Genomic DNA, 109,058 nt, shown 5'->3' on the forward strand with positions numbered 1-109,058 from the left:
CCGCAGAGCGCGCGACCGCCGACTGAGCCGGCACTGAACCGCAGTCGCGCACGGCCGCACTCCGCCGCGAGGTGGCACACCGGACGGCCCCGTCGGTGTCCGCGTCGCCGCCGGCGTTCGGCGGGCCGTTCGGCGCCGGCGGCTTCCCCCGCGTTTCTTGTACGGCGCCGGCGACCCACGCACCATGACCGACATCGCGACGTTCGGGGAGACGATGCTCCGGCTCTCCCCGCCCGAGGGGACCCGGCTGGAGACCGCCCGCGAACTCGACGCCCGCATCGGCGGCGCCGAGAGCAACGTCGCCGTCGCGGCCGCCTCGCTCGGCCTCGACGCGGCGTGGCTGTCGAAGCTTCCGGACTCGCCGCTCGGCCGCCGCGTCACCCGCGACCTCCACAGCCACGGCGTCACCACCGACGTCGCGTGGGACGACGCCGACGACGCACGGCTCGGCACGTACTACCTCGAACAGGGCGGCGAACCGCGCGGCACCGACGTCGTCTACGACCGCGCCGACGCCGCCATCACCACCGTCTCAGCCGACGAACTCCCGTCGGCGTCGCTCGCCGACGCGGACTACTTCTACACCAGCGGCATCACGCCGGCGCTGTCCGACGCCGCCGAGGACGCGACCGCCGACCTGCTCGACGCCGCCCGGTCCGCCGGCGCGACGACGGCGATGGACCTGAACTACCGGTCGAAGCTGTGGACCCCCGACGAGGCCGCGGCGGCCTGCGAACGGCTGTTCCCGTCCGTCGACGTGCTCGTCGTCGCCGAACGCGACGCCGCCGAGGTGCTCGACCGCGACGGCGACGCCGTCGAGGTCGCACACGGACTCGCGACCGACCACGGCTTCGAGACGGTCGTCCTCACCCGCGGCGCCCGCGGCGCGCTCGCGCTGCACGCCGGCGAAGTCCACGAACAGCCCGCATACGACGCCGACACGCTCGACCCGATCGGCACCGGCGACGCCTTCGTCGGCGGCTTCCTCGCGAAGCGCTGCCGCGGCGGCACCGTCCCGGAGTCGCTCGAGTGGGGCGCCGCGACCGCCGCGCTGAAGCGGACGCTGAGCGGCGACCTCGTCGTCGTCACCCCCGAGGAAGTCGAGGCGGTCGTCAGCGAGCGCGCCGGCGGCATCTCCCGGTAGCCCGGACCGACCGCTGCCCGCGCGCCGACCGCGAAAAGCAGCCGCCTGGACTCACTCACGCTCGACGTGGTTCTGCGCGGTCGCGTACGCCTCCCTGACCGCCGTGAACGCCTCGCGGCTCCCGCCCTGGTCCGGGTGGACCTCCTTCACCTTCTCGCGGTAGGCGCGCTCGACCGCGTCGCCGTCGGCCGTCGACGGAAGCCCGAGCGTCTCGAACGCCGACCGCACCGGGTCCGTCGCCTCCGGCGGGCCGAGGTGGACGTCCGGGACGTCGAACGGCAGCCGACGGCCGAGCTGGTGGCCCGGCATCTCGTGTTCACACAGCACGACGGATAGCGCGCCGTCGCGGTCGGCGTTCCTGAGCCGGAAGTACGCCTGCGCGTCGAACGTGATGGCGACGTCGCGGTCGGGGAGGTAGAAGGCGACCTCGTGGCCGTCGAGGTCGTACCGCTCGACGTACCGCTCGTCGATGCGGCGGAGGTAGTCGCGAATCTCGGCGCGGCGCCGCGTCGACCCGTCGCCGCACGTCGCGGACGCGGCCGCCGGCCCCGGCAGCCAGCGCACCGCGGCCGCGAAGACGACGGCGAGGGCGACCGACGCCGCGACGCCGAGGCCGACGCCGTCGACCAGCCACCGCGGCGTCGTCGCCAGCCACTGCTCGAACACGGTCGTCGTTGGCGGCAGCGGGGCTTGAATCCCTCGCCGCCGGCGACGTTCTAGCGACTGACGGAGCGGCCGCTCCGCGGGAAGCGGCGGGCCGAAGAAGGCGGTTGGCGCGTCGCCGCCGTCAGATCATCCCTTCCGCCTTCAGCCCCTCGATGACGTCGTCGACGAGGCTCTCGGCGTCCTCGTACGGGAACTCCTGGTGGGAGCCGAGCTTCGCCGCCATCTCCATCGCCGTGAACGACGTGTCGCCGGCCTCGAACTTCGTGCCGGGGCCGTTCGGCAGCGCCGGCACGAGGTCCATCTGGTTCGACACCGGGAAGTCGGCGCCGCCGAACGCGTCCATCAGCTGCGAGCGAAGCTCGGCTTCCACGTCTTCGTCTGTCATACCCGGTACGCCGGCCGAGACCCGCAAAAGCGTTCCGGAACAACACCAAACTCGGTGTGAGTTGTCGGTCGGACGGACGGCGCGACGTCGCGTCCGCGCTCCGGTCGTGTCGACGCCGACGCGGACGCACCGAGCCGGCGAACGGGACCGGAACGCCGGGGTTTCTTCTCCGCGGCGACGGACGGGCCGGTATGGTACGCGAACTCGACTTCGACTTCCACCTGCTGCGCGAACTGACAGAGGAGAGCGGCGTCCCCGGCTACGAGGGCCGCATCCGCGACCTCGTCCGCCGCGAGTTCGCCGACCACACCGACGAGGTGCGGACGGACGCGATGGGGAACGTCGTCGGCACCGTCGAGGGCGACTCGGACTACTCGGTCGCCGTCGCCGCGCACATGGACGAAATCGGCTTCATGGTGAAACACGTCACCGACGACGGCTTCCTGAAAGTCGACGCGCTCGGCGGCTGGGACGCCCGCGTCCTCCGCGCCCAGCGCGTCCGCGTCCACGCCGAAAACGGCGACCTCACCGGCGTCATCGGCTCGCTGCCGCCGCACACGCTCAGCGACGAGGAGCGCGAATCCGCCGAGGAGGTCGAAGACGTCGTCATCGACGTCGGCCGCGACGCCGAGGCGGTCGAGGAACTCGTCTCCGTCGGCGACCTCGTCACGATGGAGCAGACGACGGTGCAGATGGGCGACGCCGTCACCGGGAAGGCGCTCGACGACCGCGTCTGCCTGTTCGCGATGCTCGAAGCCGCAAAGCAGGTCGTCGACCCCGACGTCACCGTCCACTTCTGCGCCACCGTCCAGGAGGAGGTCGGCCTCCGCGGCGCGGAGGCGCTCGGCGTCGACATCGACCCGGACCTCGCCGTCGCGCTCGACGTCACCGTCGCCAGCGACGTCCCCGGCGTCGACGACGACAAGCAGGTGACGCGGCTCGGCGACGGCACCGCCATCAAACTCAAAGACTCGTCGGTCATCACGAACCCGAAGGTCCACCGCCGCATCCGCGACGTCGCCGAGGAGCACGACATCGACCACCAGCTCGAAGTGCTGCCCGCCGGCGGCACCGACACCGCCGGCTTCCAGAACTCCAACGGCGCGAAGCCCGTCGGCGCCATCTCGATTCCGACGCGGTACCTCCACACCGTCACCGAGACCGCGAACGTCGACGACGTCGCCGCCACCATCGACCTCCTCGCCGCCTTCCTCGAATCCGAAACCGGCGAGAACGACTACACGCTGTAGGCGGCCAGAGCAGGCCGGGTCGGCGGCGGCGATTCGCTCCGCGCGCCGAACCGCGGTCGGCCTGAACCGACGGATTCACTTTGGGGAGGCGCGAACCCGGAGACATGAGCGAGCGAACGAGCCGCCGGAACTTCATCCGGGGGGCGGCCGGTGCAGTGGCGCTGGGCGCCGGCGCGGGAACGGCGGCTGCACAGGAAGGGACCGGAACGAGCAGCGGCGGATCGGGCGGCGGCACCGCGACCGTCGCCGTCGGCCCGAACGGCGACTTCGTGTTCAAGCCGGGGACCGACAAGCCGCTGTACATCACGCCCGGAACCACCGTGAAGTTCGTCTGGGAGTCCGACAATCACAACGTCGTCGTCGAGAGTCAGCCGTCCGGAGCGAACTGGGAGGGGACGCCCGGCGGCGAGTCGAAGACGTACAACACCGGCTACACGTACACCCACACGTTCGACACGCTCGGCACGTACCAGTACTACTGCAGCCCGCACCGCGCGCAGGGCATGACAGGCACCATCGAGGTCGTCGAGTCCACGCCGACGCCGACGCCGGTGCCGCAGGGGCCGCCAGAGGTGCCCGACTCCGCCAAGAGCCTCGGCATCGCGTCGTTCATCGCGATGTGTGCGACGCTCGGACTGGCGTTCATCTTCACGAAGTACGGCGGCGACTACGAACCGCCCGAGGAGTAGCCGCACCGCCGCGTCAGCCCGACTCCTCGTCCGCCGTCCGTTCGCGTCTTCCTCTCCCGTTCCGTCTCCGCTTTCCGCCGCAGCGTCGCGGCTCAGAACAGCCCGTAACTGTCGACGAGGTCGCGGTACAGCGTCACGTACTCGTCGAGGATTTCGTCGTGGTCGAAGCCGGCGAACCCCTCGTCGACCTGTTTCGTCGGGAGGTCGCCTGCGGCGACGATTTCGTCGGCGAGCTCCTGCGGGCTGGTGACGCGTCGGCCGCGGTCGAGCCCCTCGACGAGTTCGTGCGCCGACGACCCGGCCTGGTACTCGACGATGCCGACGCAGCCGCACGCGAGCGCCCACAGCAGCTCCGTCGCGAACGGCTCGTACGTCGCGGTCTGCGCGAACGCGTGCGCGCCCTTGAGCACCGGGACGAACTCCGCGGGCGGCAGTTCGCCGAGGAACGTCACGCGGTCGTCGATGCGGAGGTCGCGGGCGGTCTGTTCGGCGGCGTCGCGCGCCGGGCCGTCGCCGACCACGGCGGCCGACCAGTCGCGGTCGCGGAGTTCCGCGAGCGCCAGCAGGAACGTCTCGACGTTCGCGTGCTCGTCCAGCCGGCGCGCCCACACCGCGTCGAACCGGTCGTCGACCGCGGCGTCACGCACCAGGTCGAAGTCGATGCTCTCGGGGACGACGACGACGTCGTCGCCGCTGGCGCCGTGCTCGCGCACCTCGGTTTTCACGGTCTCAGACGGCGTCGTCACGGCGTCCGGCTTCCGCGCCGCCTTCCGGTAGCGCTTCTCTGAGCCGAACGCCTCGTCGGTCTCCCACCAGTCGACGACGACCGGGACGCGCAGCAGCCGCGCCGCGGTTTTCGCGGTCGTCGCGTGGCTCGGCGGGACGTTGACGGCGTGGACGACGTCGGGCTTCGCGGCCCGGAGCCGGAACGGCAGTTTCGCGCGGAACGTCTCCGTCGCCGGCGCCTGCGTCACCGCGAGATACCGGATGCCGTCGCGTTCGAACTCCGGAATCGCGGTGCCGCCCCACCACTGCGCACACAGCCACGTCACCTTGTGGCCGCGCGCCGCGAGGTGCTTCGCGACCCGTTCGGCGCGCCGCACCGCCGGCGTGTCACGGTGGTCGGACGTGAACATCGAGACGAACGCGACACGCATCTCTACGCCGACGTTGACTCCGCTCTACAAAAAGCCGGGTGATACTCGCGGCCGCCCTCGGCGCCGTCGACCGCGAACCGCCCCCGGCGGCACCGCTCGGCCGACCCGAACGCTTTCCGCCCGGCCGCGGGTACACCGAACCGAATGACCTCCGACGGCTACGACATCGAGCGGTACCTGAACGTCCGGTCGGCCCACTCGCTGGACTTCGCGCCGGACGGCACGCTGGCGTTCCTGCTGGACACGACCGGGACGCCGCAGGTGTGGACGGTGGACGAACCCGGCGGCTGGCCCGAACAGCACACCTTCTTCGACGAGCGCGTCACGTTCGTCGACTGGTCGCCCGAGCGCCGCGAACTCGCGTTCGGGATGGACGAGGGCGGCAACGAGCGCCAGCAGCTCTACCGGCTCACGCCGTCGACGGGCCGCATCACGGAGTGGACCGCGACGCCGGACGCCAAGCACCGCTGGGGCGGCTGGACGAGCGACGGCGACCGGTTCGCGTTCGCGTCGAACCGCCGCGACGAGTCGGTGTTCGACCTGTACGTGCAGGGCCGCGACGAGACCGGCGACGACGCCGAACTCGTCCACGAGGGCGACGGCTGGCTGTCGCTCGCCGGCTGGTCTCCCGGCGACGACCGGCTGCTCGTCCACGAGGCGCACGCCAGCTTCGACCACGACCTGTACGTCTTCCACGTCGACGACGGCGAACTCGAACACCTCACCGGCGGCAGCGTCGACACCCGCTTTCAGAGCCCGGAGTGGGGGCCGGACGGCGAGAACGTCTACGTCTGCACCGACGCCGACGCGGACACGCTCCGGCTCGAACGCCTCGACCTCGCGACCGGTGAGCGCGCCGTCGTCGAAACCGGCGGCGACTGGAACCTCGACGGCGTCACCGTCGACGCCGACTCCCGCCGCGTCGTCTACTCGCGGAACGTCGACGGCTACACCGAACTCATGGCCGGCGAATTCACCGCGCCCGGCCGCATCGACCCGTTCGGCGAACCGTCGCTCCCCGGCGGCGTCGCCGGCGGCGTCAGTTTCGGCGCGGACGGCGACCGGTACGCCGTCACCGTCTCCGGGAGCACCGTGAACACGAACGGCTTCGTCGCCGACGTCACGTCCGGCGACGCCGAGCAGTGGACGTTCGCGTCCACCGCCGGCATCCCGCGGGAGAGCTTCGTCGAACCCGAACTCGTCCACTACCCGACGTTCGACGACCGCGACATCCCGGCGTTCTTCACGCTCCCGGACGCCGCGAGCGCCCCGGCGGACCACGACGCCGGCGGCGACGCGGCGGACGACTCCTCGGCGCGCGACTCGACAGAGGACGGCGGCGTCCCGGTCGTCGTCGACATCCACGGCGGCCCGGAGTCCCAGCGCCGCCCGTCGTTCCACCCGGTGAAGCAGTTCCTGGTGAGCCACGGCTACGGCGTGTTCGAGCCGAACGTCCGCGGGTCGTCCGGCTACGGGAAGGCGTACAGCCACCTCGACGACGTCGAAAACCGGATGGACTCGGTCGCGGACGTGAATGCCGGCGTGGAGTGGCTTGACGAGCACCCGGCGGTCGACTCCGACCGCGTCGTCGCGATGGGCGGGAGCTACGGCGGCTTCATGGTGCTCGCCGCGATGACCGAGTACCCAGACCTGTGGGCGGCCGGCGTCGACATCGTCGGCATCGCGAACTTCGTCACGTTCCTCGAAAACACCGGCGACTGGCGCCGCGAACTCCGCGAGGCCGAGTACGGGAGCCTCGAACACGACCGCGAGTTCCTCGAGTCCATCTCGCCCATCAACCACGTCGACGCCATCGACGCGCCGCTGTTCGTGCTCCACGGCGCCAACGACCCGCGCGTCCCGGTCGGCGAGGCCGAACAGATCGTCGAGGAGGCCAGCAAACACGTCCCGACACGGAAGCTCGTCTTCGACGACGAGGGACACGGCTTCTCCAAGCGCGAGAACCGCATCGAGGCGTACCGCGCGGTCGTCGACTTCCTCGACGAGCACGTGTAGCCCGACGCGGGGCGGACGCCTCCCGTCAGCAGCACCGTGTCGCGTGCCACCGAACGCCGCCGCTGCCGAATGGTTTAAGCCCGGACGATTGCTGGATAAACACGATAATGACAGTGCTGGAGGGAGTACGCGTCCTCGTCGTCGCGCCCGACTCGCTGGAGGAGGCGCGGCAGGTCGCGGACGCCCTCGCGGCCGAACTCGGCGTCGACGCCGTGCCGCGCGGCGCGGCGACCGCCGAGGAGTACCTCCGCGAGTTCGGCCCCCTCACGGACTGCGTCGTCGCGCTCTCGGGCGACACCGCGGGGCTCGCCGACTCCGTCACCGAGACGCCGCTGGTCGTCTACGGCGAGGACTTCCCGGAGTCGACCGTCGACAGCGTCGTCTCGCCCGACTGTGGCGTCGACGCGCTCGCCGACCAGGTCGCAGACAGCGTCGGCCGCGCCCGGAAACGCGACCGGCTCACCGAGGCGAACGCGAAGCTCACCGCGCTGAACACGTACACCCGCGAAATCACGGGCTGTGAGACCGTCGAGGAGATCGGCGACGAGATCGTCGCCGCCGTCACCGAGGCGCTCGCCTACGGCCGCTGCGTGCTCGGCTGGGTCGACGGCGACCAGATCGTCCCGTACGGCGACACCCTCCCGAACGAGGAGGAGCACCGCTTCACCGTCGACGACGGCCTCGCGGGCCGCACCTACCGGACCGGGGAGTCGCAGGTCGTCGACGACTACCAGTCCAGCCCCCTGCGGATGCGCGACGACGACTCGATTCGGTCGGTCGTCAGCGTCCCCATCGGCGACCACGGCGTCATCCAGATCACGGCCGGGACGGTCGGCGCGTTCGACGAGCGCGACGCGGAGTTCCTCGAAATCGTCGCCTCCCACGCCGCCGAGGCGTTCTCGCGGCTCCAGCGGGAATCGGAGCTCCGGACGGAACGCGACCGGCTGCACGTCTTCTTCGAGGGGCTGCCGGCGCCGACGGTGTACGTCGAAGCGACCGCCGACCGCGACGCCGCCGGCGGCGCGGACGCCGAGGAGACCACCGACGGCGGCGCGGACGTGACCGGGAGCGGCGCCGGCGACGCGGCGGTCGACGCGGAGCGGAACGGAGGCGCCGCCTGCGAACCGGTGGTCAGCGAAGTCAACGCCGCCTACGAGGCCGCCTTCGGCGACGGCGCGGTCGGCCGGCGCGTCGACGAGGCGTTCCCGACCGCCGTCGAGCGCGCGCTGTTCGGCGACCGGCTCGACGCGACCGAGACGGTCACGGAGTCGGTTCGGCGCGACACGGCCGAGGCGGCGGACGTGGAGTTGACGGTGACGCTCGTGCCGGTGCGGACGCCCGGCGTCGACGCCGCGGCGTTCGGCGTCTACGTCGCGGACGTCACGCTGCCGTGAGACGCGAAAATCGGGTGGCTGCGCGGCGGTGCTGCGCCGAGTCGGCTGCGGCCCGCCGGCTCACTCCGTCTCGACGACGACGGTGTCGGCGTCGCCTCCGGTCTATTCCGAACGTCCGTTAGAGTCAACAGTCCCCGCAGCGAATCCGGTGGTATGAGCACGCAGGAACAGGAGGAGCGGACCATCCGCTGTCTCATCGCGAAGGTCGGGCTCGACGGCCACGACCGCGGCGCACACGTCATCTCGCGGGCGTTCCGCGACGCCGGATTCGAAGTCATTTACTCCGGGCTGCACCGCGCGCCCGACGAAATCGTGCAGGCCGCCGTCCAGGAGGACGTCGACGTCCTCGGCATCTCCATCCTGTCGGGGGCGCACAAGACGCTGGTCCCGAAGGTCGTCTCGGGGCTCAAAGAGTACGACGCCTTCGAGGACACCCTGATTCTGGTCGGCGGCATCATCCCGGACGACGACCGCGAGGAGCTGCTGGAGATGGGCGTCGCCGCCGTGTTCGGCCCGGGGACGCCGATGGAGGAGACGATCGAGTTCGTCCGCGACAACGTCCCCGAACGGGCATGACCGACCGGGACGACGCCGCGGGAGACGGCGCGGCAGACGGCACAGTCGACGGTGCGGCCGGAGGCGACGCAGCGACGGACGGGTCGGGGACCAGCGGGGTAGCGGCGGGGAGCGGCGACGCGAACGCGGCGCTCGTCGACGACCTGCTGGCCGGGAAGCACCGGGCGCTGGCGCGCGTCATCTCGAAGATCGAGGACCGCAGCCCGGGGTACCGCGACATCGTGTCGTCGCTGCACCGCCACACCGGCGACGCGTCGGTGCTCGGCGTCACCGGGTCGCCGGGCGCCGGGAAGTCGACGCTGGTCGACAAGCTCGCGAAGCGGTACCGCGACCGCGGCGAGACGGTCGGCGTCATCGCGGTCGACCCGTCGTCGCCGTACTCCGGCGGCGCCGTCCTCGGCGACCGCATCAGGATGGCGTCGAACGTCGGCGACATGGACGTGTTCGTCCGGTCGATGTCGGCGCGCGGCACGCTCGGCGGCCTCTCCACCGCGACCGCGGACGCCGTGAAGGCGCTCGACGCGTTCGGGAAGGACCGCATCATCATCGAGACGGTCGGCGCCGGCCAGAACGAAGTCGACATCGTCCGGACCGCCGACACGGTCTGCGTGCTCGTCCAGCCCGGCAGCGGCGACGACGTCCAGATGCTGAAAGCCGGCATCCTCGAAATCGGCGACGTGTTCGTCGTCAACAAGGCCGACATGGAGGGCGCAGAGCGCACCGTCGCGGAGCTGGAGGAGATGATTCACATGCGGCAGAACCCCGCGAAGAACCTCGACACCGGTCACCACGGCCCGGTCGACGACGCCGAGATGGACGCGGTCGCCATCGACGGCGCCGACGACGAGGACGGCGAGGCCGCGGAGCCGTGGACGCCGCCGGTCGTCGAAACCGTCGCGACGGGCGGCGAGGGCGTCGACGACCTGCTGGACGCGCTCGCCGACCACCGCGAGTGGCTCGTCGAGACGGACGCGCTCGCCGACAAGGAGCGGACGCGGTACGCCGCCGAAATCCGGCAGCTGCTCCGCTCGGACACCGCCGACCTGCTCGAAGACGAACTCGACGCGCGCGGCGGCGTCGACGAACTCGCCGAACGGGTCCGGAGCCGCGACACCGACCCGTACAGCGTCGCCGCCGACGTCCTCGAACCGCTCCGCGACTGCGTCCGCGACCGCCGCGCCGACCGCGCCGGCAACGACGCCGACGACGACGGGGACAGTCGCGTCGACAGCGACGACGCCTGACTCCGCGGCGGTCGGGCCCGCGGCGTCGAAGGGCCGCCACGCGAACTAAGTTCTCGGCGACCGAACTCGGCACCATGAGTCTCGGTTCTGCGCTCCGAACAGTCGGGAAGTACGCGGCGCTCGGCGTCGCGGGCGCGGTCGGCACCGCGGCGGCGACGTCCGCGCTCCGCGCGAAGGCGGGCGAACTCGAGCCGGCGCTGGACGGGACGCAGCACGCCTACCGGTGGCGCGGCATGGACGTCGCGTACACGGAGGCGGGCGACGACGCCGACGAGACGCTGGTGTTGGTCCACGGCGTCAACGCCGCGGCGTCGTCGGGCGAGTGGCGCGCCGTCTTCGACCGCCTCGCCGAGGAGTTCCACGTCGTCGCGCCGGACCTCCCCGGGTTCGGCTGCTCGGACCGGCCGGCGCTGCGCTACTCCGCGGCGCTGTACGAGGACTTCGTCGCGGACTTCCTCGGCGAGTACGAGTCGCCGCGCGTCGTCGTGTCGTCGCTCACCGGCGCGTACGTCGCCGCCGCGGCGAGCGACGCCGCGGACGACCCCGAGTCCGACCTGGACGTCGCCGACCTGTCGCTGGTCTGCCCGACCGCGGTCGCGGGGCCGGAGCCGCCGAAGACGTGGCTGCGCGAACTGCTCCGGTCGCCCGTCGTCGGCGACGCCGCGTTCTCGCTGCTCGCGAGCAAGCCGTCGATTCGGTACTTCAACGAGGACCACGGCTACTGGAACCCCGAGCGCGTCGGCGAGCAGTGGGTTGACTACGAGTGGCGGACGGCCCACCAGCCGAACGCCCGGTTCGCGCCGGCGTCGTTCGTCTCCGGCCACCTGAACAGCGACGTCGACCTCGGCGACGCGCTCGCCGGCCTCGACTGCCCCGTGACGCTGCTGTGGGGCCGGGAGGCCGACCTCCCGCCGCTCGCCGACGGCCGCGACCTCGCGGCGGCCGCCGACGCGGAACTGGTCGTGTTCGACGAGGCGATGCTGCTCCCCCACGTCGAGTTCCCCGCGCAGTTCGCCGCCGTCGTCGCCGACGAGGTAGACGCCGGCGGCGACGAGGCGGACGCGGAAGGCGGCGACGAAACGACCGTCACGGTCGAACGCGACGGTGACGACGGCGACGACGGCGACGCCGCCGGCGACGCAGACGCCTGATCCGCGGGAACCGGCCGGAGTCGGCTACGCCGGCCGGAAGACGACGAGCGCTCGTCCGGAGCCGTCGTGGTCGGTGGCGTCGACCGTGACCCGCTGGCCGATTTCGACGTCGGCGGCGTCGACGCCGCGGACGACGCCGGTGAGCCGAACCGGGCCGAACTCGACGACGGCGGTGACGTACGGGACGTCGTCGGCGAACGCCGGCGCCGCGACGTGCTGTTCGGTGAACGTCTCGACCGCGCCGGTTTCGGGGAGGTCGCGCTCCGTCAGGTCGTCGCTGCCGCACTCCGGGCAGACGCGCCGCGGCGGCAGCGACCCGTGGCCGTCGGGGCACGCGAGGTAGTAGCCGCCGTCGCCGAGCGACGCCACCCACTCGTCGTAGCCGGTGTCCGTCGGCGGCGCCGCGTCGCCGCTCATTCCGCCACCTCCAGGACGTGAACGACCGCGGAGGCGACGGTGCCGCCGGCGTTGTGCGTCACGCCGACCTCCGCGTCCGCGACGGCGTCGCTGTTCGGGTGGTCGCCGCGGAGCAGCCGCGTCAGCTCCGCGAGCTGGGAGCCGCCGGTGGCGCCGACCGGGTGCCCTTTCGCCTTGAGGCCGCCCGAGAGGTTCACCGGCAGGTCGCCGTCGCGGGTCGTCTCGCCGCGCCGCGCCGCGCCGACGCCGTCGCCGGGGTCGTAGAAGCCGAGCGCCTCCAGCGCCAGCACCTCCGCGATGGTGAAACAGTCGTGGACCTCCGCGACGTCGACGTCGTCTGCGTCGACGCCGGCGTCCGCGTACGCCTCTGTGGCCGCGTCCGCCGCCGCCGGCGTCTGCGCCATGTCGTCGCGGTCCTGCAGCGCGGCGCGGTCGCCGCCCTGACCGGTGCCGGTGACCGCGACCGGCGCGTCAACGTCGTTCGCGGCGGCGTACTCCTCGGACACCAGCACGAGCGCCGACGCGCCGTCCGTAATCGGGCAGGCGTCGAGGAGGTGCAGCGGCGACGCGACCGGCGGGGAGTCGAGCGCGTCCTCGACGGTGATTTCGCGCTGGTACTGCGCGTACTCGTTCGGCACCGCGTTCGCGTGGTTCTTCACGGCGATGGCGGCGAGGTCCTCGCGGCTCCCGCCGTACTGCTCGAAGTAGCGGCGCGCCATCAGCGCGTACGCGCCGGGGAACGTCACGCCGGCGCGCACCTCGAACAGTTCGTCGGCGGCGACCGCGAGCGACTCCGTCACCTCCGGCGTCGACAGGTTCGTCATCCGCTCCATGCCGCCGGCGAGCAGCACGTCGGCCTCGCCCGACCGGATGGCGCGGACCGCCTCGCGGACGGCGACGCCCGCGGAGGCGCACGCCTCCTCGTACCGCGTCCCGGCGCACTGCAGCCCCGCGGCCTCCGCCATCAGCGGCGCCTGGTGCCCCTGCCGCTCCGCGAGCGCCCCCATGAAGTTCCCGTAGTTCAGGTGTTCGACGTCCGTCCGAGGGACTTCTGCGTCGTCGAGCGCGGCGAGGGCCGCCTCAGCGAACAGGTCGCGGCCGGTCCGGCCGTCGTGTTCGCCGAACGGCGTCAGTCCCACGCCGGCGACGCGGACTCCAGTCATGGCTACGTCTGGAGCCGCGTCGGTGAAAATGCTGCCGGAGAACCAAGCGGGAGCGAGCGCGGCGCGTCGGGCGACGCCGGGCGACGCGGGGCCGCGCCGGGCGGCGAACGCGTCGCTGGCGGGGTCGAAGTCCGGCCGAAAATCGGCTGTCGTCGTCGCGTCCGCGGTTCAGCCGAGGAGCAGTTCCTCGCCGCGTTCGACGACGATGCGGCACGGCGGCGACAGCTTGTTGTACGCGCGGCGGAACGCCTCCTTCGCGACGTCGGCGTCCGCGACGTCGACGTACGCGGTGAAGATGGCGTCTTCGGCCTGCATCCGGGCGGCGGTGCCGACCGGCTTCCCGAACGCCTGCCGCATACCGTCGGAGACGCGGTCGGCGCCGGCGCCGGTCGCCTGCTTGTTCTCCCGGAGCACCTGGTGGGGGAACTTCCGGAGGATCATCTTGTACTCGCCCTCGCCGAGCTCCTTGATGAGGTGGCGGTTCGCGGACAGGCGCGCGGATTCGAGCGCGCCGTGGCGGAGCTGGACGGACTCCTCGGTGCGCAGCGAAATCTGGACCGGGTAGTCGTCGGCGTCCGCCTGCAGGTCGCCCATGTTGTGCTGTGCGATCTTGGAGCCCGGAATCCCCGTGATGTACTCCCGTCGCGTGTACGACGGCTTTTCGATGTTCCGGTACATCGAGGCAGGTTTGTCTGACATGGTTACTTAGCGAGAACGACGGCGGTGGCGCGAATAAAGCCTACGTTTTACTCGCCGGTTCCGCCCGGTTCGCCGCCCGGAGCGGCCGGGGACTCCGCTCCGCCCCGCCCGCTCGGCGGTTCGCTGGGCGGCTCGGCGGCGACGTGGTCCAGCTGCTCGTCCGCGAGCAGTTCCGCCGCCCGGCCGGTCACGGACGGCGCGACCAGCACGCCGCGAACCGTCGTTCCGTCCGGCTCCTCGCGGCCGACGGCGCTGACGTACCGCGACAGCTGCCCGACCGCGTCCGGGCCGACCCGACGCCGCTTCAGCTCCACCACGACCGGGTTGCCGTCGGCGTCGCGGCCGAACACGTCCACCGGGCCGGCGTCCGTCTCCCGCTCGGTTTCGAGCGGCTCGAACCCCGGCTCCACCAGCGACGGCTCGTCGAGGACGCGGGCTTTCAGGTCCGCCTCCGTGCCGGCGACGTCGACGGCGCGGCCGCCGGTCACGTCGTACGCGGCGACGTGCTGGACGTCCGAGAACCGGACGTCGAGCGTCTCGTCGGGGGTGGTTCGGACGCTCCGCACGCGGAGCCGGCCGTCGCGGACCGCGGCGCGGTGCTCACAGCCCGGCGGCTGCCAGTTCACCGGCTTCCGCCCCTCGTCGGTGTGGACCAGCGCGGTCCCGTCCGGCTTCAGGACGACGAGCCGCGCGCCGGCGCCGAGCGACGAGGCGGCGCGGCCCTCGTAGTCGACGGTGCAGACCCCGAACACCGAGACGAGGTCGCCGCGGTCGAAGGCGGCCTCCAGCTCCCACAGCGTCTCGCGGTGACCCGGGTCGTGCAGCGTCGTCACGTTCACGTCGCCCGGTTCGCGCCGCCGCCGGATAAGCGACGCGCCGGACGAATCCGGGACACCTCCAGAACCCCGTGAGGACATCGGCCTTGACGACCCCGGGCGCCGCTGCTGGAGAGGTCAGTTCACCGAAAACGGACGCAGCCGGCAGCCGCGGCACAGCCGTCGTGTCTGTCCGGTTACGCGTCGTCCAGCGGGCGAGTCTCCGCGGCCGTCCGGCTACCGGTTCCGGCCGCTCCGGCTGTTCGCGATGTGCGCCTCCATCGAGAGACTCCGCGCCCCGCGCTGGGGAGCGAGCAGCCGCTCGGTGGCGACGGCGTGCAGTTTGCGGGCGATGCGTTCGATGCGGTCGCGGACGTGGCGTCCGCGGGTCACGAGAGATCCCATGTGAAACATAGTCATAGGGGTAGCGCAATAACGTTGTCGGCGGTGTGCGTCAGAGCGCCACGGCTGTTCGGTGTAGCGTCGAAAGAATGGAATCGTAGTTCAGGCGCCGACGTCGGCGCCGCGTCGCCGGTTTACAGGCGCTCGAGGTTCTTCGCGCGAGGGCCCTTCGGGGCGTCCTCGATCTCGAACTCGACCTCCTGCCCTTCCTCGAGGTCCGGACCGCCGATGTCTTCCATGTGGAAGAACACGTCGTCGTCCGCGTCGTCAGTCTCGATGAAACCGTAGCCGCCAGTGTCGTTGAAGAAGTCGACCTTCCCAGTTGCCATGTCTGTACAAAGTCGGTATTGACGTATAACCCTTCCGGGACACGGCTCGACGCGAGAACCGTTCACAGCCGTCGAGCCGACACCCGCCGCAGTCACGCGGTTTCTGCGTCACACTCGCGTCGACGCGGACCGCTCTGGTTCGCGTCTGACCGGTGCAAGTCGTGCGGCCGATGCACGCCGACCGACCTGCCGGTCGCTGACGCTCCTCGTGACTTCGGTGTTCCCACGTCCAGCCGCTCCGCTGGTCGGTGGTGAAAAGCGTGAAAATGTCGCCGCTCCTAACGGAGCCGCGTAGTTACTGAGAGTGCCTTACAGGCGTTCGAGATTCGTCGCGCGCGGGCCCTTGTCGGCCTGCTCGATATCGAACTCGACTTCCTGCCCTTCCTCGAGGTCCGGACCGCCGATGTCTTCCATGTGGAAGAACACGTCGTCGTCCGCGTCGTCAGTCTCGATGAAGCCGTAACCGCCAGTGTCGTTGAAGAAATCAACGGAACCTTTCGCCATTGCAACTCAACACAGTGGCGGGGGAGGGATAACACTTCCGCGTGACGCCATACCACAACACGAACCCGGACCGAGAATCGGCGAACCCGCCGGAATCGGTGCGGAGCGCCCTCAGAGGATGTCGTCGCGCAGGTGAACCTGACCGTTCCGGACGTCGGTCACCAGCGACTCGTCGAGCGTCTGGTGTTCGTCGTCGGGGTCCCACTCCAGCTCCGCTCGGAGTTCGTCGTGGACGTGGTTCCACTGCGGGTCGACGGTCGCGGTGTCCCCGCGGACGTCGGTGACGACGCCGATGCGCTCGGTTTCGTGGACCACCTGCTTCCCGCGGTCCTCGTCGGTGAGTTGCTCGGTCATACGGTCGGTCGATGTGTCCGGCACCCGGAAAACGCCGATGGCCGTCCGGATCCCGCGGGGCCACAACGGTTAGAACGCCGCTCGCTGTACGACGACACATGCTCGTCGCGTTCGATTTCGACGGAACGCTGTCGGATGCAGAGCTCTCGATGCTCCTCGCCGAAGAGAAAGGGGTCGCCCGCGAGGTCGCGGGCATCGTCACCCGCGCGACGAACGGCGACGTGGACTACGCCGAGAGCCTGCGCGACCGCGCCGACCTGCTCGAAGGGCTCCCGGAGGAGCAGGCGCACGCCGCGTTCAACCGCAGCCGACTCCGCCCCGGAGCCGCCGAGATGCTCTCGGACCTCCGCGACGACGGCCACCACGTCGCCATCATCACCGGCGGCTTCGAACGAGGCGTCCGCGCCGCGCTCGACGACGCCGGCGTCGACGTCGACACGCTCGTCGCGAACCGGCTGCCGACCGAGAACGGCGCGCTGACCGGCGACGTCGAAGGGGAGCTGCTCGACCGCGGTAAGGACGACGTCCTCGAAGAGATCGCCGTCGAACAGGACGTCCCGCTCGCGGAGACCATCGCCGTCGGCGACGGCAGCAGCGACCTCCCGATGCTCCAAACCGCCACGGAAGGCATCGGCTTCCGTCCCGCCCCGATTGTCCGCCAGGAAGCCGACACCGTTCTCGCCTCTATCCAGAACCTCCACCTCCGCCTCGCCGAACACGACATCGCCTGACAGGCCACCACCCTTTCGGCACCGCCCGCGACGTTCAGCCGCCCCACTCTACTGACCCGCTACGCGCCCAGCCAGCGCGCGACGGTTCCGGCGACGAGCACCAGCGCGCCCGTGATGAACGTCCCTGGAACCGGAGTGACGAACAGCAGCGCACCGAACACCAGAACCGCGGTTGAGGTCTTCACGGGAACAGACGAAACGCTCGCTACGGGTATGGCTGGTGGCCACGCACAGGCACTCTCCACGGCCCGGTCGATCCCGCTCCCGGCGAGGTACCATCCGAATCGACGTCTCCGATTCGAGCACGGAAGACGACCTCGCTCCGCTCGGCCGCGACACGTCTACTCAAATCGGGTCGGGGTCGCAGATTCCGGCCGACGGCTCACTCGCTACGCTCGCGCCCGTTTGTCGGCCGGAGAAGTATGCCGCCTCCCCGATTTGAACGGGGGACAGCTCGATCTTCAGTCGAGTGCTCTCCCAGTCTGAGCTAAGGCGGCGCACTTCGAAGAACCCCGGTAAAGGAAAAAAGGATTTCGAAACCGCGGCGCCGTCAGGCGACGTCGCGGCGCTGCTTGAACGTCATCGTTTTCTCGGCGGACTGGACGGTCGTCAGAATCGTAATCCAGCCGTCGTTCTGCTTCACCGAGAACGCCTCGGAGTACGAGAGTTTCACGCGCTGCGTCTCGGTGGTGGACGCCCCGGCCTGGAGTTTGCCGATGGGCTCTTTTCCTTCCCACACCATCGACCCCTGCTTCGTCGTGTTGCCGGCGTAGATGCGCGTGTAGACGGTGACGTCCTGGGCCGTCTCGTTGCGGTTGTTCGTCAGTTCCACGGTGACGTCGCGGCACGTCTGCCCGCACTTGTCTATCGTTTCGACCGTGAAGTAGTACGCCGGGAGCTGCTTCTCGCCGCCGCTTTCGCCGGTGGCCGTGGTGGTGCCGCTGCCGCCGCCTCCGCCGCCGCTGCTGCCGCTCCCCGGTGTCGGCGTCGGCGTCGCGGTCGGGAACTCCTCGATGCTGGACTCCTCGTCGCCGCCGAACGGTCCGACGCCGGCGACGAACGCCGCGGCCGCCCCGCCGGCGACGACCACCAGCGCGACGACCGCCACGGCGCCGAGCCGCTTCACGTTCATGTCGCACTCCCCCCGGTGTGTGCCCTCATCACCGCCTCTTACTTCACAGGGGGAAATAGAACTGGCGCACGAATCAATACGTGGCTGACACGTCGTTTTCGGCTTCACAGACCGGGTGTTTGGATTGTATCTCGTCACCTTCGGCTCTACGGACTCCTCGTCGGCGTTCGTCGCTGTGAGAAATCAGAAGTGGGCTCGGGCGGAGTTGAACCACGGTCGTTCCGCTCGCTGCGGTCGCTCCATTCCCTGCTTCAACTCCGTCTCACCCGCACGATTCAGCGCCCGCTGTCGCTCGTACAGAATCATGGGCTCGGGCGGAGTTGAACCACCGATCTCTTCCTTGTAAGGGAAGCGTCATAACCACTAGACCACGAGCCCGCAGATGATTCGACCGGGTGCTCGCGAATAACGCTTGTCTTTCGTCCCGACACGCTTTCGGTGTGCGAGACCGTTCCTCCGCCGTGAACCGTCTCCGTGCCGCGTCGGCGGTCGTGCTCGTCGCGGTCGGGGCCGCGCTGGTCGTCCCGACGGTGGCGCCGGGGCTGCTCGCCGGCGGCGACTACGAGCGGACGACGGTCGTCGCGTACGACGACAACGGGACGGAGCTCGCGACGGTCCACGTGCGCGTCGCGGACACGTACGCGAAACGGTACACCGGGCTGTCGGACACGGAGACGCTCGCGCGGAACGAAGGGATGCTGTTCGTCCACGACCGCGAAGCCAGACACACCTACGTGATGCGGGACATGGCGTTCCCGCTCGACATCGTCTTCGTCGACGCGAACGGCACCGTCACGACGATTCACCACGCCGAACTCCCGCCGCCGGGAACCTCGGACGGCGAACTGGCGCCGTACCCCGGCCGCGGCAAGTACGTCCTCGAGGTCAGGTACGGCTGGACGAACCGCACCGGCGTCGACGTCGGCGACCGCATCGTCGTCGCCGGCGAGTACTGACGGCCACCGCTCGGCTACGTTCCCGGTGGCGGTGACTGCCGCCTGGGCGACTCCGGGCGGGTCCCGGCAACAGATGCTGCTTCGCAGGCCGTCTCGCTCCGCAGAAGCAGCGTGTTTCGGTTCGAAGCGAACGCTTTAGGGGACGCCGAGGTGTTTCGTCGTATCCATGAGTCATCCCGCTGACGAGGACGACCCGTTCGAGGACGTCCGGGAGAAGACGGACAACCCGATGCGGCGGCTGTTCTCGGAGTACGGCCGCGAGAACGCCTTCCAGTTCGTCGTCGGGTTCGTCGCCAGCGTCTTCGCCCGCGTCCTCGACCTCGCCCCTCCACTCGTGCTCGGTGTCGCCATCGACGCACTGTTCAACCCTGACGGGACGGTTTCGTACGCGCAGGCCGCCGCCAGCTATCTCCCGGTCGTCGGTCCTGCGACGCTCGCCGGCGTCGTCCCGGCGACCCGGGAGGGCCAGTTCTACCTGTCTATCGGCCTCATCTGCGTCGGCTTCTTCGGCGGCGCCGCGTTCCACTGGAGTCGGAACTGGGGGTGGAACTCGTTCGCGCAGAACATCCAGCACGACGTCCGCGTCGACACCTACAACAAGATGCAGCGGCTGAACATGGACTTCTTCGCCGACAAGCAGACCGGCGAGATGATGTCCATCCTGTCGAACGACGTCAACCGGCTCGAACGCTTCTTGAACGACGGGATGAACTCCTTCTTCCGGCTGTCGGTGATGGTCGTCGCCATCGCGGTCATCCTGTTTTCGAAGAACTGGCAGTTGGCGCTCGTCGCGCTGGTGCCGGTGCCGCTCATAATGTTCTTCACCTGGAAGTTCATCGAGACCATCCAGCCGAAGTACGCCGACGTCCGGTCGTCCGTCGGCCAACTGAACTCCCGGCTGGAGAACAACCTCGGCGGCATCTCCGTCATCAAGACGTTCAACACCGAGGACTACGAGTCCGACCGCGTCGACGACGTGTCGATGGACTACTTCGACGCGAACTGGGACGCCATCGGCACCCGAATCAAGTTCTTCCCCGGCCTCCGCGTCATCGCCGGCATCGGCTTCGTCCTGACGTTCTTCGTCGGCGGGCTCTGGGTGCTCCGCGGCGCGGCGCCGGGGCCGCTCACCGGCGACCTCTCCGTCGGCGGCTTCGTCGTGTTCATCACGCTCACCCAGCGGTTCATCTGGCCGATGGCGCAGTTCGGACAGATAATCAACATGTATCAGCGAGCGCGCGCCTCCTCCGCCCGCATCTTCGGGCTGATGGACGAACCGTCGCGCATCGCCGAGGACCCGGACGCCTCCGACCTCGTCGTCGAGGACGGCCGCGTCGTCTACGACGACGTCACCTTCGGCTACGACGCCGACGAGACCATCGTCGAGGACGTCAGCTTCACCGTCGACGGCGGCGAGACGCTCGCGCTCGTCGGCCCGACGGGCGCCGGCAAGTCGACGGTCCTGAAACTGCTGCTCCGCATGTACGACGTCGACGACGGCTCCATCACCATCGACGGCCAGGACCTCCGCGACGTCACCATCCCGAGCCTGCGCCGGCAGGTCGGCTACGTCTCACAGGACACCTTCATGTTCTACGGGACGGTCCGCGACAACATCGCCTACGGGACGTTCGACGCGGACGACGACGCCATCGTCGAAGCGGCGAAGGCCGCGGAGGCGCACGAGTTCATCACGAACCTCCCGGACGGCTACGACACCGAAATCGGCGAGCGCGGCGTGAAACTCTCCGGCGGGCAGCGCCAGCGGCTCTCCATCGCCCGCGCCGTCCTCAAAGACCCGGAAATCCTGATTCTCGACGAGGCCACCTCAGACGTCGACACGGAGACCGAGATGCTGATTCAGCGCAGCCTCGACGACCTCACCGAGAACCGGACCACGTTCGCCATCGCCCACCGGCTCTCGACCATCAAGGACGCCGACCAGATCGTCGTCCTCGAGGACGGCGAAATCGTCGAGCGCGGCGGCCACGAGGAACTCCTCGAAGCGGACGGGCTGTACGCGCACCTCTGGGGCGTGCAGGCCGGCGAAATCGACGAACTCCCCCAGGAGTTCATCGACCGCGCCACGAAGCGCGCCTCCCGCACCTCAACGGAAGCAGGCGACGACTGACGACGCCCACACGGTTCAGGAAGCGGCCCTCCGGTCCCCGAGGGTTCTTCAGCGAAGCCGCGGCCAGCACCCCCGTGCAGTGACTGCGACGGTGCGCCGGGCAGCGGGTGTGCGGCCCGACGGCGCATCTCGGTGCCGAGAGCGGGGCCGCCTGTCAGCCACCCGCCCGAGCCGCGGCCGTCCGGGCCGTCCCGCTGCCTCGCCACAGAGCGGATTTCCCGCCCTTTCAAGTCCGTCTCCGCCGACGGTTCCGTCGATGAGTTCCTTCCGGACGCTCGACGACCTTCCCGCAGAGCAGCGCGTCCTGGTCCGCCTCGACCTCAACTCCCCGGTCGAGGACGGCGCCGTGCAGGACAACCGCCGGTTCTCCCGGCACGCCGAGACCGTCGCAGAACTCGCCGCCGCCGGCCACCGCGTCGCGCTCATGGCGCACCAGGGCCGCCCCGGCCGCGACACGTTCGTCTCGCTGGAGCAGCACGCCGACATCCTCGCCGACCACGCCGGCGTCGACGTCGACTTCGTCGCCGACACGTACGGCGACGACGCGCTCGCCGCCATCCGGTCGCTCGACGCCGGCGACGTGCTGCTGCTCGAAAACACCCGGATGACCGACGACGAACTCCCGGAGAAACCGCCCGAAGCGCACGCCGAGTCCGCGTTCGTGGAGACGCTCGCCCCCGAGTTCGACGCCTACGTCAACGACGCGTACTCCGCGGCACACCGCGAACACGCCTCCATCGTCGGCTTCCCGCTCCGGCTGCCGAGCTACGCCGGCCGCGTCATGGAGGCCGAGTACGAGGCGAACACCGCCATCGCCTCCCGCGAGTTCGACGGCGACGTCACGATGGTCGTCGGCGGCACCAAGGCGACCGACGTCATCGGCGTGATGGAGGCGCTCGACGAGACGGTCGACCAGTTCCTGCTCGGCGGCGTCGCCGGCGAACTGTTCCTCAGAGCCGCCGGCTACCCGGTCGGCTACGACGTCGACACCGACCTGTTCGACGACCAGTGGGAGCGCAACGAGGACACCATCCGCGCCGTCCTGGACGAGCGCCACGACCAGATCCGGCTCGCCTCCGACCTCGCCTACGAGGACGACGGCGACCGGGCCGAAGTCGCCGTCGACGACGTCGACGAGAAACAGCAGGCGTTCCTCGACGTCGGCTCCGACACCGTCGCCGACTACGAACCGGTGATTCACGGGTCGGACGCCGTGTTCTTGAAGGGCGCGCTCGGCGTCTTCGAGGACGAGCGGTTCAGCGTCGGCACCGTCGGCGTGCTCTCTGCCATCGCCGAGACGGACTGTTTCTCCGTCGTCGGCGGCGGCGACACCTCCCGCGCCATCGAACTGTACGGGCTCGACGAGGACGACTACTCGCACGTCTCCATCGCCGGCGGCGCCTACATCCGCGCGCTCACCGGCGAGCCGCTCCCCGCCGTCGAACTACTGGAACGGAACGCGGCCGGCGACTTCGACGTCTGACCGCCTGAACGCCGGCTCGTCGTCTCCTTCGTCCGCCGCACCCTCGGCGTCGTCTCCGCCGTCGCGGTCGTCACCGCCGCCGCTACCGCCGGCATCGTCGGTCGGCTCGTCTGCGTCCGTCTCGCCGTCCGCGTCGATCGCGGCAGCGACGCCGTTCAGCAGGCCGTGCGCCGCGAGCCAACCGCCCGGGAGCACTGCGCCCGGAATCGCGACGTAGCCGTACGGAGCGGCGGCGATGGCGTAACTGACGCCGTAGGCGGCGACCGTGACGCCGACGGCGACGTACAGCGGGTAGCGGTGGGGAACCATGACGTCTCGTGTTCGCGGACGACGCAAAAACGCTCGGGTCGTCACCTTCTCGGGCCGGGCGGCCGAACGGCGACCATGTTCGTCGGAGTCGTTTCGGACACCCACGACAACGCACAGTACGTCGACGCCGCGGTCAACGTCTTCGACGGGACGGTCGACGCGGTCGTCCACTGCGGCGACGTCGTCGCGCCGTTCTCCGCGACGCCGTTCGACGCCTCCTTCGACTTCTACGCCGTCCGCGGCAACAACGACGGCGAGTGGGCGCTCGCGGATGCCGTCGACTCGTTCGGGACGTACCTCGGCGAGATGGGCGAACTGACGTTCGACGGCGTCGAGTTCGCGGTGTACCACGGCACCAGCGAACCCATCGTGGACGCGCTCGTCGACTCGGGGCGGTACGACTTCGTGCTGCGCGGCCACACCCACGAGCGCGTCCACGAGGAGCGCGACGGAACGGTCCACGTCAACCCCGGCGGCGTCCCGATTCCGGACGCGCCGGACGACCCGGCGGCCGTCATCGTCGACACCGAAACCGGCGACGTGACGTTCGAGTCGCTCGGCTGACCGAGGAGCCGGAAAAGCGGGGCCGTGACCGCCGGACGCCGCTCGGTGAGCCGTCGGTCAGTCGTCGCCGTTGGCTCCCTTCGGGACGACGCGCTTGCGCTGGCCGGCGAACAGGGATTCGAGGCCGACGCCGAGCGTCTCGTCCGTCGTCGCCGTGCTCTGCTCTCGGTCCTCCCGGTCGAGGAGCGCACGGACCGCGTCGACGTTCTCCGGGATGACGTCCGCCTCCTGGTGGACCGACTGGAACAGGTAGAGGTCGGCGCCCTGCGTCGAGATGGAGTCCTCCCAGACGCAGTTCTCCCAGAGGTCGCCGCGGGGCCGGCCGGCGTCCATCGCGAACTCCTTCAGTTTCCCGGTGCCGTCGATTCCGGCCTCCTCGGGCACCAAGAACAGCCGCGATTCGTCGTCGAGCAGGTCGCGGACCTCGTCGCGGCCGGGCGCGGACGACAGCGTCACGTTCACCGAGTGGAGGTGCATCAGCGTCGCCGGCACCTTCACGCCGAGCGTGTCGACGTCCAGCGACGGCAGCACCGTGTTCACGTCCGGGCCGTGGTGTGACGGGACCGTGACGGGGTCGGGGAGGATGTCGTTGATTGGGCCGCGCGACGTCTGCCCGGGGTCGCCGCCGCGGCGCACCAGCGTCACCCGTGCCTTCTCGACGCCGTACGCCTCGTCGAGCGGCGTGAGCAGCCGCGACAGCCCGGTCGTGTTACACGAGACGACGCGCGCCGTGTCGACGTCGGCGGCGGTGGCGTCCTCGTAGTTCGCGCGGGCGTTGAAACTGACGTCGGCGACGTCGGCGTCCTCGCCGCCCTGGAAGATGGCGGGCGTGTCGTACCGCTCGTACAGCGCCGCGTTGTCGGCGCCGATGCCGGACGGCGTCGCGTCGACGACGACGTCGGCGGCCATCACGAGGTCGTCGACTTCGCCGGCGAGGTCGATGCCGGCGTCGCGGAACTGCTGGGTGCGTTCCGGAATCGCGGCGTACAGCGGGTAGCCCTTCCGAACCGCGGTTTCGGCCTCGTAGTTCGGACGGGTCTTCGCGACGCCCGTCAGTTTCATGTCCGGCTGGGCGGCGACCGCATCGGCGACGCGCTTCCCGATGGTGCCGTAGCCGTTGACGCCGACCTGAATCATTAGTGGCGACTCGCCGCCGACCGCGGATAATCGTTTCGGAGCCCGGGGAAAGAAAGCAACTACAGAGCGAGTAAGAAGGCGGAATTCGGCGGATGCGGTCGCGCAAGATTCGCCGGTCAGCCGCGCCGGTCGGCTTTGGGAACACCTAACGGCCGCGACGCCGAAGCGGCCCGCATGGACGAGGAACTCCGCCGCGCGGCCGACACCGCGGTCCACCAGTGTCTCGGCCTCGGCACGGACGAGTCGCTCGTCGTCGTCACGGACGACGAACGCGAAGCCATCGGCGAGGCGCTGTACGACGTCGCCAGCGACGTCACCGACGACGCCGCCATCGTCCGGTACCCGCCGGGCGACCAGCACGGCGCCGAACCGCCCGAGCCTGTCGCCGCCGCGATGCGGTCGGCCGACGCCTTCCTCGCACCGACGACGAAGAGCCTGAGCCACACGCGCGCCCGCGGCGCCGCCTGCGACGCGGGCGCCCGCGGCGCGACGCTCCCCGGCATCACCCGCGACGTGTTCACGACCGGGCTGGACGCCGACTACGACGCCATCGCCGCCCACTGCGACGACGTCCTCGACCAGGTCGCCGACGCCGACGAGGTCCGCGTCACCACCGACGCCGGGACGGATATCACGTTCGCGCCCGGCGACCGCGAGTGGCTCGCGGACACCGGCGACGTCCGCGAGCCGGGCGCGTTCTCGAACCTGCCGGCCGGCGAGGTGTTCGTCTCCCCGACCGACGCGAACGGGACGTACGTCGTCGACGGCACCATGATGCCGCACGGCCTGCTCGGCGACGACCAGCGGCTCCGGTTCGAGGTCGAGGACGGCTACGTCACCGATATTTCGGACGAAGCCGTCCGCGAACAGGTCGAGGCCGGCGCCGACGAGGTCGGACGCGACGCCTACAACCTCGCCGAACTCGGCATCGGCACGAACGTCGGCGTCACCGACCTCGTCGGCTCCGTGCTGCTCGACGAGAAGGCCGCCGGCACCGTCCACATCGCAATCGGGGACGACGCCGGCATCGGCGGCGACGTCGACGCGCCGCTCCACCTCGACGGTATCGTCCGCGACCCGACGGTGTACGCCGACGGCGACGAGGTCACGCTGCCGACGGCGACGGCCTGAGCCGCCGAGCCGCTGCGTCGCGGTGTCGAGAAGAAACGGGGAGTGGCCGGGCCGGCCTCGGCGGCGTCAGTCGACGTAGCGAACCCGGTCGAACGCCGACCGGATGACGCTGACGGCGCGGTCGTCGTGGGCGTCCGGGTCGAAGTAGAACTGCGCGCGGGCGTTCGCCCGGTGGATGTCGCCGATGAGCGTCCGGAGGAACCGGAACGCCTCGCGCGTGTCGACGTACTGGAGCAGCGCCGTCACGGAGTCGAACGCGACGAACAGCGGGGCGTCGCCGGCCGTCTCGTTCAGGGCGTCCTGCCACTTCATGCACAGCCCCGTGAGGTCTCGCGGGTGCGCGCTCGCGGCGGCGAACGTCCCGCCGTCGGCCGCCACCTGCGGCCCCGGCGTCCCCGGGTTCCCGGTGGCGTCGACGACGAGGTGACACGGCGGCGCCGACCCGACGGCCGCACACCAGCGCCGGTGGACCGTCGCCGGGTCGGTCCGGTACGTGAACTCGACGACGGCGGCGTCGCCGACGAACCCCGTCATCGCCTGCCGCTTCAGCTCCGCCTGCCGCTCCGGGCCCGCCGACAGCATGACTAACTCGGCGGTTCCGCGCGCCGGCCCGGCGTTCGGCGCGGCGTTCCGCCCGGTGGTCGACCGGGCGTCCGACTCGCCGCTCCGTTCGTCCGTCTCGGTTCGCTGCGCCTCGTCGCCGGGCCCCCCACCGGACCCGAATCCACTCCCGCTCATCGTCACGCCCGTACGACTCGGGGTTCGGTAGTTAAGCGTACCTGCTCGATTTTCACGCCTGAAAACCCCCCGACGGCACGGCACTTTGTTGTCTCCGTCTCCTCGCGAAACAAGCGTCGGCGCCGACCGCCTGGCGGCCGCGGAGCCTTTAACAGTCAGCGCGCGGAATTACCGCCGATGGATGTCGACAAGCACGCCGAGGAGCTCGCCTCCGCTCTCGGCGAAGACAAAACGGAGGTCAAGCGGGACCTGGAGAACCTACTGGAGTACAGCGTCCCCATCGACGAAGCGAAACAGTCAGTCCGCCGGAAGTACGGCGGCGGCTCGGGCGGCGGCGGCGCGACGCCGAAGTCGAAGAACATCGCGGACATCACGACGAACGCGGGCAACGTCACCGTCACCGGCCGCGTGCTGACAGTCGGCCAGCGCAGCATCCGGTATCAGGGCGACGACGTCACCATCCGCGAGGGCGAACTCGCCGACGAAACCGGCGTCATCAGCTACACGGCGTGGCAGGACTTCGGGTTCGAACCCGGCGACACGGTCACCGTCGGCAACGCCGGCGTCCGCGAGTGGGACGGCGAACCGGAGCTCAACATGGGCGAGTCCTCGACGGTCGCGCTCGAATCCGAGCCGCTCGACGTCCCGTACGACGTCGGCGGCGACCGCGACCTCATCGACCTCGAAGTCGGCGACCGCGGCCGCAACGTGGAGGCCCGCGTCGTGGAGGTCGAAGAGCGCGTCATCGACGGCCGCGACGGCGAAACCACGATTCTCTCGGGCGTCCTCGCCGACGACACCGCCCGGCTCCCGTTCACCGACTGGGACCCGACGCCGGCCGTCGAGGAGGGCGCCGACCTCCGGTTCGAGGACGTGTACGTCCGCGAGTTCCGCGGCGTCCCCACGGTGAACCTCACCGAGTTCACCGCCGTGTCGCCAGCCGACGTCGACGTCGCCGACGAGGCCCCCGAGGTCACCATCGGCGACGCGGTCGACTCCGGCGGCATGTACGACGTCGCCGTCGTCGGCAACGTCATCGAGGTCCGGGACGGCTCCGGGCTCATCGAGCGCTGCCCCGAGTGCGGCCGGCTCGTCCAGAACGGCCAGTGCCGTAGCCACGGCGACGTCGACCCCGAAGACGACCTGCGCGTGAAAGCGATTCTCGACGACGGCACCGCGACCGTCACCGCCGTCCTCGACCGCGACATCACCGAGGACGTCTACGGCGGCACCCTCGAGGACGCCCTCGACGCGGCCCGCGAGGCGATGAGCCGCGACGTCGTCGCCGACGACATCCGCGAGGCGCTCGTCGGCCGGGAGTTCCGCGTCCGCGGCCACCTGTCGATAGACGACTACGGCGCGAACCTCGACGCCGCCGAGTTCGACCCGACCGACGAGGACCCGGCGACGCGCGCCGCCGACGTGCTCGCGGAGGTGCGGCGATGAGCGGCAGCGACGGCGGCGGCGACGACGGGCCGGGCAACCGCGAGGTCGCCCACCGCGTGTTCGCCGCCGAGTTCGACGACGCCTCCCTGGAGTACTCCGAGAGCGACGAGGAGCGCGCGCCGAACTACGTCGTCACGCCGACGGGGCTGCGCGTCAACCGGCTGTTCGCGGTCGGCGTGCTCACCGAAGTCGAGTCCGTGAACGAGCAGATGCTGCGCGGCCGCGTCGTCGACCCGACCGGCGCGTTCGTCACGAAGGCCGGTCAGTACCAGCCGGACGAGGTGGCGTTCCTCGACCGCGCGGAGCCGCCGGCGTTCGTCGCGCTCTCCGGGAAGGCGCGGACGTTCCAGCCCGACGACGCCGACGTCGTCTACACGTCGGTCCGCCCGGAGAGCCTGAGCCACGTCGACGCCGACACCCGCGACCGGTGGACCGTCTCCGCCGCGGAGGCGACGCTCGACCGGCTCGCCGTCGTCGGCCGCGCGCTGGAGATGGACGAGCGGGGCGACGCCCTCGAACGCAGACTCGCCGCGGCCGGCGTCCCGACGGCGCTCGCCGCCGGCATCCCGCGCGCGCTCGACCACTACGGCACCACGGAGCACTACCTCGAAGCCGTCCGGCGGCTCGCCGTCGAGGCGCTCGAAGTCGTCGCCGGCGACCGAGACGAGGTCGGCCGGCTCTCCACGAACCCGGCGGACGCCGGCCCCGACGAACTCGGCGCGCTCCCGGCGGTCGACTACGACTTCGCCGCAGCGGCCGAAACAGTCGAGGCCGTCGACGCGGAAGCCACCGGACAGGCCGCGGAGGCCGCCGGGTCCGCGGACGACGAACCGGCGACGGACTCCGCGGACTCCGCGGAATCCCCCGGCACCGCGGGTACCGCCGAATCCGCGGAGACCGCGGACGCGACGGAGTCTGCGGAAACAGCCGACGGCGCGGAGTCGGCGGCGACGTCGACGTCGGCGGCCGGCTCGACCGAGTCGGTGGTCGACGAGGCCGACGAGTCCGCCGCCGACGAGGCCGCAGAGCCCGCGGAAGCCGCCGGGCCGACCGGCGACGCGGACGTCGCGGAGGCCGACCCGAGCGCCGCCGCCGAACCGGAGCCGACCGAGGCCGCCGAAACGGCGTCGACGGTCGCCGCCGCCGACGACGATTCGGACGCCGCCGTGGACTCGGACGGGCCTGCCGACTCGGACGGTCCCGGAGACTTCGACGCCGGCGACGCCGGCCTCGGCGACTTCGACGCCGGCGGCGCGGACGAATCCCCGACGACGGAGGAACCCGAATCCATGACCGAGAACGACACCACCGACGAATCCGCCGAGGACGGAGTCGACGAGGAGGAGTTCGAGGACGCGCTCAGCGACGAGGAGCGCGAAGCGGTCGAAGCGGAGCACGGCGTCGAGTTCGCCACCGGCAGCGACGTCCCGGACCCGGGCGAGGCCGGCATCGAGACGCCGGCGCCCGAGGACACGCCGGCCGGGATGGACGAGGACGTGGAGACGGACCTCACCACCGAGCCGGAGCCGTCGGCCGCCGAAACCGAGCCGGCCGCGGAGGACAGAGTCGGCGACGCGCCCGCCGACGACACGCCGCCGGCGGACCCCGACGTCGACGAGCCGGAGTTCGACCCGTCGGAGGCCGAGCCGACCAGCGAGGCCGCCGTCGACGAGGAGCCGCCCGAGGAACTCGACCTCGACGAGGCCGTCGTCGAACTGATGGACGAGTTCGACGAGGGCGACGGCGCGGCCCGCGAGGACGTCGTCGCCGCCGCCGTCGACCGCTTCGACGTCAGCGAGGAGGCCGCGGACGACGCCATCCAGGACGCGCTGATGAGCGGGAAGTGCTACGAGCCCGACGAGGCGACGCTGAAGCCCATCTGAATGGGCGCCGGCGACACGCTCGTCGAACCGATTCCCGACGCGCCGGCCGCCGTCGCCGACCTCGGCGACGAAACCGGGCTGCTGGTCGCCGACTACCACGCCGGCATCGAGGCCGGCCTGCGGTACGAACGCGGCGTCGAACTCGCCGACGCGGCCGACGAGCGACGCGACCGGCTGCTCGGCCTGCTCGCCGACGCCGACGCGGACCGCCTCGTCGTGCTCGGCGACCTCGGCCACCGCATCGGCGACACCCGCGACCGGGAGTACGACGAAATCGAGGCGCTACTCGACGCCGTCGGCGTCCCGGTGACGCTCGCGCTCGGCAACCACGACCCCGGGGTCGCCGACGCGTTCGGCGACCGGATCGACGTCACCGACAGCGACGGCGCCCGCCTCGGCGACGTCGGCGTCGTCCACGGCCACACGTGGCCCTCGCGGGAGGTGCTCGCCGCCGACGTGGTCTGCATGGGCCACGAGCACCCGTCGGTGCGGCTGGAGGACGCCGTCGGCGGCACGCGCGTCGAGCAGGCGTGGCTGCGCGGCCCGCTCGCCCCCGACCCGTTCGCCGAGCACGTCGACCTCGGCGGGTCGGCGTGGCGGCCGCCGGAACTCGTGGTGTTCCCGGCGTTCAACGACCGCTCCGGCGGCACCTGGGTGAACGTCGACGGCCAGTCGTTCCTGTCGCCGTTCCTCCCCGACGGGCTGGCTGCGGCGGACGCCTACCTGCTCGACGGGACGCGGCTCGGCGACTACCGGCGCGTGTAGGCCGCGCGGCCGCGGCCCGCCGTGAAGCGCCGCCGGTTCGGCCCGGACGGCGACGAACCGCGTGAAGGCGTATCACACGTTCCCGGTGGTGTGAGACCCCGTACCACTTGTTTTCCGGCGAATCCACCGGAGGGTTTATGTGTGGGTGCCGTATAGATGTGAGTACCAGAACGCCTTCGGGCGTGGTGGCATCGATCGCTGAATGAACCGGTGTTCTCCCACAGTTCCGGACGCACGCAGGACCCCTGTAGCGTCCGCTTACCCCGAAGCAGTATGGTGTCGAGGTAACGAACCATGGTAACGAAAGAGGAAGTTCTCGAAGAGTACGGTCTTGACAAGCTTGAGGAATCGCGAAACGTCGAACTCGACGACGATAAACTCGAAAACGGCTCGAAAGGGCAGCTCATCAAACTCGCTGGGCAGCTCCGTGACCGCCGTAACGAGCTCAACCAGATGGCGTCCGAACGCGCGTCCAAGCGCGACGACCTGAACGCGAAGACGCGCGAGAAGGTCGACGAGGCGCAGGAACACCGCGAGAAGCGGGACGAGCTCAACGAGCAGGTCCAAGAACACAAAGAGAGCCGGAACGAGCTCAACGCGGAAGCGAACGAGCTGTTCGACCAGGTCGAGGAGATGAAACAGGACCTCGAGCTCGGCTCGGGCACCTCCATCGAGGAGCTCAAAGAGGAGATCGAGGACCTCGAGTTCAAACAGCAGACCGAAGTGCTCTCCACCGAGGAGGAGCGCGAACTCATCGAGAAGATCGAGAACAAGCGCGAACAGCTCGCTGAGAAAAAGGACAAGGTCGAGCAGAGCGACGAGCTCGAAGACCTCATCGAGGAGGCCGAGGAGGTCCGCTCGGAGGCGTCCCAGCACCACCAGAAGGTGACGGAGCTCGCCGACGAGGCCCAAGAGCACCACAACGAGATGATCGAGGCCTACCGGGAGGCCGACGACATCCGTGACAAGGCCGACGCGATGCACGAGCTGTTCGTCGAGGCGCAGGAGGCCGCCGACCAGCACCACGAGGACTTCGTGACGGTCCAGAAGCGGCTCCGCGAGCTCGACAAGGAAGAGGAGGAAGAGCAGAAGGAGGAGCGCGAACAGAAGATGGAAGAAGAGCGGGAGGAAGCCGAGGAAATCTATCAGAAGTTCAAGGAAGGCGAAACCCTCGACACCGAGGACCTCATGAAGCTCCAGAAGACGGGGCTTCTGTAACCCGGCGCCGGATTCTCCGATTTCTGTTCTCTACTGACCACCGTCCGCGAGCGGCTGCGCCGTCGGGCGGCGGGAGCGACGAAGCCCCTTCGTCGCACCCGGTTTTACGTCGCCGGCGCCGCACTAGCCGGTATGGCTGATTCGACTGTCGACTCGGCGGTGCGGTTCGTCGGGCTGGTCGTCGCCGCCGTGGTCGCGGTGGTGCTCGGCTACGTGGTGTTCGTCCGGTTCCCGGGCGACACCGCCGAACTGCTCGGCGTCCTGTTGACCATCGCGTTCGCGCTGTTCGTGGTTCGGCTCGCCGGCTCCGCGCTCGCCTCGAAGTACGCCGACTACAACGTCGCGGAGGTCGGCGTCGACGGGCCGATCACCCGCGACGGCTCCGGCGGCGGCGGGCTGCCGTCGTCGCCGACGACGCCCGGTGCCGACGACATCGTCGACCAGATCGAGCAGGCGGACGACGACCCGAACGCGGAGGCGCTGCTCGTCCGGCTGAACACGCCGGGCGGCGAAATCGTGCCGAGCGAGGACATCCGGCTGGCGGCCGAGCGGTTCGACGGCCCGACCGTGGGCTACGCGACCGACACCTGCGCCAGCGGCGGCTACTCCATCGCCGTCGGCTGCGACGAGCTGTGGGCGCGCGAAGGGAGCGTCGTCGGCTCGATCGGCGTCATCGGCTCGCGGCCGAACGTGAACGAGCTCGCCGACCGGCTCGGGGTCAGCTACGAGCAGTTCACCGCCGGCGAGTACAAGGACGCCGGGATGCCGCTGAAGGAGATGACGCCGGACGAGCGCAGCTACCTCCAGGGAATCGTCGACGACTACTACGACCAGTTCGTCGCGGACGTCGCCGAGGGCCGCGACATGGACGAACAGGACGTCCGCGACACCGAAGCGAAGGTGTTCCTCGGCGCGGAGGCGCACGACCGCGGCCTCGTCGACGAGCTCGGCGACCGCGACGCCGTACTCGACCGCATCGAGGACCGGATCGGCGCCGAGGCGGTCGTCGAGGAGTTCACGCCGAGCCGCGGCCTGGCGGCGCGGCTCCGCGGCGGCGCGCAGTCGGTCGCGTACGCGCTCGGCGCGGGCGTCGCGAGCGGCCTCCCGGGCGACGCGGACGCCGAGGAGACCGTCGACTTCCGATTCTGACCGGCGTCCCGACCAAGTGGAGGGTTTTTGGCCCGGGGGGTCTACGGTGCAGCCGTGACGACCCTGGTCCTCTGTGTGGACCGCTCGAACGACGTCGGCCGGAAGGCCGGCGTCACGACGCCGGTCGTCGGCTGGGAGGCGGTCCGGTCGCTCGTGACCGACCTCGGCCTCGCCGACCCCGAGGACGCCGGCGTCAACTCCCTCCTCGAATCGCTCCGCGTCACCCGCGAGCTCCAGGACGGCGGCGAGGACGCCGTCGTCGCCGTCATCTCCGGCGGCGGCGACTCGGCGGTGCGCGCAGACCGGGCGCTCGCCGCCCAGCTCGACGACGTGCTCGCGGACGTCGACGTCGACGGCGCGGTCGTCGTCATCGACTCGGCGGCCGACGAGCGCGCCGTCCCGATGGTGGAGTCGCGGCTCACCGTCGACTCCGTCGACCGCGTCGTCGTCCGGCAGGCGCACGACATCGAGTCGACGTACTACCTGCTGAAGCAGTTCATGGCCGACGAGGAGCTCCGCGAGTCCGTCCTGGTGCCGGTCGGCATCGGGCTGCTCATCCTCCCGGTGCTGCTGTACTACTTCTCGACGGCCGTCGCGATGGCGGGGCTGGCGTCGCTGCTCGGCGCCGCGCTGCTGTACTACGGGCTCGGCATCGACGAGTTCGTCGAGGCGGCGCCCGACCGGCTCCGGGAGGCGCTGTACTCCGGGCAGGTGTCCGTCGTGACGTACGTCGTCGGCATCGGCCTCACCGTCGTCGGCGCCTTCCTCGGCGTCATCGAGGCGTCACCGGTCGGCGGCGCGGCGTTCGTCGCGGCGATGCGGTTCGCGTACGCATCGGTGCCGTGGCTGGCGCTCGCGGCGCTCACCGCGTCGTTCGGCCGCCTGCTCGACGAACTCATCCGCGACGAAGGGGTGCGGACGCCGTACCTGAATCTGCCGTTCGGCGTCGTCGCGGTCGGCCTCGTGATTCGGGGGTTCGCCGGCTACTTCCTCGAACGGGAGGCGCAGCGGCCGCCGCTGGAGCTGTTCGGCGTCGCGTTCTCGCCGACCCAGCGGCTCGCGCTGTTCATCGTCGCCGGCATCCTGCTCGCGCTCGCCGGCGTCCGCGTCGCCGCCAGCGTCTCGGACGACACGCTCGACGACGTCATCGACGAGGAGGGCGGCGACGGCGCGAGTGCGAGCGGCGGCGGAAGCGGCGACCGGCGCTAGCTACCGTTCCCGCCGTCGGAGCCGGTCGGCCGAACGACGTTCGCGAGCGCGACGAGCACGCCGAGCAGCCAGCCGACCGGGACGGCGAGCGCGAACCACATCACGGCGTACGCGACGCCGCGGAGTTCGAACCGCGCCTGGAGCCGCGCGCCGATGCCGCCGACGTCGAGGACGTTCTCCAGCAGCCACACCGCGACGTACTGGCTGTTCGGGAACACGACGTCGCCGAGCGCCGGCGAGTACAGCGCGGCGATGACGGGCGGCAGCAAGAACGCCGTGACGGCGGCCGGATACGCGAACGCGACGCTGGTCAGGCGGCCGCCGACGCGGGAGAATCCGAGGGCGGCGACGGCGGCGACGGTGGCGACGGCGCCCGCGGCGCCGACGGCGACGAGGCCGTGGAACGGGAACTCCCTGAGCCACGCCGCGACGGTGAGCAGCCCCCACATCAGAACCGACACGAACACGACGCCGACGACGCCGAGCCGGGCGACCGCCGAGTCGACGCGGGCGGCGTAAAACCGGGTCGCGAAGCCGAACAGCAGCAGCGGGTAGAACACGGCGACGAGCGGAACGCCGAGGGCGGCCCACGCGTAGTACGCCGCCTTCTGTGGGCCGGTGTCCGGCGTCCACTTCCCGACGACTCTGCCGGGGTCGAGCTGCCGCGGGAACAGCAGCTCCATCCACGTCGCGTGGAGCCGCGCGATGTCGATTCTGACTGCGTCGACGAGCCCCGGCGACGAGCGTCGTTCCATCGACCGGGAAAAGAGGGGGGCGGCGATTGAAGGTTTCGCTCGAACCGCCGACGTGTCAGCGGCAGTACCTACTGGTTCCAGGGACCGAAGTCCGGGTCGACCTTCCGGGTTTCCGTCTCGATTCCGTCGATAGCGGCGACGTCCTCGTCGTCCAGGTCGACGCCGAGCGACCCCCAGTTGTCACGGATGTGTGACTCGCTGGTCGCCTTCGGGATGGCGGTGACGCCCTTCTCGCGGAGCCACGCGAGACTCACCTGCGCCTCGCTGACGCCGTGTTTCTCGGCGACCTCCGAGAGCACCGGCACGTCGAAGACGTCGCCGCGCGCCAGCGGCGAGTAGCCGACGACCTCGACGCCGAGGTCGGCGCACGCCTCGCGGAGCGCCTCCTGCTGGAGCAGCGGGTGGAGCTCCACCTGGTTCGCGAAAATCGGCGCGTCGGAGACGTCGACGGCGGTCTCGACCTGCTCGGGCAGGAAGTTCGAGACGCCGATGCGGTCGATGCGGCCGTCGTCGTACAGTTCGTTGAACGCTCCGAGCGTCGCTTCGGCGTCGTACTCGCCGGCCGGCCAGTGGACGTACAGCAGGTCGACCGAGTCGACGCCGAGCCTGTCGAGGCTCTCCTCGGTCGTCTCGCGGACGTCCTCGGGCGCGAGGTTGTCTGTCCACACCTTCGTCGCCAGGAACACGTCCTCGCGGTCGACGTCGGCGCGTTCGATGCCGTCGCCGACCGCCGCCTCGTTACCGTAAATCTGTGCGGTGTCGACGTGGCGGTACCCCATCTCGAGCGCCGTCTGCACCGCGGTGCGGCACTCCTCGGGGTCGTCGTTCTGCCACGTCCCGAGGCCGAGCATCGGCATGCCGTTCGCTGACGGGACGTCGTCGGGAGAAAGCTCTGAAGCCATCACGCGAACCAAGGGTCCGCGGTTAAAAGGACCTTGCGAACGCGGGTGTCTCCGCAGCCGGCGTCGAGGCGCGTCGCGGACGCGGTTTCAGCCGATGTAGCGCAGTTCGTCCTCGGTCGGCATCCCTTCGCCGCCGCCTTGCATCTCCTGAATCTTGCCGACGACGTCCTCCATCTCGTCGGCGCGCTCCTCCAGGTCCGCGAAGTCGACGTCGAAGCCGAGCACGGTTTCGAGCACTTCGAGCACCGCCTGCGCGCTCTTCGGGTCGACGAGGTAGCCCGAGGTTTCCCCCATCAGGCAGGCCGCGTCGAGGCCGCGACGGCCGCCCAGCCCGAGAATCAGCCCGGAGACGCCGACGATGCCGCCGGCCGGCTCGTCCTCCCGGAACTCGACGCCGGCGTCGGCGAGTGCCTCGCCGTCGGCGCTGTCGGTGCGGGCGCCGAGCACGCCGTACTCGTCGTCCTCGATGAGTTCGCCGGTCGGCACGCCGCCGAGCGCGAACGCCCGCTCGCAGCCGAACTCCTCGGCGACGTCGAGGAACGCCGTCGTCAGCGTGTAGTGGCCGTCGTTGCTGGCCGCCTGGTGGTCACCGGTCAGCACCAGCAGGTCCGTGCCGTCGGCGTCGACGTGGTGGAACTCGGCGTGCGTGAGTTCGGCGACGCCGTCGTCGTCGACGGTGACCTGCGGCGGGAAGTCCCGGGCGTACACCCGGCGGACGAGTTCGCCGTCGAACTCCTCTACGAGATGCTCCGCCGCGAGCTTCCCGACGTGCCCGACGCCCGGCAGCCCCTCGATGAGCACCGGCTCGTCGAGCGACGGGTCCGCGACGACCTCGATGTCGATATCGTCCATACCTGTGTCAGCGGGGCGGACGTCATAAAGACGCGTCGGCTCGCAGCCGCGCTCGGCGGACTGACGGCGCCGCGGCGACGCAGTACCGGCGCCGCGTCGGAACAGTACCGAGGTCGCGTCGGAACAGTACCGAGGTCGCGTCGGAGCGGAAGCCGTCGACGGAGCGGCTCCGAACCCCCTGAGAAAACGACCGCTGTCGGGCGGAACCGCCGCTGCACCCAACTGTCGACCAGTCGGCCGGTCCGTCAGGCGTCGGCGTCCGAGTCGTCGGCAGCGTCCGGGTCGTCGCTGCGGCGGCGAGCGCGGCGCCGGTAGTCGCCGTACGGGTCCTCGGGGTTGAATGGCGCCGGCGCGGAGTTCACGGCGTCGGCGCCGCAGTCGGGGCACCGGTCGCCGAGCGTGTACACCGGGCGGTCGTGCGCCGTCTCCCACGCCGAACAGGTCTTGATGTCGGATTTCATCGGTCAGTCGGGCCGCGGCCGCCGGCGGCGTTACTCCTCTTCGGTCTGCTGTTCGCGGTGGAACGACCCGGAGCCGCCGGCGGACTCGATGGAGACGCGCGCGCGCTCGGCGCTCTCTTCGAGGTGGGTTTCGGCGGTCTTGTAGTCGGGCGCGCGCACCCGGATGCGGTACTCCGGCGACCCGACGTACGAGACGTCGAGCTGGACCTCGTCCGGGATTTCGCCGTTGCCTTCGGCGGCCTTCAGCGCCTCCTTCACCGCGTCGACGCCGTCGGCGGTCGGGCACTCGATGTCGACGTAGCCCGTGACGTTGACGTACGGCACGGAGACGTTCTCGCGGGCCGTCTCGACGATCGCTTCGACGTCGTCGTCGTCCAGCCCGACGTCTTCGAGCGCCTCCGCGCCGTGGATGGCGGCCTGCTCGAAGCCGTCGTACATCGAGCCGAACTCCGAGTACAGCGCCTGCGCGATCTCGGTGTACCGCTCGTCGTCGACGTCCTCGCCGAACGCGATGGTCATCCACTTGTCGGCCTTCCGCTCGTTCTTCCACTCCTGGATCTTGTCCGAGCGCTGGTGGTCGTTGACGTCCTTGATGGACAGGTCGATCTGCTGGCTCGACTCGTCGACGTCGAGCACCTTCGCGACGACGCGCTCGCCGACGTTGACGTGGTCGCGGATGTTCTTGATCCAGCCGGAGGCGACCTCGGAGACGTGGACGAGGCCGCGTTTGTCCTCGTACTCGTCCAGGTCGACGAAGACGCCGAAGTCGGCGATCTCGTCCACTTCGCCGACGACGAGTTCGCCCTTCTCGGGCCAGCCCGTGAATTTCATGTCCGGACGTAACGACCGGAGGCTAATACGGTTTCCTACTTTCCGAGCCGCGCCGCCGCCGCCACACCCGCCGACCGCGGCGCGGTCACCGGCTTCCGCGACCGACCACCCACTGCACGTCCCGTCGACCGGTCACTCGGCGGCGGCGCGCGGTCCCTGTCGCTCACCCGCGGCGCGCGGCGGCCGTGCTGTGTCACGGCCGCGAGCGCGCGAGGGGCGACCGAGGCGAGCGACGCGAGCCGAGGGAGTCGGCTGGGGAGGGCGAGGCGACGCGAACCGACAGGGTTTACGTGCGACTGGCTGCTATCCACTCACATGGGAATCGACCCTGCTGAGTACGACGACGTGCAGGACGCGCTCGAAGCCGTCGAAGAGCGCGCGGAAGGCGTGGGGGCGACGGAGGTCCTCACCGACGAGTTCGTCGACGACCACACCGAGTTCTCGTCGCTCGAAGCGTTCGTCGACGCCAGCCCCGTCCCGTCGGTCGCCGACCTCGACGCCTCCCCGACCGGAGCACTCGACGAGTTCGTCGCCGACCACACGGAGTTCGTCGACTACGACAACATGATCGACACCGCGGTGTCCGACTGGGTCGACAGCGAAATCGACCTCGCCGTCGGCTCCGCCTGAGCCGTCGCGCCCGCGACGCGGTCCCGGCTTCGTCCGTCAGTCCCCGATTTTTCGTGTCGCCCACCGACCCACAGCCGAGGCTAGCGGTCAGCGTCGACTGGCGGAGAGAAACGGTCCGTCGCCGCGGTCCCCGCAGAAACCGCGGAAAACGTGGTTATCGCGCTTCGACGGTCTCGACGACGTCGCCCGCGAGCTCGGCCTCGCCGCCGGTCGGAGAGGCGAGCGTCGTGCCGCAGACGGCGCAGTTCACCGCGGAGGCGGCCTTGCTGAACAGGACCTGCTCGTTCTCGCAGTCCGGACACTGGACGCGAATGAAGCTTCCTGCCATGGTTACTCCTGGAAGGTGAGGCGGCCGGCGCGCCATCCCTCGCGCATGTGGGCCTTCCCGCAGTCACCGCAGCGGTACTTGAGGTGGGTCTTCTTCGTCGGCTTGTCGCCACCCGGCACCTTCGAGAACTTGCCGGCGTTCCCGATGACGGACGTCCCGCGGGCCTGCTGGCGGTCGGTCCACTTCATCCCGGTCTCCCGGCCGCGTCGGACCTTCTCGACCTCGTGTTCGTGGTGCTCGTTACAGTGCGGACAGTACGTGTTCATGCGACGTGGCATCTCCATAGCGGAATCTCCTCTTGCGGATAGCTTCTGCATCGGCGCTTAAAACGCATTTGGTCTCGCCGCCCGGCGTGCGACACTGCCACACGGCGGGGCTACGCCGGCTCGGCCTCGGGGGCGAACCACGACTCCGCGACGGCGAACGTCAGCGTCGACAGCACCCCGAGCAGCGTCCCTGCAGTGAGCGTCGCTGCGAGCCTGTCCAGCGCGAGCGGCGTCACGCCGGCGGCCGGCGCGACCGGCAGGAAGTAGCCGGAGAGGCCGTACAGGACGACCGCGATGGCGACCACGTAGAACGGCGCGTTCAGGTAGCGCCACCGGAACCGGTCGGCGAGGTACTCGTCGGTGACCTGCCCGAGCGACGACGTGATGCCGGCGGCGGCCGCCCACTGCACCGCGGCGTGGACGAACACGGCCGCGGCGTTCTCGACGGTCAGCGACCCGGCCGCCTCGCTCACCGCGGTCAGGGTCTCGTACCCCTGGACGCCGCCGACGACGAGCAGCGCGAGCGCGACGACGTACGTGATGATGGTAACGCGGCCGGCGTACAGGCTGTTCCGGACGCGCTCGGCGGCGGTGTCGACGGTCTCTTCGAGTCCGAGCCCGCGGAACAGCGTGTACAGGCCGAGCAGCGCCGACACGACGCCCAGCACCGCCGCGCCTGGGATTTCGAGCAGCCCGGCGATGACCGAAAACGGGTAGACCAACAGCAGCACGCCGAGCGGCACCAGGATGGTGCCGCGGGTCTCCGGGTCCGCGAGCACCTGCTTCATCGTGTAGTACATCGACTCCAGGTCCTGCGCCTGCCGGACGACGACGCGCCGAACGCCGTCGAGCGGCACCCGCGACCGGATGACCGGCAGCACCGACTCGTCCTGCGCGCCGTCCGTGATGACGACCGCACGGACGTCCTCCGCGGTCGACAGCGCCGCCAGCACCGTGTCCACCTCCTCGCCGACCTTCCGGTTCGCCTGCACGTCCGACCCGTCGACGCCGGTGACGGCGGCGACCGCCACCTCCTCGTCGACGGCGTCGTCCGCGAGCAGCTCCTCGTGGGCGTGCACCGCCTGGAACAGGACGTTCACGTCGGAGTCCTCCGGGTCCGCCGTCGCGAGCGCGACCGCCGCCGCCTCGACCTCCTCGCGGCCGATGACGGGCGTCGACAGCCCGGTCTTCCGGCCGAGGTCGTCGTCGAGGTCGACGGGGAGGACCAGCAGCATCACGCGGACCTAGTGCACTACGGTATATCTGTTTTCGGGGAGCGCCCCGAAAGTGGACGTTCGGAGAGCCGCCCGTCGCCGGCGCGAGTCAGGCCGGCCAGTCGTTCGTCGCCGCCGCGGTTCCGCTCCGGCCGGAGCGGCTCAGTTCCCGGCGTGCTGGACGGCCTGCATCATCGCGCGGACGTCCTCCGCCTCCCCGGACAGCAGCGTCGGGTAGGCGCCGACGCAGACGACGAAGTCGCCGCCGGCGCGCACCGCCTCCGTGACGTGCAGCGCCGTCTCGGTCGTCACGCCCGCGGCGACCGTGACGTCCGCCTCGAACAGCCCGACCTCCGCGTCCGCCCCGAGCACCGACACGGTCTCCGAGCCGGTGCGTCGCAGCCCGGAGACGCCCTCGTACTGCGTCAGCATCCGCTCTGCGAGCGCCCGCGACGACAGGTCCGCGACCGGGTTCAGCGACCGCCCGGCGATTTCGACCGCCGGCGTCGACAGCACCGCGAACAGCGCCGCGCGGTACCGGCCGACGCCCGGAATCTCGACGGCCTTGTCGTACTGCGCGAGCTGGTTCTCCACGACGACGGTGCGGCGCTGCCCGGCGATTTCGACGGGCTGCTCGATGACGAGCGGCTCCACCGACTGCTGTTCGAACCCCGTGTTCGACAGCGTCGCCGCCGGCACCGTCGCCTGCGACGCTGACACCTCGATCGGTTCGGAGCCGGTGATGGCGCCGACACAGCCGCTCGTCGCCGCCACGCCGCCGACGCCCGCCACGCCGGCCGCTCGAAGGAACTGCCGCCTGTTCATCATGCCTACCGAACGCCGCGGGCCGGCTTGAGTCTCGCGGTCGAGCCGGCCCGGGACGCCACCACCGGGCGGCCAGCTTCGGCTCCCGCTCCAGCGGCTCCGTTTTCGGTTTCGCCTCCGTCCCGCTCGTCGGCGGCGACCGGTGCGTGACCCCGTCTCACGGATGGACGCGGCGAGTCGCACCGCTTTTGCCGCTGCGCGAAGTAGCGTCGACACCGAATGATCTCGAAGGGCTGTGAACAGTGCGCCAAAGGCGGCAAGATGGTGCTGTTCGTCTACGGCTACTGCGACCAGCGCGACTGCTTTTACTGTCCGCTCGGCGAGAACCGGAAGAACGTCACGGACGTCTACGCCAACGAGCGCCTCGTCGAATCCGACGACGACGTCCTCGAGGAGGCGCACCGCATGGACGCGCTCGGCACCTCCATCACGGGCGGCGAACCGCAGGAGGCGCTCGACCGCACCTGCCACTACCTCGAACTGCTCAAAGACGAGTTCGGCGAGGACCACCACACGCACCTCTACACCGGCATCACGGGCGGCCGCGAGAACATGCGCCGCCTCTCGGAGGCCGGCCTCGACGAAATCCGGTTCCACCCGCCGGTCGAACAGTGGGGCGACCTCCACGGCACCGAGTGGGAGGACATCCTCTACGTCGCCCGCGAAGAGGGGCTGACGCCCGCCTTCGAAATCCCGGGCATCCGCGCCGAAGAGGAGTTCCTGGAGTTCCTCGACGAGGGCGCCGCCGACTTCTGTAACGTCAACGAGTTCGAGATGAGCGACGGGAACTACCGCCGCATGCAAGAGCAGGGCTTCGAACTCCAGGACGGCCACATGTCCGCCGTCGACGGCTCCAAGGAGGCCATCCTCGACGTCATGGGCGACCACGAGCGCGTCTACTTCTGTACCTCCGTGTTCAAAGACGCCGCCCAGCACCGCAACCGGCTGAAGCGCATGGCGAAGAACCTCCGCCGGCCGTTCGACGAGGTCACCGACGACGGCACGCTCGTCTACGGGAAGACGTACACCGACCCGGCCCGACTCGACGAACTCGGCGTCCCCGAGGAGTTCTACAGCGTCAAGTCCAACCACGTCGAAGTCGCGTGGTGGCTCCTCGAAGAGATGGTGCAAGACGGCGACCTCGACGACGGCGAAGTCGTCGAACAGTACCCGACCGTCGACGGAACCGTCGTCGAACGGACGCCGCTCGCGTAACGCCGACCCGCGCGCAGAAACGGACCGCTACTTCTCGATGGTGACCGCGTCGTCGGCGCTGTTCGGCAGGGCGTCCGACCGGCCGTAACTGCCGGGCGCGATGGCGAGCGTCCGGAGGCCGTACTCGTTTGCGACCTCCAGCGCCGGCTTGAAGTCGGTGTCCCGGGAGGCGACGGCGACGGTCTCGGCGCGCCGCTCCGCCGCGAACGTCGCGACGTCGACGGCGAGTTTCACGTCCACGTCGCCGCTCGTCACGACGACCTGAAAGCCGCGGGCCTCCGCCGCCTGAATCAGGCCGGGCGGCGCGTGCTCGTCGAGGTAGAGCCGGGCGGTGACGAGGTCGCCGGCCGACCGGGCCGCGTCGCGGACGTCGTCGAGGTCGACGTCGAACTCCTCGCGCAGCACGTTCGGGCCGTCGACGAACAGCGCGACGCCGCGCGGCTCTCCGGCCGGTCGCGTCGCCGCCGGCTCCTCGTCCGTCTCGCCCGCTGAGGCGTCGTCGCCGCCGCGGCCACCGCCCCGAATGCGGCGCAGGAACTCCATGGTTCGCCGTCGCCGGCGCCGCCGATACGCGTTCCGATTCCGTCCGTCTCTGCGCCTCCGATTGTCCGTCTCCGCCCCGACTCGACGTCTGCAGGCTCCGCTCGTGGCGGTGCCGAAGCGCCGAACGGTCCGGAGAGCGGTGGCTCGCTGCCCGAGACGTTGTTCGACACGCTAAATTCCTGGATTATATTGCTGCTCGCGAAGAATAATTTATAAATTATCTACGCATACGGTGTTCTATGGCCCCGGCGGACCCGACGGTGAGCGAGGACGAGGTTCGGGCGGCAGTCAGCGAGAGCGACGTGATGGAACTGGTCGAGGTGCGGCCGGACGCGACGCCGTTCGAGGTCGTCGTCGACCAGTACGAGCGGCGAGACGGTGGCCTCGTCCACGTCGGCCGGTACCTGTACGCCGTCTCGGCCGAACCGGACTTCGACGTGGAGTCCGGCGAGCCGCCGACCCACACCGACACTCACCTCCACTGGGCGCTCCTCGGCGAAGTTGCAGACGAGTCCGTCAGCGAGGAGTAAGCCGTTCTCGGTCGGTCGCCGGAGACTGCGCCGTCTCGCCGCGGCGAGTGGACGCGTCGCCGCACCGAGGGGAAACCCACATGGTCCCCGCGCGCGTTCGGTCCCCTATGAGTGACTGGACCGACGCTATCGTCGGTGACCGCATGGCGGTCGACCGGAAGTTCTCTGAGCAGGTCAACGCCTCGCAGTTCTCGAACCAGCAGTGGGGGCTGATCATGACCGCGACGGAGTTCGACATCGAACACGCCGACGACCCCGAACGCGCCCGCATCGTCGCGGACACCGAGAAGCTCCCCGGCATCATCCCGGAGCTCGACAACATCGCGAACCAGATGAACGCCGCGGCCGGCGGCGGCGCGGACGGCGGCCGCTCGCGCGGCAACCCAATCGGCGGCTTCGTCGACGAACTCAAGTCGCTGCTCACCGGCGGCAACTCCGGCGCCGACCGCGAGAAACTGGAAGCGGCCGAGCGGCTCACCCAGGAGTACGCGGACGAACTCCAGCGCCACCTCGAAGAGAACGGGACCTGGGAACAGGTCCGAATCGCCTACCAGGAATAGCCGTCCGCAGCGCTACTCCGCGTCGCCCGAGTGGAACAGCGTCAGCTCCTCCGCCTCGCAGATATTGATGAGTTCAGTGACGAGCTCGTCGTAGCTCTCGCCGTCCTCGCGAAGCCCGTCCAGCCGTTCGAGCGTCTCCTCGCTCAGTTCGATTTTCGGCATACCCACCGGTTCTCCCTCCACCGGTAAAAGGGTACAGGCGGACCCGGCGGCGAACCGCCGACGGAGAACGGCGGCGGGGATGGTGACCGAGTGAGAAAAGCGGCGACGCGCCGAGCGCCTCCAAATCCGGGTTCGCGGTGATTACAGCCGGTTCAGCACCGCGTCGGCGACGTCGTCGGTGCCGGCGTCACCGCCGAGGTCCGGGGTTCGCGGCCCGTCGGCCAGCACGGACTCGACGGCGTCGCGGACCGCGGCGCCGTCGTCGTCGTAGCCGAGGTGTTCGAGCAGCATCGCGGCCGACAGAATGGCAGCCGACGGGTTCGCGACGCCGTCACCGGCGATGTCGGGCGCGGTGCCGTGGACCGGTTCGAACAGCGCGTTGTCCGGGCCGACGTTCGCGGACGGCAGCAGCCCGAGGCCGCCGACGAGGCCGGCGGCGAGGTCCGACAGCACGTCGCCCGCGAGGTTCGGGCAGACGACGACGTCGAACGACTCCGGGTCGAGCGGCAGCCGCGTCGCGAACGCGTCCATCAGCACCTGCTCGGTGTCGACGCCCCGGTCGGCGGCGACGTCGACGACGGCGTCGCGGAACCGGCCGTCGGTTTCGCGCATCACGTTCGCCTTGTGGACGACGTGGAAGCCGTCGACGTCGCGGTCGGCGACGTAGTCGCAGGCGTACTCGGCGAGCCGTTCGGACGCCGAGGTGGTGACGACGCGGGTCAGCGTCGACAGGTCGTCGCTCAGCCGGTCCTCGTGGCCGGCGTAGACGCCTTCGGTGTTCTCGCGGAGGAACACGAGGTCGGTTTCGGGGCGGAGCGCGTCGACGCCCGGGTAGGCGCGCGCGGGCCGGACGTTCACGTACGACCCGACGGCCTCCCGCAGCGGCAGGATGACGTCTGCGGCGGTTTCGCCGGCGGCGCCGAACAGCGTCGCGTCGGCGTCGGCGACCGCCTCGTACGTCTCCGCGGGCAGCGCCTCCCCGGTCTCGTCGCGGACGGCGTCGCCGGCGTCGGCCTCGACGAACGCGAAGTCGCCGACGGCGTCGAGGACGCGGCGGGCGGCCGGGACGACTTCCCGGCCGATGCCGTCGCCTTCGATGACGACGATCTCCTCAGTCATCGGCCTGCGGGAGGTGTTCGTCGGTCACGTACGGCAGCGACGCGGCGGTGTCGCGGATGGCGTCGGCGTTCGACCCCATCAGCGCCGTGGTGTCCCACTCGCCGTCGACGAGCGCGCGGCGCTGTGCGTCGTCGACCGACACGCTCAGTTCGTTGTCGCCGTAGCGGACGGTCTCGGCGGCGACGTCGACCTCGATTTCGCCGTCCGGGTTGTCGTCGACCCACTGCTGGAGCGCGTTGATGGACTCGTGGTCCGCCGTCACGGTCGGGACGCCGAGCGCGAGGCAGTTCCCCGCGAAGATTTCGGCGAACGACTCGCCGATGATGGCGTCGATTCCCCACCGCATCAGCGCCTGCGGCGCGTGTTCCCGGGACGACCCGCAGCCGAAGTTCGCGTTCGCGACCAGCACGGAGGCGTCGCGGAAGCGGTCCTCGTTGAACGGGTGGTCCTTCTCGTTGTCGTCGTCGTCGAACCGCTGGTCGAAGAAGGCGAACTGGCCGAGGCCGTCGAACGTGACGACCTTCATGAACCGCGCCGGAATGATCTGGTCGGTGTCGATGTCGTTGCCGCGAATCGGGACGCCGGTGCCGCTGACGTACTCCACCGTCTCGGCGGGGCCGTCGGCGTCGGCGCCGCTGGTGTCGGCGCTCACGCCTCCACCTCCTCGCGCTCCTCCAGTTCACGGACGTCCGTGACCTCGCCGGTGACCGCGGCGGCGGCGACCATCCGCGGATTCATCAGGACGGTCCGGCCGTCCTTGCTCCCCTGCCGACCGACGAAGTTCCGGTTCGACGACGACGCGCAGGCCTCGTCGCCTTCGAGCTGGTCCTCGTTCATGCCGAGGCACATCGAACAGCCCGCGTTCCGCCAGTCGAAGCCGGCCTCGCGGAACACGTCCGCGAGCCCCTCCTCCTCGGCGGCGCGCTGGACGTGCTGGCTGCCCGGGACGACCATCGCGCGGACGTCGTCGTGGACATCGCGGCCGCGGACGACGCGGGCGGCCCGCCGCAGGTCGGGGAGCCGCGCGTTCGTACAGGAGCCGAGGAACGCGACGTCGACCTGGTAGCCCTCCATGGTGTCGCCGGGCTCGACGCGCATGTGCTCCTGTGCGCGCCGCGCCGTGTCCTGCTTGTCCGGGGCGAGTTCGTCCGGCGCCGGAATCGGCTCGGAGATACCGACGCCCTGCCCGGGCGTCGTCCCCCACGTCACCATCGGTTCGAGCGCGTCGCCGTCGATGGTGACGACGTCGTCGTACTCGGCGTCGTCGTCGGAGGCGACCGACTCCCAGTACGGCTTCAGCTCCGCGAACCGCTCGGGGTCGTCCGCGAACGCCTCCGTCTCGCGCAGCCACTCGTAGGTGGTCTCGTCCGGGTTGACGTAGCCGGCGCGCGCGCCGCCCTCGATGGACATGTTGCAGATGCTCATCCGGCCCTCCATGCCGAGCGACTCGACGGCGCCGCCGGCGTACTCGTAGACGTAGCCGACGCCGCCCTCCGTGCCGAGCTTCCGGATGATCTGCAGGATGACGTCCTTCGCTTCGACGCCGTCGCCGAGTTCGCCGGTGACGTCGATGCGGCGGACGTCCTTCTTCTCCATCGCGACACAGCCCGTCGCGAGCACGTCCCGAATCTGGGAGGTGCCGATGCCGAACGCGAGCGCGCCGAACGCGCCGTGCGTCGACGTGTGGCTGTCGCCGCAGACGATGGTCTTGCCGGGCTGAGTCAGCCCCTGCTCCGGCCCGACGACGTGGACGATGCCCTGGTCGCCCGACGACGGGTCGGAGAACTCGATGCCGGCGTCACGGACGTTCTGCTCCAGTTCGCTCATCATCTCCTCGGCGGCGTCGTCGCCGTACGGCCGCGACTGGTCCGCCGTCGGCACGATGTGGTCGACGGTCGCGTGCGTCAGTTTCGGGTAGGCGACGTCGAGGTCGCGTTCGCGGAGCATCCCGAACGCCTGCGGGCTCGTCACCTCGTGGATGAGGTGCAGCCCGACGAACAGCTGGTCCTGCCCGGTCGGCAGCTCGGTCACCTTGTGGTTCTCCCACACCTTGTCGTACAGCGTCCCCTGACTCATCCGTCGAACTCCTCGTCTGCTCGGCGCGAGGCGCCGCGCGCCCACACGTCGTTCAGTTCGGGGGACGGCGCCGCGTGGTCGACGGCCGCCATCGTCCCCGGTCGCACCTCCCGGTCCGCGTCCCCGCCGGCGTCAGTCATCCGCCGGCACCTCCGCGGCGTCCTCGTCGGCGTCGTCGCCGCCCCACGCGAACAGCGCGCGGAGGTCCGCGCCGACGTCCTCGATGTCGTGGTTCTTCTCGGCCTGCCGGAGCTGCGTGTACGACGGCCGGCCGGCCTGGTTCTCCGAAATCCACTCCCGCGCGAAGGTGCCGTCCTGCACCGCTTCGAGCACCTCCTCCATGTTCTCGCGGGCGTGCTCGTCGACGACGTCGTCGCCGCGGGTCAGCCCGCCGTACTCGGCGGTGTCGGAGACGGAGTCCCACATGCCGCCGAGCCCGTCTTCGTACATCAGGTCGACGATGAGCTTCAGCTCGTTCAGGCACTCGAAGTACGCCATCTCGCGGGAGTAGCCCGCGTCGACGAGCGTCTCGTACCCCTGTTTCACGAGCGACGTGACGCCGCCGCACAGCACCGCCTGCTCGCCGAACAGGTCCGTCTCGGTCTCCTCTTGGAACGTCGTCTCGATGACGCCGGCGCGGGTGCAGCCGATGGCGTGGGCGTACGCCAGCCCCTCCTGTTTCGCGTCGCCGGTCGCGTCCTGGTAGACGGCGAGCAGCCCCGGCGTGCCTTCGCCGGCCTCGAAGTTCCGGCGGACCAGGTGGCCCGGCGACTTCGGCGCCACCATCGTGACGTCGACGTCCTCGGGCGGCTGAATCTGGTTGTAGTGGATGTTGAAGCCGTGCGCGAACTGGAGCGTGTCGCCGGCGTCGAGTTCGTCGCGGATGTCGTCGAACACCGCGGGCTGGACCGTGTCCGGGACGAGCACGGAGACGACGTCCGCCTCCCGCGCCGCCGCCGTCGGTGTCGCCACGCGGAGCCCGTCGGCCTCGGCGGCCGCCCGCGAGGACGACCCCTTCCGCAGGCCGACGACCACGTCGACCCCGCTGTCCGCGAGGTTCTGTGCGTGGGCGTGGCCCTGGCTGCCGTAGCCGAGGACGGCCACGGTCTTGTCGTCGATGTGCGCTCGGTTCGCGTCGTCGTCGTAGTGTACGGTGGTGTCGAAGTCGTCAGTCATCCGTCTTCGTTGTGGTGTATTTCGCTTTTGGTTCGGCCGAGTGACCCGGCTCCTCGCCGGGCGTCGTCGGTGAGTCTCCGCGTGCGAGCGCCGTCTCGCCGGTCCGGGCGATCTCGATGATGCCGAACTGGCGGAAGGCGTCGACCGCGTCGTCTATCTTCTGTTCGTCGCCCGTGATCTGCACCGTGATGGTGCGCGGCCCGGCGTCCAGCGTCTGCCCCTCGTACATCTCCGTGATGGCGTGGACCTTGTCCGGCTCGTCGCCGCGCACCTTCAACAGCACGAGCTCCGCGCGCACCGCGTCCGAGTCGAGTTCGCCGACCGCGATGACGGGCGTCAGCTTCGCGAGCTGCTTTTTCGCCTGGTCGATGCCGGGGTCGGTCTCCTCGACGACGAGCGTGATGCGGGCGTGGCCCTCCACGGTCGTCTGCCCGACCGTCAGGCTCTCGATGTTGAACTGCCGCCGGGAGAACAGCCCGGACACCCGCGACAGCACGCCCGGCTCGTGTTCGACGAGCGCCGAAATCACGGCGGTGCGCTCGGTCGATTCGGCCTCCGCCTCCGGGTCGACCCGGATGCCCTGGTGGTTCCGGCGCCGCGTCGGCTGCGGTCGTTCCTCGGGCCGCGGCCCCGCCATCCCGTGGTCGGGGACGTCGGCGTCGGGGCGGCGTGCGTGGTCGGTCGCCGCGGCGTCCGCCGGGTGGTCGTCGAACTCGGCGTCCGCCGCGTCGTCGCCGCTCCCGCTCATAGCTGGTCCTCCGTCAGGGCGAACTCGCCGTTCGCGCCGCCGCTGGACACCATCGGGTAGACGTTCTCGCGCGGGTCGATGTGGGCGTCCACGACGGACGGCCCGTCGTACGCGAGCGCCTCGCTCACCACGTCGGCGACGTCGTCGTAGTCGTCGATGCGGAAGCCGCGCGCGCCGAACGCCTCCGCGAGCGCGTCGAACTCCGGCATCCAGTCGTAGTCCGACGCCATGTGGCGGCCCTCGAAGAAGGCGTCCTGCCACTGCCGGACCATCCCGATGTACTCGTTGTTCAACACGACGACCGTGACGTCGTGGTTCTCGCGGACGGCGACCGACAGCTCCTGCATCGTCATCAGGAACGAGCCGTCTCCCTCGAAGCAGACGACGTCGCGGTTGGACTCGCCCACGTCGTCGAGCGCGACGCGGGCGCCGATGGCGGCCGGCATCCCGTACCCCATCGTCCCGAGGCCGTGCGAGGAGACGAAGGTGCGCGGCTCCGTGAACGTCCAGTACTGCGCCGCCCACATCTGGTGTTGGCCGACGCCGGTGGTGACGACCGCGTCGTCGCCGGTGGCGGCGTCGAACGCCTCCACGACGAACTGCGGCTTCACCGGCTCGTCCGCCGGCGCCGCGTAGTCCATCGGGTACTCCTCGCGCCACGTCTCGCACTGCTCGCGCCACGCCGCGGCGTCCGGCGACGCCGACATCGCCGCGTCGAGCTGTTCGAGCGCCGTCCCGGCGTCGCCGACGACCGGGTAGTCGGCGTGGACGTTCTTCGAGATCTCCGCCGGGTCGATGTCGACGTGGACGACGTCGGCCTCCGGCGCGAACGTCTCGACGCCGCCGGTCAGCCGGTCGTCGAACCGGGTGCCGACCGCGACGAGACAGTCCGTGTGCGTGATGGCCATGTTCGCGTAGCCGGTGCCGTGCATCCCCGCCCACGACAGGCAGAGGTCGTCGTCTTCCGGGAAGCTCCCGATGCCGGGCATTGTCGTCACGACCGGGATGCCGTGTTCGCGCGCGAACCGGCGCGCCGCCTCGGACGCGTCGCCCTTGATGACGCCGCCGCCGAACAGGCACAGCGGCCGGTCGGCGGCCTGAATCGCCTGCGCCGCCGCGTCGACCGCGTCGCGGTCCGCCTCCGGCGACGGCACCTCGCGCTTCGGCGCCTCCGGCGGCCGCGCCGGCTCGTCGGTCTCGTCGAACGAGACGTCCTTCGGCAGGTCGACGAGCGTCGGGCCGGGCCGGCCGGTGTGCGACAGCGCGAACGCCTCGCCGACCGTCTCGCCGACCGTGTCGGCGTCGCTCGCGAAGTAGTTGTGTTTCGTGATGGGCTTCGTGACGCCGGTCGTGTCGGTCTCCTGGAACGCGTCGGAGCCGACCATGTCGCTCGGCACCTGCCCGGTCAGCGCCAGCATCGCGTCCGAGTCCATCGACGCGTCCGCGATGCCGGTGACGAGGTTCGTCGCGCCCGGCCCGGACGTCGCGAGACAGACGCCGGTGTCGCCTGTGACGATGCCGTACGCGTCGGCGGCGTGGGCGGCGCCCTGCTCGTGCGCCATCGTGACGTGGTCGATGCTGGAGTCGTACAGCTCGTCGTACACCGGCATGATGGCGCCGCCCTGCACGCCGAAGGCGGTGTCTACGCCGGCCGCCTCGAGGGTCCGAATCACGGCGGCGGCGCCGGTTCCGGCCGGCGTCGCCGCCTCGTCCTCGTGCGGTTCGTCAGCGTCGCCTCGTGCGTTCGCGGATTCACTCATGGTGCGTCTCTGGTGATCGATGTGTCATCTGGTCGGTGTCGCGGGTGCCTGTCGGTCGCCGATACGGTCGAACGCGGTCAGGATGAGACGGGCTGTGTGGGGCGGTTACGCCCCTACAATACCGACGGCGAGAACGGCGCTGACGGCCGACGCTGCGCGGCGAAGCGTCCCGGCTGTGGCGGCCGTCGTCATCTCGACACAGCGTTTCGCGTCCTCGCATAAATCTCTGTCGCGGCTGGCAACGTTTCACCGCCGCGTCCGCTGCGCTCGTCGCGCTCATCGCGGTCGTCGTGGTCGTCGCGGTCGCCGAGCGGCCGCCGAACGGCACCGCAGCCGGCCGGTAGACCTGTGGCTGGCGACCGGAAGCCCGCTGCCGGAGACGCATCACAGAGTCGCCTCCGGCTCGTGTTCGTCCTCGGTGTCGACGCCGACCTCCTCGGCGAACCGACGGACGTCCTCCATGGTCACCCGCGAGTCCGCGCCGTGGTCCTTGACGCGGCGCGTCACCGCGCGCACCTCGTCGTCGGTCGGCGCGTAGCCGTCCTCGGTGAGGCGCTGGCGCACCGAGTGCGTCCCGGTGTGCTTGCCGAGCACCAGTTGGCGCTCGGCGCCCACCATCTCCGGGGTCATGACGCCCGGCTCGAACGTGTCGCTGTTCTCGATGACGCCGGCCGCGTGAATCCCGGATTCGTGGCTGAACGCGTTGTCGCCGACGACCGGCTTGTTCGCCGGCACCGGCATGTCGCTGGCCTGCTCAACCAGCCGCGACAGCTCCGTGATGCGGGTCGTGTCGACGCCGGTGTCGGCGTCGTACAGCGACTCGGCGGCCATCACGACCTCTTCGAGCGCGGCGTTGCCGGCGCGCTCGCCGATGCCGTTCACCGACACCTGCATCTGGGACGCGCCGGCTTCGACCCCGGTCAGCGCGTTCCCGGCCGCGAGCCCGAAGTCGTCGTGCGTGTGCACGTCGATTCGGGCGTCGGTGTGTGCGGTGACCGTCTCGATGAGGTCGCCGAACCGGCGCGGCGTCGCGACCCCGCACGTGTCCGGGATGTTTATCCAGTCCACGCCGGCGTCGCTGACGGCTTCGATGACCTCGATGAGGAACGCCCCGTCGGTCCGGGTCGCGTCCATCGGCGAGAACATCACGTCGACGCCCGCGTCCTTCGCGCGCTCGACGGCGGCCACCGACCGCTCGACGACCTCCTCTCGCGTCGCGTGCATCGAGTCTTCGAGCTGGACGTCGCTGGTCGACGCGAACGTGTGGACCATGTCCACGCCGGCGTCCAGTGCTGCGTCGACGTCGCCGTCGACGACGCGGGCGAGCCCGCACGTCGTGACGTCGGTGGCGGCGGCGATGTCGCTGACCGCTTCGAACTCCGCGTCGGAGTTCACCGGGAAGCCCGCCTCGATGACGGCGACCCCCATCTCGGACAGCGTAGCCGCTATCTCCCGTTTCTCCTCGTAACTGAACGACGTTCGCGGCGACTGTTCACCGTCGCGCAGCGTCGTGTCGAAAATTCGTACGTCGTCGAACTCGTCAGTGGCTCCCAGTGTGCCCTGGAAGAACTCGTTCCGCCGGGCTGGCTACCGACGAGTCCGGTGTACCGTTGGACATCGTGTCTACGTGGGGCCGAACTCCATGTAAAGCGTTGTGGTCGGACAGGTCCGCCGAGTCAGGCCGCCGCGGTCGAAGCCGCGAAAACAGCGAAAACCGCACGACAGCAACGGCTCTTATTTGAATATACGACCTCATATGTCCTAATATGCAATTGGCTCCTTTTATGCGAACGTCGCCGAGGACGGCGGACCTGCATCGGGGCTGCGGGAACTCGGCGCCCAAGCAACAGGGGTGATTCGCTCCGGAGGACGGCCGGGTCGGCCGCGGCGTCATCGTCCGGTCGGACGGTCGTCGGACGGACGTCCGAACCCTTTTGCCCGGCGACCCCGACCGGGCGGGTATGACGGATTTCGGCCTGAACCTCCAGGACGCCGAGGAGATGCTGGAGGAGGAGGTCGCCGGCGAGGTCGTCCTCGGCGTGCTCGACGGCACCACCGACCCGGAGGTGTGGGTGCGCAACGTCGAGTACGGCAACGTCCTCGTCCTCGCGGTCGTCGGCGACCTCAACGAGCGCGCCGCCGGCTTCGCCCGCCAGGTGTCAGAACTCGGCGGCGAACTCACCCACTTTCGCGGCTTCCTCATCGTCTCGCCGCCGAACGTCGGCATCAACACCGACCAGCTCGGCGACTGACCGCGGGACGCTCGCGCGTCGGTTCGACGCGACTACCGGAGCAGCCGGTCGACCTCAGCGCCGCACTCCGCGCAGTACAGCACGTACTCGTCGCCGTCGACCTCCGACTCCCGGTCGGTCTCTTCTCCGCAGTTCGGGCACTCCTCGCTGATGACCGCCCAGTCGGACTCCTTCGGCGCGCCGACCGCGACGAACCGCGCCGGCACGTCGCCCGTCACGGTCGCCTTGTTCGGCGCGTCCGCCGGCACGAAGAACGCCTCGCCGGCCCCGACCACGTAGTCTCCGTCCGCCGTCTCGACGGTCAACTCGCCGTCCAGCACCAGGAACACCTCCTCGTGCTCAGGGTGGCGGTGGTACCCCCACGGGACGTCCTCCCCCGGGTCGGCCTCGTAGTAGTTCAGACCGAACTCCGAGACGCCGAGCGCCTCGTCGAGTTCCTTCTTGACCCGCGTCGGATTCGGGACGGTACTTACGTCCTCGACCGACGCCTTCGCGTAGCCGTACTCGTCGTCCGCGTCGTCGGAGTCACCCGGCATACGTGGAGCGACGTGGGCATCACAGAAAGTTCCAGTTGCCGAACCGCGGCACCGACCAGCCGCCGCCGACTTCGACGTTGGACGGCGTCGACTTCGATTTCCGGGCGACGGCGACCTCGATTCTCCGCCGCGGCTGTCGAAGTCGGCTGCTGCGGGTCAGGCTGACGGCTCGTCCGGGTCGGCGTCGGTATCGGCGTCGACATCGGCATCGGCGTCGACATCGGCATCGGCGGCCTCGGCGTCGTCTGCCGGGAGCAGCACGAGATGGTGGCCGTCGGGGTCGTACAGTTCGACGGAGCCGTCGCCGCGGCCGCGGGGCGTGACGGCGGCGTGGTCGCCGAAGGCGCGTTCGGCCATCGCCGCCGGGTCGCGGACGCGGACGCCGAGGTCGACGTGGACGCCGCCGCGGGCGCCGTCGATGCCGAGCTGCGGCTCCCACAGTTCCACGTCGAACTGGGTGTCGGCGCCGGCGGGGCCGCGCAGCCGGATGCGCCGGCGGTTCTCGCCGCGGTCGACCGGCGTGAACCCCAGCGCGTCCCACCACTCCGCCGCGAGGTCGACGTTCGCCACCTCCAGCACCACCTCGAAGACGCCGGTCAGCCCGACGCCCCGGGCGTCGATGCCGCCGACTTCGGGCGTGTGGCCGTCCGCGTCGCGGGTGTAGACGGAGCTGAACGACCCGAACGCCACCTCGGTGGCGTCGGGGAACCGCGCCCGCCACGCCGGGAAGTCGCGGCCGACGGCGGCGAACGCGAAGTGGACGTGCAGGCCGCCGCGAGGCAGCGACGTGGGGCGGCGCAGCACGAACTCGGTGCCGTCGACGTCGAACGCCGCTTCCGTCGCGGTGCGGCGCGTCGGCACCAGCCCGAAGGCGTCTGCGTACCACGCGGCGGCGCGGCCGAGGTCGGTCACCTCCAGTGCGAGGTGGGCGAGCGCAGGGCGAGTCACGCCGACGACTCAGCGTGCCCCCCACTTAAGCCCGCGGCGACCGACCCACGACCATGCCGATGAAGGGCGACGGGACGGCCGACCCGGAACGAATCGACGAGTTCGACGGCGGTCTCGGCTGGCTCGCCTACCCGGACGAACGCATGCAGCGCGCGAGCCACGCCGTCACGGACGACGGCGACGTCTGGATTCTCGACCCGGTCGACGGCCCCGGCGTCGACGAGTTCGTCGCCTCGATCGACGGCGACGTCGCCGGCACCGTGGTCTGTCTCGACCGCCACAAGCGAGACGCCGCCGCGGTCGCCGACCGCCACGGCGTCCCGGTGTACGTCCCGGAGTGGATGACCGGCGTCGCCGACGAACTCGACGCGCCGGTCGAGCGCTTCGGCGACGCGCTCGGCGGATTCGACGCCATCGCCGTGAAGCGGGGCGCCGTGCTGCCGTGGCAGGAGGTCGCCCTCTACGACGAGACGGGCGGGACGCTGTACGTCCCGGAGGCGGTTGGCACCGTCGATTTCATGACGGTCCCCGGCGAGCGACTCGGCGTCCACCCGGCGCTCCGACTGCTCCCGCCGCGCCGCCCGCTGTCCGGACTCGACCCGGACCGCGTCCTGGTCGGGCACGGCGCCGGCGTCCACGACGACGCAGCGACCGCGCTCGCCGAGGCGCTCCGTCGCTCCCGACGCACCGCGCCCGAACTGTACGCGCGGACGGCGGCGTCGATGCTGTCATGACCGCAGACCCCGGCGCCGACTCGGGCGCTGACCGCGCCGGCGACCCCGCCGGCGACGTAGCGGAGGCCGCCAACGAAGACGCCGCCACGGACGGCGACTCGGGCGGAGCCGACGCGGACCGAACCCCCGTTACCATCACCAGCGACCTGCTGTCCGTGTTGCTCGAACAGGCCGCCGAGGCCGACCCGTCGGTCGTGAACGTCGTCTTGAACACGACCCCGGCGCGCGACCTCACCGGCGTCCCGCCCGGCGTCGACCCGGAGACGCCCGTCCTCACCCACTTTTACTTCCCGGGCGCGTCCGGCTCCGTCACCGCCGTCTTCGGGATGGACCTCGGTCGGCCGCGCGGCCGCGCCCGATTCCTCTCCCATCCCGACGGCGACCCGACGCTCACCGAAGCCGACGACCTCGCCGCGGCGGTGCTGGTGGCGACGCCGCCGTACGACCAAGACGACGTCGTCGCGTACGACCGGAGCGGCGACCGGCTGGAGCTCCGCGTCCTGGAGGCGACGCCGCCGGAGGAACACCTCGACGGCTGAACGGACTCCTCGCGTCGACGCCGCCCGGCGACGGCGCTATTCGAGGTAGCCGAGGTCGCGAAGCTGGTCCGTTATCTCCTCGAACTCCGCCTCCGAGAGCGACCCGCGTTTCTGGTGCTGGATGACGATGCTGCGCAGCAGGAACCGGACGAGGTCGGAGGTGGACGAGAAGCTCGTCCCCTCGATGGTCTCCTCGACGCGCTCTGCGAGGTCCTTCGGAATCGAAACCGTGGTGTAGTCGGTCACGGCGGTCCGTCCGGCGCGTGAACCGATAAACGCGGCGGTGGCCGCTCTCCCGGCGCGTGACGCCACGTGCCGCCGCGTACCACTGCCCAGCGCCACGCGGCGCCGGTTGTCAGCGACTCACTCTTTGTCTTCGAGCCGGTCGAGCGTCTCACGGTGCAGCGTGACGAGCAGGTCCGACAGCACGCCGAACATGACGAGCTGCACCCCGAAAATCAGCGCGATGCCGGCGGCGATGGCGAGCACCTCGTGGGAGACGCCGTTCGCGAACCAGTCGTACGCGACGTAGCCGGCGACCGCGACGCCGACGGCGCCGGAGAGCACGCCGGCGCTCCCGAAGTAGAACAGCGGGTTCGACGTCTTCGCCTGCCGGTACAGCGCCATCAGGATGATGCCGCCGTCCCGAACCGGGTGGAGGTTCGTGTTCGAGCCGTCGGGCCGCGGAAGATACGTGATCGGGACGACGGTGGTGTCCACGCCGTGCCGAGCGCACTCCACCGAAAGCTCCGTCTCGATGCCGAAGCCGTCCGCGCTGAGCTGGAGCCGCTCGAACGACTCCCGCGTGAACGCCCGATACCCCGACAGGATGTCCGCGAAGTCCTCGCCGTGGATGTTCCGGAACAGCCAGTTGAACACCGCGTTCCCGACCTTGTTGAAGCCGGTCATCGCGCCCGCCTCCATGTCCGCGAACCGGTCGCCGACGACGTGCTCCGCCGACCCGTCGAACAGCGGCGCCAGCATGTCGTCGGCGTCCGCCGCGCGGTACGTCCCGTCCGCGTCCGCCATCAGCACGTACTCCGCGTCGATGTGCTCTGAGACGGCCTCCCGAATCGCCTGCCCCTTCCCGGTCCGGGACTGCACGGCGACCCGCGCACCCGCCTCCGCCGCCCGCTCCCGCGTCCCGTCGTCCGAGTCGCCGTCGATGACGAGGACGTTTGAGAAGCCGTGGTCGCGGAAGTCGCGGACGACGTCGCCGACGGTCTCGGCCTCGTTGTAGGTCGGGAGGAGCACGCAGACGGCGTCTCTGTCCATCGGTGAGTCGGTGTCAGGGTGGCGGGATAACAGCTTCGGGTCTCCGGTGCCGTACCGCCAGTCTGCCCGGTCGTTTCCGGCCGCGTCAGTCGTCGCGCTGCTCGCTCAGCGTCTCCCAGATTTCGGTGCAGCCCGCCCCGTCTTCGACCGCGTCCAGGTGTTCAGCGTCGTCCGACGGGCGCTCGTCGTCGCCCTCGGGCGGCTGCGTCGAGTTACTCATACCACGAGTAACTTGGCTCGTTTGCATAAGTCTTCCCCCTCCGTTCGGACTCGCCCGACCTATAACCCCTGACGCCCCACGGGCGGGTAATGAGCCACGACGCTGACGACCTCTTCGAGCTGCTCGGGCTCGGCGAGTACGAGGAGACGGCGCTGGCCGAACTGCTCACCGTCGGGCAGACCACGGCGCCGGACCTCGCGGAGGCGACCGGAATTCCGAAGGCCAGGATTTACGGCGTCCTCGATGACCTCGCGGACGCCGGCTACGTCAAGGTAATCCCCGGCCGGCCGAAGCGCTACCAGCCGAAAGCCCCCGAGGAGATCCTGTCCACCGCCGTCGAGAACCGCCGGCAGTCGTTCGAGTCGTTCAGGAGCGAACTCGACGAGGTCCGCGAGGCGTTCACCGAGCAGTACGGCCCGCTGTACGAGAGCGCGAGTTCGGACGTGACGCCGACGGAGGAGCTGTTCTACGTCGTCGACGTCGGCGAGCCGAGCGAGCGGGAGACGCGGAAGCTGTACCGCGACGCGACCGACTGCGTCAACGTCATCACCAAGAGCTTCGCGTACCTGGACAGCGTCTCGCCGGCCATCGCGGACGCGCGCGAGGCGGGCGTGGACATGCGTGTGGTCTTCTTGCATCCCGACCAGCTCTCCGCGGAGAACCGCGAGCGGCAGGCGGAACTGCTCGAGACGTTCGCCGACCGGTTCCCGGGCGTCGAGTACCGGTTCTCGCCGGAGCCGCTGCCGTGGCGAGGGACGTTCGCGGACCCGAGCATGGAGTACGACTCCGGCCGCGCGCTGCTGCTCGTCGAGGAGAAGGACGTGCCGCTGAGCATGCGGCAGGCTGCCGTCACCGAGAACGGGTCGTTCGTGGCCGGGCTCTCCCGGTACTTCGACATGCTCTGGGAGTACGAGACGGTCGCCCCGGACCGCTGAACAGGGGTAAGGTTCAAGTGGTTACTCACAATCTGAGTAACCATGGTCGTGCTCCTGACCGGCGCCGACGGCTACGTCGGCTGGCCAACCACGCTCCGCCTCGCGAACCGCCTCGACGAACGAATCGTCGCCGTCGACAACGGCGCCCGCCGCGACTGGGTCGAAGAGTCCGGCAGCGTCTCCGCGACGCCGATAGACGACCCGGAGACGCGCTTCGGCGACCTCGACGGCGTCAGCTACGTCGAGGGCGACCTGGCCGACCGCGACTTCGTGCTGCAGCTGCTGGACGTCCACGAGCCGGACACCGTGCTGCACGCCGCCGCACAGCCGAGCGCGCCGTACGCCGGCATCAACGGCGAACGGGCGCTGTTCACCCAGCAGAACAACGTCTCGATGACGCTGAACCTCCTGCACGGCCTCCACGAGACCGGGCTGGACGACGCCCACTTCATCGAAACCACCACGACCGGCGTCTACGGCGCGCCGGAGTTCCCGATTCCGGAGGGCGGCGCCGTCATGGAGAACGGCGGCGAGCGCGACGAGGTTCCGTTCCCGGCGATGGGCGGGTCGTGGTACCACCAGACGAAGTCGTTCGACGCCGCGAACATGCGGCTCGCCGCGACCGAGTTCGACCTCGACATCAGCGACGTCCGAACCGCCATCGTCTACGGCACCGAAACCGAAGAGACCCGGGCCGCCGAGTCGCCGACGCGGTTCGACTTCGACTACTACTTCGGCACCGTCGTCAACCGGTTCTGCGCGCAGGCCGTCGCCGGCTACCCCATCACGGTGTACGGGAAGGGCGAGCAGCGCAAGCCGATGGTCAGCCTCGAAGACACCGTCGAGAGCCTCGTCAACCTCGTCGAGCGCGGACACGACGGCGGCGACGGCGACGTCGACGTCTACAACCAGGTGACCCGGCCGGTCGCCATCGTCGAACTCGCCGAGACCATCGCGGAGGTCGGCTCCGAGTTCGGACTCGACGCCGACGTGGAGCACTACGAGAACCCCCGCGAGGAGGACGAAGAACACGAGATGGAGATGGACAACGACCGCTTCCTGGACCTCGTCGGCGGTCAGCGGCAGACGCTCGAAGCGGGCGTCCGCGACGTCATCGGGACGCTCGTCGACCACGAGGGCCGAATCACGGCCCACGAGGACCGCTTCCTCCCCGGGGTGTTGACCGATTAACATCCTCGTCACCGGGGGCGCCGGCTACGTCGGCAGCGAGCTCGTCCCGCGGCTCGCCGACGCCGGCCACGACGTCCGCGTCCTCGACGACTTCGCGCTCTCCAGCCCGCGGAACCTCATGGGCGCCGACGTGCAGCGTTACGAGTTCGTCCGCGGCGACGTCCGCGACCCCGACGTCGTCGAACGCGCCGTCGAAGACGTCGACGCGGTCGTCCACCTCGCCGCCGTCACCGGCGCCGCGCAGTCGCACGAGGTCCGCGACCGCGTCATGGACGTGAACGTCGGCGGGACCGAGACGGTCGTTTCGGCGGCCGAAGACGCCGGCGTCGACCGGCTCGTGCTGGCCTCGTCGTGTAACGTCTACGGCGACGCGTACGACGAGGAGCTCACCGAGGAGTCGGAGCCGGCGCCCGGCAACCCCTACGCGGAGTCGAAGCTCCGCGCCGAGTCGGTGTGTGCCGACTCGGCCGTCGAGTCCGTGGCGCTGCGGCTGGCGACGAACTTCGGCTACTCGCCGGGCGTCCGGTTCAACCTCGTCGTCAACGACTTCACGTTCCGCGCGCTCACCGGCGACCCGCTCACCGTCTACGGCGACGGAACGAACTGGCGGCCGTACCTCCACGTCCGCGACACGGCGCGGGCGTTCGCGGCGGCGCTCGACTGGCCGACCGGCGTCTACAACGTCGGCCACGACAACGTCCGCGTGCAGACGGTCGCGGAAACCGTCGCCGACGAGGTCGGCCGCGCGGTCGACGTGACGTACCTCGGCGACCGGGACCCCGGCCCGTCGTACCACGTCGACTTCGGGCGGATGCGCGAGGTCGGCTTCGAACCGACGCTGTCGCTCCGAGACGGCATCGCCGACCTCGCCTCGCAGTTCACCGCGGAGGTGGCGGCGTGACCGAAACGCACACCGTCGGCGTTACCGGCGCCGCCGGCTACATCGGGTCGCGCGTCACCGCGGACCTGCTCGACGCCGGCCACGACGTCGTCGCCGTGGACGACTTCTCCGCCGCGAAAGTCGACTCGATACCGGGCGTCGACGTCGTCGACGCCGACGTCTGCGACGCCGACGTGCTCCGCGAGCAGTTCGCGGACGTCGACGCCGTCTTCCACCTCGCCGCGATGACGCACGTCGGGGACTGCGAGGACCGCCCGGCGGACGCGTTCGACGTGAACGTCCGCGGCACCGAGACGGTCGCGTGGTTCTGCCGCGAACGCGGCCTCCCGCTCGTCTTCCCGTGCAGCATGGCAATCGTCGGCGACCCGGTCGAGACGCCCGTGACCGCGTCCCACCCGCGCGGCCCCGCCAACTTCTACGGCCGGACGAAGAAGATGAGCGAGGACGACATCCACGACCTGGCCCCCGGGTCGTTCCCGGCGCACGTCTACATGAAATCGAACCTGTACGGGAACCACGCCGTCGGCGGCGAGCGCGTCGGCAAGCGCACCGTCATCAACATCTTCGTCGAGAAGGCGCTCGCCGGCGACGCCCTGACCGTCCACGAACCGGGGACGCAGGCCCGCGACTTCGTCCACGTCGAGGACGTCGCGTCGGCGTACCTGCTGTCGCTCGACGAGCTCGTCGGCGCCGACCCGGGCGCGCGGACGCTCCCGCTCGCCAGCGGTGAAAGCCTGAGCATCCTCGGCCTCGCGGAACTCGTCCAGCGCGTCGCCGCGGAGGAACTCGGGCGTGACGTCGACATCGAACTCGTCGAGAACCCGCGGAGCGGCGCCGAGCCGAGCGACGACCTCGTCGTCGACACCGACGACGCCCGCGACGCCATCGGCTTCGACGCGGAACGAACCGTCGAGGGGACGGTCCGCGAGATGCTCCGCGCGAACGCCGGGAGCGACGCCGCCGGCGACGCGGAGGGGGGAGACTGATGCAGACCGTGATTCTCGCCGCCGGCGAGGGGACGCGGATGCGGCCGCTGACGGCGCACCGACCGAAGCCGATGCTGCCGGTCGGTGACCGACCGCTCGTCGCGCACACCGCCGACGCCGCCGTCGCAGCCGGCGCCTCGCGTCTCGTGTTCGTCGTCGGCTACGAGGCCGCCGACGTCCGCGACCACTTCGGCGACGAGTACGCCGGCGTCCCGGTCGACTACGCGACGCAGACGGAGCAGCGCGGCACCGCAGACGCGGTCCGCGCCGCGCGCGGCCGCCTCGACGACGCCCCGTTCGTGGTGCTGAACGGCGACGACCTGTACGACCCGGCGTCGCTGGAGTCGCTCTACCGGTCGGCGCCGGCGGTCGGAGCGTTCCGCGTCGACGACCCGCGGCCCTACGGCGTCTTCGACGTCGACGGCGACGTCGTCACCGGCGTCACCGAGAAGCCGGACGACCCGCCGTCGTCGCTGGTCAACATCGGGGCGTACGCCTTCCCGGCGGCCGCCCAGCAGTGGCTCGACGTCGAGGAGAGCAGCCGCGGCGAACGCGAACTCACGGACGTGTTGGCGCGCGTCGTCGACAACTGCGACGTCCGCGCGATCACGTTCGAGTTCTGGACCGGCGTCGGCCGGCCGTGGGAACTCCTCGGCGCGAACGAGTGGGTGCTGTCGTCGCTGGAGCGCCGCGTCGACGGCGACGTCCACGCCGACGCCGACCTCCGCGGACCGGTCGTCGTCGAGGCGGGGGCGTCCGTCGACGCCGGCGTCGTCGTCGAGGGACCGGCGCTGATTCGGCGGGACGCCTCGGTCGGCCCGAACGCGTACGTCCGCGGCGCCACTGTCGTCGGCGAGGGCGCCACGGTCGGCCACGCCGTCGAGGTGAAAAACAGCGTCCTGATGGCGGGCGCGACCGTCGGCCACCTCTCGTACGTCGGGGACTCCGTCGTCGGCCGCGACGTCAACTTCGGCGCCGGCACCACCGTCGCGAACCTCAGACACGACGACGAGACGGTCCGGGTGCAGGTCAACGAGGAGTCGACGGACACGGGCCGGCGGAAGTTCGGCGTCGTCGTCGGCGACGGCGCGAAGACCGGCATCGAAACGGCGCTGAACGCCGGGGTGAAACTCGGCGCCGGCGCCCGCACCGAACCGGGGGAGACGGTCACCCGAGACAAACCGACCGTCACGAGCACAGAATGAAGGCAGTCATCCTCGCGGCGGGCGAAGGGACGCGGCTCCGGCCGCTCACGGACGCCCGCCCCAAACCGATGCTTCCGGTCGCCAACCAGCCGCTGTTAGCGCACGTCGTCGACGCGGTCGTCGACGCCGGCATCGACGACGTCGTGCTGGTCGTCGGCTACCGCCGCGACCGCATCCAGAACCACTTCGGCGACGGCGACGACTGGGGAATCGACGTCGAGTACGCCGTCCAGGAGAAACAGCTCGGCACCGGCCACGCGCTCTTGCAGGCCGAGCCGTTCGTCGACGGCGACTTCGTCGCGCTCAACGGCGACCGCGTCATCGAACCGGACGCCATCGCCGCGCTGGCGGCCGCTCACCGCGACGGCGACGACCCGACGATGGCGGTGACGCGCTCGGCGCAGCCGTCGAACTACGGCGTCGTCGATCTCGACGGCCGCCGCGTCGTCTCGCTCACCGAGAAGCCGCCGAGCCACGCCGCCGACAGCGACGTCATCAACGCCGGCGTCTACGGCTTCGACGACTCCGTCTTCGAAGACGTCCGCGACACCGACGCCGACGTGGAACTGTCGCTCACCGCGACGCTCCAGCGGCTCGCGGCGGAGAACCGGCTCCGTGCCGTCCCGTTCGACGGCCGGTGGCTCGACGTCTCGCACCTCTGGGACCTCCCGGCGGTGAACGCCCGGCTTCTCAGCGCCGACGGCGCGGTCCGCGCGGACTCCGCAGCGGTCCACGACACCGCCGCGGTGTCCGACGAGGTCGCGCTCGGCGCCGACGCGCGCGTCCGGGCCGGCGCCGCCGTCACCTCCGGCGTCTCCGTCGGCGACAACGCCGAGGTCGGCCCGAACGCCGTCGTCTCCAACGCCGTCGTCCTCCCGGACGCGACAATCGGGGCGGGGGCGGTCGTCCGCGACTGCGTCGTCGGCGAGGACGCGTCGGTCGGCCCGAACGTCACGGTCCAGGGCGGCGTCGGCGACGTCGCCGTCGACGGGACGCTCCACGCCGACGTCCGCCTCGGCGGCGTCGTCGGTGACGGCGCCGCGGTCGGCGGCGGCGCCTCGTTCGTCCCGGGCACCGTGCTTGGCAACGACGCCCGCGTCGACCCCGGCGCGACGCTGCACGGACGAATCGAGGACGGCGCCGTCGTGAGGCGCGGATAACGATGTGCGGAATCATCGGCTACCTCGGCGACCGCGAGGCGCTCCCGCTGCTCGAAGCGGGCCTCCGGAACCTCGAGTACCGCGGCTACGACTCCGCCGGCGTCGCGCTCCGCGAACGCGGCGACGTCGCCGTCCACAAGAACGCCGGCGACATCGACGACCTCGTGCTGCCTGCGTCGTCGCCGGCCACCTGCGGCGTCGGCCACACCCGCTGGTCGACCCACGGCGAACCGACCGACGCGAACGCCCACCCGCACACCGACTGCACCGGCGACGTCGCCGTCGTCCACAACGGCATCATCGAGAACTACGACGAACTCAGAGCCGACCTGCGGAGCCGCGGCCACGAGTTCACGAGCGACACGGACACCGAGGTCGTCCCGCACCTCCTCGAGGAACGCCTCGCGGACGGCGACTCGCTCCCGGCAGCCGTCGAAGCGACCATCGACGACGTCCGCGGCAGCTTCGCGCTCGCGGTCACCGCCGCACAGTATGACGGTCTCGTCGCGGCCCGCCGCGGCAGCCCGCTCGTGCTCGGCCACGCCGACGACGGACTGTTCCTCGCGAGCGACGTCACCGCGTTCCTCGAACACACCCGCGAGGTCACGTACCTCGAAGACGGGGACGTCGTCGTCGCGGACCGCGACGGGCTCACCGTCCGGAACGGCGGCACCGCGGTCGACCGCGGCCGCGAAACCGTCGACTGGGAGGCCGACGCCGCGGAGAAGGGCGGCTACGAGCACTACATGCTGAAGGAGATACACGAACAGCCCGGCGCGCTCAGGCAGGCGATATCCGGCCGCGTCGACGAACTCAACGGCGACGTTGACCTCGACGTCGACCTCCCCGACGAGTACCTGCAGTCGCTCGAAGAGGTCCAGTTCGTCGCCGCCGGCACGTCGTACCACGCGGCGCTGTACGCCGCCGACCTGGTGGAGACGCACGCGGACGTCCGCACGTCGGTCGACGTCGCCTCCGAGTACGAGTTCGGCGGCGGCCGCGACCCGTGGCGGACGCTCGTCGTCGCCGTCACGCAGAGCGGCGAAACCGCGGACACGCTCCGGGCGCTCCGCCGCGCGTCACGCGCCGGCGCTCGCACCCTCGCGGTCACGAACACGCTCGGGTCGACCGTGACGCGTGAAGCCGACGACGCCGTGTTCATCCGCGCCGGCCCCGAAATCGGGGTCGCCGCCACCAAGACGTTCTGCTCGCAGGTCGCGACGCTCGCGCTGCTGTCGGTCCACCTCGGACGCGTCCGCGGCGCCCTCTCGGCGACGGAGGCCGGCGAGTTCCTCGAACACGTCCGCGGACTCCCCGGCGCGGTCCAGCGCGCGCTGGACGCCGAAGCCGACGTCCGCGACGCCGCGGAGACGTACGCCGACGGCGACGCGTTCTTCTTCGTCGGCCGGCGCCTCGGCGCCCCCGTCTCGCTGGAGGCGGCGCTGAAACTGAAAGAGATCAGTTACGACCACGCCGAGGGGTTCCCGGCGGGCGAACTCAAGCACGGCCCGCTGGCGCTGGTGACGCCGGAGACGCCGGTGCTCGCGACGCTGACCGACGGCGCGAACCCCGGCGAAACCCTGAACAACGTCAAGGAGGTCGAAGCGCGCGGCGCGCCGGTCCTCGGCTGCGCCTCGTCGGCCGTCGACGACGCGCAGAAGTTCTGCGACGTGGTGTTCCCGGTTGCCGACCTCGGCGCGCTCGAACCGCTCGTCGCGAACGTCTACTGGCAGCTGTTCGCCTACCACGTCGCGAACCTGAGCGGGAGAAGCATCGACAAGCCGCGGAACCTCGCGAAGAGCGTCACGGTCGAGTGACGCCCGGACCCGGGCCGGTCGCCGCGACCGGCCACCGTTCCCGACAGGACGCAGAGCAGACCCCTTCAGTTACCAGCAGAGCCCCTCGTACACGTTGAGCGCGTCCCGGTCGACGTCGATGCGGCGGCCGTCGACGACCACCGACCGCGCCATCCCGCCGAACGAGAGGCCGTCGAACTCGGGCCAGTCCGTCGCGACGAGCGCCGCCTCGGCGCCGTCGAGGGCGGCGGCCGCCGAGTCCGCGTACGTCACGTCGGCGTCGTCGCCGAGGGCGGCCCTGGCGTTCTCCGTCGCCACCGGGTCGTACGCGACGACGTCGGCGCCGGCGTTCTCCAGCAGCCGGACGAGTTCGAGCGCCCGCGAGTTCCTGACGTCGTCGGTGCCGGGCTTGAAGGCGAGGCCGAGGACGGCGATTCGCGCCCCGTCCGGGTCGACGTGCCGATTGAGCAGGTCCAGCATCCGGCCGGGCTGCCCGTCGTTGACGGCGACGACGGCGTCGAGCAGCGACGGCTCGTACCCCTCGTCGCGGGCGAGCGTCCGGAGCGCGTTCGTGTCCTTCGGGAAGCACGACCCGCCCCAGCCCAGCCCGGACCGGAGGAACGACGACCCGATGCGGCTGTCCAGCCCGACCGCGTTCATCACCTCGTAGGCGTCGATGTCGAGCTCCTTGCAGACGTTCCCGAGTTCGTTCACCAGCGACACCTTCGACGCGAGGAACGAGTTGTTCGCGTACTTGATCATCTCCGCCTCGCGGACCCCGGTGTCGACCATCGTCGTCTCGTCGGCGAGCGGCTCGTACACCTCGTGTATCGCCGCCCGGGTCCGGTCGTCGCTCGCCCCGACGACGACCTTGTCCGGGTCGAGGAAGTCTGCGACTGCGGAGCCTTCCCGGAGGAACTCGGGGTTCATGCCGACGCCCAGCTCCTCGCCGACCGCCTTCCCGGACTGCTCGGAGACGACCGGCGCGACGACGGACTCGTTCGTCCCCGGCAGCACCGTGCTCTTCGTGACGACGACGTGCCGACCGGACTTCTCGGCGAGCGCCTCGCCGAGCGACTCCGCCGCCGCCTTCATGACCGCGAGGTCCTGCCGGCCGTCGTCGTCCTGCGGCGTCGGCAGACAGAGGAACGTGAGGTCCGTGTCGACGACGGCGCCGTAGTCAGTCGTCGCCGACAGCCGGTCGCCGGCGTACTCCGAGACGAGCGCAGACAGCCCCTCCTCGTGAATCGGCGCGGTGCCGGCGTTGATCGCCGCCACGACGTCCTCGTCGATGTCGACGTTCACCACGTCGTGTCCGATGTCCGCGAGGCAGGCAGCGAGCGTCGTTCCGACGTAGCCGCTCCCGATGACCGAGACGTTCATGTTTCCCGGTGGGCGGCGGTCCGTAATCAATCACGTGATGCGCCGCGTCGCCGACCGCCGTGGTCGACGCGCTGGCGTCGATGGGGGTCGACCCGTAGCGTCGCTACGACATCAGCCGGCGAGCCATCCGTTTCAGCGGTTCGAGGTCGACGCCGAACCGCTCTTCGACGCTGTTCACCAGCATGATCTCCTCGTCTTCGATGCCGCCGAACCGGAGCACTGAGACGCCGTACAGAACCACGAATGCGCTGAACGCTGCGACGAGCACGACCGGCGTCGGGTCAAGGGCGGCGCCGACGAGGAGGCGGACGGCGACGAACGCGGCGACCCCGGCTGCCCCCGGTCTCAGCATCGACATCGTCACCGGAACGATTCCCTCCTCGCGGTACAGGATGGCCGACAGCGCGATGTTGAGCGCGACGTAGGTCGCGGTCGTCGCCGCCGCGGCGCCGAGCGGACCGTACTCTGGGATGAGAACCAGATTGAGCGCGGTGTTGACTGCTGCGGCGCCGCCGTCGACGTACATCAGCAGCCGAGTCATCCCGATGGACGACGCGGTTTCGCGGTTCATCCCCGCCACGGTGTGGACGAAGAAGCCGACGACGAGCACCGCGAGGACGTCGCCGCCGCCGGCGTACTTCGCGCCGAACGTCAGCGAGATGAGCCTTGACGGAAACGTAACCATCACCAGGAACACGGGGAGGCTCACCACGGACACCCACTTCGTCACGACCTGATACATCCGGTTCACGCCAGTGTTGTCGCCCGCCGCGTGCAGCTCCGATATTACTGGCATGAAGATGAATGCGAAGGCGGTCATCGCCGTCATGAGTAGGTTCCCGAGCGGGTAGACGACGTTGTAGAGCGCGACCTGCTCGGTGCCACCGCTGAAGTAGCCGAGCAGGAGCGTGTCGAGGTCGTTGAACACCATCGAAAGCATCCCCGACAGCAGGAGCGGAAGCGAGAAGCGGAGCAGTTCCTCGTGGCGGAGGGCGGCGCTGACTGTCCGGTCGGTGAGTGAAGTCTCCCGGTGCAGATACGCCACACCGAGCAGCACCGGGGCCAGCCACCCAGCAAGATACGCTAGCGACACGCGGACCGCGGAGCCACCGAACACGAGAAAGACGAAGGCGATCGCGACGATTCGAACTGTTGGTCGTGAGATGTTCTCGATGACGACCTTCGGGATGGTTCGCTGCTGCCCCTGAACCGTCGACGTGACCAGTCGATGAAGCACCATCAGCGGAATGACGGCGGCGAACACGCGGAACACCGGTGCGACCTCGGGGGTGTCGAAGGCGATACGGGCCACAGTCGGCGCGGCGACGAACAGAACGCCGCCGAACAGGAACCCCAACGGGACTGCGACGGAGAACGCCGTGACAAGGACGCCGCGCCGGTCCGCCGGGTCCTCGTATCGCGGGAGAAAGCGGCCGACACCGTGATGCAAGCCGAGCAGGGCGACCGTGGAGGCGGTCGCGGCGACGGTCGTCCCCAGCGAGACGCTGCCGTAGTCCGCGATGCTGAGCTCTCGGGCCACGATGAGCTTCCCGACGAACGAGATTCCGAGCTGCAAGACGAGCCCGGCGAGGAGGATGCCGCCGCCCTTGAACAGTTTCCTGACCGAGTCGTCGAGCCTCGACATGGGGACGTACCGCGACGTTCCGGCGCTCACGGTTAAACCTCCCCGGTTCCACCGCGGACGGGAAGGGAAGGTACATAACCGTAGACAGGCATGCGGCGACTAGAACTCTCAATGAACGTCGACGCGAAACTCGCCGACCGCCCAGTGTTCGTCACCGGCGCGGATGGCTTCGTTGGTTCGCACCTCACCGACCGGCTCGTCGAGGCGGGCGCTGACGTGCACATCTTCGTCCGCGCGACCTCCAGCGGCGAACTGAAGAACATCCGGCACCAGACGGACGACCTCACGGTTCACCGCGGCGACCTCCGCGACCAGCACTCCGTCAAGCAGGCGCTCTCCGCGCTCAAGGGCCACGGCGACGCCATCATCTTCCACCTGGCCGCGCAGGCGCACGTCGGCGAGTCGTGGGACCGGCCGTACGAGACCGTCGACACCAACGTCGTCGGCACCCTGAACCTGCTGCAGTCCGTCGTCGACCTCGACCTCGACATCTCGAAGTTCGACACCGCCGGGACGTCCGAGGAGTACGGCAACGTGAAACAGGAGATGGCGGAGAAACACGAGTTCGAGGAGGACGGCCGCGTCCTGCTGTCGGAGCGGTCGCCGGTGAACCCGACGAGCGTCTACGCCACCTCGAAGCTCGCCGCCGACTTCCTCACGATGAACTACCACGACGCGTACGACCTGCCGACGGTCACGACGCGCATGTTCAACAACTACGGGCCGCGGCAGAACCCGCGGTACATCACGGGGACCATCATCACGCAGGCGCTGGAGCGTGACATCGTCGAACTCGGCAACCTCGAACCGAAACGCGACCTGTGCTACGTCGAAGACGGCGTCCGCGGCCACCTCCACGTCGCCCTCGAAGGGTCGCCGGGCGAGCAGTACGTGTACGGCTACGGCGAGAACATCTCGATGCGCGACTGGACGAACCTCATCCTCGACGTCGGCGCCGAGGAGGGCTACTGGGAGCGCCCCGAAATCGTCCAGGAGGACGAGCGGTACCGCCCCGGCGACAGCGACGTCGAGGAACTGCTCGTCGGCTACGAGAAACTTCACAACGAAACCGGGTGGGAGCCGCAGGTCGACTGGCGCGAGGGCGTCCGCCGCACCATCGACTGGTACGCGAAGAACAAAGAGTCGTGGTACGGGCGCGTCGACTGGCGATGACGGACTGGCATCGGGGAACCGCAGACTACTGGACCGGCAAGTCGGTGATGGTCACCGGCGGCGCCGGCTTCCTCGGCAGCCACCTCGTCGAGGAGCTGAAGCGCCGCGGCGACGACGTCGACGTGTTCGTCCCCCGGAGCGACGAGTACGACCTCCGCGAGAAAGCCGGAATCCGACGCGCACTCCACCGCTCGGACCCGGACGTCGTCTTGCATCTCGCCGCCACGGTCGGCGGCATCGGCGCGAACCGGGAGAACCCGGGACGGTACTTCTACGAGAACGCCGTCATGGGCATCGAGCTGATGGACCAGGCGCGGACGTACGGCGTCGAGAAGTTCACGATTCTCGGGACCATCTGTTCGTACCCGAAACACACCCCGGTTCCGTTCAGCGAGGACGACCTCTACGACGGCTACCCGGAGGAGACGAACGCGCCGTACGGCATCGCGAAGAAGGCGCTGCTCACGCAGTCACGGGCGTACCGGAAGCAGTACGGCTTCGACAGCATCTACCTGATGCCGGTGAACCTGTACGGCCCCCGCGACGACTTCGACCTCGAGACGTCGCACGTCATCCCCGCCATCATCAGGAAGTGCGTCGAGGCGCGCGAACGCGGCGACGACTCCATCACGGCGTGGGGAACCGGCGAGCCGACGCGCGAGTTCCTGTACGTCGACGACGCCGCGGACGGCATCCTCACCGCCACCGAGCGGTACGACGAGTCCGACCCGGTGAACCTGGGGAGCGGCATGGAGATATCGATTCGCGACCTCGTCGAAACCATCGCGGACGTCACCGGCTTCGACGGCGACGTCGTCTGGGACACCTCCAAACCGGACGGCCAGCCGCGACGGAAACTCGACACGACCCGCGCGAAACAGCGGTTCGACTGGGAGGCGACGACCGACTTCCGCGAAGGCCTCGAACGCACCGTCGAGTGGTACGAACGTCACCGCGACGAGGTCGTCGATGGCTGACCTCGACCGCGTCGACTGGGTGCCGGACGACGTGTGGGCCGACGTCGTCGAGTACGTACCCGTCCCGTCTGTCGACCTCGTCGTGCTGTGCGACGGCGGCGTTCTGCTGGCGAAGCGCCGGAACGAGCCCGCGAGAGGCGAATGGTTCGTCCCCGGCGGCCGAATCAGGAAGGGGGAGCGAATCGAGGCGTCCGTCCGGCGCGTCGCCCGCGAGGAACTCGGCGTCGACGTCGCCGTCGAAGCGGAACTCGGAGCGTACGACCACCTGTACGACACCGCCGACGTCCCGGACGCGAACGGGAAACACTACGTCGCTCACGGCTACGTCGTCGCGCCCGACTCCGAGACGTTCGCGCTGGACGACCAGCACGACGACGCGCGAGTGTTCGCCCCCGCCGAACTGGCGGACCTCGACCTCCACCCGAACGTCGCGGCGTATCTGGCGGACGCCGGCGTGCTCGACGAGACGGCGGACGGCGGAGAATGACTTTTATCCGGCAGGCGTAATCCTCCGACAGTGAGCCGAACCGAAGTGAGACGATGAAGGTGCTCGTGTTGAGCCACGACTATCCGAAGTTCCTCGACTGGCTGTACGACGCAAACCCGGGGCTTGCTGACGCCCCGTACGAGACGCAGCGGCAGGTCCGAGCGGAGAGCCTGTTCGGTGTCACGGACTTTTATGCAGAGGCACTCCGCGACCGCGGCCACGACACGACCGGTGTCTTCGTGAACAACGGCCATCTCCAGCGAGCGTGGGCACGGGACCACGGGTACCGCGGCCGGCAGGAGCCCGATGACTCGTCAACGTCGGTACTCGACCGGATGAGGGCCCGGCTGGCCGACACCGTCGTCACCAACTTGCTTCCGCTCCTGCGATCGACGCTCGGGGACGAATTCGTCCGCCCCTCCTGGTTTTACGACGTTCTTGACCAGCAGTTCGAACACTACGATCCGGACGTCGTTCTCAACATCGCCGTCGACGGCATCAGCAGCGAGTTCCTCGCGGACGCGAAACAGCGGCACGGCTTCCTGCTGGTCGGCCAGATCGCCGCGCCGCTTCCGGACTGGGTGGACGCTGACGTCCACGACGTCATGACGTCCGCGCTGCCGCAGTTCGTCGACCGGTTCGAACGGAAGGGGATCCCGAGCGAGTTCGTCAAACTGGCGTTCTCCGAGTCCGTGCTCGACCGGATTGACCCGTCGGGGCCACGCCACCCCGTGACGTTCGTCGGGAGCCTGTCGTCGAACCACGAAGCGCGCATCGAACTACTCGAACGACTCGCGACCGAGGTTCCCCTGAAAGTATGGGCCCCCGGCGTCGACCACCTCAGCGAGGAGTCGCCGCTCCGTGACTGCTACCAGGGGCAGGCGTGGGGGCGAGACATGTTCGAGATTCTCGCGCGCTCCGACGTCGTCGTGAACAACCACATCGGCGTCGCGGGGCCGTACGCCGCGAACCTCCGGCTCTACGAGACGACCGGCGTCGGGAGCTTCCTCGTCACCGACGACAAGCGGAACCTCGACGACATCTTCGAGCCCGGAACGGAGGTGGCGACGTACGACTCCGTCAGCGACTGCGTCGACACGATTCAGTACTACCTCGAACACGACGCTGAGCGGGCGGCCATCGCCGACGCCGGGCAGCAGCGGACGCTTTCGGAGCACACGTACAGCGAGCGGGCCGACCAGTTGGACTCGCTCTTCGGCGAGTACACCGGTGCTTGACCCGACTCGCGTCCGTCGACGGTGCGTCTCTCCCTGTCCGCGAAGCGCGAGCGACGTATTGATACCGTGGACGTTCGCACCGTCCATACGACAGTGACCCCCACAAAGTGCCGTAACCGCCGCTCGCGACCACGCCGAGCGATGACTCCACCGACCGACTCGGGCCGTGTTTCATCGGTGACCGGGCCACGGCAGCGATGAGCGCCAGCGTGACCGTCCGGCAACTCGCCCCGGAACAGGATGTCTCGTTCGACTGTCCGCACTGCGACACCGGTCTTCGCACCACGGGGTGGCGGATGCCGGGGATGCGGGTGCTCGCGTCGCTCGAATGCCCGGCGTGCCAGCGGACGTACTTCGGGGACTATCCGGCGGGAGACGGATACTTCGGACAGGCGCTGCTCGAACGAGACACCGGGGAGGTTCACGCCGACCGGGACGACTTCTTCACGAAGTGGCTCCGGGAGTCCTGGGCCGCCCGGTCGTCCGAACCGGTCGACGTCGAGTGGACCACTCACCGCGAAATCGACGAGCCCGTCGTGCTCAACTGCCTCGACACGATGTACGGCCACTGCCTGCGGAAACTGTTCTACGCCCAGTACCACGTCGACGAGGACGACCGAGACCTGGTCGTCATCGTCCCGGCGAACCTCGCCTGGATGGTGCCGGACGGCGCTGCCGCGGTGTGGGCGGTCGACCTCCCGCTCGGCCGCGGGACCGAGTGGAACGACTGGCTCGCAGACCAGTTCGAGTCACGCCTCAGCGAGTACGGCTCGGTCGCCGTCTCGTGTAACCGGCCGTTCCCCATCAACGTCGACGTCGACATCGAGCGGTTCACCGGGGTCGAACCGTTTCCGCTGGACGAGTGGGAGAGCCGTTCAGCGGACCCGACGGTCACGTTCGTCTGGCGCGACGACCGTCAGTGGTCCCGGTTCCCGCCGACGACAATCCTGTACGACTGGCTCGGCGGCCGGACCGCGAGGTGGGTCGTCGAAAACCCGGTGATGGCCCGGGCCGGGGACGTGCTGGACTCCGTGAATCGACGGATACAGCAGCGAAGAGTAATCGAGCTTGCCTCCGAAATCCGGAGTCTGAGCCCCGGCGTCGAGTTCGCCGTGGCGGGGTTAGGCGCCTCCGGCGGACTCCCCGACTGGATCGCGGACGAACGGGTTTCGTCGCCGACGACCAGCGACGAACGCCGCCTGTGTCAAAGGTACGCGGGAAGCCAGGTCGTCATCGGGGTTCACGGCTCGAACATGCTGCTCCCGTCTGCTCACGCCCCGGTCACGATCGACCTCATGCCGTCGCGCCGGTGGGGGAATCTCGAGCAGGACCTGCTCAGTAGACACGTGGATTCACGAGAAACGGGCTTCCACTACCACCTCCTGCCACTCGACACTGAGCCAGCGCGAGTCGCCGACCTCGCTTCAGCCGTCCTCGACGCGGAGCACCGATTCGACTGACGTCGGCGTTCACCGTGGTGCCTCTTCGACTGCCCCCGACTCCGGTTCGGCGCTCCGCGGTTCGGCGCAGTCCGTCATCACGCTCTACGCGCCGAGAGCACTGCTCTCGCGCCGCGACGGTCGCTGCGTACTGCCCGGGCTGAACTCCGTCTCAGCCACACAGAAAAGGTTACCCGACCCCACCTGAAAAACTCGGAGCAGTGCCAACGATGGGAGAGGACGTCCTCGTTACAGGCGGTGCGGGTTTCGTCGGTAGCCACCTCGTCGACTCGCTTCTCGACGACGGACACGCCGTGACAGTCGTCGACAACTTCACCACCGGCCGGAACGCGAACGTGGCGAGCCACTGGGGCGACAGCGACTTCACGGCCGTCGACGCCGACGTCCGGTCCGCGTCGTCACTCCCGGACGTGGACGCGATTTACCACCTCGCGACCCGCGCCTCTCCGACGGACTTCGCGGAGTACCCCGTCGACATCGCACTCACGAACAGCGTCGGGACGAAGAACCTCCTCGACCACGCTCGCGAGTGCGACGCGCGGTTCCTGCTCGCCAGCACCAGCGAAGTGTACGGTGACCCCGAGGTGCATCCGCAACACGAGGAGTACAACGGGAACGTCGACCCGCGGGGGCCGCGGGCCTGTTACGACGAGGCGAAGCGGTTCGCGGAGACGCTGACGGTCGCCTACGGGGACGAGTACGGCGTCGAGACGCGGACGGCCCGCATCTTCAACACCTACGGCCCACGGATGCGCGAGGACGACGGCCGGGTCATCCCGACGTTCGTCTCGCAGGCGCTCGCGGGCGAGGACCTGACCGTGTACGGAGACGGAACGCAAACCCGCAGCTTCTGTTACGTGTCCGACCTGGTCGCCGGGCTCAGAGCCCTGATGGAGACCGAAGGGCTCGACGGCGACGTCGTGAACCTCGGGAACGAACACGAGGTCACCATCAACGAACTGGCCGAGCGAATCCGCTCGCTCTGTGACACCGACAGCGGCGTCACCTACAGCGACCTCCCCGAGGACGACCCGCAGCGCCGCAGACCCGACATCGGCAGGGCGGCGAAGCTGCTGGACTGGGAGCCGGACGTGCGTCTCGAAGACGGGCTGGCACGGACCATCGACTACTTCCGGGACGCGTAGGTTGGCGACCGCTCCCTGAAAACCCGGGGCTTCGGTGTCCTTTTCTACTCCGCACGAGCAACGGACGGTATGAAAGCGGTCATCCCGCTCGCGGGTCGCGGCACGCGTCTGTACCCGCAGACGCACACGAAACCGAAGGCGATGGTGCGCATCGCCGGGAAGCCCATCCTGGGCCACATCCTTTCGAGCGTCGCGAGCGCCGGCATCGACGAGGCGGTGCTCGTCGTCGGCGGGCCGATGCAAGCACAGATTCGCGAGTACGCGACGGACGCCTTCGGCGACGAGTTCGACCTGTCGTTCCCGGAGCAGGAGGACCCGCAGGGGCTCGGACACGCGATTCACCAGGCGGAACCAGCCGTCGACGGCGAGCCGATGCTCATCACGCTCGGCGACATGCTGTTCGAGAACGGCTACCGGACCTTCCTCGACGCTCACGAGACGCTCGGCGCCGCGGACGCGAGCGTCGGCGTGAAGCGGGTCGACGAGCCGAGCCACTACGGCGTCGTCGACGTCGACGACGACGGGTCGGTCCGCGAACTCGTCGAGAAGCCGTCCGAGCCGCCGTCGGACAAGGCCATCAGCGGCGTGTACGTGGTCGAAGACAGCGACGCGCTGTTCGACGCGCTCGGCCACCTCATCGACAACGACCTCCGTGGCGCCGGCGACGAGTTCCAGCTCACGGACGCGCTCCAGCGGATGGTGGACACCGGGTCGACAGTTCGGACGTTCGAGGTGGACGACTGGTACGACTGCGGCCGGCCGGAGACGCTGCTGGAGGCGAACCGGGTGCTGCTGGAGTCGATGGAGACGAACGGCGCCGGCCGGCTCGAAAACGCGGTCGTCGTGCCGCCGGTCGACATCGGCGCCGACGTCACCGTCGACCGGAGCGTCGTCGGCCCGTACGTCAGCCTGGACGACGGCGCGGAGATTTCGGACAGCATCGTCCGTGACGCCATCGTCGGCAAAGACGCGGTGCTCTCCGGCGTGAACCTCGACCACAGCATCGTCGGCGACGCCGCGAGCATCAGCGGGGAACCGCAGAGCCTGAACGTCGGCGACAACAGCGACCTCAGCCTCTGATGCCGTCGCCCCGCGTCTCGGTCGTGACGCCGTCGTACGAACAGGCGGACTACCTCCCGGACAACCTCGCGTCGGTCGGTCGCCAGCGGTACGACGACGTCGAACACCTCGTGTTGGACGGCGGCTCCGACGACGGAACCGTCGACCTGCTGGAGGAGTACGAGGCGGACGCGACCCACGACGTCTGGTGGCGGTCGGAGCCGGACGACGGGCAGTCAGCCGCCATCAACGAGGGGTTCGAGCGCGCGACCGGCGACGTCGTCGGCTGGCTGAACTCCGACGACGTCTACTTCGATACGACGACGCTCGCGCGGGTCGCGTCGTGGTTCGACCGGACCGACGCGGACGTCATCTACGGCGACCTCGCGTACGTCGACGGACGGTCCCGCGTCACCGAAATCGACGTCCGGCCCGACTTCGACCGCGCGAAGCTCGGCTACCGAATCGTCGTCGGGCAGCCGGCGACGTTCTTCCGGCGCGAGGTGGTCGACGCCGAACGGCTCGACACCGACCTCGACTACTGCATGGACTACGAGTTCTGGATACGGCTCTCCCGCGAGTACGACGTCCGGCACGTCCGCGACGTCCTCGCCGGGTTCCGTCGGCACGAGGCGCAGAAGACGGACGACGCGGCGCCCGTGAACGCGGAAGTCGAGTCGATGCTGCAGCGGTACCGCGACGAACTCCCGGAGCCGCGGAACGTCGTCGTCGACAACGCGGCTACCGAGCTGCGGCGACTGGCGGCGAGCGCCGCCGAAACCGTCGGCCTTCGCCGCGACCCGCCGACGCTGGCGTTCGACGGCGACTTCGCGCCGCTCACCGAGATGCTGTCGAACCTCGGTCCCGGCGCCGACGACGTCGCGAAAGCGCTCCGTCGCTGGCGCACCTGAGCGGCGGCGCCGACCGCGCCGACACTGTTTTTCTAGTCGAACGGTTCCCGGCTCCCGTCGCCCGGTGCCGGTCGACGTTACTTGGTCGCCAGCGCGTACAGGTAGCCGACGCCGGTGACGCCGGTGAGCGCCAGCAGCATCGCGAGCCTGTCCGCGCGCTCGGTCGACGGCGACGTCACCAGTTCGGCCACGCGGTCGGGGATGAACCACAGCAGCAGTTTCCGGAGGAACTCCTGTTCGGCGTCGGTCGACTCCGCGGCGACCTCCTCCATCCGCCGCTTCGAGTACCCCTGCCAGAACGCCCGTTCGAGCAGCCAGCGCCGCTCAGTCCGGTAGTCGTATATCTTGTGTTCGACCGTCGCGTCCGGGACGTACACCACCTGCTCGCCGGTTTCGCGCTCCAGCCGGGCGCACAGCTCGGTTTCGCCGCCCTGCAAGTTGTTCTCGCCGCGCTTGCCCATCTCGGTCTTGAAGCCGCCGAGGTCGAGGAACGTCTCGCGGTCGAACGAGAGGTTCGAACTGAACGTGTTCCTGACGTAGCCCTCGCGCTCGCGGAAGCCGCGGTAGGTGACGCCGATGAGGAAGTAGAACTCCTCGGGGAGATACGCCGGCTCCCCGTCGAGCCAGTCGGGCACCATTCGGCCGCCCACGGCGAGCGCGTCGTACCGGTCGTAGGCGTCGACGAGTCGTTCGACCCAGTCGGCCGAGGCGACGGCGTCGTCGTCGAGGAACGCGACGACGTCTCCGGTCGCCAACTCGGCGCCGACGTTGCGGCTGTGTGAGAGGCCACGGTTCTCCTCGTTGCAGTGCAGCGTGGCGTTTTCGACGTCGCCGTAGTCCGCCGTCACCCGCTCGTAGACGTCGTCGGTGCCGTCGACGACCACGACGAGTTCGACGTCGTCGTGCGTCTGGCCGAGGACGCTGTCGGCGGCCTCCCGGAACTCCGGGTAGCGATCCAGCGAGTACGTACAGAGGACGACGGAGACGCGCACAGACGCCGTGTCGCACCCGCCCCCCAAACCGCTTCCGCATTCCGCGTCCACTCCGCGTCGGCTCGGGTGTGACGGCTCGGGTGCGACGGCTCCGCTACTGCCCCACTTCACAAGGCTTATCCTCGCTTTCCGAATCGTTCGACGTAATGAGTAACGGCAGTGATAGTGATGCGAGCGCGAGCGGTGTACGGTCCATCCTCGGGCTCGACTACGACTTCGAGGGGAAGTCGGTCGCCGACCTCCTCCAGGACTTCTACCAGGTCCCCGCCCTCCTCGTCGTGGTCGCGGTCATGCTGTGGATCCGCCTGCAGTCGTACTCCCGTTTCGTCCAGAACGGCGAAGTGTACTTCAGCGGGAACGACGCGTGGTACCACCTCCGGGAGATCAGGTACACGGTTCAACACTGGCCGTCGACGATGCCGTTCGACCCGTGGACCGGCTTCCCGTACGGCCACTCCTCGGGGGGCCAGTTCGGGAGCCTGTACGACCAGCTCATCGCGACCGCGGCAATCGTCCTCGGCGCCGGCGACCCGTCGGCGGAGCTCGTCGCGAAAACGCTGCTCGTCGCGCCCGCCGTCTTCGGCGCGCTGACCGCGATTCCGACGTACCTCATCGGGAAGCGCCTCGGCGGCCGGCTCGGCGGACTGTTCTCCGCGGCCATCCTGATGCTGCTCCCGGGGACGTTCCTCCGGCGCGGCCTCGTCGGATTCGCGGACCACAACATCGCGGAGCCGCTGTTCCAGGCGTTCGCCGTCGTCGCGATTCTGGTCGCGCTCGCGGTCGCACAGCGGGACCGACCCATCTGGGAACTGGTCGAAGCCGGCGAACGCGACGAACTCCGCCCGACTGCGGTGTGGAGCGCCGTCGCCGGCGTCGCAACCGGTCTCTACCTGTGGGTGTGGCCGCCCGGGATTCTCCTCCTCGGTATCTTCGCGGTGTTCCTCGCCTACCAGGCCGTGAGCGACTTCGCCGGCGGGCGCTCCCCCGACCACGTCGCCTTCGTCGGCGTCATCACGATGGTCGTGACCGCGCTGATGGCGCTCGTCGGGATGGAAGACCTCGCACTCACGCCGGTCACCCTCAGCCCGCTCCACGTCGGGTTCGCCCTCGCCGTCGCTGCGGGCTCCGTCTTCCTCGCCTGGCTCGCCCGCGAGTTCGAGTCCCGCGAATTCGACGATGAGCTCCTCGACAGGTACGGCTACGCCGGAACGGTCGGCGGCCTCCTCGCCGTCGCGTCGCTCGCGGTCTTCACCGTCGACATCTCTATCTTCAACACCATCGCGAACAACCTCCTCCGGTTCATCGGGTTCAGCGCCGGCGCGGCTACCCGGACCATCGGGGAGGCGCAGCCGTTCCTCGAGTCCTCACTCGCGCGGTACTACTCCGCTGTCGGCATCGTCCTCTCGGAGTACGGCTTCACGTTCTTCACTGCGTTCGCCGCCGCGGTGTGGGTGCTGGTGAAGCCGATGTGGCAGCGCGGCCGCACCGCCGACTACTACTACCTCGCCGCGTCCGGCGTCGTCGTCGCGCTGCTCACCGTCGGCTCGGAGCTGTTCGTGGAGATCACCGCCGTGTTCGGCGTCGACCCGCAGCTCGCCGGCCTCGGACTCGTCGCGGCGCTCATCTTCGGCGCCGCGGCGCGCGTCCGGTACGACGCGGAACTCCTGTTCGCGGTCATCTGGGCGGCGTTCATCACGTCCGCCGCGTTCACGCAGGTCCGGTTCAACTACTACCTCGCGGTGTCGGTCGCCGCGTTCAACGCCTACTTCCTCCGGGAAGTGCTCCGCATCGCCGGCGTCGAACTCTCCACCGACATCTCGACGCCTGACGTCGAACTGTACCAGGCGCTCGTCGTCGCGGCCGCCGTCATGGTCGTTCTCGTCCCGGTGCTGACGGTACCGCTCACCATCGCGAACACCGGGAACCCGAACATCGACAAGACGAACACGGCGGTCCAGGTCGGCAACAGCACGTCTCCGGGCGCGGTCACCATCTGGGACGAGAGCCTCGAGTGGATGCAGGGGAACACGCCCGCTGTGGGGAACTACGGTGGCGCTGGGAACGCCGACAAACTCGACTACTACGGAACGTACAAGGAGCCCGCAGACGGCGACTACGACTACGCGGAAGGCGCGTACGGCGTGATGTCGTGGTGGGACTACGGCCACTGGATCACGGTGGAAGGCCACCGCATCCCGAACGCCAATCCGTTCCAGCAGGGAGCGACCGCCGCGGCGAACTACCTGCTCGCGCCGAACGCCTCGCAAGCGCAGGACGTGCTTCAGCGGCAGAGCACCGAAGGGAACCAGACGCGGTACGTCATGGTCGACTGGAAGATGACGACGGTCGGCTCGAAGTTCGGTGCGCCCGTCATCTTCTACAGCGCCTCGAACGTCTCCAGTTCGGACTTCTACTCGCCGGTGCTGCAGCGCGGCCAGTCCGGTTACTCCGTCGGGACGTACTCGTACGAGCAGCGGTACTATCAGAGCATGATGGTCCGGCTGTACGAGGGGCACGGCAGCCGGATGGAGCCGACCGTGAACGCCGGGATGTTCGGAGAGTTCGTCGTCGTGTTCGACTACGACACCGTCCAGGGCACGCAGGGGAACACGTACAAGGTGCTCCCGCAGGGGCAGAACGCGACCGCGATCCGGACGTTCCGGAACATGAGCGCCGCCGAAGCGTTCGTCGAACAGGAAGGGTCGGCGCAGATCGGCGGCGTCGGGCCGTACCCGCGGGAGGCGGTGCCGGCGCTGAAACACTACCGGCTCGTCAAGGCGAGCAACACGTCCGCGTACGCGTCCGGCCAGTATCAGCAGAGCGTTCTGCAGGAGTCGCGCGCATACGGCCTGCGGCCGTCGCTGCTCCAGAAGACGTCGCCGCAGTGGGTGAAGACGTTCGAGCGCGTCCCGGGCGCCACCGTCGAGGGGTCCGGCGCGCAGCCGAACGAGACGCTGACGGCGTCGGTGCAGATGCGCGTCCCGGGGTCGAACTCGACGTTCACCTACACGCAGCAGACGACGGCGGACGCCGACGGCGACTTCCAGTTCACGCTGCCGTACTCCACGACGGGCTACGCGAACTACGGCCCGGACAACGGCTACACGAACGTCTCGGTCCGGGCGACCGGCCCGTACACCATCGCCGGCGAAATCCGGACGAACGAGAGCGCCTACGTCGTCCGGAACCAGGCGACGCTCAACGTCTCCGAGGGCCGCGTGGTCGGCGACGTCGACGGCGCGAAAACCGTGACGCTCGACACCCGCGTCCTGCAGTCGCCGGGCGGCGCCAACCAGACCGACGACAACAGCTCCACTGGCAACGCGACGAACTCCAGCGCGCTCGTCCCGCCGACGCTCGACGTCGACGGCAACGACGCCCTGACCGCGTCCGCATCCGCGTCCGCCGACGCCGCGTCCGCCGGGTCGGCGTCGCCGGCCCTGCTGGCGGCGGAGCGGGAACTGGCGCGCCCGTAGATGTCCGGCGACGGCCCCGCCGCTGACGCCGACGCTGACCGCGGTGTCGACGCTGATGCCGACGCCGACCGCGGTGTCGCCGCTGACGCCGACGCCGACCGCGGTGTCGACGCCGACGCTGACGGGCCGTCTCGGCTCGGCATCTACCTCAGGGGCGTCTGCATGGGGACCGCCGACGCCGTCCCGGGCGTGTCGGGCGGCACCATCGCGCTGCTCACCGGCATCTACGACCGGCTGATAGCGGCGATTACGTCCGTGACGCCGGGCGTGGCTCGCAGAGCGCTCGCCGCGCTCGCCGGCGTCGTGACGCGCCGCGGCGACGGGGTCGCAGAGCTGCGGTCCGTGCTCCGCGACGTCGACGCCGCGTTCCTCGTGGCGCTCGGCGCCGGCATCGCGACCGCGATCCTCACGGTGACGCGGCTCCTCCACGTCGCGCTCGAAACCGCGCCGGTGGCGACGTACGGCTTCTTCTTCGGTCTCATCGCCGCCTCCGCGGTCGCGCTCCGCGGCCAGTTCCGCGTCGACACGGCGGGCCGGGTCGGCGCCGCGGTCGCGGGGTTCCTCGTCGCGTTTCTCGCGTCCGGGCACGCGGAGGCTGCGCTCGGCGCGACGCCGCTGACCACGTTCCTCGCCGGCGTCGTCGCCGTGAGCGCCATGATTCTGCCCGGCATCTCCGGGTCGCTGATGCTCGTGCTGCTCGGGCAGTACGACCGGATGAGCGGCGCGCTGTCCGCGTTCGTCGACGCGGTGTTCGCGCTCGCGTCCGGCGGCGACGTCGCCGCCGTCGTCGCCGCGGCGGTGCCGGTCGTCGTGTTCTGTCTCGGCGGCGTCGTCGGCCTGCTCACGGTCGCCCACGCGGTCCGGCGGGCGCTCGCGGTGTACCGCCGCGCCACGATGACGTTCCTCGTCGCGCTCGTCGTCGGCGCGCTCCGCGCCCCGGTCGTCGAGGCGGCGTCGGAGACCGGCGGCTGGACGACGGGCGCAGTCGGCGGATTCGTCGGCGTCGCCGTCGTCGGCGCCGCCGCGGTGTTCGCGCTGGACTACGCGGCCGGCGGCATCGACGTGGAGTGACTTCGGCCGGTCGTCGACGAGCGCTGGAGTGGGAGTTGGAGCGGGAGTGAAAGCCGGAGCGACGACCCGCGACCGTTTTCAGGGTCGGCGCCCGAGTCCGCGCTGATGTACGAGGAAGTCGTCCGGGCGTCGGGCCACGAACACGTCACGGCCGAACACGCCAGCACGTTCGAGCTCACCAGCGACGACTGGCTCACCCCGGCCGGCGACTGCATCGTCGCCGTCGACGCCGACCGCGTCCCCGCCGACTTCGACGCCGACTTCGTCGCCGCCTGCCAGTCACGCGACGCCGACGTCACCGCCGAGTTCGAGGCGGCCGGCGTCACCGACACCGTCACCGGCCGCGGCGACCCGGCGCTGACGTTCGACGGCGACCGCAGCATGGTCGGCCGCACCAGCGACTACGTCGACGACCGAACCGTCATGGTCGGCGCCGACGCGGCCGCGGCCGACCTGAACCGGAAACTGGTCACGGCGCTCGAACGCGGCGCGCCGCTCACCTTCACCCTCCGCGTCGACCCCTGAGCCTCCACCGCTCGCTGCCGCGCGTCCGGTGCCGAGGGTCGGGCTGCAATCTTCCCCGACGGTTCTTGTCGGAGCCGACCGAACCGCTGCACACAGATGCCTGCCGACGAGCCAGCGGAGAACATCAGCGGCGGCGACGGCGGCGGCGGCGCGTTCGCGGCGTTCGACGCCGGCGACGGCGAGACCCGCGCGGAAGCCGTCGTCGACGTCCTCGGCGAACTGTACTGGCGGAAGGCGTACGGCGGCCAGGACGCCTTCGAGTGCCTGGTCCGGACGGTGCTGTCACAGAACACGTCCGACAAGGCGAGCCAGCCGGCCCACGACGCCCTGATGGCCCGGTACGGCGCCGGCGACGACGATACCGACGCTGGGGGCGACGATGACGGCGCCGGCGACGCCGGTGCCGACGAAGATGACGCCGACCTCGCCGCGGCGCTCGCCGCAGCCGACCGCGACGAACTCGCGGACACCATCTCCTCGGCCGGCCTCTACAACCAGAAGTCGAAGACCATCGTCGCGCTCGCCGACCGCGTCGTCGACGAGTACGGCGGCGCCGACGGCTTCGACGAGTTCGTCCGCAGCGGCGACCCCGACGAGGTCCGCGAGACGCTGCTCGACATGAACGGCGTCGGCCCGAAGACCGCAGACTGCGTGCTGCTGTTCGCCGGCGGCCGCGGCGGCGTCTTCCCGGTCGACACGCACGTCCACCGCATCAGCCGCCGCATCGGCCTCGCGCCGCCGGACGCCGACCACGAAGCGGTCCGCGAACACCTCGAAGCCGCCGTCCCCGCCGAGAAATGCGGGTTCGGCCACACCGCCATGATTCAGTTCGGGCGGGAGTACTGCTCCGCGCGGACGCCCGCGTGCCTCGACGGCCCCGACGCCTGCCCGATGGCCGACCGCTGTGACCGCGTCGGCGTCGACGCGGCCAGCGGCGACATCGTCGACCCCGCGGACGCTGACGCGGCGGCCGACTGACGCACCGGTGCGAGCCTCGCTGGCGCCGCCGACACCGCCGGCGCGCCGGGGTTCGCTCAGTTCACGGAGCACTCGGCTTCCGGGACGCCCTCGACCGGGGCCTCGGACTGCTCGTACGTCGTCTCGCCGGGTGCGGCCGCGAGCATCGGCAGCGACAGCGTGTAGTCGAACGCCAGTCCGAACCGCGAGAACGGGTCCGAGAGGAACGCCGCGGGGTCGTCGCCGACGCCGGCGAACACGACGCCGGTGCGGAGCGTGATGATTCGGTACTCGCCGGTCGACCCGACCGCCGACACGCCGAACGCGCCGCCTTCGAACAGGTTCGTGAACAGCGACGTGTACAGCGTGAGGTCGATGGTCGGCCCCTCCGTCCCGACCTTCAGGTCCTTCCCGGTGCCGAAGCAGTCCTCCGGAGCGGCCGCGGCGCCGCCGACCGGCGCGGTCAGCAGCAAGAGACAGCAGGCGGCGACGAGTGCGCGGCGAGTCACACCGGAACTGCGCGAACCGCCGACAAAAAGCTACCCGCACCGGTATCGGACTCGATAACGGTTCGCGCACACCGACGCGGAAGCGGAGCGGTCCGTGGCTGCTGTTCGTGGCTGCGGTCGGCAGCGCGGCCTACTTGAACCGGAACGTTTCGAGGTTCTTCGGCGCGAACGTCCGCATGTTGTAGTCGTGGTACAGCGACGACGACAGGTCCTGGACGCTGCGTTCGTCGCCGTGGACGCACAGCACCTTTTCGGGCCGCGGATTCATCGTCTTCACGAAGTTCTCCAGCCCCTGCCGGTCGGCGTGCCCCGAGAAGCCGTCGACCGTCTCGACGTCCATGTGCAGCGAAATCTGCGACGTCCGGCCCGAGTCGCGCGGGTCCTGCACCGGAATCTCGTCCCAGCCGTTCTGGATGCGGCGGCCGAGCGTCCCCTGCGCCTGGTAGCCGACGAAGGTGAGCGTCGACTCCTCTTCGGTGCCGAGGTGGCGTAGCCACGACATGATGGGGCCGCCGGTCACCATCCCGGACGTGGTCAGGACGATGCAGGGGCCGCCGTCGGCGACCTCCTGCCGCTCGTCCTCGCCGCCGTCGATGTGGTTGAACTCGTCGGCGAGGAACGGGTTCTCGTCCTCGTGGAAGATGCGGTCGCGGAGGTCGTCGCGGAGGTACTCGGGGTAGGTCGTGTGGATGGCGGTCGCCTCCCAGATCATCCCGTCGAGGTGGACCGGCATCTCCGGAATCTTCCCGGAGCGCATCGCCTCCTCGATGACCAGCATCATCTCCTGTGACCGGCCGACGGCGAACGCCGGAATCAGGACCTTCCCGCCGCGGTCGTGCGTCTCGTTGATGACCTCGATGAGTTTCTCCTCGGAGTCCTCCTGGTCGGTCTGGTAGTCGTTCCGGCCGCCGTACGTCGACTCCAGCACCAGCGTCTCCACGCGCGGGAAGTCGTTGACGGCGCCGTTGAACAGCCGCGTGTCGTCGTAGTGGATGTCGCCGCTGAACGCGACGTTGTACAGGCCGTCGCCGATGTGGAAGTGCGAGACCGCGGAGCCGAGAATGTGGCCGGCGTTGTGGAACGTCAGCTTCACGTCCGGCGCGATGTCCGTGACGTCGCCGTACTCCAGCGGAATCGTGTGCTTGATGGCTTCACGGACCTGCGCGGAGTCGTACGGCGGCGTCCGCCCCTCCTTCGAGGCGACGTCGAGGTAGTCGAGCGTCAGCAGCCCCATCAGGTCCCGCGTCGGCTCCGTCGTGTAAATCGGGCCGTCGTAGCCGTACTTGAACAGCAGCGGAATCAGCGCGGAGTGGTCGAGGTGGGCGTGCGTCAGGACGACCGCGTCGAGGTTCTGCGCGCCCGCGCCGAGCGCCTCCGGCACCTGCAGGTACGGCACCTCGCCTTCGGCGCCGGGCTTGTCGCCGCAGTCGATGAGGATGCGGGTCTCGGCGGTGTTCAGGACGAACGCGGCGCGGCCGACCTCGCGGCAGCAGCCGAGCGTCGTGATGCGGACCCACTGCTCGTCGGCCATCTCCTCGCGGTGGATGGTGCGGCCGACGCGTTCGAGGATGTCGCGGCGCTCCTCGCGCTCCTGTTTCAGGAAGTTCCGGACGTTCGACACCGTCGACGACTCGATGGGCGGCGTCCGGACGACCTCCGGCGTCCACCCGACCTCCTGGGTGATTTCGCGGAGCGTGGAGCCGTGCCGGCCGATGACCATCCCGGGCTTTTCGGCTTCGATGATGACTTCGCCGGTGTCCTCGTGGAAGTCGAGGTCGGTGACGCCGGCGTCGTCCGGGATGACGTCCATGATGCGCTCTTCGGCCTCCCGCGGCTTCGAGAGCACGTCCGGGTGCGGCCGGACCGTGATGCGCTTGCGGAGTTTCGACGCGAGCCGCCGGACCAGGTCTCCGTTCTGGGCGAACTCCTTCGGGTGCCGGGTGTAGATGACCAGCTCCGGCCCCTCGTATTTCACGTCCGTGACGGAGATGTCGTCCGGAATCTCTGATTCGATCTGTGCCTTCGTCTCCTCGAGTTGCGTATCGACTTGGCTCATAGCTGCGAGAATATTGCGGGCGACGCGCCACTACCGGCTGCGGCGACGCCGTCGGTCTGACTGTCAGTGGAAGAGTGCATGATACGGGACGCTCCGTTCGATGTTCTCCCTCGATGGGCGACGGAAAACCCGCTTGGTTCACAGTATCCCGCCGGGTTATAAAAGCCTTCGCAAACTGGAAGCCGGAGCGCCCACACGGCACTGACGTGCGACTCACGCCCGCCACCGTCCGCGCAGAACGCGACCGCCTCCGCGAGCACGCCGACGTCGTCGTCCCGGTCATCAACGACACCCGGGACCGACTCGGCGACCTGTTCGACACCGACGTCGACCGCGTCACCAACTCGCAGTACCGACGCGAGGTCGACGCCGTCTTCGTCGACGGCGACCGCGCCGTCAACGTCGCCGCGCTCGCCGGACTGCTCCGCGACCTCGACGTCGCCGGCGACTACCCCGGCTTCGTCGTCGACGAACTGCTCGGCCGCCGCCTCGCCGCCACCATCGCCGGCGGCCAGCCGCTCGCGCTCCTCGCGGAAGCCACGTTCCACGTCGCCGACACGCAGGTCCACGGCACCGACGGCGTCGACGCCGCCGGCGCGGACGACCTCGACGCCGCGCTCGCCGCCGGCTTCCAGACCCGACTCCCCGGCTGGAACTGGACAGAGGGCGACAGCCCGTTCAGCGTCGACCCGACGACGGAGTGAATCCTCGGGCTGGATGGCGAGACGGAACCACTAGCGGTGGTGCGCGGCGGCCGCGCTTCGCGCGGCCGCTCGTGCGAGGGACGAGCACCGGAGCGACTGAGCGGAGCGAAGGAGCGAGGAGCACAGGAGGCTGGGGAGGGTGTGGCTGCGGTGCGGTCGCGGCGGGTGGGACTGAAAGGGGCCGCGACGGTCGGCGCTGGCGCGACTGTCAAGCACTGCAGCCGTAGGCGAGGAGCGCAGCAGTCGCACCGAGCCGAGCGTCGCGGGGGCTTTCGCGGCCGTCTCTGTGTAGTCCAGCTGTCCAGCTGTCCAGTAGTCCAGCGGTCCATCACGACGGCCGCCATCGGCGAACGAACGGCGGACCGGGCGACATCGTTTACTCACGCCCCGCCAACACTGATGCGAGACGGATGCGAGACGCGACGCTGTGCCACCTCGTCACGCCGGCCGACGAGACGCTGCTCATCCACAAGAAACGCGGCGTCGGCAGCGGCCAGTACGTCGGCCCCGGCGGCAAGGTCGAACCGGGCGAGTCGCCGCGGGAGTGCGTCGTCCGCGAGGTCCGCGAAGAGGTCGGCATCGACGTGCTGAACCCGGAGAAAGCGGGCGAGTTCGCCTACTTCAGCGACGACTGGGACGCGCGGGTGCACGTCTACCGCGCGACCGACTACGACGGCGAGCCGACCGAGACCGACGAGGCCGTCCCGGCGTGGTTCCCGGTGGACGACCTGCCGCTGGAGTCGATGTGGCCGACGGACCGCGAGTGGCTCCCGACGGTGCTCGACGGCGGCAGTTTCCGCGGCCGGTTCGTCTACCACGCCGGCGGCCCGCGCGTCGTCGAAGTGGAGACCGGCGTCGACCTCGACTGACGCTGTTCGACTGACGCTGTCCGACCGCCGGCTGGTCGCGAACCACGGCGACGACGGCGGCTGTTCCGCGCGGTGCGGTCGACACCTCCCGTCCCTCGAACGGTGTTCCTCCTGTTCGCGCCGCAAGCTGTGGGCGGACGACGGCGGACGACCCACTGTGCGCTCGACGGTTCCAGCCCGCGTCCTTCTCGCGGTGTTTCTGGTGGTGAGTGGCCGCGCCGGACTCCCGCCGACGGACGCCCCCGAGACGGGGAGCGACGTCCGGGCCGAGGTGACGAGTGACCACGACCGCGCGTCCGTCGTCACCGTCGGAGTCGCGCCCGCCGGTCACGCCGGACTGACGGTCGAATTCGTCAACGGAACCGTCACGGAGTACCCCGACGCCGCGTCCATCGAGGACCTTCCGGAGTCGGTGGTGCCCCGGGTCGTCTCGCTCCGGCCGAGCGGCGAGTCCGTCCAGACCCGCGTCTATCGCTGGGACGGGCCGCAGGGGGCGACTGCGACGTTCGAGAACGTCTCGCGCAACGCCACCGTGTTCTACTCCATCGCGTACCCGACCGGGGACGAGCCGATGCGGACGCTCGGCCGACTGACGTGCGGGCCGGACGCCGAGCTGACGACCGTCGAACTCCGAATCAACGCCGGCGGAGACCTGTTCGCGTCGAACACGTGTTCTCAGCCGTCCTGACGGGGACTCGGCCGTCGTCGGTCATCACTCCGGGTCGCGCCTGCGGCGCGTCGCGGTACGATTCGGTTCCGAGCCGGCTCCGTCCCGGTTCGATACAGTCGGGTGTCGCGTCCGCGCTCGCTGCGACCGAAACGCGCCGAGTTTAAGCCCGCGGTCCGACACCACCGAGTATGAGCGACGACGACGGCGACGCCGAGCAGGAACTCGGCGTCACGAAATCGAAGGAGTACGAGACCGGCGAGTGGTACGCCGAGGTCGTCCAGAAGGCCGGGCTGGCGAACTACGGCCCCGAGGGGATGTCCGGGTTCATCGTGACGCGGCCGCGCGGCTACGCGCTGTGGGAGCGCGTCCAGTCCGCGCTCGACGCGAAGTTCAAGGACACCGGCGTCCAGAACGCCTACTTCCCGATGTTCATCCCGGAGTCGTACCTCGAAGCCGAGAAGGACATCGTGGAGGGGTTCGACCCGGAGGTCGCCTGGGTCACCCACGGCGGCCACGAGGAGCTCGAAGAGCGGCTCGCCGTCCGGCCGACCTCCGAGTCCATCATCACGCCGTACATCAGCCAGTGGGTCCGGAGCCACCGCGACCTGCCGCTCCGCGTGAACCAGTGGTGCTCCGTGGTGCGGTGGGAGGCCACCGAGACGAAGCCGTTCTTCCGTACCAAGGAGTTCCTCTGGCAGGAGGGCCACACCGCCCACGCCGACCGCGACGACGCCTGGGAGGAGACGGTGCTGCGGCTCGACCAGTACGAGTCCGTCTACGAGGACGTCCTCGCCATCCCGGTGCTCCGCGGGCAGAAACCGGAACACGACAAGTTCCCCGGCGCCGACACCACCACGACGGTCGAGGCGCTGATGCCCGACGGCAAGTCCGTGCAGGGCGCGACCTCCCACCACCTCGGCACGTCGTTCGCGGAGGCGTTCGACATCACGTACAGCGACGAGGACGAGGAGGAGCAGCTCGCACACACCACCTCCTGGGGGTTCTCGTGGCGCGCGCTCGGCGCGCTCATCATGACCCACAGCGACGACCAGGGGCTCGTGCTCCCGCCGACCGTCGCGCCGACGCAGGTCGTCATCGTCCCCATCTGGCAGGCCGACACGAAAGCGGACGTCCTGGAGTACGCCGAAGGTATCCGCGACGACCTGGCGGACGCCGGCGTCCGCGTGGAACTGGACGACCGCGACACCCGCAACCCCGGGTTCAAGTTCAACGAACACGAGCTGAACGGTGTCCCGGTCCGGTTCGAAATCGGGCCGCACGAGGAGGAGGACGGCGAGGTCACCGTGGTTCACCGGCCGGACGGCGAGCAGTCCACGGTCGACCGCGACGGCATCGTCGACGCCGCCCGGAGCCACCTCGACGAGGTGTTCGCGAAACTGTACGCCGACGCCGAGGAGACGCTGGAGGGCGAAGTCCGCGAGGCGTCCTCCCGGAACGAAATCCTGGGTACCATCGGCCAGCACGGCGGCTACGTGAAGGCGCCGTGGTGCGGCGACGAGGACTGCGAGGCCGAAGTGAAAGACCAGCTCGCCGCCGAAATCGTGATGGTGCCGTTCGCCGACGAGGACGACCGCCGCGGCGACGACCACGACGAGGACTGCGCCGTCTGCGGCGACCGCGCCACCCGAACCGCGTACTTCGCGAAGACGTACTGATATCGACGTTCGGTGGACGTTCGGCTACTGACTTCCCGTTCTGATTCTGTAGTTGCCATCTGAACAGGAATTCTGCGTTTCGTCTCGGGCTTTCTGAATATCGTCGACGTTCGCCGAGATTACTACTCGATTCCGCATACCGATTACCTATTAACCCCTTATATGACACTAACAGGCCCTTAACCCTTCAGGGACACGGCTTTATGCGGCTTCGCGAAACAGTGCCACATGACCGACCTAGACGCGACCGAGCGCACGTCGGCGGGTCTGGCGGACCCGGCCGACGACCGCTCGAACTGCGGCGTCGGCGCCGTCGTAGACCTCGACGGCGGCCGCTCGCACGACGTAGTACGTGACGCGCTCGACCTTCTCGAAAACCTCGAACACCGCGGCGCCACCGGCGCCGAACAGAACACCGGCGACGGCGCCGGCATCATGCTCGAACGACCCGACTCGTTCTTCGCGGACGAACTCCCCGACCTCCCCGACCGCTACGCCGTCGGTTCGCTGTTCCTCCCGACCGACGACGCGGTGCGCGCCGACGTCGAATCGCTGTTCGAACGGACGCTCGCCGACCACGACCTCGCCGTCGTCGACTGGCGCGACGTCCCGACCGACGCCGACGCCGCCGACCTCGGCGCCACCGCGCTCGACTCCGAACCGGTCGTCAGGCAGGCGTTCGTCACGCCGACCGCCGACGTCGACGACGAGGAGTTCGACCGACGGCTGTACGTCGCCCGCCGCGCCGTCGAATCCGCAGTCGAGGACGTCGACGGCGCCGGCCGGTTCTACGTCTGCTCGCTCGACCGCCAGCGCGTCGTCTACAAGGGCCTCCTGAAGGCCGACCAGCTCTCCACGTACTTCCCGGACCTCCGCGACGACCGGCTCGAATCCGGCGTCGCGCTCGTCCACGCCCGCTTCTCCACGAACACGCTCGGCGCGTGGCACCTCGCGCACCCGTACCGGAACGTCATCCACAACGGCGAGTTCAACACCATCCGCGGCAACGTCAACTGGATGCGCGCCCGCGAGGCCGACCTCGCCGGCGCCGGCTTCACCGACGACCAGCTCGACGCCGTCCGCCCCGTCATCTCCGACCCCGACCAGTCCGACACCGCCTCCGTCGACGAGACGCTCGACCTGCTGCTCAACGGCGGCCGCGAACTCCCGCACGCGCTCCGCATGATGATTCCGGAGGCGTACCGGAACGACGAGTCGATGGACGACGACCGCCGCGACTTCTACGACTTCCACGCGTCGCTCGTCGAGCCGTGGGACGGCCCGGCGCTCGTCGTCGGCTTCGACGGCGACCGCGTCGCCGGCGTCCTCGACCGCAACGGGCTCCGCCCGTGCCGATACGACGTCACCACCGACGACCGCCTCGTCATGGGCAGCGAGGTCGGCGCGCTCTACCACGACGCCGACGAGGTCGCAGAGCGCGGCCGACTCCGCCCCGGCGAGACGTTCGTCGTCGACCGCGAACAGGGCCGCGTCGTCCCCGACGACGAAGTGTTCGACGACCTCGTCGACGACCGCTACGGCGACTGGGTCGACGACCAGCAGCGCCACGTCGACGACGTCACGGACGCCGCGCCCGCCGCCGACACCGAACCCGCGGCCGACGACGCGGACGCCGTCGACCCCGACCCGCAGCTCCGCAGCAAGCAGGCCGCCTTCGGCTACACCACCGACCAGCTCAACCACCTCATCGAGCCGATGGCGCGCAACGGCAAGGACCCCGTCGGGTCGATGGGCGACGACGCGCCGCTGTCGGTGCTCTCGGAGTTCGACCGGCCGCTGTTCACGTACTTCAAGCAGCTGTTCGCGCAGGTGTCGAACCCGCCCATCGACTACATCCGCGAGGAGCTGGTGACGTCGATGGAGTCGCGGCTCGGCCCGCAGCGCAACCTCCTCGGCGAGTCCGCGGACCACGCCCGGCAGATCGTCTGCGACTCCCCGGTGCTCTCCGAGCCCGAGGCGGCCGCGCTCAGAGACCTCGACGCCGCCACCGACGACCTCGAATCCGCGGTCGTCGACGCGACGTTCGACCCCGACGACGACCTCGAAGCCGCCGTCGAAGCGGTCCGCGCCGACGCCGAACAGGCCGTCCGCGACGGCGCCGACGTCCTCGTCCTGTCCGACCGCCGCGCCGGCGACGACCGGCTGCACGTCCCGAGCCTGCTCGCCACCGCCGCCGTCCACCACCACCTCGTCCGCGAGGGCCTCCGCGCCCGCACCGGCCTCGTCGTCGAATCCGGCGACCCGCGCGAGGTGCACCACGTCGCCTGCCTCGTCGGCTACGGCGCCGGCGCCGTCTGCCCGTACCTCGCGTACGACACCGTCCGCGACGTCGTCGCCGGCCCCGACGGCGCCGACGAGGACGAGGCGCTCGCCGCCTACCGCGGCGCGCTCGAAGACGGCCTGCTGAAGACGATGGCGAAGATGGGCATCTCCACCGTCGAGTCCTACCAGGGCGCACAGGTGTTCGAGGCGGTCGGGCTCGACTCCGACCTCGTCCGCGAGTACTTCGAGGGCACCGAGATTCGGACGGAAGGCATCGGCCTCCCGCAGCTCGAAGCGGACCTCCGCGAACGCTACCGCGTCGGCTTCGGCGACGACCCCGAACTGGAGACGCAAGGCGAGTACGAACACCGCTCCTCCGGCGAGCACCACGGCTGGAACCCCCACTCCGTCAACGCGCTTCACTCCGCGGTCCGCGGCGACGACCGCGACGCGTGGGACGACTTCGCCGAGCAGGTGAACGACGAGGAGTCGCCGGCCGAACTCAGGAACCTCCTCGAACTCGACTCCGACCGCGACCCCGTCCCGGTCGACGAGGTCGAGCCGGTCGAAGACATCGTCAAGCGGTTCTCCACGGCCGCGATGAGCCTCGGCAGCCTGTCGCCGGAGGCGCACGAGAACAACGCGAAGGCGATGAACAGCATCGGCGCGAAGTCCAACACCGGCGAGGGCGGCGAGCCGCCCGAACGGTTCGACACGGACGCCGAGTGCTCCGTCAAGCAGGTCGCCTCCGGCCGGTTCGGCGTCACCTCCGCGTACCTCGCCGCCGCCGACGAACTCCAGATCAAGATGGCGCAGGGCTCGAAGCCCGGCGAGGGCGGCCACCTCCCCGGGTCGAAGGTGAACGAGTACATCGCGCACGTCCGCTGTGCGACGCCCGGCGTCGGACTCATCTCGCCGCCGCCCCAGCACGACATCTACAGCATCGAGGACCTCAAACAGCTCATCTACGACCTGAAGGCCGCGAACCCGGACGCGGACGTCAACGTCAAACTGGTCTCCGAAGCCGGCATCGGCACCATCGCCGCCGGCGTCGCGAAGGCCGAAGCCGACGTCGTCCACATCTCCGGGCACTCCGGCGGCACCGGCGCGTCCCCGAAGACGTCCATCAAGAACGCCGGCCTGCCGTGGGAGCTCGGCCTCGCCGAGGCGAACCAGATGCTGCACGCCACCGGGCTCCGCGACCGCATCACGGTCTCCGTCGACGGCGGCCTCAAGACCGGCCGCGACGTCGCCGTCGCCGCGCTGCTCGGCGCCGAGGAGTTCAGCTTCGGCACCGCGTCGCTCGTCTCCTCCGGCTGCGTGATGGCGCGGCAGTGCCACCAGAACACGTGTCCGGTCGGCGTCGCCACCCAGCGCGACGACCTCCGCGACCGGTTCCCCGGCGAGCCGGAGCACGTCGTCAACTACATGGCGTTCATCGCCCAGGAGCTCCGCGAGTACATGGCGGAACTCGGCTTCCGCACCGTCGAGGAGATGGTCGGCGAAGTCGACTGCCTGAGCCAGCGCGACAGCGACCACCCGAAGGCGAAACACCTCGACCTCTCGGAAATCCTGGCCGAGCCCGCCGGCGACGTCGCGAGCACCAAGGTCCGCGAGCAGGACCACGCCGACCTCGCGGCGGCGCTCGACTGGGACCTCATCGACGAACTCGGCGACGCCGTCGAGGAGGGCGCGCCGTCCGTACTCTCCCGGACGCTCCGCAACACGAACCGCGCCGTCGGCGCCACTCTCTCGAACCGCGTCTCCACCGCCCACGGCGACGACGGCCTCCCGGCGGACACGATTCGGCTCGACTTCGACGGCGTCGCCGGCCAGTCGTTCGGCGCGTTCCTCGCACCCGGCGTCACCGCCCACCTGACCGGCGCCGCGAACGACTACGTCGGCAAGGGGCTCTCCGGCGGCACCGTCGCCGTCGAAACCCCGTCGGACGCCGCGTTCGACCCGGCGGAGAACATCCTCATCGGCAACGTCGCGCTGTACGGCGCCACCGACGGCGAAGCGTACGTCAACGGCGTCGCCGGCGAACGGTTCGCCGTCCGGAACTCCGGCGTGAAAGCCGTCGTCGAGGGCGTCGGCGACCACGGCTGTGAGTACATGACCGGCGGCGCCGTCGCCGTCCTCGGCGAGGTCGGACGGAACTTCGCGGCCGGGATGTCCGGCGGCGTCGCCTACGTCTACGACCCGCACGGCGAACTCGGCGGGAAGCTCAACGCCGGCATGGTGACCGCGAGCCGCGAACTCACCGACCGCGACGAAGCGATGCTCCGCCGACTCGTCGAGAACCACTACGCCCGCACCGGCAGCGACCGCGCGGCCGAACTGCTCGACGACTGGGAGGACGCGCTCTCCGCGTTCGTCCGCGTCATGCCGGACGCCTACGCGGACGTGCTGGAGGAGGGCCGCGGCGACGACGTCCGCGAGGACCTCCCGGACCGCCCCGACGACGCGGCCGTCGACGGCAGCTTCGGCACCAGCGTCGCCAGCGGCGACGACTGACCGCTCCGCGGCGCCGACGCTCGGCCGTCCCGTCGCCTCGCTGCATCCGACTACCCGACTTTTTAAGCGGTGACGGACAAGCCGAGGTATGGACAGCCTCAATCGGATGGCGGTGGAGCTCGTCGACGAGGCGCTGGACTTCGCCGACGAGCTGAACGTCGCCGGCTACGAACTCGATTCGGGCGCGACGGTGCTGGACTTCGGCGTCGACGCCGACGGCGGCCTGGAGGCCGGGCTGCTGCTCGCGGAGATTCAGACCGCCGGGCTCGCGACCATCCAGAGCCGGATGGACCGCGTCGCCGACGCGCCGGTGCCGTACGTCGAACTGACAACGGACCACCCGGGCGTCGCGCTGCTCTGCTCGCAGAAGGCGGGCTGGGAGCTCGACATGGACGGCTTCGACGGGCTCGGCTCCGGCCCGGCGCGCGCCATCGTCGGCGAGGAGGCCGAGTTCGAAGCCGTCGGCTACTACGACGAGTTCGACCTGACGGTGCTGTGCGTCGAGAGCCACGCGCTCCCCGGCGACGACGTCGCGGCGCACGTCGCCGACCGGACCGGCGTCAACGAGTCCGCCGTGTTCCTGCCGACGACGGCGCTCGGTTCGACGCCCGGAAGCGTCACGACCGCCGCTCGCGCCCCCGAACTCGCCGTGTTCCGGCTGTTCGAACTCGGCTACGACCCGACGGACGTCCTGTCGGTCGCCGGCACCGCGCCGGTCGCCCCGGTGAGCTACGACGAGACCGAGGCGATGGGCCGGACGAACGACGCGCTCGCGTACGGCGGCGAAGTCCACCTCACGGTCGCCGAGGACTTCGACCGGTTCGACGAGCTCCCGTCGACCGCCGCAGAGGAGTACGGCACGCCGTTCGCCGACATCTTCGCCGACGCCGACTACGACTTCTACGACCTCGACGAGTCGGTGTTCGCGCCCGCGAAAGTCACCGTCGACGTCGCCGACGGCCCGACGTACGCCTACGGCGAGACCCGCGAGGACCTGCTCGCGGAGTCGTTCGACTTCGTCACCGAGTAGGCGATGAAGTTCAAGCTCGTCCCGGAGCCGCCCGAAACCGCCGCGTTCGTCCGGGACGTCCAGGCCGCCGTGCCGCTCGTCCCGGGCAGCGAAGACGACTGCTGCGCCCGGCTGATGCGGCGCTGCGGCTTCGAGAGCCGCGACGTCGCCCGGACGTGGCTGACGTTCCTCCGCGCCGTCGACCTCGCCGAGGAGACGGACTCCGGCTTCCGCCGCCGCCGCGTCGACTCCGACGCCGACCACCTCCGAGCCGCGCTGCTCGCGGGCGTCTACGGCGCCGACGAGCTCGCCGCCGCGCTGCTCGCAGCCGACGACCCGCTCACCGCCGCCGACGCCTTCGACCGGTTCGCGGACCGCGTCCCCGAGTGGGAGCGCCACCGCCGCGACGACTGGGTGGCCGTCTGGCGCGACCGCGTCGCGCGGCTCCTCGGCTGGTTCGCCCTCCTCGACCTCGCCGACCGCACCGACGACGGCTACGTCGCCACCGACACGCTCCGCTCGGTCCACGGGAAGTAACGGCGGGCGGAGAATAACGGCGGTCGGCGGAGAAGCTCCGGCGTCAGTCGTCGGCGCCGGCGTAGCTGACGTCGGTGACGGTGCCGACGCCCTTGCTCTGGCCTTCGCGGAACACGAACCGCTGGCCCTCCTCGACGAGGTACGGCTGGAACTTGAACTCGATTTCCGTCTCGCCGGTGTCGCCGGGGAGCAGGCGGCCGCCGTCCGGGTGGAACACGCCGGCTTCGCTGATGGTTTCGAGGTGGACGACCGGCTCGTACCCCTCGCCGATGCGCGTCGGGTGGTTCAGCACCATCACCTCGGCGTCGAACGACCGGACCGGCTTCGGGTCGGCGTACCGCGGCAGCAGCGCCATCCCGCGGTGGATTTCGGACTCGCGGACGCCCTTCAGGGCGATGCCGACGATGCGGCCGGCGCGCGCCTTGTCGACGCGGTGGTAGTGCATCTCGATGCTGCGCGCCTCCACCTCGCGGAACGAGCCGTCCGGCATCGGGCCCAACAGCAGTTCGTCGCCCGCCTCGACCGCGCCCGAGCGGACGGTGCCGGAGGCGACGGCGCCGACGCCTTTCACGTCGTACGTCCGGTCGATGTACATCCGGAAGTCGTCGTCCGTGGCGACCGACCGCTTCGGCAGCGTCTCGAACAGCCGGTCGAGGTCGCCGAGCCCCTGTCCGGACACCGCGGAGGTGAGCAGCACCGGGACGACGCCGTCGCCGACTTCGTCCGCGGCGGTGCCGACGCCGTGCCGGTCGGCGAGCAGCGGCGTCTGCCCGACGTCGCGCAGCATCGACTCGACCTCCCGTTCGACCTCGGCGACGCGGTCGTCTGGCACCGCGTCCACCTTCGTGACGGCGACGACCGTCGGCAGGTCCATCGCGAGCAGGATGCCGAGGTGTTCGCGCGTCGTCTTCGTCGGGCCGTCGTCGGCGGCGACCGCGAGCAGGCCGTAGTCGAGTTTCTGCCCGACGAGCCCTCGAATCGTGGTGCGGAGCCACGGCTCGTGGCCGACGGTGTCGACGAACGAGACGAGCCGGTCGGCCTCCTCGACGACGCGCGCCCGGTCGGACTTCCGGTTCGGGTTGTCCATCCGGACCGCGTCGCCGTCGGCGAACCCGTACACGCCGTAGCTCAGGTCCGCGGAGAGCCCGCGCTCCATCTCGTGCGGCTGGACGTCGAGGTACGACCGGGTGCCGCCCTCGCCGTCGTCGCTCTGCCCGGTGACGAGCGACCCGACGAGCGTCGACTTGCCGTGGTCGACGTGGCCGGCGGTGCCGACGACGATGTGCTCGTCGTCCGCCTCCAGCATCGCGCCCTCACGCACCGTCGCAAGCCCGACGAGCCCGGCGTCCTCCGCGGGGCCGTCGCCGGCGCTCCACGTCTCCACGTCGTGGATGTGCGCCTCCGCTTCCTCCGCGAGCAGCGACAGGACGTCCATCGTCTCGGAGAACGCGGCCGGCGAGATGCCGGCGACGCCGCCGTCGTCAGTGACGCCGACGACGTAGAGGGCTTCGCCGTCGCCGGAGAGGACGCGGTGGCGGAGCTGCGCCGCGAGGCTCTCCATCCGGCCGTCCGCGAGGTGGACGTCGCGCGAGAGCCGCGTCTTGAACTCGATGTGGCCGCCTTCCTGCTCGCCGCGCTCGATGGCCCGCTCCAGAGCGGCCCGGTCAGCGCTCATACTCCGCGATGAGTGCGGACCCTGTATAACCCTTTTCACGGACCGTGCTACCGAATGTCACGAAATGCGGCGGCCGTTCGCCGGCAACGACGCCCGGCCAGACGTCGACTCCCGCGTCGGCCTCGACGTTCCCGGTCCACCGAGAAGCGACGGTCTGCGTCGGCGACGCGGCCCACTCACCCGGCGACCCCTGAGGGGCCGTGATTTTTGAGTGCCGAGAACGCGACGATCTCGTACGATGCCCTCCGTCGCGCTTCTCGCCGCCGGCGTCGTGCTGGTCGTCGCCGGCGGGTACGGCGCTCTCTACCCCCAGCGGCAGTACGAGATTCGGCAGTGGGGTCAGACGACCGACGACCCGGAGCTGAGCGAGGGCGGCAAGCTGCTGTGGCGACTGCTCGACGCGGCGTTGGTGCTCTTCGGCGTCGGGACGCTGTGGCTCGCGTTCACGGCGTAGGCGGCGCCGACCGACGGTCGATTCGCGGCTCCCCGCCGACGACTCGGCACTGCCGGAGGAGCGCTACTCGGACTGGAGCGTCTCGTACGCCCGCGTCACCCGCTTGAACGACTCCTCGTCGCCGCCGGAGTCCGGGTGCGTCTCCTTGACGCGGTCGCGGTACGCCGACTTCACGTCCTCCTCGGACGCGCCCGGCGTCAGGCCGAGTTCGCGGTACGCCGCGGCCTCCGACAGCCCCGTCGACGCGGCGGTTCCCTGCGACGAACCACCGCGTCCGCCGCGACCGCTGCCGCGTCCGGCGCCGCGGGCGTCAGCGTGCGTCCGCTCGCCGGACACTCGCTGTCTGGCTTCCCTGCCGAACCGGGACTGCGAGCCGCGCGGCCCGTCGCCGGCGGCCGTCCGCCGCTGGCTCGCCTGGCGTCGCCGGGCGTCCGCCAGGAGCCGGCCGGACGCGTGGTACCACATGAAGTACGCCGACGCCGCGAACGGCGCGGCGAGCAACAGCAAGAACAGCGACCGCGCGAACGCCAGCACCGTCAGAACGACGGTGATACCGGCGAACACGGCTGCGAGTCCGAAGACGAGCGCGTCGCGGTCCACACCCGGATTCGGTGCGCCGTCACCGTAAACCCCTCGTCGCGACCCGGGCTGGGACGGCGAGTGCTGTCCGGTCGACGAGCGTCGCGCCGGTCCGCCAGCATCCTGAAGTCGGCTCGCCGCGAACGCCGACGGGACCCACGATGAGCATGACCGGCGTCTGTCAGATATGCGAAGCGGCGGAGGCGCGGTTCACCTGCGACAACTGCGGCGCGCTCGTCTGCGCGGACCACTACGACGAGCAGACGGGGTGCTGTGTCGAGTGCGCCCAGTCGATGCCCGACAACGGCGGCCCCGGATTCGGCGTCGAGGACTGACTCGCCGCCGCCGGCTAGTCGCGGTGTCGGTTCAGCTGGTCGCGAAGCCGTTTCGCCGCCTGTCCCGCGGCCGCCGCGAACCGCTCGCCGGCGTCCTCGCCGGCGAAGATGATGCCGCGCGAGGAGTTCACGAGGCCGACGCCGTCCGCGAGACCGTACTCGACGGCCGCCTCGACGTCGCCGCCCTGCGCGCCGACGCCGGGCACAAGAAACGGGAGCTCCGGCACCTCCCCGCGGAGCTCCTCCAGTTCCTCGGGCGCGGTGGCGCCGACCACGAGGCCGACGTTACCGTACTGGTTCCAGGTGTCCGCGAGGGCGGCGACGCGGCGGTACAGGGGCTCGCCGCTCGACAGTTCGAGGTCCTGCAGGTCCGCGCCGCCCGGATTCGACGTTCGGCACAGCACGAACACGCCCTTGTCCGACCGCGACAGGAACGGTTCGAGCGAGTCCCGGCCCATGTAGGGGTTCGCCGTGATGGCGTCGACGTCGTCGAGCAGTTCGGCGTACTTCCGCGCCGTGTTCCCGATGTCGGCGCGCTTGGCGTCCAGCAGCACCGGGACGTCCTTGCCGTGGGCGTACGCGACGGTTTCGCGGAGGCTGCGCCAGCCGTCGGCGTCCTCGTAGAAGGCGGCGTTCGGCTTGTAGCAGGCGGCGTACTCGTGGGTGGCGTCGATGATGCGGCGGTTGAACGCCCACCGCGGCAGGTCCTTCTCGCGGAGGTGCTCCGGGAGCCGGTCGACGTCGGCGTCGAGGCCGACGGACACCACGGTGTCGTTCGCGTCGATGCGGTCGCGGAGCCGGGAGAAGAAGGCGTTGAACTCGGGCATGCCTGTCGGTGGGGCGGACGGGGACTAAGCCTTCCCGCTTCGCCGCCCGGCGGCCGCGGCGAGCGACAGCTACTCGGCGTCGGAGCCGACACGTCCGGCCGTGTTACGGCGGCTCCTCTCGCTGGTCGACGACTACCTGGTGCTCTGGGTCGCCCTCGCGGTCGCCGTCGGCGTGACGACGCCGCGGCTCGCCGCCGTCACGGCGTACTCGACGCCGATTCTCGCCGCGATGGTCGGCAGCGTCTCGCTGACGCTGTCGGTCGCGGACTTCCGCGAGGTCCCGACGCGGTCGCTCCGGCCGGCGCTCGTCGGGCACGCCGCGATGCCGCTCGTCGCGTTCGCTGTCGCCCGGCTCCTCGGGCTGTCGCCCGCGCTCACCGCCGGGTTCGTCGTGCTCGGCGGCGTGACGCCCGAACTGGTGACGCCGGTGATGACGGAACTCGCGGACGGCGACACGGCGCTCGCCTCCGCGGTGCTGGTGCTCGCCGGCGTCGGCAGCGTCGCGCTGCTCCCGATCGCGGCGGCGCTGTTCGTCGGCGGCGTCGCCGTCGACTCCGCCAGAATCGTCGAGGAGCTGCTCGTCGCCGTGGTCGCGCCGATGCTGCTCGCGGTGGCCGTCAGGACGCGGTTCCCGGCCGCCGTCGGCCGCTACGACGACGACTACCCGGCGGTGGCGGCGCTGCTCGTCGTCGTCGTCATCGGCGGCGTCGCGGCCGCGAACGCCGACCTCCTGCGGTCGGCGGCCCTCCCGGTCGTCGCCGCCGGCGCGCTGACGCTCAACGTCGCCGGCTACGGCATCGGCTGGACGCTCGGCCGCGACCTCCCGGCGCCGCGACGGGTCGCGACGACGCTCTCGGTCGGGATGCGCGACTTCGCGGTCGCCGCCGCGCTCGTCGTCGCCGCGGGCTTCCCCGCCGCAGCGGCGCTCCCGGCGGTCGCCTTCGGCGTCGTCGAACTCGCGACGAGCGCCGCGCTCGCCCGCTACTGGAGTGACTGACGAGCGCCGGCCGCTCCGCCGAACGACCACGCGCCCGGTTTCTGCACTGCGACCCTGGGGCTACTCGTCCGGGTCGCTGCCGCGGTCCTGGTCGCGGTCTCGGTCGCGGTCGCGGTCCCGTTTCGCCGGCCGGCCGAGCTCTCGCTCCACCGACGCGACCTTGTCCGCCGCGCGCTGGTCGACGGCGCGCTTGTCGTCGATTTTCAGGAACGTCGAGACGCGGTCGCCGTCGACGGCCTCGTGAGCGGCGGTCGCCGCCGCCATCACTTCCGCGACGTCGTCGGCCTCGATGACGGTGCCCATCGGCGTCGTCTCGTAGCTCACGTCGAAGTCGTCGAGCGCCGCGACGGCCTTCGCGACCTCGCCGGCCATGCTGCCCTCGACGACCGGCGCAACGCTCAAGAACGCGATTACTGTCACGCGCGGCGCTAGGCCCCCGGCGACCTAATGTGCTCCGCCGGCAGCCGAACGCCGTGCCCGGCCTCGCGCGCTCGCGGGCACACGGGAACTACTACACCTCCCGACCGCGTTGGAGGCGGTATGTACGTGAGCCACCCGGTTCGCCGGATGCGCGACGACCCCGACCCGGACGCGGACGTGACGCTCGTCGTCGAACTGGACGCGCTGGACGAGGCGTCGTTCCGCGCCGCGGTCGACGACGCCGGCGGCGACGTCGACGCCGAACTGCGCTTCGACTCCTACCGCGTCACGCTCCCCGAAACGGGGGTCGCCGACCTCTGCGCGCTCGACGGACTCGCCACGGTCGAAACGACGAACGCCGTCGGCTACGGCGGCGACGCCGGCGAGGACGTCGACGGAGATGACACCTTCGGCAGTGACCGCGGCGGCGACGACGAGAGGGAGGGTGCCCGCGACGGCGACAGCGACGGCGAAGAACCGACGGTCGACACGCAGAACCGAGACGGCTGAGTCGGCTGCGGACCGATGGCGCCGCGGCTCTTTCGGGCGTGAGTCCGAGAGAAGTGCGCTGGCTGGGATTTGAACCCAGGTTGTGACCATGGCAAGGTCACGTGATACCACTACACTACCAGCGCGTACCTGCATCCGCGTCCCGTCTCCGGGTTTCTCGCGGTGCGCATTCACAGCTAAGGAGAGGGTGATACATAAATCCGTCCTTCCTCCGGCGCCGTGTCACCGACTACCGCCGCCGAATCGCGGTACGGTGTGGCACGCGAAACCGCCGCGGACGGGTGTGTGAAGCCGTGTCTCCGCCGCCGGGGATTCAATACCCTTTTAGGTCGCGGCTGAGGTATGTGTGATACAGTCCGGTGAAGCGACATGGATGGCACGACACTCGACGTGCTCGTGCCGTCGTCGCTCGTCCGGGAGGCCGAGGACGGCCGCGAGGCCACGCGGAAACTCGGCTACGTCGCCCGTGCGGCGACGGTCTTCCGGGCGGACCGGTTGGTAGTCTTCCCAGACCGGGAAGGCGAACGCCGCAGAGGCGGCGAGTACGTCCGCACGCTGCTGGAGTACTGCGCGACTCCGTCGTACCTCCGAAGGGAGGTGTGGGGGAAACGCGAGGAACTCCGGCACGTCGGTGTGCTCCCGCCGATGCGGCCCGACACCTCCGGCCCAGACGGGTCGGAGCTGCGAGAAGGAATCGTGACCGAGGTCGGACCTGAAGGCCGCGTCCGGGTCAATTGCGGAATGCAACACCCGATCTCCCTGCACGCCCCTCCGGGAACGGAGGTCTCACAGGGAGAGCGCGTCACCGTCAGGGTCTCTTCGCGAGAACCCGTCCGTGCCCGCATCGTCTCGGCGCCCCCACCGGGGTTCCGGGTCGAGGGCATGGACATGAAGGACGCCCTCGCCCGCGCCGAACTGACGGTCGCCACGTCGCGACACGGACAGCCGCTGTCCGTCTCCGGCCTGGCTGACCTCCGCGGCCGCACGCGTGACACACACGTGGCGGTCGCGTTCGGCGCCCCGGGGCGCGGGCTTCCGGACATCCTCGGGGTCGACCCCGAGGAGGTTCCGGTCGACCCCGACGCCGACGGATCGGGGTTCGACCTCTGGCTGAATACGATTCCGCGACAGGGCAGCGAGGTCGTGCGCACCGAAGAAGCGGTGTTCGCCACGCTCTCGCCGCTCACGCTCACGGAGTAAGCCACAACCATGCCACAACCAAGCAGACCACGCAAGGGCTCGCTGGGCTTCGGCCCGCGTACGCGCGCGAGCAGTGAAGTCCCCCGTATCCGCTCGTGGCCCGACGACGACGGCGCCGCCGCCGTCCAGGGCTTCGCGGGCTACAAGGCCGGGATGACCCACGTCGTCATGGTGAACGACGAATCCGACTCCCCGCGAGAGGGGATGGAGGAGTCAGTTCCCGTGACGGTGGTGGAGGTCCCGACGATGCGGGCAGTCGCCCTGCGAGCGTACGAAGACACGCCGTACGGACAGAAGCCGGTCACCGAGGTGTGGACCACCGAGTTCCACGACGAACTCGACCGCACCCTCGACCTGCCGGCGGAGACCACGTTCGAAGAGGACGCCGACGAACTCCGCACCCTCGTGGACGACGGCGCAGTGGACGACCTGCGCGTCATCACCCACACGGTGCCGTCGGAGCTCCAGAACGTCCCGAAGAAGAAGCCCGACGTCATGGAGACGCGCGTCGGCGGCGACACGCTGTCGGAGCGGCTCGACTACGCCCTCGACCTCGTCGAGGACGGCGGCGAGCACGACTTCGGTGACGTGTTCCGCGCCGGCGAGTACCTCGACACCTCCGGCGTCACGAAAGGCAAGGGCACCCAGGGCCCCGTCAAGCGCTGGGGCGTCCAGAAGCGGAAAGGCAAACACGCCCGGCAGGGGTGGCGGCGCCGCATCGGTAACCTCGGCCCGTGGAACCCCTCGCGTGTGCGCTCGACCGTCCCCCAGCAGGGGCAGACCGGCTACCACCAGCGGACCGAGCTCAACAAGCGGCTCATCGACTTCGGCGACGGCGACGACGCCTCCGTCGATGGCGGCTTCAAGGGCTACGGCGAGGTGACCGGGAAGTACGCGCTCATCAAGGGCTCGCTGCCGGGCCCCTCCCAGCGCCTCCTGCGGTTCCGACCGGCCATCCGGCCGAACGACCAGCCGCGCCTCGACCCCGAGGTGCGCTACGTCTCCACTGAATCGAACCAAGGATAATGAACGCAACAGTACTTGACCTGAACGGCGACGACGCCGGTGACGTGGACCTCCCGGAGGTCTTCGACACCCAGTTCCGCCCGGACCTCATCCAGCGGGCAGTCACCGCCGCGCAGGCAAACCGGAAGCAGGCTTACGGCGCCGACGAGTACGCCGGGCTCCGCACGCCCGCGGAGTCGTTCGGCTCCGGCCGCGGCATGGCTCACGTCCCGCGTCAGAACGGGCAGGGCCGCCGCGTCCCGCAGACCGTCAAGGGCCGGAAGGCCCACCCGCCGAAAGCCGAGAAGGACCAGAGCAAGAAGGTCAACGACAAGGAGCGGAAGCTCGCGACGCGGTCCGCCATCGCGGCGACCGCGGACGCCGAGCTCGTCCGCGAACGCGGCCACCAGTTCGACGACGACGTCGACCTGCCGCTGGTCGTCTCCGACGACTTCGAGGACCTCGTGAAGACCCAGGACGTCGTTTCGTTCCTCGAAGCGGCCGGCCTGGACGCCGACATCGAGCGCGCCGACGAGGGGCGCTCGGTCCGCGCCGGCCGCGGGACGACCCGCGGACGGAAACACCAGGAGCCGAAGTCGATCCTGTTCGTGACCAGTGAAGAGCCGTCGACGGCAGCCCGCAACCTCGCGGGCGTCGACGTGACGACCGGCGCCGAAGTGAACGCGGAGGACCTCGCGCCCGGGACGCAGCCCGGCCGACTCACCGTGTTCACCGAGAGCGCCCTCGCGGAGGTGGCCGACCGATGAGCTCCATCATCGACCACCCGCTCGTCACGGAGAAGGCGATGGACGAGATGGACTTCGCGAACAAGCTCCAGTTCATCGTCTCGCTCGACGCGGACAAGCCCGAAATCGTCGACGCCGTCGAATCGCAGTTCGAGGTCGACGTCGAGGCCGTCCGCACGCAGGTCACGCCGAAAGGAACGAAGAAGGCCACCGTCACGCTCTCCGAAGAGCACGACGCGCAGGAAGTGGCCTCGCGCATCGGGGTGTTCTGAGATGGGACGCAGAATTCAGGGACAACGACGCGGCCGCGGCGGCTCGACGTTCCGAGCCCCGTCGCACCGCTACAAATCCGACAAGCAGCACAAGACGCTGGAGGGCGACGACGACACCATCTCCGGCGAAGTCGTCGACATCGAGCACGACCCGGCGCGCTCGGCGCCGCTCGCGGAGGTCGAGTTCGAGGACGGCGACCGCCGACTCATCCTCGCGCCGGAAGGCGTGGCGGTCGGCGAGACGCTGTCCGTCGGCGTCTCCGCGGAGATCAAGCCCGGTAACACGCTCCCGCTGGCGGAGATCCCGGAGGGGGTTCCGGTGTGCAACGTCGAAGCGAACCCCGGCGACGGCGGCAAGTTCGCCCGCGCGTCGGGCGTCAACGCGACGCTGCTCACCCACGACCGCGACGTCGCGGTCGTCCAGCTGCCGAGCGGCGAAGTGAAGCGGCTCAGCCCAGACGCACGCGCCACCATCGGCGTCGTGGCGGGCGGCGGCCGGACGGAGAAGCCGTTCGTCAAAGCCGGCAACAAACACCACAAGATGAAGTCGCGCGGCACCAAATACCCGCGCGTCCGCGGGGTCGCGATGAACGCCGTCGACCACCCGTTCGGTGGCGGCGGCCGCCAGCACCCCGGTCAGCCCAAGTCCGTCTCGCGGGACGCCCCGCCGGGACGGAAGGTGGGCGACATCGCGTCCAAACGCACCGGACGCGGAGGGAACAAGTAAACCATGAGTTCAGAGTACCGAACCGGCCGCGAAGGTGAGTTCACCTACCGCGGTCACACGCTGGACGAGCTTCAGGAGATGGATCTCGACGAAGTCTCGGAACTGCTCCCCGCCCGCGCGCGGCGAACCATCAATCGAGGACTGAGCGTCGAGCAGGAGAAGCTGCTCGCGTCGGCCCGCGACACGACCGAGGAGGAGTCCGCGAACGACCCGGTCCGAACGCACCTGCGCGACATGCCGGTGCTGCCGGAGTTCGTCGGACTCACCTTCGAAGTGTACGACGGACAGGAGTTCGAGCGCGTCAAGGTCGAGCCCGAAATGATCGGGCACTACCTCGGCGAGTTCAACCTCACGCGGACGTCCGTCGAACACGGACAGGCCGGCATCGGCGCGACCCGGTCCTCGAAGTTCGTGCCACTCAAGTAACACATGGGAATCAGTTACAGCGTCGACGCCGACCCGGAGACGACCGCCAAAGGGATGCTCCGGGAGCGGCAGATCAGCCCGAAGCACAGCAAGGCCATCGCCCGCGCCATCAAGGGCGAGACGGTCGCCGACGCCGAGGAGTACCTCAACGCGGTACTCAACGAGGAGCGTTCGGTTCCGTTCAAGCAGCACAACACCGGCGTCGGCCACCGCTCGGACATCGACGGCTGGGACGCCGGCCGGTACCCCGAGAAGGCCACGAAGGACTTCCTGAAGCTGCTCGAGAACGTGAAGAACAACGCCGACCGACAGGGGTTCGACGTCGACGACATGGTCGTCATGCACGTCGCCGCCCACAAGGTGGGCGAACAGCAGGGACGCAAGCCCCGCGCGATGGGTCGCGCGTCCCCGTGGAACACCCCGCAGGTAGACGTCGAAATGATCATCGAGGAGGCCGACTAACATGGCGGACGAACACCAGTTCATCGAAGACGGGCTCCAGCGGAGCCAGATCAACGAGTTCTTCGAAGAGGAACTCGGCCGCGCCGGCTACGGCGGCATGGACGTCGCCAAGACGCCGATGGGGACCCAGATCGTCCTGAAGGCCGAAAAGCCCGGGATGGTCATCGGCAAGGGCGGGAAGAACATCCGCAAGGTCACCACCGAACTCGAAGAGCGGTTCGACATGGACGACCCGCAGATCGACGTTCAGGAGGTCGACGAACCCGACCTGAACGCCAAGATCGTCGCGGACCGTCTCGCGAACGCGCTCGAACGCGGCTGGTACTTCCGGAAGGCCGGCCACACGACCATCGACCGCATCATGGACGCCGGCGCGCTCGGCGCCGAAATCGTCCTGAGCGGAAAGGTCACCGGCGCGCGCTCGCGCGTCGAGAAGTTCAACCGCGGCTACATCAAGCACAACGGCGAACCCGCCGAAGACGTCGTCGACGAAGGCCAGGGCGTCGCCGTCATGAAGCTCGGCACCATCGGCGTGACGGTGAAGATCATCCCGCCGGGTGCGACGCTCCCCGACGACTTCGAAATCGAGGAGGACGTCGAGGCCCCCGAGGTCGAGCAGTCGGCCGAAGAGGAGGGCGTCGAAGAGCTGCTCGCTGACGTCGAAGAGGGGGAGGTCCCCGAGGCGCCTCAGCACGAGGAGCCCGAGGTCCCGGAGGAGTCGCCGGAGGAAGCCATCGACGAGGAGATCGTCGAGGAGGTCGTCGAGGAGGCCCAGCACACGGACTCCTCGCGCGAAACCGCCGAAGGCTCCCCCGAAGAGGAGGACGTCGGCACCGCCTCCGAGGAGGCCGTCGAGGTCGCCGAGGAGGAGGAACTCGACGAGGCCGTCGAGGAGGAAGCCGCCGAACTCGTCTCGGAGATGGAGGAGGAGTCCGAGTCCGCCGAGGAGTCGGAGGCCGAAGAAGAAACCGCCGAAGAGGAGACGGAGGAGTAACCCATGGCGATCCTTCACGTCCAAGAAATCCGCGACATGACGCCCGCCGAACGCCAGGCCGAACTCGAGGAGCTCGAAACCGAACTGCTCAACGCGAAGGCCGTGCAGGCCGCGGGCGGCGCGCCGGACAAC

General features: G+C 70.0%; 116 protein-coding genes and 3 tRNA genes (2 of these 119 cut by a window edge). 67 read left to right on the plus strand and 52 right to left on the minus strand.

The features are described from left to right. Window positions 1-26, plus strand: the final stretch of a protein-coding gene (locus tag ACQUST_RS09155; RefSeq protein WP_435127528.1) for a type 1 glutamine amidotransferase domain-containing protein. Its footprint begins 526 nt before the window's first position; the window shows 26 of its 552 coding nt (coding positions 527-552); its start codon lies beyond the left edge, outside the window; it ends in the stop codon at window positions 24-26. Between the two features lie 158 nt (window positions 27-184). Then, complete coding sequence (gene kdgK1, locus ACQUST_RS09160) at window positions 185-1,144, plus strand: bifunctional 2-dehydro-3-deoxygluconokinase/2-dehydro-3-deoxygalactonokinase (RefSeq protein WP_435127530.1); 960 nt, start codon at window positions 185-187, stop codon at window positions 1,142-1,144. Window positions 1,145-1,195: 51 nt separating this feature from the next. Here kdgK1 and ACQUST_RS09165 read toward each other — a convergent pair whose 3' ends face one another. Beyond that, complete coding sequence (locus ACQUST_RS09165; RefSeq protein WP_435127532.1) at window positions 1,196-1,810, minus strand: J domain-containing protein; 615 nt, start codon at window positions 1,808-1,810, stop codon at window positions 1,196-1,198. Between the two features lie 121 nt (window positions 1,811-1,931). After that, the gene (locus tag ACQUST_RS09170; protein WP_435127534.1) at window positions 1,932-2,195 is read right to left on the minus strand and encodes an MTH865 family protein; all 264 of its coding nucleotides are present in this window, start codon (window positions 2,193-2,195) and stop codon (window positions 1,932-1,934) included. Between the two features lie 191 nt (window positions 2,196-2,386). Between ACQUST_RS09170 and ACQUST_RS09175 the strand changes: the two genes are divergently transcribed. Then, window positions 2,387-3,445 carry a M42 family metallopeptidase gene (locus ACQUST_RS09175; protein WP_435127536.1) on the plus strand — a complete coding sequence of 353 codons (1,059 nt, stop codon included), beginning with the start codon at window positions 2,387-2,389 and terminating at the stop codon, window positions 3,443-3,445. Window positions 3,446-3,549: 104 nt separating this feature from the next. Beyond that, a complete protein-coding gene (locus ACQUST_RS09180; protein WP_435127537.1) occupies window positions 3,550-4,134 on the plus strand; it encodes a plastocyanin/azurin family copper-binding protein in 585 nt (194 codons plus the stop codon). 92 nt (window positions 4,135-4,226) lie between these two features. Here the strand turns inward: ACQUST_RS09180 and ACQUST_RS09185 are convergent, their stop codons facing one another. Continuing rightward, window positions 4,227-5,291 (minus strand): glycosyltransferase family 4 protein, encoded by a 1,065-nt coding sequence (locus ACQUST_RS09185; RefSeq protein WP_435127539.1) that lies wholly within the window; start codon window positions 5,289-5,291, stop codon window positions 4,227-4,229. Between the two features lie 144 nt (window positions 5,292-5,435). On the opposite strand from ACQUST_RS09185, the gene ACQUST_RS09190 reads away from it, so the two are divergent. From ACQUST_RS09190 to ACQUST_RS09210, 5 genes are all read left to right on the plus strand, one after another. Further along, window positions 5,436-7,307 (plus strand): S9 family peptidase, encoded by a 1,872-nt coding sequence (locus tag ACQUST_RS09190; protein ID WP_435127540.1) that lies wholly within the window; start codon window positions 5,436-5,438, stop codon window positions 7,305-7,307. Window positions 7,308-7,414: 107 nt separating this feature from the next. After that, the gene (locus ACQUST_RS09195) at window positions 7,415-8,701 is read left to right on the plus strand and encodes a GAF domain-containing protein (protein ID WP_435127542.1); all 1,287 of its coding nucleotides are present in this window, start codon (window positions 7,415-7,417) and stop codon (window positions 8,699-8,701) included. A gap of 153 nt (window positions 8,702-8,854) precedes the next feature. Further along, window positions 8,855-9,277, plus strand: coding sequence for a cobalamin B12-binding domain-containing protein (locus tag ACQUST_RS09200; protein WP_435127544.1), 423 nt, complete (start codon window positions 8,855-8,857; stop codon window positions 9,275-9,277). Next, complete coding sequence (gene meaB, locus ACQUST_RS09205; protein WP_435127546.1) at window positions 9,274-10,521, plus strand: methylmalonyl Co-A mutase-associated GTPase MeaB; 1,248 nt, start codon at window positions 9,274-9,276, stop codon at window positions 10,519-10,521. The genes ACQUST_RS09200 and meaB overlap by 4 nt, the downstream gene beginning before the upstream one ends. 74 nt (window positions 10,522-10,595) lie before the next feature. Beyond that, window positions 10,596-11,672, plus strand: coding sequence for an alpha/beta fold hydrolase (locus tag ACQUST_RS09210; protein WP_435127548.1), 1,077 nt, complete (start codon window positions 10,596-10,598; stop codon window positions 11,670-11,672). Window positions 11,673-11,696: 24 nt separating this feature from the next. Here ACQUST_RS09210 and ACQUST_RS09215 read toward each other — a convergent pair whose 3' ends face one another. The 8 genes from ACQUST_RS09215 to ACQUST_RS09250 form a co-directional block, all read right to left on the minus strand. Further along, window positions 11,697-12,089: a Zn-ribbon domain-containing OB-fold protein gene (locus ACQUST_RS09215; protein ID WP_435127550.1), complete on the minus strand. Its 393-nt coding sequence runs from the start codon at window positions 12,087-12,089 to the stop codon at window positions 11,697-11,699. After that, complete coding sequence (locus ACQUST_RS09220; RefSeq protein WP_435127552.1) at window positions 12,086-13,252, minus strand: thiolase domain-containing protein; 1,167 nt, start codon at window positions 13,250-13,252, stop codon at window positions 12,086-12,088. The genes ACQUST_RS09215 and ACQUST_RS09220 overlap by 4 nt, the downstream gene beginning before the upstream one ends. Window positions 13,253-13,420: 168 nt before the next feature. Beyond that, window positions 13,421-13,951: a 50S ribosomal protein L16 gene (locus ACQUST_RS09225; RefSeq protein WP_435127554.1), complete on the minus strand. Its 531-nt coding sequence runs from the start codon at window positions 13,949-13,951 to the stop codon at window positions 13,421-13,423. A gap of 47 nt (window positions 13,952-13,998) precedes the next feature. Continuing rightward, complete coding sequence (nucS, locus tag ACQUST_RS09230) at window positions 13,999-14,790, minus strand: endonuclease NucS (protein ID WP_435127556.1); 792 nt, start codon at window positions 14,788-14,790, stop codon at window positions 13,999-14,001. A 213-nt stretch (window positions 14,791-15,003) separates the two neighbouring features. Continuing rightward, window positions 15,004-15,171, minus strand: a complete 168-nt coding sequence (locus tag ACQUST_RS09235) for a hypothetical protein (RefSeq protein ID WP_435127558.1) — start codon at window positions 15,169-15,171, stop codon at window positions 15,004-15,006. 131 nt (window positions 15,172-15,302) lie between these two features. Then, window positions 15,303-15,497 (minus strand): cold-shock protein, encoded by a 195-nt coding sequence (locus ACQUST_RS09240; protein ID WP_435127560.1) that lies wholly within the window; start codon window positions 15,495-15,497, stop codon window positions 15,303-15,305. 309 nt (window positions 15,498-15,806) lie between these two features. Then, on the minus strand, window positions 15,807-16,001 hold the full coding sequence (locus ACQUST_RS09245; protein ID WP_435127562.1) for a cold-shock protein: 195 nt from the start codon (window positions 15,999-16,001) through the stop codon (window positions 15,807-15,809). A 111-nt stretch (window positions 16,002-16,112) separates the two neighbouring features. After that, window positions 16,113-16,355 carry a PRC-barrel domain containing protein gene (locus ACQUST_RS09250; RefSeq protein WP_435127564.1) on the minus strand — a complete coding sequence of 81 codons (243 nt, stop codon included), beginning with the start codon at window positions 16,353-16,355 and terminating at the stop codon, window positions 16,113-16,115. 98 nt (window positions 16,356-16,453) lie between these two features. Here ACQUST_RS09250 and serB point away from each other — a divergent pair, with 98 nt between their 5' ends. Further along, entirely contained in the window at window positions 16,454-17,086 is a 633-nt protein-coding gene (gene serB / locus ACQUST_RS09255; protein WP_435127566.1) for a phosphoserine phosphatase SerB, read from the plus strand. Between the two features lie 59 nt (window positions 17,087-17,145). On the opposite strand, the gene ACQUST_RS09260 is transcribed toward serB, so the two are convergent. From ACQUST_RS09260 to ACQUST_RS09275, 4 genes are all read right to left on the minus strand, one after another. Next, window positions 17,146-17,271 (minus strand): hypothetical protein, encoded by a 126-nt coding sequence (locus ACQUST_RS09260; RefSeq protein ID WP_435127568.1) that lies wholly within the window; start codon window positions 17,269-17,271, stop codon window positions 17,146-17,148. A 238-nt stretch (window positions 17,272-17,509) separates the two neighbouring features. Beyond that, window positions 17,510-17,583 (minus strand) — tRNA-Phe (locus ACQUST_RS09265). 53 nt (window positions 17,584-17,636) lie between these two features. Continuing rightward, window positions 17,637-18,218 (minus strand): hypothetical protein, encoded by a 582-nt coding sequence (locus ACQUST_RS09270; RefSeq protein ID WP_435127570.1) that lies wholly within the window; start codon window positions 18,216-18,218, stop codon window positions 17,637-17,639. A gap of 305 nt (window positions 18,219-18,523) precedes the next feature. Further along, window positions 18,524-18,596, minus strand: a tRNA-Val gene (locus ACQUST_RS09275). Window positions 18,597-18,658: 62 nt separating this feature from the next. Between ACQUST_RS09275 and ACQUST_RS09280 the strand changes: the two genes are divergently transcribed. The 3 genes from ACQUST_RS09280 to ACQUST_RS09290 all read left to right on the plus strand — a co-directional run bounded on the left by ACQUST_RS09280 (window position 18,659) and on the right by ACQUST_RS09290 (window position 22,788). Next, window positions 18,659-19,174, plus strand: a complete 516-nt coding sequence (locus tag ACQUST_RS09280; RefSeq protein ID WP_435127572.1) for a DUF192 domain-containing protein — start codon at window positions 18,659-18,661, stop codon at window positions 19,172-19,174. 166 nt (window positions 19,175-19,340) lie between these two features. Further along, a complete protein-coding gene (locus ACQUST_RS09285) occupies window positions 19,341-21,305 on the plus strand; it encodes an ABC transporter ATP-binding protein (protein WP_435127573.1) in 1,965 nt (654 codons plus the stop codon). 256 nt (window positions 21,306-21,561) lie between these two features. Beyond that, the gene (locus ACQUST_RS09290; RefSeq protein WP_435127575.1) at window positions 21,562-22,788 is read left to right on the plus strand and encodes a phosphoglycerate kinase; all 1,227 of its coding nucleotides are present in this window, start codon (window positions 21,562-21,564) and stop codon (window positions 22,786-22,788) included. Here ACQUST_RS09290 and ACQUST_RS09295 read toward each other — a convergent pair. Further along, entirely contained in the window at window positions 22,750-23,097 is a 348-nt protein-coding gene (locus tag ACQUST_RS09295; RefSeq protein WP_435127577.1) for a hypothetical protein, read from the minus strand. The genes ACQUST_RS09290 and ACQUST_RS09295 overlap by 39 nt on opposite strands. 75 nt (window positions 23,098-23,172) lie before the next feature. Here ACQUST_RS09295 and ACQUST_RS09300 point away from each other — a divergent pair, with 75 nt between their 5' ends. Beyond that, the gene (locus ACQUST_RS09300; protein WP_435127579.1) at window positions 23,173-23,661 is read left to right on the plus strand and encodes a metallophosphoesterase; all 489 of its coding nucleotides are present in this window, start codon (window positions 23,173-23,175) and stop codon (window positions 23,659-23,661) included. 57 nt (window positions 23,662-23,718) lie between these two features. On the opposite strand, the gene ACQUST_RS09305 is transcribed toward ACQUST_RS09300, so the two are convergent. Further along, complete coding sequence (locus ACQUST_RS09305; RefSeq protein WP_435127580.1) at window positions 23,719-24,798, minus strand: type II glyceraldehyde-3-phosphate dehydrogenase; 1,080 nt, start codon at window positions 24,796-24,798, stop codon at window positions 23,719-23,721. A 174-nt stretch (window positions 24,799-24,972) separates the two neighbouring features. Between ACQUST_RS09305 and ACQUST_RS09310 the strand changes: the two genes are divergently transcribed. Further along, window positions 24,973-25,929, plus strand: coding sequence for an aminopeptidase (locus ACQUST_RS09310; RefSeq protein ID WP_435127582.1), 957 nt, complete (start codon window positions 24,973-24,975; stop codon window positions 25,927-25,929). 66 nt (window positions 25,930-25,995) lie between these two features. Here the strand turns inward: ACQUST_RS09310 and ACQUST_RS09315 are convergent, their stop codons facing one another. Then, window positions 25,996-26,667 carry a DUF7504 family protein gene (locus tag ACQUST_RS09315; RefSeq protein ID WP_435127583.1) on the minus strand — a complete coding sequence of 224 codons (672 nt, stop codon included), beginning with the start codon at window positions 26,665-26,667 and terminating at the stop codon, window positions 25,996-25,998. 177 nt (window positions 26,668-26,844) lie between these two features. On the opposite strand from ACQUST_RS09315, the gene ACQUST_RS09320 reads away from it, so the two are divergent. From ACQUST_RS09320 to ACQUST_RS09345, 6 genes are all read left to right on the plus strand, one after another. Beyond that, window positions 26,845-28,113 (plus strand): Single-stranded DNA binding protein, encoded by a 1,269-nt coding sequence (locus ACQUST_RS09320; RefSeq protein ID WP_435127585.1) that lies wholly within the window; start codon window positions 26,845-26,847, stop codon window positions 28,111-28,113. Then, entirely contained in the window at window positions 28,110-29,996 is a 1,887-nt protein-coding gene (locus ACQUST_RS09325; RefSeq protein ID WP_435127587.1) for a hypothetical protein, read from the plus strand. The genes ACQUST_RS09320 and ACQUST_RS09325 overlap by 4 nt, the downstream gene beginning before the upstream one ends. Continuing rightward, window positions 29,997-30,761 carry a metallophosphoesterase gene (locus tag ACQUST_RS09330; protein WP_435127588.1) on the plus strand — a complete coding sequence of 255 codons (765 nt, stop codon included), beginning with the start codon at window positions 29,997-29,999 and terminating at the stop codon, window positions 30,759-30,761. Between the two features lie 294 nt (window positions 30,762-31,055). Continuing rightward, on the plus strand, window positions 31,056-31,979 hold the full coding sequence (locus tag ACQUST_RS09335) for a coiled-coil protein (RefSeq protein ID WP_435127590.1): 924 nt from the start codon (window positions 31,056-31,058) through the stop codon (window positions 31,977-31,979). 132 nt (window positions 31,980-32,111) lie between these two features. Beyond that, the gene (sppA, locus tag ACQUST_RS09340) at window positions 32,112-33,128 is read left to right on the plus strand and encodes a signal peptide peptidase SppA (protein WP_435127591.1); all 1,017 of its coding nucleotides are present in this window, start codon (window positions 32,112-32,114) and stop codon (window positions 33,126-33,128) included. Window positions 33,129-33,182: 54 nt separating this feature from the next. Next, on the plus strand, window positions 33,183-34,337 hold the full coding sequence (locus ACQUST_RS09345; protein WP_435127593.1) for a DUF373 family protein: 1,155 nt from the start codon (window positions 33,183-33,185) through the stop codon (window positions 34,335-34,337). Here the strand turns inward: ACQUST_RS09345 and ACQUST_RS09350 are convergent. The 5 genes from ACQUST_RS09350 to ACQUST_RS09370 form a co-directional block, all read right to left on the minus strand. Continuing rightward, on the minus strand, window positions 34,334-35,092 hold the full coding sequence (locus ACQUST_RS09350) for a hypothetical protein (protein ID WP_435127594.1): 759 nt from the start codon (window positions 35,090-35,092) through the stop codon (window positions 34,334-34,336). The genes ACQUST_RS09345 and ACQUST_RS09350 overlap by 4 nt on opposite strands. A gap of 68 nt (window positions 35,093-35,160) precedes the next feature. Continuing rightward, window positions 35,161-35,994, minus strand: a complete 834-nt coding sequence (locus tag ACQUST_RS09355) for an aldo/keto reductase (RefSeq protein WP_435127596.1) — start codon at window positions 35,992-35,994, stop codon at window positions 35,161-35,163. An 87-nt stretch (window positions 35,995-36,081) separates the two neighbouring features. Then, entirely contained in the window at window positions 36,082-36,846 is a 765-nt protein-coding gene (locus tag ACQUST_RS09360) for a proteasome assembly chaperone family protein (RefSeq protein ID WP_435127598.1), read from the minus strand. 245 nt (window positions 36,847-37,091) lie between these two features. Continuing rightward, complete coding sequence (locus tag ACQUST_RS09365) at window positions 37,092-37,307, minus strand: RNA-protein complex protein Nop10 (RefSeq protein ID WP_435127600.1); 216 nt, start codon at window positions 37,305-37,307, stop codon at window positions 37,092-37,094. 30 nt (window positions 37,308-37,337) lie between these two features. Further along, the gene (locus tag ACQUST_RS09370) at window positions 37,338-38,138 is read right to left on the minus strand and encodes a translation initiation factor IF-2 subunit alpha (protein WP_435127602.1); all 801 of its coding nucleotides are present in this window, start codon (window positions 38,136-38,138) and stop codon (window positions 37,338-37,340) included. 315 nt (window positions 38,139-38,453) lie between these two features. On the opposite strand from ACQUST_RS09370, the gene ACQUST_RS09375 reads away from it, so the two are divergent. Continuing rightward, window positions 38,454-38,768, plus strand: a complete 315-nt coding sequence (locus ACQUST_RS09375; RefSeq protein ID WP_435127603.1) for a hypothetical protein — start codon at window positions 38,454-38,456, stop codon at window positions 38,766-38,768. A gap of 154 nt (window positions 38,769-38,922) precedes the next feature. Here ACQUST_RS09375 and ACQUST_RS09380 read toward each other — a convergent pair whose 3' ends face one another. From ACQUST_RS09380 to ACQUST_RS09395, 4 genes are all read right to left on the minus strand, one after another. Continuing rightward, on the minus strand, window positions 38,923-39,096 hold the full coding sequence (locus ACQUST_RS09380; protein ID WP_435127605.1) for a 30S ribosomal protein S27e: 174 nt from the start codon (window positions 39,094-39,096) through the stop codon (window positions 38,923-38,925). 2 nt (window positions 39,097-39,098) lie between these two features. Then, window positions 39,099-39,380, minus strand: coding sequence for a 50S ribosomal protein L44e (locus tag ACQUST_RS09385; protein ID WP_435127606.1), 282 nt, complete (start codon window positions 39,378-39,380; stop codon window positions 39,099-39,101). Window positions 39,381-39,472: 92 nt separating this feature from the next. Then, complete coding sequence (locus tag ACQUST_RS09390) at window positions 39,473-40,597, minus strand: DUF373 family protein (RefSeq protein WP_435127608.1); 1,125 nt, start codon at window positions 40,595-40,597, stop codon at window positions 39,473-39,475. 141 nt (window positions 40,598-40,738) lie between these two features. After that, window positions 40,739-41,404, minus strand: coding sequence for a DUF6517 family protein (locus ACQUST_RS09395; RefSeq protein WP_435127610.1), 666 nt, complete (start codon window positions 41,402-41,404; stop codon window positions 40,739-40,741). Between the two features lie 216 nt (window positions 41,405-41,620). Here ACQUST_RS09395 and ACQUST_RS09400 point away from each other — a divergent pair, with 216 nt between their 5' ends. Then, a complete protein-coding gene (locus ACQUST_RS09400) occupies window positions 41,621-42,616 on the plus strand; it encodes a radical SAM protein (RefSeq protein WP_435127611.1) in 996 nt (331 codons plus the stop codon). A 27-nt stretch (window positions 42,617-42,643) separates the two neighbouring features. Here ACQUST_RS09400 and ACQUST_RS09405 read toward each other — a convergent pair whose 3' ends face one another. Beyond that, window positions 42,644-43,159 (minus strand): NYN domain-containing protein, encoded by a 516-nt coding sequence (locus ACQUST_RS09405; RefSeq protein ID WP_435127613.1) that lies wholly within the window; start codon window positions 43,157-43,159, stop codon window positions 42,644-42,646. A gap of 239 nt (window positions 43,160-43,398) precedes the next feature. Between ACQUST_RS09405 and ACQUST_RS09410 the strand changes: the two genes are divergently transcribed. Together ACQUST_RS09410 and ACQUST_RS09415 are read left to right on the plus strand one after the other, a co-directional pair. After that, entirely contained in the window at window positions 43,399-43,689 is a 291-nt protein-coding gene (locus ACQUST_RS09410) for a hypothetical protein (RefSeq protein ID WP_435127615.1), read from the plus strand. 107 nt (window positions 43,690-43,796) lie between these two features. Then, on the plus strand, window positions 43,797-44,249 hold the full coding sequence (locus ACQUST_RS09415) for a DUF5799 family protein (protein ID WP_435127617.1): 453 nt from the start codon (window positions 43,797-43,799) through the stop codon (window positions 44,247-44,249). Window positions 44,250-44,261: 12 nt separating this feature from the next. On the opposite strand, the gene ACQUST_RS09420 is transcribed toward ACQUST_RS09415, so the two are convergent. From ACQUST_RS09420 to ACQUST_RS09460, 9 genes are all read right to left on the minus strand, one after another. Further along, a complete protein-coding gene (locus ACQUST_RS09420) occupies window positions 44,262-44,411 on the minus strand; it encodes a DUF7557 family protein (protein WP_435127619.1) in 150 nt (49 codons plus the stop codon). A gap of 141 nt (window positions 44,412-44,552) precedes the next feature. Beyond that, window positions 44,553-45,530, minus strand: a complete 978-nt coding sequence (locus tag ACQUST_RS09425; RefSeq protein WP_435127621.1) for an isocitrate/isopropylmalate dehydrogenase family protein — start codon at window positions 45,528-45,530, stop codon at window positions 44,553-44,555. Then, complete coding sequence (leuD, locus tag ACQUST_RS09430; RefSeq protein WP_435127623.1) at window positions 45,523-46,182, minus strand: 3-isopropylmalate dehydratase small subunit; 660 nt, start codon at window positions 46,180-46,182, stop codon at window positions 45,523-45,525. Before leuD ends, ACQUST_RS09425 begins: the two co-directional genes overlap by 8 nt. Continuing rightward, the gene (leuC, locus tag ACQUST_RS09435) at window positions 46,179-47,606 is read right to left on the minus strand and encodes a 3-isopropylmalate dehydratase large subunit (protein WP_435127625.1); all 1,428 of its coding nucleotides are present in this window, start codon (window positions 47,604-47,606) and stop codon (window positions 46,179-46,181) included. The genes leuD and leuC overlap by 4 nt, the downstream gene beginning before the upstream one ends. Then, window positions 47,603-47,746, minus strand: coding sequence for a hypothetical protein (locus ACQUST_RS09440; protein ID WP_435127626.1), 144 nt, complete (start codon window positions 47,744-47,746; stop codon window positions 47,603-47,605). Before ACQUST_RS09440 ends, leuC begins: the two co-directional genes overlap by 4 nt. Beyond that, the gene (gene ilvC, locus ACQUST_RS09445; protein WP_435127627.1) at window positions 47,739-48,782 is read right to left on the minus strand and encodes a ketol-acid reductoisomerase; all 1,044 of its coding nucleotides are present in this window, start codon (window positions 48,780-48,782) and stop codon (window positions 47,739-47,741) included. The genes ACQUST_RS09440 and ilvC overlap by 8 nt, the downstream gene beginning before the upstream one ends. After that, on the minus strand, window positions 48,775-49,419 hold the full coding sequence (gene ilvN, locus ACQUST_RS09450; protein WP_435128162.1) for an acetolactate synthase small subunit: 645 nt from the start codon (window positions 49,417-49,419) through the stop codon (window positions 48,775-48,777). Before ilvN ends, ilvC begins: the two co-directional genes overlap by 8 nt. A gap of 107 nt (window positions 49,420-49,526) precedes the next feature. Continuing rightward, entirely contained in the window at window positions 49,527-51,290 is a 1,764-nt protein-coding gene (gene ilvB, locus ACQUST_RS09455) for a biosynthetic-type acetolactate synthase large subunit (protein WP_435127629.1), read from the minus strand. Between the two features lie 384 nt (window positions 51,291-51,674). Next, the gene (locus ACQUST_RS09460) at window positions 51,675-52,844 is read right to left on the minus strand and encodes a homocitrate synthase/isopropylmalate synthase family protein (RefSeq protein WP_435128164.1); all 1,170 of its coding nucleotides are present in this window, start codon (window positions 52,842-52,844) and stop codon (window positions 51,675-51,677) included. 407 nt (window positions 52,845-53,251) lie between these two features. On the opposite strand from ACQUST_RS09460, the gene ACQUST_RS09465 reads away from it, so the two are divergent. Continuing rightward, window positions 53,252-53,542 carry a DUF5779 family protein gene (locus ACQUST_RS09465; RefSeq protein WP_435127631.1) on the plus strand — a complete coding sequence of 97 codons (291 nt, stop codon included), beginning with the start codon at window positions 53,252-53,254 and terminating at the stop codon, window positions 53,540-53,542. 32 nt (window positions 53,543-53,574) lie between these two features. Here the strand turns inward: ACQUST_RS09465 and ACQUST_RS09470 are convergent, their stop codons facing one another. Continuing rightward, entirely contained in the window at window positions 53,575-54,078 is a 504-nt protein-coding gene (locus ACQUST_RS09470; RefSeq protein ID WP_435127633.1) for a cupin domain-containing protein, read from the minus strand. A gap of 156 nt (window positions 54,079-54,234) precedes the next feature. Next, complete coding sequence (locus tag ACQUST_RS09475) at window positions 54,235-55,026, minus strand: VOC family protein (protein ID WP_435127635.1); 792 nt, start codon at window positions 55,024-55,026, stop codon at window positions 54,235-54,237. A gap of 53 nt (window positions 55,027-55,079) precedes the next feature. Between ACQUST_RS09475 and ACQUST_RS09480 the strand changes: the two genes are divergently transcribed. Both ACQUST_RS09480 and ACQUST_RS09485 read left to right on the plus strand, forming a co-directional pair. After that, window positions 55,080-55,760: a hypothetical protein gene (locus ACQUST_RS09480; protein ID WP_435127637.1), complete on the plus strand. Its 681-nt coding sequence runs from the start codon at window positions 55,080-55,082 to the stop codon at window positions 55,758-55,760. Continuing rightward, entirely contained in the window at window positions 55,757-56,299 is a 543-nt protein-coding gene (locus ACQUST_RS09485) for a hypothetical protein (RefSeq protein WP_435127638.1), read from the plus strand. Before ACQUST_RS09480 ends, ACQUST_RS09485 begins: the two co-directional genes overlap by 4 nt. 36 nt (window positions 56,300-56,335) lie before the next feature. Here the strand turns inward: ACQUST_RS09485 and ACQUST_RS09490 are convergent, their stop codons facing one another. The 3 genes from ACQUST_RS09490 to ACQUST_RS09500 form a co-directional block, all read right to left on the minus strand. After that, window positions 56,336-56,545 carry a ribbon-helix-helix domain-containing protein gene (locus tag ACQUST_RS09490; protein ID WP_435127640.1) on the minus strand — a complete coding sequence of 70 codons (210 nt, stop codon included), beginning with the start codon at window positions 56,543-56,545 and terminating at the stop codon, window positions 56,336-56,338. A 117-nt stretch (window positions 56,546-56,662) separates the two neighbouring features. Further along, the gene (aglJ, locus tag ACQUST_RS09495; protein ID WP_435127642.1) at window positions 56,663-57,574 is read right to left on the minus strand and encodes an S-layer glycoprotein N-glycosyltransferase AglJ; all 912 of its coding nucleotides are present in this window, start codon (window positions 57,572-57,574) and stop codon (window positions 56,663-56,665) included. An 85-nt stretch (window positions 57,575-57,659) separates the two neighbouring features. Beyond that, entirely contained in the window at window positions 57,660-57,794 is a 135-nt protein-coding gene (locus ACQUST_RS09500) for a hypothetical protein (RefSeq protein ID WP_435127644.1), read from the minus strand. Between the two features lie 89 nt (window positions 57,795-57,883). Between ACQUST_RS09500 and ACQUST_RS09505 the strand changes: the two genes are divergently transcribed. From ACQUST_RS09505 to glmS, 7 genes are read left to right on the plus strand one after another with little or no spacing between them, the layout of a single operon-like run. Next, window positions 57,884-58,729, plus strand: coding sequence for a TrmB family transcriptional regulator (locus ACQUST_RS09505; protein WP_435127645.1), 846 nt, complete (start codon window positions 57,884-57,886; stop codon window positions 58,727-58,729). A 42-nt stretch (window positions 58,730-58,771) separates the two neighbouring features. After that, window positions 58,772-59,920: an NAD-dependent epimerase/dehydratase family protein gene (locus ACQUST_RS09510; protein ID WP_435127647.1), complete on the plus strand. Its 1,149-nt coding sequence runs from the start codon at window positions 58,772-58,774 to the stop codon at window positions 59,918-59,920. Next, a complete protein-coding gene (locus ACQUST_RS09515) occupies window positions 59,916-60,821 on the plus strand; it encodes an NAD-dependent epimerase/dehydratase family protein (protein WP_435128166.1) in 906 nt (301 codons plus the stop codon). The genes ACQUST_RS09510 and ACQUST_RS09515 overlap by 5 nt, the downstream gene beginning before the upstream one ends. Further along, entirely contained in the window at window positions 60,818-61,807 is a 990-nt protein-coding gene (locus tag ACQUST_RS09520; RefSeq protein WP_435127649.1) for an NAD-dependent epimerase/dehydratase family protein, read from the plus strand. The genes ACQUST_RS09515 and ACQUST_RS09520 overlap by 4 nt, the downstream gene beginning before the upstream one ends. Beyond that, window positions 61,807-63,012 carry a bifunctional sugar-1-phosphate nucleotidylyltransferase/acetyltransferase gene (gene glmU, locus ACQUST_RS09525; protein ID WP_435127651.1) on the plus strand — a complete coding sequence of 402 codons (1,206 nt, stop codon included), beginning with the start codon at window positions 61,807-61,809 and terminating at the stop codon, window positions 63,010-63,012. Before ACQUST_RS09520 ends, glmU begins: the two co-directional genes overlap by 1 nt. Then, entirely contained in the window at window positions 63,009-64,172 is a 1,164-nt protein-coding gene (locus tag ACQUST_RS09530; protein ID WP_435127653.1) for a sugar phosphate nucleotidyltransferase, read from the plus strand. The genes glmU and ACQUST_RS09530 overlap by 4 nt, the downstream gene beginning before the upstream one ends. A 2-nt stretch (window positions 64,173-64,174) precedes the next feature. After that, window positions 64,175-65,989: a glutamine--fructose-6-phosphate transaminase (isomerizing) gene (gene glmS / locus ACQUST_RS09535; protein WP_435127655.1), complete on the plus strand. Its 1,815-nt coding sequence runs from the start codon at window positions 64,175-64,177 to the stop codon at window positions 65,987-65,989. Window positions 65,990-66,058: 69 nt separating this feature from the next. Here glmS and aglM read toward each other — a convergent pair whose 3' ends face one another. Beyond that, a complete protein-coding gene (aglM, locus tag ACQUST_RS09540; protein ID WP_435127657.1) occupies window positions 66,059-67,351 on the minus strand; it encodes a UDP-glucose 6-dehydrogenase AglM in 1,293 nt (430 codons plus the stop codon). A gap of 103 nt (window positions 67,352-67,454) precedes the next feature. Beyond that, window positions 67,455-69,026: a flippase gene (locus ACQUST_RS09545; protein ID WP_435127659.1), complete on the minus strand. Its 1,572-nt coding sequence runs from the start codon at window positions 69,024-69,026 to the stop codon at window positions 67,455-67,457. An 81-nt stretch (window positions 69,027-69,107) separates the two neighbouring features. Here ACQUST_RS09545 and ACQUST_RS09550 point away from each other — a divergent pair, with 81 nt between their 5' ends. The 8 genes from ACQUST_RS09550 to ACQUST_RS09585 all read left to right on the plus strand — a co-directional run bounded on the left by ACQUST_RS09550 (window position 69,108) and on the right by ACQUST_RS09585 (window position 77,446). After that, the gene (locus ACQUST_RS09550) at window positions 69,108-70,169 is read left to right on the plus strand and encodes a GDP-mannose 4,6-dehydratase (RefSeq protein WP_435127661.1); all 1,062 of its coding nucleotides are present in this window, start codon (window positions 69,108-69,110) and stop codon (window positions 70,167-70,169) included. Further along, complete coding sequence (locus ACQUST_RS09555; RefSeq protein WP_435127663.1) at window positions 70,166-71,146, plus strand: GDP-L-fucose synthase family protein; 981 nt, start codon at window positions 70,166-70,168, stop codon at window positions 71,144-71,146. Before ACQUST_RS09550 ends, ACQUST_RS09555 begins: the two co-directional genes overlap by 4 nt. Further along, a complete protein-coding gene (locus ACQUST_RS09560) occupies window positions 71,139-71,633 on the plus strand; it encodes an NUDIX domain-containing protein (RefSeq protein WP_435127665.1) in 495 nt (164 codons plus the stop codon). The genes ACQUST_RS09555 and ACQUST_RS09560 overlap by 8 nt, the downstream gene beginning before the upstream one ends. 53 nt (window positions 71,634-71,686) lie before the next feature. Continuing rightward, complete coding sequence (locus tag ACQUST_RS09565; protein WP_435127667.1) at window positions 71,687-72,871, plus strand: CgeB family protein; 1,185 nt, start codon at window positions 71,687-71,689, stop codon at window positions 72,869-72,871. Window positions 72,872-73,068: 197 nt separating this feature from the next. Continuing rightward, window positions 73,069-74,331, plus strand: a complete 1,263-nt coding sequence (locus ACQUST_RS09570) for a hypothetical protein (protein ID WP_435127668.1) — start codon at window positions 73,069-73,071, stop codon at window positions 74,329-74,331. Between the two features lie 209 nt (window positions 74,332-74,540). Then, window positions 74,541-75,476 carry a UDP-glucuronic acid decarboxylase family protein gene (locus ACQUST_RS09575; RefSeq protein ID WP_435127670.1) on the plus strand — a complete coding sequence of 312 codons (936 nt, stop codon included), beginning with the start codon at window positions 74,541-74,543 and terminating at the stop codon, window positions 75,474-75,476. Between the two features lie 69 nt (window positions 75,477-75,545). Next, window positions 75,546-76,556: a sugar phosphate nucleotidyltransferase gene (locus tag ACQUST_RS09580; protein ID WP_435127672.1), complete on the plus strand. Its 1,011-nt coding sequence runs from the start codon at window positions 75,546-75,548 to the stop codon at window positions 76,554-76,556. Further along, window positions 76,556-77,446, plus strand: coding sequence for a glycosyltransferase family 2 protein (locus tag ACQUST_RS09585; RefSeq protein WP_435127674.1), 891 nt, complete (start codon window positions 76,556-76,558; stop codon window positions 77,444-77,446). Before ACQUST_RS09580 ends, ACQUST_RS09585 begins: the two co-directional genes overlap by 1 nt. Window positions 77,447-77,523: 77 nt before the next feature. On the opposite strand, the gene aglG is transcribed toward ACQUST_RS09585, so the two are convergent. Then, window positions 77,524-78,438, minus strand: coding sequence for a glucosyl-dolichyl phosphate glucuronosyltransferase (gene aglG, locus ACQUST_RS09590; RefSeq protein ID WP_435127676.1), 915 nt, complete (start codon window positions 78,436-78,438; stop codon window positions 77,524-77,526). Window positions 78,439-78,584: 146 nt separating this feature from the next. On the opposite strand from aglG, the gene ACQUST_RS09595 reads away from it, so the two are divergent. The 4 genes from ACQUST_RS09595 (at window position 78,585) to ACQUST_RS09610 (ending at window position 84,488) form a co-directional block, all read left to right on the plus strand. Continuing rightward, on the plus strand, window positions 78,585-81,914 hold the full coding sequence (locus tag ACQUST_RS09595; RefSeq protein ID WP_435127678.1) for an oligosaccharyl transferase, archaeosortase A system-associated: 3,330 nt from the start codon (window positions 78,585-78,587) through the stop codon (window positions 81,912-81,914). 162 nt (window positions 81,915-82,076) lie between these two features. Further along, entirely contained in the window at window positions 82,077-82,985 is a 909-nt protein-coding gene (locus ACQUST_RS09600) for a DUF368 domain-containing protein (protein ID WP_435128168.1), read from the plus strand. A gap of 105 nt (window positions 82,986-83,090) precedes the next feature. Beyond that, on the plus strand, window positions 83,091-83,510 hold the full coding sequence (locus ACQUST_RS09605) for a DUF371 domain-containing protein (RefSeq protein ID WP_435127679.1): 420 nt from the start codon (window positions 83,091-83,093) through the stop codon (window positions 83,508-83,510). A 96-nt stretch (window positions 83,511-83,606) separates the two neighbouring features. Continuing rightward, a complete protein-coding gene (locus tag ACQUST_RS09610) occupies window positions 83,607-84,488 on the plus strand; it encodes an endonuclease III domain-containing protein (protein WP_435127681.1) in 882 nt (293 codons plus the stop codon). A gap of 56 nt (window positions 84,489-84,544) precedes the next feature. On the opposite strand, the gene ACQUST_RS09615 is transcribed toward ACQUST_RS09610, so the two are convergent. Together ACQUST_RS09615 and ACQUST_RS09620 are read right to left on the minus strand one after the other, a co-directional pair. Next, on the minus strand, window positions 84,545-84,976 hold the full coding sequence (locus ACQUST_RS09615; RefSeq protein WP_435127683.1) for a DUF7332 family protein: 432 nt from the start codon (window positions 84,974-84,976) through the stop codon (window positions 84,545-84,547). A gap of 130 nt (window positions 84,977-85,106) precedes the next feature. Continuing rightward, window positions 85,107-87,032, minus strand: a complete 1,926-nt coding sequence (locus ACQUST_RS09620; protein WP_435127685.1) for a beta-CASP ribonuclease aCPSF1 — start codon at window positions 87,030-87,032, stop codon at window positions 85,107-85,109. 206 nt (window positions 87,033-87,238) lie between these two features. On the opposite strand from ACQUST_RS09620, the gene ACQUST_RS09625 reads away from it, so the two are divergent. From ACQUST_RS09625 to ACQUST_RS09655, 7 genes are all read left to right on the plus strand, one after another. Continuing rightward, window positions 87,239-87,736: a hypothetical protein gene (locus tag ACQUST_RS09625; RefSeq protein WP_435127687.1), complete on the plus strand. Its 498-nt coding sequence runs from the start codon at window positions 87,239-87,241 to the stop codon at window positions 87,734-87,736. 410 nt (window positions 87,737-88,146) lie between these two features. Continuing rightward, window positions 88,147-88,605 (plus strand): 8-oxo-dGTP diphosphatase, encoded by a 459-nt coding sequence (locus tag ACQUST_RS09630; protein WP_435127689.1) that lies wholly within the window; start codon window positions 88,147-88,149, stop codon window positions 88,603-88,605. Window positions 88,606-88,810: 205 nt separating this feature from the next. Next, window positions 88,811-89,293 carry a hypothetical protein gene (locus ACQUST_RS09635; RefSeq protein ID WP_435127691.1) on the plus strand — a complete coding sequence of 161 codons (483 nt, stop codon included), beginning with the start codon at window positions 88,811-88,813 and terminating at the stop codon, window positions 89,291-89,293. A 170-nt stretch (window positions 89,294-89,463) separates the two neighbouring features. Continuing rightward, window positions 89,464-90,951 carry a proline--tRNA ligase gene (proS, locus tag ACQUST_RS09640; protein ID WP_435127693.1) on the plus strand — a complete coding sequence of 496 codons (1,488 nt, stop codon included), beginning with the start codon at window positions 89,464-89,466 and terminating at the stop codon, window positions 90,949-90,951. Between the two features lie 228 nt (window positions 90,952-91,179). Next, complete coding sequence (gene gltB / locus ACQUST_RS09645; RefSeq protein ID WP_435127695.1) at window positions 91,180-95,751, plus strand: glutamate synthase large subunit; 4,572 nt, start codon at window positions 91,180-91,182, stop codon at window positions 95,749-95,751. Window positions 95,752-95,839: 88 nt separating this feature from the next. Continuing rightward, a complete protein-coding gene (gene mch / locus ACQUST_RS09650; RefSeq protein WP_435127697.1) occupies window positions 95,840-96,781 on the plus strand; it encodes a methenyltetrahydromethanopterin cyclohydrolase in 942 nt (313 codons plus the stop codon). A 3-nt stretch (window positions 96,782-96,784) separates the two neighbouring features. Next, on the plus strand, window positions 96,785-97,297 hold the full coding sequence (locus tag ACQUST_RS09655; protein ID WP_435127701.1) for a hypothetical protein: 513 nt from the start codon (window positions 96,785-96,787) through the stop codon (window positions 97,295-97,297). Between the two features lie 43 nt (window positions 97,298-97,340). Here the strand turns inward: ACQUST_RS09655 and ACQUST_RS09660 are convergent, their stop codons facing one another. Beyond that, the gene (locus ACQUST_RS09660; RefSeq protein ID WP_435127703.1) at window positions 97,341-98,972 is read right to left on the minus strand and encodes a GTPBP1 family GTP-binding protein; all 1,632 of its coding nucleotides are present in this window, start codon (window positions 98,970-98,972) and stop codon (window positions 97,341-97,343) included. A 238-nt stretch (window positions 98,973-99,210) separates the two neighbouring features. On the opposite strand from ACQUST_RS09660, the gene ACQUST_RS09665 reads away from it, so the two are divergent. After that, the gene (locus ACQUST_RS09665; RefSeq protein WP_435127705.1) at window positions 99,211-99,426 is read left to right on the plus strand and encodes a hypothetical protein; all 216 of its coding nucleotides are present in this window, start codon (window positions 99,211-99,213) and stop codon (window positions 99,424-99,426) included. 63 nt (window positions 99,427-99,489) lie between these two features. Here the strand turns inward: ACQUST_RS09665 and ACQUST_RS09670 are convergent, their stop codons facing one another. Beyond that, complete coding sequence (locus ACQUST_RS09670) at window positions 99,490-100,026, minus strand: J domain-containing protein (protein ID WP_435127706.1); 537 nt, start codon at window positions 100,024-100,026, stop codon at window positions 99,490-99,492. 140 nt (window positions 100,027-100,166) lie between these two features. Here ACQUST_RS09670 and ACQUST_RS09675 point away from each other — a divergent pair, with 140 nt between their 5' ends. Next, window positions 100,167-100,340, plus strand: a complete 174-nt coding sequence (locus tag ACQUST_RS09675; RefSeq protein WP_435127708.1) for a zinc finger HIT domain-containing protein — start codon at window positions 100,167-100,169, stop codon at window positions 100,338-100,340. Window positions 100,341-100,354: 14 nt separating this feature from the next. Here ACQUST_RS09675 and pyrF read toward each other — a convergent pair whose 3' ends face one another. Further along, window positions 100,355-101,167 carry an orotidine-5'-phosphate decarboxylase gene (pyrF, locus tag ACQUST_RS09680; protein ID WP_435127710.1) on the minus strand — a complete coding sequence of 271 codons (813 nt, stop codon included), beginning with the start codon at window positions 101,165-101,167 and terminating at the stop codon, window positions 100,355-100,357. Between the two features lie 100 nt (window positions 101,168-101,267). Here pyrF and ACQUST_RS09685 point away from each other — a divergent pair, with 100 nt between their 5' ends. Next, window positions 101,268-102,164, plus strand: coding sequence for a bile acid:sodium symporter family protein (locus ACQUST_RS09685; RefSeq protein WP_435127712.1), 897 nt, complete (start codon window positions 101,268-101,270; stop codon window positions 102,162-102,164). 60 nt (window positions 102,165-102,224) lie between these two features. Here ACQUST_RS09685 and ACQUST_RS09690 read toward each other — a convergent pair whose 3' ends face one another. Further along, window positions 102,225-102,584 (minus strand): thiamine-binding protein, encoded by a 360-nt coding sequence (locus ACQUST_RS09690; protein ID WP_435127714.1) that lies wholly within the window; start codon window positions 102,582-102,584, stop codon window positions 102,225-102,227. A 120-nt stretch (window positions 102,585-102,704) separates the two neighbouring features. Here ACQUST_RS09690 and ACQUST_RS09695 point away from each other — a divergent pair, with 120 nt between their 5' ends. Next, entirely contained in the window at window positions 102,705-103,094 is a 390-nt protein-coding gene (locus ACQUST_RS09695; RefSeq protein WP_435127716.1) for a hypothetical protein, read from the plus strand. Window positions 103,095-103,148: 54 nt separating this feature from the next. Here the strand turns inward: ACQUST_RS09695 and ACQUST_RS09700 are convergent. Then, window positions 103,149-103,219 (minus strand) — tRNA-Gly (locus tag ACQUST_RS09700). Between the two features lie 244 nt (window positions 103,220-103,463). On the opposite strand from ACQUST_RS09700, the gene ACQUST_RS09705 reads away from it, so the two are divergent. The 9 genes in view from ACQUST_RS09705 to rpmC are tightly spaced (at most 9 nt apart) and all read left to right on the plus strand, a layout consistent with a single transcriptional unit that may run on beyond the window. Further along, entirely contained in the window at window positions 103,464-104,294 is an 831-nt protein-coding gene (locus ACQUST_RS09705) for a putative RNA uridine N3 methyltransferase (RefSeq protein WP_435127718.1), read from the plus strand. A 9-nt stretch (window positions 104,295-104,303) separates the two neighbouring features. Then, window positions 104,304-105,320: a 50S ribosomal protein L3 gene (locus ACQUST_RS09710; RefSeq protein ID WP_435127720.1), complete on the plus strand. Its 1,017-nt coding sequence runs from the start codon at window positions 104,304-104,306 to the stop codon at window positions 105,318-105,320. Beyond that, complete coding sequence (gene rpl4p / locus ACQUST_RS09715) at window positions 105,320-106,066, plus strand: 50S ribosomal protein L4 (RefSeq protein WP_435127722.1); 747 nt, start codon at window positions 105,320-105,322, stop codon at window positions 106,064-106,066. Before ACQUST_RS09710 ends, rpl4p begins: the two co-directional genes overlap by 1 nt. Then, window positions 106,063-106,317, plus strand: a complete 255-nt coding sequence (locus ACQUST_RS09720) for a 50S ribosomal protein L23 (protein WP_435127724.1) — start codon at window positions 106,063-106,065, stop codon at window positions 106,315-106,317. Before rpl4p ends, ACQUST_RS09720 begins: the two co-directional genes overlap by 4 nt. A 1-nt stretch (window position 106,318) precedes the next feature. After that, a complete protein-coding gene (locus tag ACQUST_RS09725; protein WP_435127726.1) occupies window positions 106,319-107,044 on the plus strand; it encodes a 50S ribosomal protein L2 in 726 nt (241 codons plus the stop codon). Window positions 107,045-107,047: 3 nt separating this feature from the next. Continuing rightward, on the plus strand, window positions 107,048-107,470 hold the full coding sequence (locus ACQUST_RS09730; protein WP_435127728.1) for a 30S ribosomal protein S19: 423 nt from the start codon (window positions 107,048-107,050) through the stop codon (window positions 107,468-107,470). Between the two features lie 3 nt (window positions 107,471-107,473). Continuing rightward, window positions 107,474-107,932: a 50S ribosomal protein L22 gene (locus tag ACQUST_RS09735; protein WP_435127730.1), complete on the plus strand. Its 459-nt coding sequence runs from the start codon at window positions 107,474-107,476 to the stop codon at window positions 107,930-107,932. A 1-nt stretch (window position 107,933) separates the two neighbouring features. Beyond that, window positions 107,934-108,926, plus strand: coding sequence for a 30S ribosomal protein S3 (locus ACQUST_RS09740; protein ID WP_435127732.1), 993 nt, complete (start codon window positions 107,934-107,936; stop codon window positions 108,924-108,926). 3 nt (window positions 108,927-108,929) lie between these two features. Then, a protein-coding gene (gene rpmC, locus ACQUST_RS09745; RefSeq protein ID WP_435127734.1) for a 50S ribosomal protein L29 crosses the window boundary here: on the plus strand, window positions 108,930-109,058 show its 5' portion. It continues 84 nt past the right edge of the window; the window shows 129 of its 213 coding nt (coding positions 1-129); the start codon lies at window positions 108,930-108,932; its stop codon lies beyond the right edge, outside the window.

This window comes from Halobaculum sp. D14 (assembly GCF_051195135.1).
Classification (GTDB): domain Archaea; phylum Halobacteriota; class Halobacteria; order Halobacteriales; family Haloferacaceae; genus JBNTKA01.

Excerpts from the sequence above, each read along its gene's own strand:
- ACQUST_RS09200 (WP_435127544.1), top strand. The coding sequence starts at position 8,855 with ATGAGCACGCAGGAACAGGAGGAGCGGACCATCCGCTGTCTCATCGCG.
- ACQUST_RS09565 (WP_435127667.1), top strand. The coding sequence starts at position 71,687 with ATGAAGGTGCTCGTGTTGAGCCACGACTATCCGAAGTTCCTCGACTGG.
- ACQUST_RS09400 (WP_435127611.1), top strand. The coding sequence starts at position 41,621 with ATGATCTCGAAGGGCTGTGAACAGTGCGCCAAAGGCGGCAAGATGGTG.
- meaB (WP_435127546.1), top strand. The coding sequence starts at position 9,274 with ATGACCGACCGGGACGACGCCGCGGGAGACGGCGCGGCAGACGGCACA.
- aglM (WP_435127657.1), bottom strand. The coding sequence starts at position 67,351 with ATGAACGTCTCGGTCATCGGGAGCGGCTACGTCGGAACGACGCTCGCT.
- ACQUST_RS09395 (WP_435127610.1), bottom strand. The coding sequence starts at position 41,404 with ATGATGAACAGGCGGCAGTTCCTTCGAGCGGCCGGCGTGGCGGGCGTC.
- ACQUST_RS09570 (WP_435127668.1), top strand. The coding sequence starts at position 73,069 with ATGAGCGCCAGCGTGACCGTCCGGCAACTCGCCCCGGAACAGGATGTC.
- ACQUST_RS09710 (WP_435127720.1), top strand. The coding sequence starts at position 104,304 with ATGCCACAACCAAGCAGACCACGCAAGGGCTCGCTGGGCTTCGGCCCG.
- ACQUST_RS09390 (WP_435127608.1), bottom strand. The coding sequence starts at position 40,597 with ATGCTGCTGGTCCTCCCCGTCGACCTCGACGACGACCTCGGCCGGAAG.
- ACQUST_RS09290 (WP_435127575.1), top strand. The coding sequence starts at position 21,562 with ATGAGTTCCTTCCGGACGCTCGACGACCTTCCCGCAGAGCAGCGCGTC.
- ACQUST_RS09365 (WP_435127600.1), bottom strand. The coding sequence starts at position 37,307 with ATGAAATCCGACATCAAGACCTGTTCGGCGTGGGAGACGGCGCACGAC.
- ACQUST_RS09195 (WP_435127542.1), top strand. The coding sequence starts at position 7,415 with ATGACAGTGCTGGAGGGAGTACGCGTCCTCGTCGTCGCGCCCGACTCG.
- ACQUST_RS09550 (WP_435127661.1), top strand. The coding sequence starts at position 69,108 with ATGAACGTCGACGCGAAACTCGCCGACCGCCCAGTGTTCGTCACCGGC.
- ACQUST_RS09560 (WP_435127665.1), top strand. The coding sequence starts at position 71,139 with ATGGCTGACCTCGACCGCGTCGACTGGGTGCCGGACGACGTGTGGGCC.
- ACQUST_RS09500 (WP_435127644.1), bottom strand. The coding sequence starts at position 57,794 with ATGAGTAACTCGACGCAGCCGCCCGAGGGCGACGACGAGCGCCCGTCG.
- ACQUST_RS09185 (WP_435127539.1), bottom strand. The coding sequence starts at position 5,291 with ATGCGTGTCGCGTTCGTCTCGATGTTCACGTCCGACCACCGTGACACG.
- ACQUST_RS09505 (WP_435127645.1), top strand. The coding sequence starts at position 57,884 with ATGAGCCACGACGCTGACGACCTCTTCGAGCTGCTCGGGCTCGGCGAG.
- ACQUST_RS09295 (WP_435127577.1), bottom strand. The coding sequence starts at position 23,097 with ATGGTTCCCCACCGCTACCCGCTGTACGTCGCCGTCGGCGTCACGGTC.
- ACQUST_RS09170 (WP_435127534.1), bottom strand. The coding sequence starts at position 2,195 with ATGACAGACGAAGACGTGGAAGCCGAGCTTCGCTCGCAGCTGATGGAC.
- pyrF (WP_435127710.1), bottom strand. The coding sequence starts at position 101,167 with ATGCCCGAGTTCAACGCCTTCTTCTCCCGGCTCCGCGACCGCATCGAC.
- ACQUST_RS09740 (WP_435127732.1), top strand. The coding sequence starts at position 107,934 with ATGGCGGACGAACACCAGTTCATCGAAGACGGGCTCCAGCGGAGCCAG.
- ACQUST_RS09325 (WP_435127587.1), top strand. The coding sequence starts at position 28,110 with ATGAGCGGCAGCGACGGCGGCGGCGACGACGGGCCGGGCAACCGCGAG.
- ACQUST_RS09610 (WP_435127681.1), top strand. The coding sequence starts at position 83,607 with ATGCCTGCCGACGAGCCAGCGGAGAACATCAGCGGCGGCGACGGCGGC.
- glmU (WP_435127651.1), top strand. The coding sequence starts at position 61,807 with ATGCAGACCGTGATTCTCGCCGCCGGCGAGGGGACGCGGATGCGGCCG.
- ACQUST_RS09310 (WP_435127582.1), top strand. The coding sequence starts at position 24,973 with ATGGACGAGGAACTCCGCCGCGCGGCCGACACCGCGGTCCACCAGTGT.
- ACQUST_RS09250 (WP_435127564.1), bottom strand. The coding sequence starts at position 16,355 with ATGACCGAGCAACTCACCGACGAGGACCGCGGGAAGCAGGTGGTCCAC.
- ACQUST_RS09465 (WP_435127631.1), top strand. The coding sequence starts at position 53,252 with ATGACGGATTTCGGCCTGAACCTCCAGGACGCCGAGGAGATGCTGGAG.
- ACQUST_RS09320 (WP_435127585.1), top strand. The coding sequence starts at position 26,845 with ATGGATGTCGACAAGCACGCCGAGGAGCTCGCCTCCGCTCTCGGCGAA.
- ACQUST_RS09470 (WP_435127633.1), bottom strand. The coding sequence starts at position 54,078 with ATGCCGGGTGACTCCGACGACGCGGACGACGAGTACGGCTACGCGAAG.
- ACQUST_RS09330 (WP_435127588.1), top strand. The coding sequence starts at position 29,997 with ATGGGCGCCGGCGACACGCTCGTCGAACCGATTCCCGACGCGCCGGCC.
- serB (WP_435127566.1), top strand. The coding sequence starts at position 16,454 with ATGCTCGTCGCGTTCGATTTCGACGGAACGCTGTCGGATGCAGAGCTC.
- ACQUST_RS09210 (WP_435127548.1), top strand. The coding sequence starts at position 10,596 with ATGAGTCTCGGTTCTGCGCTCCGAACAGTCGGGAAGTACGCGGCGCTC.
- ACQUST_RS09405 (WP_435127613.1), bottom strand. The coding sequence starts at position 43,159 with ATGGAGTTCCTGCGCCGCATTCGGGGCGGTGGCCGCGGCGGCGACGAC.
- ACQUST_RS09350 (WP_435127594.1), bottom strand. The coding sequence starts at position 35,092 with ATGGAACGACGCTCGTCGCCGGGGCTCGTCGACGCAGTCAGAATCGAC.
- ACQUST_RS09215 (WP_435127550.1), bottom strand. The coding sequence starts at position 12,089 with ATGAGCGGCGACGCGGCGCCGCCGACGGACACCGGCTACGACGAGTGG.
- ACQUST_RS09655 (WP_435127701.1), top strand. The coding sequence starts at position 96,785 with ATGAAGTTCAAGCTCGTCCCGGAGCCGCCCGAAACCGCCGCGTTCGTC.
- ACQUST_RS09315 (WP_435127583.1), bottom strand. The coding sequence starts at position 26,667 with ATGAGCGGGAGTGGATTCGGGTCCGGTGGGGGGCCCGGCGACGAGGCG.
- ACQUST_RS09480 (WP_435127637.1), top strand. The coding sequence starts at position 55,080 with ATGCCGATGAAGGGCGACGGGACGGCCGACCCGGAACGAATCGACGAG.
- ACQUST_RS09695 (WP_435127716.1), top strand. The coding sequence starts at position 102,705 with ATGTACGTGAGCCACCCGGTTCGCCGGATGCGCGACGACCCCGACCCG.
- ACQUST_RS09485 (WP_435127638.1), top strand. The coding sequence starts at position 55,757 with ATGACCGCAGACCCCGGCGCCGACTCGGGCGCTGACCGCGCCGGCGAC.
- gltB (WP_435127695.1), top strand. The coding sequence starts at position 91,180 with ATGACCGACCTAGACGCGACCGAGCGCACGTCGGCGGGTCTGGCGGAC.
- ACQUST_RS09585 (WP_435127674.1), top strand. The coding sequence starts at position 76,556 with ATGCCGTCGCCCCGCGTCTCGGTCGTGACGCCGTCGTACGAACAGGCG.
- ACQUST_RS09600 (WP_435128168.1), top strand. The coding sequence starts at position 82,077 with ATGGGGACCGCCGACGCCGTCCCGGGCGTGTCGGGCGGCACCATCGCG.
- ACQUST_RS09415 (WP_435127617.1), top strand. The coding sequence starts at position 43,797 with ATGAGTGACTGGACCGACGCTATCGTCGGTGACCGCATGGCGGTCGAC.
- ACQUST_RS09220 (WP_435127552.1), bottom strand. The coding sequence starts at position 13,252 with ATGACTGGAGTCCGCGTCGCCGGCGTGGGACTGACGCCGTTCGGCGAA.
- ACQUST_RS09725 (WP_435127726.1), top strand. The coding sequence starts at position 106,319 with ATGGGACGCAGAATTCAGGGACAACGACGCGGCCGCGGCGGCTCGACG.
- ACQUST_RS09575 (WP_435127670.1), top strand. The coding sequence starts at position 74,541 with ATGGGAGAGGACGTCCTCGTTACAGGCGGTGCGGGTTTCGTCGGTAGC.
- ACQUST_RS09665 (WP_435127705.1), top strand. The coding sequence starts at position 99,211 with ATGCCCTCCGTCGCGCTTCTCGCCGCCGGCGTCGTGCTGGTCGTCGCC.
- leuC (WP_435127625.1), bottom strand. The coding sequence starts at position 47,606 with ATGAGTCAGGGGACGCTGTACGACAAGGTGTGGGAGAACCACAAGGTG.
- ilvC (WP_435127627.1), bottom strand. The coding sequence starts at position 48,782 with ATGACTGACGACTTCGACACCACCGTACACTACGACGACGACGCGAAC.
- ACQUST_RS09720 (WP_435127724.1), top strand. The coding sequence starts at position 106,063 with ATGAGCTCCATCATCGACCACCCGCTCGTCACGGAGAAGGCGATGGAC.
- ACQUST_RS09675 (WP_435127708.1), top strand. The coding sequence starts at position 100,167 with ATGAGCATGACCGGCGTCTGTCAGATATGCGAAGCGGCGGAGGCGCGG.
- ACQUST_RS09285 (WP_435127573.1), top strand. The coding sequence starts at position 19,341 with ATGAGTCATCCCGCTGACGAGGACGACCCGTTCGAGGACGTCCGGGAG.
- ACQUST_RS09705 (WP_435127718.1), top strand. The coding sequence starts at position 103,464 with ATGGATGGCACGACACTCGACGTGCTCGTGCCGTCGTCGCTCGTCCGG.
- ACQUST_RS09335 (WP_435127590.1), top strand. The coding sequence starts at position 31,056 with ATGGTAACGAAAGAGGAAGTTCTCGAAGAGTACGGTCTTGACAAGCTT.
- ACQUST_RS09410 (WP_435127615.1), top strand. The coding sequence starts at position 43,399 with ATGGCCCCGGCGGACCCGACGGTGAGCGAGGACGAGGTTCGGGCGGCA.
- ACQUST_RS09235 (WP_435127558.1), bottom strand. The coding sequence starts at position 15,171 with ATGGGATCTCTCGTGACCCGCGGACGCCACGTCCGCGACCGCATCGAA.
- ACQUST_RS09620 (WP_435127685.1), bottom strand. The coding sequence starts at position 87,032 with ATGAGCCAAGTCGATACGCAACTCGAGGAGACGAAGGCACAGATCGAA.
- ACQUST_RS09440 (WP_435127626.1), bottom strand. The coding sequence starts at position 47,746 with ATGACTGACGCCGGCGGGGACGCGGACCGGGAGGTGCGACCGGGGACG.
- ACQUST_RS09180 (WP_435127537.1), top strand. The coding sequence starts at position 3,550 with ATGAGCGAGCGAACGAGCCGCCGGAACTTCATCCGGGGGGCGGCCGGT.
- ACQUST_RS09530 (WP_435127653.1), top strand. The coding sequence starts at position 63,009 with ATGAAGGCAGTCATCCTCGCGGCGGGCGAAGGGACGCGGCTCCGGCCG.
- ACQUST_RS09225 (WP_435127554.1), bottom strand. The coding sequence starts at position 13,951 with ATGTCAGACAAACCTGCCTCGATGTACCGGAACATCGAAAAGCCGTCG.
- ACQUST_RS09420 (WP_435127619.1), bottom strand. The coding sequence starts at position 44,411 with ATGCCGAAAATCGAACTGAGCGAGGAGACGCTCGAACGGCTGGACGGG.
- ACQUST_RS09630 (WP_435127689.1), top strand. The coding sequence starts at position 88,147 with ATGCGAGACGCGACGCTGTGCCACCTCGTCACGCCGGCCGACGAGACG.
- ACQUST_RS09730 (WP_435127728.1), top strand. The coding sequence starts at position 107,048 with ATGAGTTCAGAGTACCGAACCGGCCGCGAAGGTGAGTTCACCTACCGC.
- ACQUST_RS09360 (WP_435127598.1), bottom strand. The coding sequence starts at position 36,846 with ATGGACGATATCGACATCGAGGTCGTCGCGGACCCGTCGCTCGACGAG.
- ACQUST_RS09375 (WP_435127603.1), top strand. The coding sequence starts at position 38,454 with ATGGGAATCGACCCTGCTGAGTACGACGACGTGCAGGACGCGCTCGAA.
- ACQUST_RS09555 (WP_435127663.1), top strand. The coding sequence starts at position 70,166 with ATGACGGACTGGCATCGGGGAACCGCAGACTACTGGACCGGCAAGTCG.
- ACQUST_RS09510 (WP_435127647.1), top strand. The coding sequence starts at position 58,772 with ATGGTCGTGCTCCTGACCGGCGCCGACGGCTACGTCGGCTGGCCAACC.
- mch (WP_435127697.1), top strand. The coding sequence starts at position 95,840 with ATGGACAGCCTCAATCGGATGGCGGTGGAGCTCGTCGACGAGGCGCTG.
- ACQUST_RS09245 (WP_435127562.1), bottom strand. The coding sequence starts at position 16,001 with ATGGCGAAAGGTTCCGTTGATTTCTTCAACGACACTGGCGGTTACGGC.
- ACQUST_RS09305 (WP_435127580.1), bottom strand. The coding sequence starts at position 24,798 with ATGATTCAGGTCGGCGTCAACGGCTACGGCACCATCGGGAAGCGCGTC.
- rpl4p (WP_435127722.1), top strand. The coding sequence starts at position 105,320 with ATGAACGCAACAGTACTTGACCTGAACGGCGACGACGCCGGTGACGTG.
- ACQUST_RS09370 (WP_435127602.1), bottom strand. The coding sequence starts at position 38,138 with ATGAAATTCACGGGCTGGCCCGAGAAGGGCGAACTCGTCGTCGGCGAA.
- sppA (WP_435127591.1), top strand. The coding sequence starts at position 32,112 with ATGGCTGATTCGACTGTCGACTCGGCGGTGCGGTTCGTCGGGCTGGTC.
- kdgK1 (WP_435127530.1), top strand. The coding sequence starts at position 185 with ATGACCGACATCGCGACGTTCGGGGAGACGATGCTCCGGCTCTCCCCG.
- ACQUST_RS09355 (WP_435127596.1), bottom strand. The coding sequence starts at position 35,994 with ATGGCTTCAGAGCTTTCTCCCGACGACGTCCCGTCAGCGAACGGCATG.
- ACQUST_RS09270 (WP_435127570.1), bottom strand. The coding sequence starts at position 18,218 with ATGAACGTGAAGCGGCTCGGCGCCGTGGCGGTCGTCGCGCTGGTGGTC.
- proS (WP_435127693.1), top strand. The coding sequence starts at position 89,464 with ATGAGCGACGACGACGGCGACGCCGAGCAGGAACTCGGCGTCACGAAA.
- ACQUST_RS09240 (WP_435127560.1), bottom strand. The coding sequence starts at position 15,497 with ATGGCAACTGGGAAGGTCGACTTCTTCAACGACACTGGCGGCTACGGT.
- ACQUST_RS09300 (WP_435127579.1), top strand. The coding sequence starts at position 23,173 with ATGTTCGTCGGAGTCGTTTCGGACACCCACGACAACGCACAGTACGTC.
- ACQUST_RS09385 (WP_435127606.1), bottom strand. The coding sequence starts at position 39,380 with ATGGAGATGCCACGTCGCATGAACACGTACTGTCCGCACTGTAACGAG.
- ACQUST_RS09660 (WP_435127703.1), bottom strand. The coding sequence starts at position 98,972 with ATGAGCGCTGACCGGGCCGCTCTGGAGCGGGCCATCGAGCGCGGCGAG.
- ACQUST_RS09580 (WP_435127672.1), top strand. The coding sequence starts at position 75,546 with ATGAAAGCGGTCATCCCGCTCGCGGGTCGCGGCACGCGTCTGTACCCG.
- ACQUST_RS09605 (WP_435127679.1), top strand. The coding sequence starts at position 83,091 with ATGTACGAGGAAGTCGTCCGGGCGTCGGGCCACGAACACGTCACGGCC.
- ACQUST_RS09425 (WP_435127621.1), bottom strand. The coding sequence starts at position 45,530 with ATGACTGAGGAGATCGTCGTCATCGAAGGCGACGGCATCGGCCGGGAA.
- glmS (WP_435127655.1), top strand. The coding sequence starts at position 64,175 with ATGTGCGGAATCATCGGCTACCTCGGCGACCGCGAGGCGCTCCCGCTG.
- ACQUST_RS09595 (WP_435127678.1), top strand. The coding sequence starts at position 78,585 with ATGAGTAACGGCAGTGATAGTGATGCGAGCGCGAGCGGTGTACGGTCC.
- ACQUST_RS09175 (WP_435127536.1), top strand. The coding sequence starts at position 2,387 with ATGGTACGCGAACTCGACTTCGACTTCCACCTGCTGCGCGAACTGACA.
- ACQUST_RS09380 (WP_435127605.1), bottom strand. The coding sequence starts at position 39,096 with ATGGCAGGAAGCTTCATTCGCGTCCAGTGTCCGGACTGCGAGAACGAG.
- aglJ (WP_435127642.1), bottom strand. The coding sequence starts at position 57,574 with ATGGACAGAGACGCCGTCTGCGTGCTCCTCCCGACCTACAACGAGGCC.
- ilvN (WP_435128162.1), bottom strand. The coding sequence starts at position 49,419 with ATGGCGGGGCCGCGGCCCGAGGAACGACCGCAGCCGACGCGGCGCCGG.
- ACQUST_RS09735 (WP_435127730.1), top strand. The coding sequence starts at position 107,474 with ATGGGAATCAGTTACAGCGTCGACGCCGACCCGGAGACGACCGCCAAA.
- ACQUST_RS09190 (WP_435127540.1), top strand. The coding sequence starts at position 5,436 with ATGACCTCCGACGGCTACGACATCGAGCGGTACCTGAACGTCCGGTCG.
- ilvB (WP_435127629.1), bottom strand. The coding sequence starts at position 51,290 with ATGAGTGAATCCGCGAACGCACGAGGCGACGCTGACGAACCGCACGAG.